The 115343-nt window shown below is 43.0% G+C and carries 110 protein-coding genes, 1 rRNA gene and 3 pseudogenes (2 of these 114 running past the window's edge); 49 read left to right on the forward strand and 65 right to left on the reverse strand.

Annotation, left to right across the window (positions count from 1 at the left end; genetic code table 11):
• Positions 1 to 860, reverse strand: a 16S ribosomal RNA gene (locus H6F44_RS00265); it reaches 626 nt to the left of the window's first position.
• A gap of 641 nt (positions 861 to 1501) precedes the next feature.
• Positions 1502 to 3190, reverse strand: coding sequence for an S-layer homology domain-containing protein (locus tag H6F44_RS00270; protein WP_190348913.1), 1689 nt, complete (start codon positions 3188 to 3190; stop codon positions 1502 to 1504).
• Positions 3191 to 3486: 296 nt separating this feature from the next.
• On the opposite strand from H6F44_RS00270, the gene H6F44_RS00275 reads away from it, so the two are divergent.
• Together H6F44_RS00275 and H6F44_RS00280 are read left to right on the forward strand one after the other, a co-directional pair.
• Positions 3487 to 3804 (forward strand): DUF5340 family protein, encoded by a 318-nt coding sequence (locus H6F44_RS00275; RefSeq protein WP_190348914.1) that lies wholly within the window; start codon positions 3487 to 3489, stop codon positions 3802 to 3804.
• Positions 3805 to 4003: 199 nt separating this feature from the next.
• Positions 4004 to 5455, forward strand: a complete 1452-nt coding sequence (locus tag H6F44_RS00280) for a carotenoid oxygenase family protein (protein WP_190349018.1) — start codon at positions 4004 to 4006, stop codon at positions 5453 to 5455.
• A gap of 45 nt (positions 5456 to 5500) precedes the next feature.
• Here H6F44_RS00280 and lepA read toward each other — a convergent pair whose 3' ends face one another.
• Complete coding sequence (gene lepA, locus H6F44_RS00285) at positions 5501 to 7312, reverse strand: translation elongation factor 4 (protein WP_190348915.1); 1812 nt, start codon at positions 7310 to 7312, stop codon at positions 5501 to 5503.
• A gap of 715 nt (positions 7313 to 8027) precedes the next feature.
• Between lepA and infB the strand changes: the two genes are divergently transcribed.
• Positions 8028 to 11522, forward strand: coding sequence for a translation initiation factor IF-2 (gene infB / locus H6F44_RS00290; protein WP_190348916.1), 3495 nt, complete (start codon positions 8028 to 8030; stop codon positions 11520 to 11522).
• A gap of 38 nt (positions 11523 to 11560) precedes the next feature.
• On the opposite strand, the gene arsJ is transcribed toward infB, so the two are convergent.
• Together arsJ and H6F44_RS00300 are read right to left on the reverse strand one after the other, a co-directional pair.
• On the reverse strand, positions 11561 to 12820 hold the full coding sequence (gene arsJ / locus H6F44_RS00295) for an organoarsenical effux MFS transporter ArsJ (protein WP_190348917.1): 1260 nt from the start codon (positions 12818 to 12820) through the stop codon (positions 11561 to 11563).
• Positions 12821 to 12829: 9 nt separating this feature from the next.
• Positions 12830 to 13837 carry an ArsJ-associated glyceraldehyde-3-phosphate dehydrogenase gene (locus H6F44_RS00300; RefSeq protein ID WP_190348918.1) on the reverse strand — a complete coding sequence of 336 codons (1008 nt, stop codon included), beginning with the start codon at positions 13835 to 13837 and terminating at the stop codon, positions 12830 to 12832.
• A 290-nt stretch (positions 13838 to 14127) separates the two neighbouring features.
• On the opposite strand from H6F44_RS00300, the gene H6F44_RS00305 reads away from it, so the two are divergent.
• Entirely contained in the window at positions 14128 to 16050 is a 1923-nt protein-coding gene (locus H6F44_RS00305; protein WP_190348919.1) for a DUF2779 domain-containing protein, read from the forward strand.
• 129 nt (positions 16051 to 16179) lie between these two features.
• Here the strand turns inward: H6F44_RS00305 and H6F44_RS00310 are convergent, their stop codons facing one another.
• Entirely contained in the window at positions 16180 to 16497 is a 318-nt protein-coding gene (locus tag H6F44_RS00310) for a hypothetical protein (protein WP_190348920.1), read from the reverse strand.
• 427 nt (positions 16498 to 16924) lie between these two features.
• Here H6F44_RS00310 and H6F44_RS00315 point away from each other — a divergent pair, with 427 nt between their 5' ends.
• Together H6F44_RS00315 and H6F44_RS00320 are read left to right on the forward strand one after the other, a co-directional pair.
• Positions 16925 to 17956 (forward strand): response regulator, encoded by a 1032-nt coding sequence (locus H6F44_RS00315; RefSeq protein ID WP_190348921.1) that lies wholly within the window; start codon positions 16925 to 16927, stop codon positions 17954 to 17956.
• A 102-nt stretch (positions 17957 to 18058) separates the two neighbouring features.
• Positions 18059 to 18673 (forward strand): precorrin-8X methylmutase, encoded by a 615-nt coding sequence (locus H6F44_RS00320; RefSeq protein ID WP_190348922.1) that lies wholly within the window; start codon positions 18059 to 18061, stop codon positions 18671 to 18673.
• Between the two features lie 138 nt (positions 18674 to 18811).
• On the opposite strand, the gene H6F44_RS00325 is transcribed toward H6F44_RS00320, so the two are convergent.
• From H6F44_RS00325 to H6F44_RS00335, 3 genes are all read right to left on the reverse strand, one after another.
• Positions 18812 to 19543 carry a pentapeptide repeat-containing protein gene (locus H6F44_RS00325; protein ID WP_190348923.1) on the reverse strand — a complete coding sequence of 244 codons (732 nt, stop codon included), beginning with the start codon at positions 19541 to 19543 and terminating at the stop codon, positions 18812 to 18814.
• Between the two features lie 182 nt (positions 19544 to 19725).
• The gene (psbU, locus tag H6F44_RS00330) at positions 19726 to 20136 is read right to left on the reverse strand and encodes a photosystem II complex extrinsic protein PsbU (protein ID WP_190348924.1); all 411 of its coding nucleotides are present in this window, start codon (positions 20134 to 20136) and stop codon (positions 19726 to 19728) included.
• Positions 20137 to 20288: 152 nt separating this feature from the next.
• Positions 20289 to 20513, reverse strand: coding sequence for a gas vesicle protein GvpG (locus H6F44_RS00335; RefSeq protein ID WP_190348925.1), 225 nt, complete (start codon positions 20511 to 20513; stop codon positions 20289 to 20291).
• A gap of 120 nt (positions 20514 to 20633) precedes the next feature.
• Between H6F44_RS00335 and H6F44_RS00340 the strand changes: the two genes are divergently transcribed.
• A complete protein-coding gene (locus H6F44_RS00340) occupies positions 20634 to 21746 on the forward strand; it encodes a quinone-dependent dihydroorotate dehydrogenase (protein ID WP_190348926.1) in 1113 nt (370 codons plus the stop codon).
• Between the two features lie 58 nt (positions 21747 to 21804).
• Here the strand turns inward: H6F44_RS00340 and gshA are convergent, their stop codons facing one another.
• Both gshA and H6F44_RS00350 read right to left on the reverse strand, forming a co-directional pair.
• Positions 21805 to 22950 (reverse strand): glutamate--cysteine ligase, encoded by a 1146-nt coding sequence (gene gshA, locus H6F44_RS00345; protein WP_190348927.1) that lies wholly within the window; start codon positions 22948 to 22950, stop codon positions 21805 to 21807.
• A gap of 68 nt (positions 22951 to 23018) precedes the next feature.
• Positions 23019 to 24104 carry a 3-deoxy-7-phosphoheptulonate synthase gene (locus tag H6F44_RS00350; RefSeq protein WP_190349019.1) on the reverse strand — a complete coding sequence of 362 codons (1086 nt, stop codon included), beginning with the start codon at positions 24102 to 24104 and terminating at the stop codon, positions 23019 to 23021.
• A gap of 462 nt (positions 24105 to 24566) precedes the next feature.
• Between H6F44_RS00350 and H6F44_RS00355 the strand changes: the two genes are divergently transcribed.
• The gene (locus H6F44_RS00355) at positions 24567 to 25532 is read left to right on the forward strand and encodes a M48 family metallopeptidase (protein WP_190348928.1); all 966 of its coding nucleotides are present in this window, start codon (positions 24567 to 24569) and stop codon (positions 25530 to 25532) included.
• 61 nt (positions 25533 to 25593) lie between these two features.
• On the opposite strand, the gene urtE is transcribed toward H6F44_RS00355, so the two are convergent.
• From urtE to urtA, 5 genes are all read right to left on the reverse strand, one after another.
• A complete protein-coding gene (urtE, locus tag H6F44_RS00360) occupies positions 25594 to 26316 on the reverse strand; it encodes an urea ABC transporter ATP-binding subunit UrtE (protein ID WP_190348929.1) in 723 nt (240 codons plus the stop codon).
• A 161-nt stretch (positions 26317 to 26477) separates the two neighbouring features.
• Entirely contained in the window at positions 26478 to 27227 is a 750-nt protein-coding gene (gene urtD, locus H6F44_RS00365) for an urea ABC transporter ATP-binding protein UrtD (RefSeq protein WP_190348930.1), read from the reverse strand.
• Complete coding sequence (urtC, locus tag H6F44_RS00370) at positions 27202 to 28413, reverse strand: urea ABC transporter permease subunit UrtC (protein WP_190348931.1); 1212 nt, start codon at positions 28411 to 28413, stop codon at positions 27202 to 27204. Before urtC ends, urtD begins: the two co-directional genes overlap by 26 nt.
• Positions 28414 to 28462: 49 nt before the next feature.
• Complete coding sequence (locus H6F44_RS00375; RefSeq protein ID WP_190348932.1) at positions 28463 to 29623, reverse strand: ABC transporter permease subunit; 1161 nt, start codon at positions 29621 to 29623, stop codon at positions 28463 to 28465.
• Positions 29624 to 29773: 150 nt separating this feature from the next.
• Positions 29774 to 31123 (reverse strand): urea ABC transporter substrate-binding protein, encoded by a 1350-nt coding sequence (urtA, locus tag H6F44_RS00380; protein ID WP_190348933.1) that lies wholly within the window; start codon positions 31121 to 31123, stop codon positions 29774 to 29776.
• A gap of 355 nt (positions 31124 to 31478) precedes the next feature.
• On the opposite strand from urtA, the gene H6F44_RS00385 reads away from it, so the two are divergent.
• Positions 31479 to 31649, forward strand: a complete 171-nt coding sequence (locus H6F44_RS00385; RefSeq protein ID WP_190348934.1) for a hypothetical protein — start codon at positions 31479 to 31481, stop codon at positions 31647 to 31649.
• Positions 31650 to 31922: 273 nt separating this feature from the next.
• On the opposite strand, the gene H6F44_RS00390 is transcribed toward H6F44_RS00385, so the two are convergent.
• From H6F44_RS00390 to H6F44_RS00435, 10 genes are all read right to left on the reverse strand, one after another.
• Positions 31923 to 33380 carry a serine/threonine protein kinase gene (locus H6F44_RS00390; protein ID WP_190348935.1) on the reverse strand — a complete coding sequence of 486 codons (1458 nt, stop codon included), beginning with the start codon at positions 33378 to 33380 and terminating at the stop codon, positions 31923 to 31925.
• A 112-nt stretch (positions 33381 to 33492) separates the two neighbouring features.
• Positions 33493 to 34206 carry a ribose-5-phosphate isomerase RpiA gene (gene rpiA, locus H6F44_RS00395; protein ID WP_190348936.1) on the reverse strand — a complete coding sequence of 238 codons (714 nt, stop codon included), beginning with the start codon at positions 34204 to 34206 and terminating at the stop codon, positions 33493 to 33495.
• A gap of 86 nt (positions 34207 to 34292) precedes the next feature.
• Positions 34293 to 36059, reverse strand: coding sequence for a DMT family transporter (locus tag H6F44_RS00400; protein WP_190348937.1), 1767 nt, complete (start codon positions 36057 to 36059; stop codon positions 34293 to 34295).
• Positions 36060 to 36306: 247 nt separating this feature from the next.
• Positions 36307 to 38874: a TIGR03960 family B12-binding radical SAM protein gene (locus tag H6F44_RS00405; RefSeq protein WP_190348938.1), complete on the reverse strand. Its 2568-nt coding sequence runs from the start codon at positions 38872 to 38874 to the stop codon at positions 36307 to 36309.
• 313 nt (positions 38875 to 39187) lie between these two features.
• Positions 39188 to 39535, reverse strand: coding sequence for a diguanylate cyclase regulator RdcB family protein (locus H6F44_RS00410; RefSeq protein WP_190348939.1), 348 nt, complete (start codon positions 39533 to 39535; stop codon positions 39188 to 39190).
• A 75-nt stretch (positions 39536 to 39610) separates the two neighbouring features.
• Complete coding sequence (locus H6F44_RS00415) at positions 39611 to 39832, reverse strand: hypothetical protein (RefSeq protein ID WP_190348940.1); 222 nt, start codon at positions 39830 to 39832, stop codon at positions 39611 to 39613.
• On the reverse strand, positions 39829 to 40170 hold the full coding sequence (locus H6F44_RS00420; protein WP_190348941.1) for an element excision factor XisI family protein: 342 nt from the start codon (positions 40168 to 40170) through the stop codon (positions 39829 to 39831). Before H6F44_RS00420 ends, H6F44_RS00415 begins: the two co-directional genes overlap by 4 nt.
• Complete coding sequence (locus tag H6F44_RS00425) at positions 40163 to 40588, reverse strand: type II toxin-antitoxin system VapC family toxin (RefSeq protein ID WP_190348942.1); 426 nt, start codon at positions 40586 to 40588, stop codon at positions 40163 to 40165. Before H6F44_RS00425 ends, H6F44_RS00420 begins: the two co-directional genes overlap by 8 nt.
• Positions 40589 to 40591: 3 nt before the next feature.
• Positions 40592 to 40978, reverse strand: coding sequence for a hypothetical protein (locus H6F44_RS00430; protein WP_190349028.1), 387 nt, complete (start codon positions 40976 to 40978; stop codon positions 40592 to 40594).
• 58 nt (positions 40979 to 41036) lie between these two features.
• Positions 41037 to 42884, reverse strand: a complete 1848-nt coding sequence (locus H6F44_RS00435; protein WP_190348943.1) for a phospholipase D-like domain-containing protein — start codon at positions 42882 to 42884, stop codon at positions 41037 to 41039.
• A gap of 556 nt (positions 42885 to 43440) precedes the next feature.
• Here H6F44_RS00435 and H6F44_RS00440 point away from each other — a divergent pair.
• Positions 43441 to 44061, forward strand: a complete 621-nt coding sequence (locus H6F44_RS00440) for a hypothetical protein (RefSeq protein ID WP_190348944.1) — start codon at positions 43441 to 43443, stop codon at positions 44059 to 44061.
• Positions 44062 to 44116: 55 nt separating this feature from the next.
• Here the strand turns inward: H6F44_RS00440 and H6F44_RS00445 are convergent, their stop codons facing one another.
• Positions 44117 to 44935 (reverse strand): hypothetical protein, encoded by an 819-nt coding sequence (locus tag H6F44_RS00445; RefSeq protein ID WP_190348945.1) that lies wholly within the window; start codon positions 44933 to 44935, stop codon positions 44117 to 44119.
• Between the two features lie 9 nt (positions 44936 to 44944).
• Between H6F44_RS00445 and H6F44_RS00450 the strand changes: the two genes are divergently transcribed.
• The 4 genes from H6F44_RS00450 (at position 44945) to H6F44_RS00465 (ending at position 48946) form a co-directional block, all read left to right on the forward strand.
• Positions 44945 to 46078, forward strand: a complete 1134-nt coding sequence (locus H6F44_RS00450) for a DUF262 domain-containing protein (RefSeq protein ID WP_190348946.1) — start codon at positions 44945 to 44947, stop codon at positions 46076 to 46078.
• Positions 46075 to 47355, forward strand: coding sequence for an AAA family ATPase (locus H6F44_RS00455; RefSeq protein ID WP_190348947.1), 1281 nt, complete (start codon positions 46075 to 46077; stop codon positions 47353 to 47355). Before H6F44_RS00450 ends, H6F44_RS00455 begins: the two co-directional genes overlap by 4 nt.
• A 2-nt stretch (positions 47356 to 47357) precedes the next feature.
• Positions 47358 to 48206 (forward strand): hypothetical protein, encoded by an 849-nt coding sequence (locus H6F44_RS22730; protein ID WP_199301923.1) that lies wholly within the window; start codon positions 47358 to 47360, stop codon positions 48204 to 48206.
• 167 nt (positions 48207 to 48373) lie between these two features.
• Positions 48374 to 48946 carry a Uma2 family endonuclease gene (locus H6F44_RS00465; RefSeq protein WP_190348948.1) on the forward strand — a complete coding sequence of 191 codons (573 nt, stop codon included), beginning with the start codon at positions 48374 to 48376 and terminating at the stop codon, positions 48944 to 48946.
• A 21-nt stretch (positions 48947 to 48967) separates the two neighbouring features.
• Here H6F44_RS00465 and H6F44_RS00470 read toward each other — a convergent pair.
• The 5 genes and pseudogenes from H6F44_RS00470 to H6F44_RS00490 all read right to left on the reverse strand — a co-directional run.
• Positions 48968 to 49256 (reverse strand): annotated as a pseudogene (locus tag H6F44_RS00470) (hypothetical protein); the annotation flags it as partial.
• Between the two features lie 56 nt (positions 49257 to 49312).
• Positions 49313 to 49879, reverse strand: a complete 567-nt coding sequence (locus tag H6F44_RS00475; protein WP_190348949.1) for a Uma2 family endonuclease — start codon at positions 49877 to 49879, stop codon at positions 49313 to 49315.
• A 31-nt stretch (positions 49880 to 49910) separates the two neighbouring features.
• A complete protein-coding gene (locus H6F44_RS00480) occupies positions 49911 to 50981 on the reverse strand; it encodes an RNA-binding domain-containing protein (RefSeq protein WP_190348950.1) in 1071 nt (356 codons plus the stop codon).
• A gap of 51 nt (positions 50982 to 51032) precedes the next feature.
• Positions 51033 to 54257 carry a tetratricopeptide repeat protein gene (locus H6F44_RS00485; RefSeq protein ID WP_190348951.1) on the reverse strand — a complete coding sequence of 1075 codons (3225 nt, stop codon included), beginning with the start codon at positions 54255 to 54257 and terminating at the stop codon, positions 51033 to 51035.
• A 494-nt stretch (positions 54258 to 54751) separates the two neighbouring features.
• Positions 54752 to 55774, reverse strand: a complete 1023-nt coding sequence (locus tag H6F44_RS00490) for a type IV pilin-like G/H family protein (protein WP_190348952.1) — start codon at positions 55772 to 55774, stop codon at positions 54752 to 54754.
• A gap of 53 nt (positions 55775 to 55827) precedes the next feature.
• Between H6F44_RS00490 and H6F44_RS00495 the strand changes: the two genes are divergently transcribed.
• The 5 genes from H6F44_RS00495 (at position 55828) to apcD (ending at position 60887) form a co-directional block, all read left to right on the forward strand.
• A complete protein-coding gene (locus H6F44_RS00495) occupies positions 55828 to 55965 on the forward strand; it encodes a hypothetical protein (protein ID WP_190348953.1) in 138 nt (45 codons plus the stop codon).
• Entirely contained in the window at positions 55962 to 56993 is a 1032-nt protein-coding gene (cbiB, locus tag H6F44_RS00500) for an adenosylcobinamide-phosphate synthase CbiB (protein ID WP_190348954.1), read from the forward strand. The genes H6F44_RS00495 and cbiB overlap by 4 nt, the downstream gene beginning before the upstream one ends.
• 78 nt (positions 56994 to 57071) lie before the next feature.
• Entirely contained in the window at positions 57072 to 57875 is an 804-nt protein-coding gene (locus H6F44_RS00505) for a prohibitin family protein (protein WP_190348955.1), read from the forward strand.
• Positions 57876 to 57938: 63 nt separating this feature from the next.
• Positions 57939 to 60272, forward strand: a complete 2334-nt coding sequence (locus H6F44_RS00510; RefSeq protein ID WP_242016372.1) for a transglutaminase TgpA family protein — start codon at positions 57939 to 57941, stop codon at positions 60270 to 60272.
• A 129-nt stretch (positions 60273 to 60401) separates the two neighbouring features.
• On the forward strand, positions 60402 to 60887 hold the full coding sequence (apcD, locus tag H6F44_RS00515) for an allophycocyanin subunit alpha-B (protein WP_190349022.1): 486 nt from the start codon (positions 60402 to 60404) through the stop codon (positions 60885 to 60887).
• 40 nt (positions 60888 to 60927) lie between these two features.
• Here apcD and H6F44_RS00520 read toward each other — a convergent pair whose 3' ends face one another.
• On the reverse strand, positions 60928 to 62304 hold the full coding sequence (locus H6F44_RS00520; protein ID WP_190348956.1) for a CmpA/NrtA family ABC transporter substrate-binding protein: 1377 nt from the start codon (positions 62302 to 62304) through the stop codon (positions 60928 to 60930).
• Between the two features lie 98 nt (positions 62305 to 62402).
• On the opposite strand from H6F44_RS00520, the gene H6F44_RS00525 reads away from it, so the two are divergent.
• The gene (locus H6F44_RS00525) at positions 62403 to 63233 is read left to right on the forward strand and encodes a dienelactone hydrolase family protein (protein ID WP_190348957.1); all 831 of its coding nucleotides are present in this window, start codon (positions 62403 to 62405) and stop codon (positions 63231 to 63233) included.
• Between the two features lie 31 nt (positions 63234 to 63264).
• Here H6F44_RS00525 and H6F44_RS00530 read toward each other — a convergent pair whose 3' ends face one another.
• Positions 63265 to 63840 (reverse strand): Uma2 family endonuclease, encoded by a 576-nt coding sequence (locus H6F44_RS00530; RefSeq protein ID WP_190348958.1) that lies wholly within the window; start codon positions 63838 to 63840, stop codon positions 63265 to 63267.
• Between the two features lie 115 nt (positions 63841 to 63955).
• On the opposite strand from H6F44_RS00530, the gene H6F44_RS00535 reads away from it, so the two are divergent.
• Positions 63956 to 65470, forward strand: a complete 1515-nt coding sequence (locus H6F44_RS00535) for a serine/threonine protein kinase (RefSeq protein ID WP_190348959.1) — start codon at positions 63956 to 63958, stop codon at positions 65468 to 65470.
• A gap of 224 nt (positions 65471 to 65694) precedes the next feature.
• Here the strand turns inward: H6F44_RS00535 and H6F44_RS00540 are convergent, their stop codons facing one another.
• Both H6F44_RS00540 and H6F44_RS00545 read right to left on the reverse strand, forming a co-directional pair.
• On the reverse strand, positions 65695 to 65961 hold the full coding sequence (locus H6F44_RS00540; protein ID WP_190348960.1) for a type II toxin-antitoxin system RelE family toxin: 267 nt from the start codon (positions 65959 to 65961) through the stop codon (positions 65695 to 65697).
• Positions 65942 to 66154 carry a type II toxin-antitoxin system Phd/YefM family antitoxin gene (locus tag H6F44_RS00545; RefSeq protein WP_190348961.1) on the reverse strand — a complete coding sequence of 71 codons (213 nt, stop codon included), beginning with the start codon at positions 66152 to 66154 and terminating at the stop codon, positions 65942 to 65944. Before H6F44_RS00545 ends, H6F44_RS00540 begins: the two co-directional genes overlap by 20 nt.
• A gap of 240 nt (positions 66155 to 66394) precedes the next feature.
• On the opposite strand from H6F44_RS00545, the gene H6F44_RS00550 reads away from it, so the two are divergent.
• The 4 genes from H6F44_RS00550 to H6F44_RS00565 all read left to right on the forward strand — a co-directional run bounded on the left by H6F44_RS00550 (position 66395) and on the right by H6F44_RS00565 (position 70641).
• Entirely contained in the window at positions 66395 to 68152 is a 1758-nt protein-coding gene (locus tag H6F44_RS00550) for a succinate dehydrogenase/fumarate reductase flavoprotein subunit (protein WP_190348962.1), read from the forward strand.
• An 83-nt stretch (positions 68153 to 68235) separates the two neighbouring features.
• Positions 68236 to 69096 (forward strand): pentapeptide repeat-containing protein, encoded by an 861-nt coding sequence (locus H6F44_RS00555; RefSeq protein ID WP_190348963.1) that lies wholly within the window; start codon positions 68236 to 68238, stop codon positions 69094 to 69096.
• 160 nt (positions 69097 to 69256) lie between these two features.
• Positions 69257 to 70138 carry an Rpn family recombination-promoting nuclease/putative transposase gene (locus H6F44_RS00560; RefSeq protein ID WP_190348964.1) on the forward strand — a complete coding sequence of 294 codons (882 nt, stop codon included), beginning with the start codon at positions 69257 to 69259 and terminating at the stop codon, positions 70136 to 70138.
• Positions 70139 to 70227: 89 nt separating this feature from the next.
• Positions 70228 to 70641, forward strand: coding sequence for a pentapeptide repeat-containing protein (locus H6F44_RS00565; RefSeq protein WP_190348965.1), 414 nt, complete (start codon positions 70228 to 70230; stop codon positions 70639 to 70641).
• 73 nt (positions 70642 to 70714) lie between these two features.
• Here the strand turns inward: H6F44_RS00565 and gyrA are convergent, their stop codons facing one another.
• The 6 genes from gyrA to H6F44_RS00595 form a co-directional block, all read right to left on the reverse strand.
• The gene (gene gyrA, locus H6F44_RS00570; RefSeq protein WP_190348966.1) at positions 70715 to 73378 is read right to left on the reverse strand and encodes a DNA gyrase subunit A; all 2664 of its coding nucleotides are present in this window, start codon (positions 73376 to 73378) and stop codon (positions 70715 to 70717) included.
• A gap of 160 nt (positions 73379 to 73538) precedes the next feature.
• Entirely contained in the window at positions 73539 to 73937 is a 399-nt protein-coding gene (locus H6F44_RS00575; protein WP_199301925.1) for a helix-turn-helix domain-containing protein, read from the reverse strand.
• Positions 73934 to 74221 (reverse strand): type II toxin-antitoxin system HigB family toxin, encoded by a 288-nt coding sequence (locus H6F44_RS00580; RefSeq protein ID WP_190348968.1) that lies wholly within the window; start codon positions 74219 to 74221, stop codon positions 73934 to 73936. Before H6F44_RS00580 ends, H6F44_RS00575 begins: the two co-directional genes overlap by 4 nt.
• 284 nt (positions 74222 to 74505) lie before the next feature.
• On the reverse strand, positions 74506 to 74715 hold the full coding sequence (locus tag H6F44_RS00585; protein ID WP_190348969.1) for a type II toxin-antitoxin system HicB family antitoxin: 210 nt from the start codon (positions 74713 to 74715) through the stop codon (positions 74506 to 74508).
• Between the two features lie 62 nt (positions 74716 to 74777).
• Entirely contained in the window at positions 74778 to 74990 is a 213-nt protein-coding gene (locus H6F44_RS00590) for a ribbon-helix-helix domain-containing protein (RefSeq protein ID WP_190348970.1), read from the reverse strand.
• A 23-nt stretch (positions 74991 to 75013) separates the two neighbouring features.
• Positions 75014 to 76534 (reverse strand): RNA-directed DNA polymerase, encoded by a 1521-nt coding sequence (locus H6F44_RS00595; protein WP_190348971.1) that lies wholly within the window; start codon positions 76532 to 76534, stop codon positions 75014 to 75016.
• A gap of 464 nt (positions 76535 to 76998) precedes the next feature.
• Here H6F44_RS00595 and H6F44_RS00600 point away from each other — a divergent pair, with 464 nt between their 5' ends.
• Together H6F44_RS00600 and H6F44_RS00605 are read left to right on the forward strand one after the other, a co-directional pair.
• The gene (locus H6F44_RS00600) at positions 76999 to 77235 is read left to right on the forward strand and encodes a hypothetical protein (RefSeq protein ID WP_190348972.1); all 237 of its coding nucleotides are present in this window, start codon (positions 76999 to 77001) and stop codon (positions 77233 to 77235) included.
• Positions 77232 to 77702: a type II toxin-antitoxin system VapC family toxin gene (locus H6F44_RS00605; RefSeq protein WP_190348973.1), complete on the forward strand. Its 471-nt coding sequence runs from the start codon at positions 77232 to 77234 to the stop codon at positions 77700 to 77702. Before H6F44_RS00600 ends, H6F44_RS00605 begins: the two co-directional genes overlap by 4 nt.
• 166 nt (positions 77703 to 77868) lie before the next feature.
• Here H6F44_RS00605 and H6F44_RS00610 read toward each other — a convergent pair whose 3' ends face one another.
• The 3 genes from H6F44_RS00610 to H6F44_RS00620 all read right to left on the reverse strand — a co-directional run bounded on the left by H6F44_RS00610 (position 77869) and on the right by H6F44_RS00620 (position 79617).
• The gene (locus H6F44_RS00610) at positions 77869 to 78096 is read right to left on the reverse strand and encodes a type II toxin-antitoxin system HicA family toxin (protein ID WP_190348974.1); all 228 of its coding nucleotides are present in this window, start codon (positions 78094 to 78096) and stop codon (positions 77869 to 77871) included.
• The gene (locus H6F44_RS00615; RefSeq protein ID WP_190348975.1) at positions 78097 to 78306 is read right to left on the reverse strand and encodes a type II toxin-antitoxin system HicB family antitoxin; all 210 of its coding nucleotides are present in this window, start codon (positions 78304 to 78306) and stop codon (positions 78097 to 78099) included.
• 225 nt (positions 78307 to 78531) lie between these two features.
• On the reverse strand, positions 78532 to 79617 hold the full coding sequence (locus tag H6F44_RS00620) for a P63C domain-containing protein (RefSeq protein WP_199301926.1): 1086 nt from the start codon (positions 79615 to 79617) through the stop codon (positions 78532 to 78534).
• Between the two features lie 290 nt (positions 79618 to 79907).
• Between H6F44_RS00620 and H6F44_RS00625 the strand changes: the two genes are divergently transcribed.
• The 3 genes from H6F44_RS00625 (at position 79908) to H6F44_RS00635 (ending at position 80968) form a co-directional block, all read left to right on the forward strand.
• Complete coding sequence (locus H6F44_RS00625) at positions 79908 to 80168, forward strand: FitA-like ribbon-helix-helix domain-containing protein (RefSeq protein WP_190348976.1); 261 nt, start codon at positions 79908 to 79910, stop codon at positions 80166 to 80168.
• Entirely contained in the window at positions 80165 to 80584 is a 420-nt protein-coding gene (locus tag H6F44_RS00630; protein WP_190348977.1) for a type II toxin-antitoxin system VapC family toxin, read from the forward strand. Before H6F44_RS00625 ends, H6F44_RS00630 begins: the two co-directional genes overlap by 4 nt.
• Positions 80585 to 80743: 159 nt before the next feature.
• Positions 80744 to 80968 carry a hypothetical protein gene (locus H6F44_RS00635; protein WP_190348978.1) on the forward strand — a complete coding sequence of 75 codons (225 nt, stop codon included), beginning with the start codon at positions 80744 to 80746 and terminating at the stop codon, positions 80966 to 80968.
• 3 nt (positions 80969 to 80971) lie between these two features.
• Here the strand turns inward: H6F44_RS00635 and H6F44_RS00640 are convergent, their stop codons facing one another.
• Together H6F44_RS00640 and H6F44_RS00645 are read right to left on the reverse strand one after the other, a co-directional pair.
• Complete coding sequence (locus H6F44_RS00640; protein WP_190348979.1) at positions 80972 to 81166, reverse strand: hypothetical protein; 195 nt, start codon at positions 81164 to 81166, stop codon at positions 80972 to 80974.
• A 37-nt stretch (positions 81167 to 81203) separates the two neighbouring features.
• Complete coding sequence (locus H6F44_RS00645; RefSeq protein WP_190348980.1) at positions 81204 to 81527, reverse strand: hypothetical protein; 324 nt, start codon at positions 81525 to 81527, stop codon at positions 81204 to 81206.
• Positions 81528 to 81635: 108 nt separating this feature from the next.
• On the opposite strand from H6F44_RS00645, the pseudogene H6F44_RS23865 reads away from it, so the two are divergent.
• From H6F44_RS23865 to H6F44_RS00680, 8 genes and pseudogenes are all read left to right on the forward strand, one after another.
• Positions 81636 to 81764: pseudogene (locus tag H6F44_RS23865) on the forward strand (type II toxin-antitoxin system RelE/ParE family toxin); the annotation flags it as partial.
• The gene (locus H6F44_RS00650; protein WP_190348981.1) at positions 81739 to 82029 is read left to right on the forward strand and encodes a transcriptional regulator; all 291 of its coding nucleotides are present in this window, start codon (positions 81739 to 81741) and stop codon (positions 82027 to 82029) included. The pseudogene H6F44_RS23865 and the gene H6F44_RS00650, both read left to right, overlap by 26 nt.
• Positions 82030 to 82076: 47 nt before the next feature.
• Entirely contained in the window at positions 82077 to 82319 is a 243-nt protein-coding gene (locus tag H6F44_RS00655) for a hypothetical protein (RefSeq protein ID WP_190348982.1), read from the forward strand.
• A gap of 78 nt (positions 82320 to 82397) precedes the next feature.
• Positions 82398 to 84575 (forward strand): DEAD/DEAH box helicase, encoded by a 2178-nt coding sequence (locus H6F44_RS00660; RefSeq protein ID WP_190348983.1) that lies wholly within the window; start codon positions 82398 to 82400, stop codon positions 84573 to 84575.
• Positions 84568 to 85263, forward strand: coding sequence for a DUF2290 domain-containing protein (locus H6F44_RS00665; RefSeq protein WP_190348984.1), 696 nt, complete (start codon positions 84568 to 84570; stop codon positions 85261 to 85263). Before H6F44_RS00660 ends, H6F44_RS00665 begins: the two co-directional genes overlap by 8 nt.
• 174 nt (positions 85264 to 85437) lie before the next feature.
• The gene (locus tag H6F44_RS00670; protein WP_190348985.1) at positions 85438 to 85752 is read left to right on the forward strand and encodes a DUF4258 domain-containing protein; all 315 of its coding nucleotides are present in this window, start codon (positions 85438 to 85440) and stop codon (positions 85750 to 85752) included.
• Complete coding sequence (locus H6F44_RS00675; protein ID WP_169364709.1) at positions 85740 to 85952, forward strand: DUF2283 domain-containing protein; 213 nt, start codon at positions 85740 to 85742, stop codon at positions 85950 to 85952. Before H6F44_RS00670 ends, H6F44_RS00675 begins: the two co-directional genes overlap by 13 nt.
• An 8-nt stretch (positions 85953 to 85960) precedes the next feature.
• Entirely contained in the window at positions 85961 to 86263 is a 303-nt protein-coding gene (locus H6F44_RS00680; RefSeq protein WP_190348986.1) for a hypothetical protein, read from the forward strand.
• Positions 86264 to 86309: 46 nt separating this feature from the next.
• Here H6F44_RS00680 and H6F44_RS23450 read toward each other — a convergent pair whose 3' ends face one another.
• Positions 86310 to 86432, reverse strand: coding sequence for a hypothetical protein (locus H6F44_RS23450; RefSeq protein WP_277874089.1), 123 nt, complete (start codon positions 86430 to 86432; stop codon positions 86310 to 86312).
• Between H6F44_RS23450 and H6F44_RS00685 the strand changes: the two genes are divergently transcribed.
• Complete coding sequence (locus H6F44_RS00685) at positions 86373 to 86690, forward strand: HNH endonuclease (protein ID WP_242016380.1); 318 nt, start codon at positions 86373 to 86375, stop codon at positions 86688 to 86690. The genes H6F44_RS23450 and H6F44_RS00685 overlap by 60 nt on opposite strands.
• A 10-nt stretch (positions 86691 to 86700) precedes the next feature.
• Complete coding sequence (locus H6F44_RS00690; protein WP_190348987.1) at positions 86701 to 86922, forward strand: type II toxin-antitoxin system HicB family antitoxin; 222 nt, start codon at positions 86701 to 86703, stop codon at positions 86920 to 86922.
• A gap of 49 nt (positions 86923 to 86971) precedes the next feature.
• Here the strand turns inward: H6F44_RS00690 and H6F44_RS00695 are convergent.
• Positions 86972 to 87421 (reverse strand): annotated as a pseudogene (locus H6F44_RS00695) (bifunctional acetaldehyde-CoA/alcohol dehydrogenase); the annotation flags it as partial.
• A gap of 57 nt (positions 87422 to 87478) precedes the next feature.
• Between H6F44_RS00695 and H6F44_RS00700 the strand changes: the two are divergent.
• The 3 genes from H6F44_RS00700 (at position 87479) to H6F44_RS00710 (ending at position 95420) form a co-directional block, all read left to right on the forward strand.
• Positions 87479 to 89320, forward strand: a complete 1842-nt coding sequence (locus H6F44_RS00700) for a vWA domain-containing protein (RefSeq protein WP_190348988.1) — start codon at positions 87479 to 87481, stop codon at positions 89318 to 89320.
• Positions 89321 to 89475: 155 nt separating this feature from the next.
• The gene (locus H6F44_RS00705) at positions 89476 to 92238 is read left to right on the forward strand and encodes a tubulin-like doman-containing protein (RefSeq protein WP_190348989.1); all 2763 of its coding nucleotides are present in this window, start codon (positions 89476 to 89478) and stop codon (positions 92236 to 92238) included.
• A gap of 17 nt (positions 92239 to 92255) precedes the next feature.
• Positions 92256 to 95420, forward strand: a complete 3165-nt coding sequence (locus H6F44_RS00710; protein ID WP_190348990.1) for an AAA family ATPase — start codon at positions 92256 to 92258, stop codon at positions 95418 to 95420.
• Between the two features lie 54 nt (positions 95421 to 95474).
• Here H6F44_RS00710 and adhE read toward each other — a convergent pair whose 3' ends face one another.
• The 12 genes from adhE to H6F44_RS00770 all read right to left on the reverse strand — a co-directional run bounded on the left by adhE (position 95475) and on the right by H6F44_RS00770 (position 106046).
• Positions 95475 to 98075 (reverse strand): bifunctional acetaldehyde-CoA/alcohol dehydrogenase, encoded by a 2601-nt coding sequence (adhE, locus tag H6F44_RS00715; protein ID WP_190348991.1) that lies wholly within the window; start codon positions 98073 to 98075, stop codon positions 95475 to 95477.
• Between the two features lie 57 nt (positions 98076 to 98132).
• On the reverse strand, positions 98133 to 98456 hold the full coding sequence (locus H6F44_RS00720; RefSeq protein ID WP_190348992.1) for a type II toxin-antitoxin system PemK/MazF family toxin: 324 nt from the start codon (positions 98454 to 98456) through the stop codon (positions 98133 to 98135).
• Positions 98450 to 98710: an AbrB/MazE/SpoVT family DNA-binding domain-containing protein gene (locus H6F44_RS00725; protein ID WP_190348993.1), complete on the reverse strand. Its 261-nt coding sequence runs from the start codon at positions 98708 to 98710 to the stop codon at positions 98450 to 98452. Before H6F44_RS00725 ends, H6F44_RS00720 begins: the two co-directional genes overlap by 7 nt.
• 72 nt (positions 98711 to 98782) lie before the next feature.
• The gene (gene pflA / locus H6F44_RS00730) at positions 98783 to 99526 is read right to left on the reverse strand and encodes a pyruvate formate-lyase-activating protein (protein WP_190348994.1); all 744 of its coding nucleotides are present in this window, start codon (positions 99524 to 99526) and stop codon (positions 98783 to 98785) included.
• Positions 99527 to 99579: 53 nt separating this feature from the next.
• Entirely contained in the window at positions 99580 to 100455 is an 876-nt protein-coding gene (locus tag H6F44_RS00735) for a 3'(2'),5'-bisphosphate nucleotidase CysQ family protein (protein WP_190348995.1), read from the reverse strand.
• Positions 100456 to 100469: 14 nt separating this feature from the next.
• Positions 100470 to 101786, reverse strand: a complete 1317-nt coding sequence (locus H6F44_RS00740; protein ID WP_242016373.1) for a bifunctional sterol desaturase/short chain dehydrogenase — start codon at positions 101784 to 101786, stop codon at positions 100470 to 100472.
• 35 nt (positions 101787 to 101821) lie between these two features.
• Positions 101822 to 102721, reverse strand: coding sequence for a DUF4388 domain-containing protein (locus tag H6F44_RS00745; protein WP_322096143.1), 900 nt, complete (start codon positions 102719 to 102721; stop codon positions 101822 to 101824).
• A 102-nt stretch (positions 102722 to 102823) separates the two neighbouring features.
• On the reverse strand, positions 102824 to 103363 hold the full coding sequence (locus H6F44_RS00750; RefSeq protein ID WP_190348996.1) for a GTP-binding protein: 540 nt from the start codon (positions 103361 to 103363) through the stop codon (positions 102824 to 102826).
• Between the two features lie 175 nt (positions 103364 to 103538).
• Complete coding sequence (locus H6F44_RS00755; protein WP_190348997.1) at positions 103539 to 103910, reverse strand: roadblock/LC7 domain-containing protein; 372 nt, start codon at positions 103908 to 103910, stop codon at positions 103539 to 103541.
• 100 nt (positions 103911 to 104010) lie between these two features.
• Positions 104011 to 104499, reverse strand: coding sequence for a hypothetical protein (locus H6F44_RS00760; protein WP_242016374.1), 489 nt, complete (start codon positions 104497 to 104499; stop codon positions 104011 to 104013).
• Positions 104500 to 104610: 111 nt separating this feature from the next.
• The gene (locus H6F44_RS00765) at positions 104611 to 105168 is read right to left on the reverse strand and encodes a protoglobin domain-containing protein (RefSeq protein WP_190348998.1); all 558 of its coding nucleotides are present in this window, start codon (positions 105166 to 105168) and stop codon (positions 104611 to 104613) included.
• A 233-nt stretch (positions 105169 to 105401) separates the two neighbouring features.
• Positions 105402 to 106046, reverse strand: coding sequence for a PhnD/SsuA/transferrin family substrate-binding protein (locus tag H6F44_RS00770; RefSeq protein WP_190348999.1), 645 nt, complete (start codon positions 106044 to 106046; stop codon positions 105402 to 105404).
• 463 nt (positions 106047 to 106509) lie between these two features.
• On the opposite strand from H6F44_RS00770, the gene H6F44_RS00775 reads away from it, so the two are divergent.
• Positions 106510 to 108681 (forward strand): NACHT domain-containing protein, encoded by a 2172-nt coding sequence (locus tag H6F44_RS00775; protein WP_206754437.1) that lies wholly within the window; start codon positions 106510 to 106512, stop codon positions 108679 to 108681.
• An 85-nt stretch (positions 108682 to 108766) separates the two neighbouring features.
• On the opposite strand, the gene glmM is transcribed toward H6F44_RS00775, so the two are convergent.
• Positions 108767 to 110137, reverse strand: a complete 1371-nt coding sequence (gene glmM, locus H6F44_RS00780) for a phosphoglucosamine mutase (protein ID WP_190349001.1) — start codon at positions 110135 to 110137, stop codon at positions 108767 to 108769.
• A 304-nt stretch (positions 110138 to 110441) separates the two neighbouring features.
• Positions 110442 to 111329, reverse strand: a complete 888-nt coding sequence (locus H6F44_RS00785; RefSeq protein ID WP_190349002.1) for a ferritin-like domain-containing protein — start codon at positions 111327 to 111329, stop codon at positions 110442 to 110444.
• A gap of 58 nt (positions 111330 to 111387) precedes the next feature.
• On the opposite strand from H6F44_RS00785, the gene bioF reads away from it, so the two are divergent.
• The 3 genes from bioF (at position 111388) to H6F44_RS00800 (ending at position 113356) form a co-directional block, all read left to right on the forward strand.
• Positions 111388 to 112554, forward strand: a complete 1167-nt coding sequence (bioF, locus tag H6F44_RS00790) for an 8-amino-7-oxononanoate synthase (RefSeq protein ID WP_322096144.1) — start codon at positions 111388 to 111390, stop codon at positions 112552 to 112554.
• Positions 112555 to 112749: 195 nt separating this feature from the next.
• Entirely contained in the window at positions 112750 to 113031 is a 282-nt protein-coding gene (locus H6F44_RS00795; protein ID WP_190349003.1) for a type II toxin-antitoxin system RelE/ParE family toxin, read from the forward strand.
• A 10-nt stretch (positions 113032 to 113041) separates the two neighbouring features.
• On the forward strand, positions 113042 to 113356 hold the full coding sequence (locus H6F44_RS00800; RefSeq protein ID WP_190349004.1) for a HigA family addiction module antitoxin: 315 nt from the start codon (positions 113042 to 113044) through the stop codon (positions 113354 to 113356).
• A gap of 58 nt (positions 113357 to 113414) precedes the next feature.
• Here the strand turns inward: H6F44_RS00800 and H6F44_RS00805 are convergent, their stop codons facing one another.
• Together H6F44_RS00805 and H6F44_RS23020 are read right to left on the reverse strand one after the other, a co-directional pair.
• The gene (locus H6F44_RS00805; protein WP_190349005.1) at positions 113415 to 114299 is read right to left on the reverse strand and encodes a bestrophin family protein; all 885 of its coding nucleotides are present in this window, start codon (positions 114297 to 114299) and stop codon (positions 113415 to 113417) included.
• A gap of 164 nt (positions 114300 to 114463) precedes the next feature.
• Entirely contained in the window at positions 114464 to 114622 is a 159-nt protein-coding gene (locus H6F44_RS23020; protein ID WP_242016375.1) for a type II toxin-antitoxin system Phd/YefM family antitoxin, read from the reverse strand.
• Positions 114623 to 114867: 245 nt separating this feature from the next.
• Between H6F44_RS23020 and H6F44_RS00815 the strand changes: the two genes are divergently transcribed.
• Positions 114868 to 115134, forward strand: a complete 267-nt coding sequence (locus tag H6F44_RS00815) for a type II toxin -antitoxin system TacA 1-like antitoxin (RefSeq protein WP_190349006.1) — start codon at positions 114868 to 114870, stop codon at positions 115132 to 115134.
• Between the two features lie 6 nt (positions 115135 to 115140).
• Positions 115141 to 115343: the beginning of a GNAT family N-acetyltransferase gene (locus H6F44_RS00820; RefSeq protein WP_190349007.1), read on the forward strand. The gene runs 322 nt beyond the window's last position; 203 of the gene's 525 nt are visible here — the first part of the coding sequence; its start codon is at positions 115141 to 115143; the stop codon falls past the right edge of the window.

The following is a 115343-nucleotide window of genomic DNA, read 5'->3' on the forward strand; positions in this document are numbered from 1 at the left end:
CCTTTGAGTTTCAATCTTGCGACCGTACTCCCCAGGCGGGACACTTAACGCGTTAGCTACGGCACTGACCGGGTCGATACGGCCAACACCTAGTGTCCATCGTTTACGGCTAGGACTACTGGGGTATCTAATCCCATTCGCTCCCCTAGCTTTCGTACTTCAGCGTCAGTTGAGACCCAGCAGGACGCTTTCGCCACTGGTGTTCTTCCAGATATCTACGCATTTCACCGCTACACCTGGAATTCCTCCTGCCCCTATCTCTCTCTAGTCTTACAGTTTCCATTGCCTTCCCAAGGTTAAGCCTCAGTCTTTGACAACAGACTTATTAAACAGCCTACGTACGCTTTACGCCCAATAATTCCGGATAACGCTTGCATCCTCCGTCTTACCGCGGCTGCTGGCACGGAGTTAGCCGATGCTTATTCGTTAGGTACCGTCATTATCTTCCCTAACAAAAGAGGTTTACAATCCACAGACCTTCGTCCCTCACGCGGTATTGCTCCGTCAGGCTTTCGCCCATTGCGGAAAATTCCCCACTGCTGCCTCCCGTAGGAGTCTGGGCCGTGTCTCAGTCCCAGTGTGACTGGTCATCCTCTCAGACCAGTTACCGATCGTTGCCATGGTGTGCCGTTACCACTCCATCTAGCTAATCGGACGCAAGCTCATCTACAGATGATAAATCTTTCACCCGAAGGCATATCCGGTATTAGCAGTCGTTTCCAACTGTTGTCCCGAGTCTGTAGGTAGATTCTTACGCGTTACTCACCCGTCCGCCACTATCTCCGAAGAGACCGTTCGACTTGCATGTGTTAAGCATACCGCCAGCGTTCATCCTGAGCCAGGATCAAACTCTCCATGGTACTTTCCCTTTCTATCGGTCGTCTCTCGACTCCCTCTCTACTCGGTTAAGTTTTTTACCTTTCGGTTTGACTTTTTTAAGCTTTTCGCTTATCCTGTCGGATATCCTAGTTACCAGATTACTCTGTTATCCTAGTCCTTGTTTTTATTTCTTTGACGAGGTTTATTGCTTTCTTAAAGCTTTCAAACTATTTAGTTGTCTAGGTTCTTGGCTCTCCCTTTCGGGTCAGGTTTGCTTCGCTCTCGCTCCGCTTTCCCTTCAGCGCTTTATTAAGTTAACCTGTTTAAATTGCTTTGTCAACCCCTTCTTTGAAGTTTCTTGTGCATGGGCTTCTTTGTTATTCGTCAATTCTGCTCTCAGTAAAGATCCTGTGGCAGAAAATTTTTTGGAGGTTATCTCTGAAGTCTTAGGCAACATTTAATTTCAAGACATTATTTTTACTAATATTTCATCAAACTAAAGCAGTCAGAATGTTTTTGGAGTAAAACTTTACGATCAAGGCAATTTTGGCTGTTGTTTCTCTTGAAAGACTTGGTAATACTCTGTATTCTCTTGTGCTTCTTAAAAAAGGCGTTAAACCGCAAGGACTAGATGGGTGAAATGTAGTCTCTTTAATCTTTGCGGCTTAACTGAGTTGTAGAGCTATTTGGCGACTATATATGGCGAGTTGATGGGTTGAGCTTTGCCAGATCGCACTAGAGCTTGATAAATAAGGGCGGCAACTTCAGCTCTGGTTGCAGGCTGGTTGGGGTTGAGGGTGCTGAGAGTGGGGTAGTTGACGACTAGGCGATTTTCGGTGGCGGCGGCGATGCTGTTTTTGGCATAGTTGGGAATGGCGGCGGAGTCTGAGTAAGTATTTAAAATATTTGCGGCTGGTTGTGTGGGGTTGTAGTTAAAGCCGTTAGCGAGGGCAACTAGGATTTGGACGCGGGAGATATTTTCGCTGGGTTTGAAGAGGTTATTGGGATAGCCAGACATAAAGCCGATGGTATGGGCTTTTTGGATGGCTGGGGCTGCCCAAAAGTTGGTGGGTATGTCAGCGAAGTTGATGCTGGCTCGGATGGGGGCTTTGTCGATCGCTTGGTTGAGCATGGCGGCAAACTGCGCTCTGGTGACGGGGGCGTTGGGCTTAAAGCTGCCGTCAGGAAAGCCTTTGATGATGTTGCGAGATGCTAACTCTTGGATAAATGCTTGCGCCCAGTAGTTGGATGGGACATCACTAAAGGAGATATTAGCAATGGGGTTGATGGGGGTGTTAGGGGGGGCGATCGGGTTGGTGGGTTGGGTAATTTCTATGGAGCCTTGGGTGCGTTTGGGATCAATTTGGTTCCCGATCGCCACCACAGTCACACCAGAGGCGTTGTTAATGTCTGTTTGTTTATTGTCTTGGAAAATATTTTGCCCAGGACTAGCAGTAGTACCGAGGTTGACCGTTGGCTGCCCATTGCGATCTTTGAGGATCACCAACCCATTTTCTTGATTGTTAGCAATTAGGTTATTGCGAACTGTGGGAGTTGAGAGGTTGGAGATCACGATGCCGCCGCGATTGTTGACGATGCGATTGGCGATGACGGCAACTTGAGATTTCTGCCCGATCGCCAGGCCGAAGCCTGTGTTGTCGAAGGTGTTGTTTTGGATTTGTCCAGTGCTAGTGCCGAGGGCGGAAATACCGTTAGCGCCATTTTGGGTAAAAACATTGTTGCTGACATTAGCGGAGACATCACCTGTGAGAAAAACGCCATCGTGGGTGGATTTGGCAAAGATATTATTGGTAATGGTGACGTTCTTGGCTGATTCTAGCCAGAGGGCATAGCCTCTAGGGTTGCTGTTAGTAAGGGTAATGCCTTCTATGGTTGTATTGTTACTTGCCAACATGGCGATGTTTTGAGGGGCAAAGGTGGGACTGACGAAGCGATCGCCGCCTGAAATCACGACATTTAGCCCCTGATTGGCGGGATTGCCGCGTAGGGTGACACCTGCGGGAATGATGAGGGGGAATTTTTCGCCTGTGGTGGCGGTGTAGTTGCCTTCGGCTAGCTGGATCACGGCTCCTGCTTGCGGGTTACGGGCGATCGCCGCAGTAATTGATCGGAGCGCTTGATCGGCAGATAGCCCTGAGTTAGAGTCTGAGCCATTGGGAGAAACGAAAATAATTGTATTAGCTTGGGCGATCCTTAGACTTGAGGAAGGCTGAAATTTAGCACTAGGCTCAGTTGAATTAGAGTTCTGGGCGATCGCCAAATCACTGGGGATCGCCCCTTGAGGGATACCCAAAATAAATACAAGCGCAAAACCCAAATATTTTCGTGAAAATGTGATTGATGGTGTCATAGGTTGATCCTTTACAATTGATCTGATGGTAAATCTTATTTTTTGATTTTAATTTTTAAGTTTTTGGGCTGTCGATTCTGACGAAACCCCACATGAATAGTTTCTGGCAAGTTGCGCCAACAAGCTCCAAGAAGTTTTTAGACGATTTTCTAAACACTGCTTTACAACCATTAACGAAAATGTAATAACACTTTTGTGAATTAAAATCTAAACCCAGTCGGGTTTATTGAATTGAAAAATGGAGTAACCATTTTTAGTTTTGTAATAATTTATACATTGCATTGATTGAGGTGTCTGTGAGTTTACTTCCTGTCCCATCGCATATTCACTATGAATTATTATTACAACTGCTGGAGAGACAGACTTTGCCTGCCTTGCACAATGAAATGCGACAACCGCATTTAACTACCAAACTCAATGCTTCTAGGGAGCATTTACAATCAGCAATCATTAATTTGCGTAAGGCTTTTGCTTTGCAAAAACAGGTTGAGGAGATGTGTGAGTATCATGGTATTGAAATCTCTTATAGATGGTCTTTAAGTGAGACTGAGCAGGAAATGGGGAAGTCTTTGAAAGAAATTTCCAGCCCACCAGCGCAGATATCAGACGCATAGCTCACAACATTTACCGCCGCAAGTTAAAAATACCGCAAGTCAAAAAGTCTTTGATTGCAGAGGTATTTAAGACGGCAACGTATGGGAGATTGTGTGTATGGGTTTAGAATTGTATCGAAATCGTTACAATATCTTGGGTGGTATTTGGAAAATATCGCCCTCTCTAAACTGTCCTCTAGAAGGTCACTTGAAAAAGCCCATGACACAAACAACATCTTCATCTTCATCAATATTTTCACGATCTGACTGGCAAAAAGGGTATGAGTCTCTTCGGGCTGAGCAGAGCTATTGGATTGACAATATCGAGGGAGAGATTCCTTCAGGACTAGAAGGCACATTATTTCGTAATGGACCTGGGCTGTTTGATATCAACGGGGAGCAGTATGGACATCCCTTTGATGGTGATGGTATGGTTTGCGCGATCGCTTTCCGTGAGGGTAAAGCCAAGTTTACCAATCAATATGTCAAAACCCCTGAGTTTTTAGCGGAGCAGAGGGCGGGTAAGATTCTGTATCGCGGCGTATTCGGTACGCAAAAAGCAGGCGGATGGCTCAGCAATATATTTGATTTACGCAATAAAAATGTTGCTAATACCAATGTGGTATATCAAGGCGGCAAACTGTTGGCACTGTGGGAAGCAGCGCGTCCCTATGCGTTAAATCCCGAAAATCTGGATACTTTGGGCTTGGAAAGTTTTGATGGCAAGTTGGATGCGGGCAAGGTATTTACGGCGCATCCAAGGCGGGACGATCGCACAGGGGATCTTTGGGCTTTTGGGGTGCAGCCAGGACCGAAGTCAAAAATTGCTATTTATCAGGTCAATGAATCTGGTGAACTATTTACAGAGTCGGAAGTTCAAGTTTCTGGGTTTTGCTTTTTACATGATTTTGCCTATACGCCCAACTATCGCATTTTTATGCAAAATCCTGTTTCCTTTAAGCCACTGCCCTTTATTTTAGGTTTGGCAACGGCGGGGGGATGTATTGAACTTAAACCTAATACGCCCAGCCAGTTTTTAATTATCGATCGCCAAGGTAATTTGCAAACTTTGGACACCGACCCCTGTTTTGTTTTCCATCATTGCAATGCCTATGAACAGGGGGATGAAATTATTGTCGATTCGGTTTGCTATCCTGATTATCCTAAATTAGAAGCAAATACTGATTTTCGCGAAATTGATTTTGATAAGGTGATTGCAGGGCAGCTATGGCGCTTTACGATTAGTCTCAAACTTGGCAAGGTCAGTCGGGAGCTAATCTTGGAAAGATCCTGTGAGTTTCCTGTGGTGCATCCCCGTTGTGTGGGGCAGCCCTATCGCTATGCTTATATCGGTGCGATCGCCAAGGAATCAGGTAATGCGCCATTGCAGGCGATCGCCAAGGTAGATATGCAGACGGGCAAACAAGAGTTTCACAGTTTTGCCCCAAGAGGGTTTATTAGTGAACCCATTTTTGTACCATGCGATCCATCGCCAGATAGCGCTGAGGATCATGGCTGGGTGTTGACATTGGTGTTTGATGCGGCACACAATCGCTCTGACTTAGTAATTCTTGATGCTCAAAATATTGCTGGTAAACCACTTGCGGTTTTGCACCTGAAGCATCATGTCCCCTATGGACTGCATGGGAGCTTTACACGAGAAGTATTTTAAACAAAAGCTGGCGATATTCGCCAGCTCTTGTTTTTAATCGCCTTTTTAATCACCATTTAGCTGCAAAATTGCCATAAATGCGGCTTGCGGCACTTCCACAGTACCAATGGACTTCATGCGCTTTTTGCCCTTTTTCTGCTTTTCTAAGAGCTTTTTCTTACGAGAGATATCGCCGCCATAGCACTTACTCAAAACATTTTTGCGAAGTGCCGAAATATTTTCCCTGGCCAAAATTTTAGAGCCGATCGCTGCTTGGATGGGGATTTGGAACTGCTGCTTGGGAATTAATTCGCGGAGCTTAGAAACTAGGGCACGACCAACGTTATAGGATTTATCACGATGGACGATGCAGGCTAGAGCATCTACGGGTTCCTCATTGACCAAGATATCCACTAGCACCAGATCATTGGGGCGATAGCCGATTACTTGATATTCCATGCTGGCATAACCCTTTGTCCGTGACTTCATTTGATCGAAGAAATCCGTCACCATTTCTGCCAGTGGCAACTCATAAATGAGGGTGGCGCGTTCGGTGGTGATGTAGCGGGTATCCACAAATACACCGCGCCTTGCTACACAAAGCTCCATCAATGTACCGATATAGATCTGCGGGGTCATGATCTCTAGCTTGACGTAAGGCTCTTCGATCAATTTCCGTGAATTGGGGGGCGGTAACTCACTGGGGTTATCCACCATTAAAATTTCATCGTCATTGGTAGTTATGCGATAGATTACCGATGGAGCCGTAACGATGAGATCAAGGTTATATTCACGCTCAAGACGCTCCTGCACAATTTCCATATGCAGCATTCCTAAGAAACCGCAGCGAAAGCCAAATCCCATGGCATTAGAGGTTTCTGGCTCATAGTTGAGCGCGGCATCATTGAGTTTGAGTTTGGTGAGTGCTTCGCGCAGATCCTCAAATTGATCGGCATCGGTGGGAAACATCCCGCAAAATACCATCGGCTTTGCTTCTTCATAACCAGGGAAAGGCTCTGGAGCTGGGGCGATCGCACTGGTAATCGTATCGCCCACCCGTGCATGGGCAACGGTCTTGATGGCGGCGGCTAAGTAACCGACCTCACCCGCGTGCAGTTCGTCAACTTGGATCTGTCCAGGGGCAAGGATGCCCAACTCATCGATCACATATTCCTGTGCCGAAGCCATAAACTTAACGCGATCGCCCTTTTTTAGCGTGCCATCCATCACCCGAAAATAGACGATTACCCCACGATAGGCATCGTAATAACTGTCAAAAATCAAAGCGCGTAAAGGTTGATCAACAGTGTCTTTTGGGGGCGGCACTTTAGACACGATCGCCTCAAGGATCTCGCGAATGCCAATCCCTTCCTTTGCCGAAGCATGGATTGCCTCTGAGCAGTCCAATCCAATTAGCTCCTCTATTTCACGGGCAATGCGCTCGGGATCGGCTCCTGGCAGATCAATCTTATTTAATACAGGCACAATCTCCAGATCGTTAGCAAGGGCGAGATACACATTGGCAAGGGTCTGTGCCTCCACACCTTGGGACGCATCTACAACCAGCAACGCCCCTTCACAGGCAGCCAAACTGCGCGATACCTCATAGGAAAAGTCCACATGACCTGGGGTATCAATTAAATTAATTGTATATTCTTGACCATCAAGGGCAGCATATTTCATGCGCGCCGCCTGCAACTTGATCGTAATGCCCCTTTCTCGCTCCAGATCCATATTGTCGAGAAATTGTGCTTTCATGTCACGATCCGCCACCGTGCCTGTAAATTGCAGCAGGCGATCGGCAAGGGTGGATTTGCCATGATCGATATGGGCAATGATCGAAAAGTTGCGAATACGAGAAACGGGTACGTTGGTCATAAAATCAAAAGGCTGCTTGAGGATTTGAATCCTACATTAAAGTAGATCATGTAAATAAGTGTAACAATTCCAATAACTGGGTAGAGGTTGTATTTGCTTAATATTTAATTAATATTTAATTAATATTTTTGACGCTTTGTTGAATTTTTTAAAGTTTGAAGACATTGCAAATCTTTAAAGACTATAGAAGGCTAGACAGCCTAGATTAGAGCATTTCAGGAAATACTTGCTGCTAATCACTTAGCGATCGCTTACAAATATCACAAATAAGCTTAACCTTTGAGAATTGGTATAAGGGCAGAAAACTGTAATTACGATAAAGATATATTCTCAAATCTTCTCAAAAATTCTGTTTGGGGTTAATCTACAAGAGCTAGTAAACTGATTAATATTTTGCCAAAGTTAGGTTGGCTAGATTTTTTAATCTACTAATCCTACTAGGTACGATGGGTAATAATAGCTATAGTAGTTTTATTGCTAATTTTGTATCTAGCTTGATCACTGGGTTAAGCTTAAAATTTTGGGCTTAATTTTTTAGGCTCAAGCCCTAAACCTAACTTGCTAACCAATTCCACAGGATTAGCGATGCGCTTCTACGATTAACTATGGTCAATGTAATTCAGTCAATGTAATTCAACCTAGCAAAAGATAGGAAGCAACTTCTATGTAAATTTTAAATTTTCGTATCCAACAGTTTCGCAGGGCAGAGTAAGCAATGAGTATAAGCAATCGAGTTCGGCTTTATGAACTGTCACGAGAGCTAGATCTAGACACCAAAGATATAATCGCGGTGTGTGAGCAGCTAAATATCGTGGTCAAGAGTCATAGTAGTACGATTACTGAATCGGAGGCAGCCTTGGTACGCACCAATGCTCCTCATCCCCAGTCAAAGAGCAACGAGTCTAAATCTGCGGACAAACCCGATAAAAAAGTGGCGATCGCCCCTAAATATAAGGAGTCTGAGGCACGTACTGCTAAGCAGCAAATTCTTGCGGTCAGCAAGCCCACGATTAGACTTGCATCACCACCTGCGGCGATCGCCAAAGAATCCAACATCTCTGCACCGATGACTCCGCCCATGGCGGTTGTTCAGCCTAGTCCAGAAAACTCCTCTAGTCCCATTACTGTTAATCCTTCCCTCTCGCCCATGCCTCCTGCTGCTTCTCTAGTTTCTCCCCCCGACCGTCCTGCTGTAAATAACAGCACAATATCCGAATCTGTTACTACATCCAACACTGAATTGACTACAGCTACCCCATTGATATCACCAATTCCTCCTGCTGCCCCTGCGGAAAATCTGCCTGCTCAACCCGAGACGAAACTTGCCAGCCCACCGATGATGCCCAAAGTGCCATCACGCTCAGTCAACAATGGAATTAGTAATGCTAATCGTCCGTCTGATGAGAGAAATGGTCAGGCACAAAAAACTGCTCCCTTTGTCAAGGACAGCCCCAAAGAAATTGTTAAAGATCATGGAAAAGAGCCAAGCAAGGACATTAAAGATCAGTCCCAACATCATGAAACGTCAAAGGCTGAGCGTTCTAATACGAGCAAACAATCCTTGATGAGTGTGTCCCCGCCCGCCAATGTCAAGTTGGCTAAGCCCAATGCCCCAGATCGACCTAAACCGCCAGTACCTCCAGCCGCCAAACCTCTAGTTGCCCCAAAGCCGCCAATGGCAAAGGGTGGCGGTGATGCTAAGGGGAAGCTTCCACCACGCACGGCTCATAGCGAACCAACAAGTGAGGCGATCGCCCCCAAACCAGAAAATAGGCTAGAGCCAAAAGTTGAGGGTCGTCAGCCTACCCCTAAACCTTCACGCCCAGAACGTCCCAAGCTCAATAAACCTGCGGAACCTGTCAGCGCCGCGCCTGTAGGCGGCAAACCTCAGGGCAGGGGTCCAAAGTTAGTCAAGGACTCGGTACTAATCGAGCGCGGCATTACTGCCCCAACGGAACCTCCACATAACCTCCGTCCGCCGATGCCAACCTTGCTCCGCGCCCCCGAAAAACCTGTGATTGCCGATCGCAGTGTCAAAAAGCCTGAGTCGCCCAGTGGTTTTGCACCGCCTGTGTTACCAGATCTCTTAGAAAAGCCCACCCTTCCTGGTAAGGGCGGTAAACGCAAAGGCAAATCCAAGGAAGAAGAAGAAAAGGATTTGATGGAGTTGCGTGAAAAGAATCGCTTGAATAAACCCAAACGATACTTACGGGAGTTTGATGATGATGATGATGATGATGGGACTGATGGGACTGGAGACCAAGCGCCGATCAGTCTATCCTTAGCGCGTCCTTCAGCACCTCCTAAGGCGATAGCCATGCCTTCAAAGCCAACCATGGCGGCGGACATCAAACCCACCCAAAAACCGAAAAAATCTGCACCAAACCGCGATCGCCGCAATCAACAGGTGGAAGTCGTCATCGAAAAGCCTACCTCCGTGGAAATCGAAGAGGGCATGACTGTGGCAGTTTTGGCAAAACGTCTAGTTTTGTCTGAGACAGAGGTAATCCGCACCCTGTTTATGAAGGGGATCATGGCAAATATCAACCAAACCCTTGATGTTGGTACTGCCAAGATGGTTGCTACCGAACTAGGCTATGAAGTGCATGACCCTGAAGTAGTGGAATTAGCACTAAAGACGGAAATGATTGAGGTTAGCGACCTCGATAAACTACAGCGCCGTCCGCCTGTAGTAACAATCATGGGTCACGTTGACCATGGTAAAACCACCTTGCTTGATGCCATCCGTAAGAGTAAAGTGGCTCAAGGCGAAGCAGGGGGCATCACCCAACATATTGGTGCATACCATGTCGATGTCGAGCATAATGGCGAGAAGCAACAGATTGTCTTTTTGGATACCCCCGGACACGAAGCCTTTACCGCCATGCGGGCGCGAGGTACGAAGGTTACAGACATTGCGGTTTTGGTAGTTGCTGCCGATGATGGCGTTCAACCCCAGACCATTGAGGCGATTAGTCACGCCAGAGCCGCAAAAGTGCCGATCGTGGTTGCCATTAACAAAGTTGACAAGATTGAGGCACAACCCGATCGCATCCGCCAAGAGCTAACAGAGTACTCTCTAGTTGCGGAAGAATGGGGCGGTGACACGATCATGGTTCCCGTCAGTGCAATTAAGCGCGAAAACCTTGACACCCTGCTAGAAATGATCCTACTGGTGGCTGAGGTTGAAGACTTGCAAGCCAATCCTAACCGTACCGCTAAGGGAACCGTCATTGAGGCACACTTGGACAAGGCGAAGGGACCAGTAGCAACGCTATTAGTCCAAAACGGTACTTTACGGGTGGGCGATGTATTTGTGGCAGGAGCCGCCTTTGGTAAAGTACGTGCCATGGTTGACGATCGCGGTGTGCGTGTGGACAAAGCATCGCCATCCTTTGCGGTGGAAGTCCTCGGACTCGGTGATGTCCCTGCGGCAGGTGATGAGTTTGAAGTCTATCTAGACGAAAAACAAGCAAGGGCGATCGCTGATCAACGCACGATGGATCAACGTCAAACTCGCTTGATTCAAGCAATGGCTTCCCGCCGAGTCACCCTTGGTACGCTTTCAGAGAAAGTCAAGGAAGGCGATCTCAAGGAGTTAAACATTATCCTCAAAGCCGATGTCCAAGGCTCACTCGAAGCAATTTTGGGTGCATTAGCCCAATTGCCACAGCGCGAAGTGCAACTTCGCATTCTCCTATCTGCCCCAGGAGAAATTACCGAAAACGACATTAGCCTCGCGGCAGCAAGCTCGGCAGTTGTCCTTGGGTTTAATACCACGATGGCTCCTGGCGCAAGACAGGCTGCTGATGAAATGGGTGTTGACTTCCGTGATTACAACGTTATTTACAAGCTGTTGGAAGATATCCAAGATGCGATGGAAGGCTTACTTGATCCTGAGATGGTTGAGGAATATCTCGGTCAAGCCGAAGTACGCGCCATCTTTACCATTGGTAAGGGTGCTGTCGCAGGTTGTTATGTTCAGAACGGCAAGCTAGTTCGTAATTGCAATGTCCGAATTAAACGCGGTAATGAAATTGTCCATACTGGTGTATTGGAATCTCTGCGAAGGGTTAAGGATGATGCCAAAGAGGTCGCCTCTGGATTTGAGTGCGGTATATCCTTGGGCAAATTCTCTACATGGAAAGAGAATGATGTTATCGAAGCCTTCCGCATGGTAACGAAGCGGCGAACTCTCGCTACGTCCTAAGTTAAAAAAGCGCCCTCATAGGGCGCTTTTTCTTTAGACTATTCACCATCAGATTTCCAAGCGATCGCCTTGCTGATCTGCGGATCGGGTAACTTGCGCGTAATTACGGCGGCGGCAAGAACTAAAGCCGTTGATACCCAGAGACATCCCACTAAACCTGCAAACTGATAAACTAATCCCGATAACACCGTCCCTGCTAAGCGTCCGCCTGAATTTGCCATGTAATAGAAGCCAACATTTAGAGCAACTTTGTCATCGTCAGTGAAGGCGAGAACGAGATAGGAATGTACCGATGAGTTAAAGGCAAAGACGACACCGAAAATTAGTAAGCCACTGATAATAACTAGATTAGGCGAGAGATTTAATTGTAGGGCGATCGCAATTAACACAGGAACAGCAATTAGGGAAGTTGTCCAAAATCGCACAGTTTGCGATCGCGGCGGTTGTCCAGAACCAAAGCGCTTGATCAATGTCGGTGCAAGGGATTGAATCAGACCATAGCCAATCACCCAACAGGCGAGAAATCCACCAACTTGATAAAACGACCAACCTAAAACACTTCGCAAAAATACAGGCAATCCCACTACAAACCACACGTCTCTAGAGCCAAAGAGAAAGAATCTGGCTGCTGATAGAAGATTGATTTCGGGACTTTTAGAAAAGAGTTGCTTAAATTTGACCTTGGCTTTGATTTTGCCCATTCCCTTGGGTAGGAATAAACCTGTGAACAAGAGCAGGAATAAACCTCCCGCCATAATCCATAGGGAATTAACAAATCCACATAATCCTAACAATGCACTACCAATAAAAAAGCCCACGCCTTTAAGTGCATTTTTAGAACCTGTGAGAATAGCAACCCATTTGAATAAAGCCGATTGAGCGTCTTGTGGTACGACAAGGCGAATTGCACTTTTGGTACTCATCTTCGTCAAGTCTTTAGCAATTCCTGAAAAAGCTTGGGCGATCATCACATAGAGAACTGCTAACCACTGCGCCCATTCAGGATTGAGGAAAGATAACATTATCAGCGAGAATATCTGTAAACCAATCCCTGTATAAAGCGTAACTTTTAGTCCTAATTGTGAGCCAATCCATCCGCCTAAAAAGTTGGTAACGACTCCAAAGACTTCATAGAATAGAAATAGCGAAGCAATTTGAATGGGGGTATAGCCAATATTGTTGAAATACAGCAATACCAATAGCCGCAATGCCCCATCAGTAATCGTAAACCCCCAATAGGTGAGGGTGACAAGCACATAGTTTTTGAAGTTCGCTTGGGATGCAGTTGAGGAGTTCATAGTTTGTTTTTAAATCGACACAGCCACTTTTCTCGCCAATTCCGCCATGCGACAGGAATAGCCCCACTCGTTGTCATACCAAGCAAGAATCTTGACCTGAGTGCCATCGACAACCATTGTCGAAAGGGCATCAATAATGGACGATCGCGGATCATCTTTGTAATCAATAGAAACTAAGGGACGTTCTTCATAACCTAAAATTCCGTTAAGCGCACCTTCAGAAGCAGCCTTTAATAATCCATTTACTTCGTCAATTGTGGTTTCTCTTTCTACTTCAAACACACAATCCGTAAGCGAAGCATTCAGTAAAGGCACACGCACGGCTAGTCCATTTAGCTTGCCCTTGAGTTCGGGATAGATCATGGCGATCGCGGTTGCCGATCCTGTGGTGGTGGGAATTAGGGACAAAGCGGAAGCTCTGGCGCGACGTAGGTCTTTGTGCGGTGCATCAACGAGGGTTTGCGTATTCGTATTGTCATGAATCGTGGTAATCACACCATGCTTAATTCCTAAACCTTCATGGATAACTTTTACCACAGGCGCAAGACAGTTAGTAGTACAAGATGCCGCCGTGAGAATATGATGCTGGGCGGGATCGTAAAGATGATCGTTAATACCCATGACAATATTTAGCGCTTCTTCCTTCACAGGAGCCGCAACGATGACTTTCTTTACGTCTTGGCTGAAATAGGGATTTAGGGTTTCGGGGGTGCGGAATTTGCCTGAACATTCCAATACGATATCAACGCCTAAGTCTTGCCAGTTGACCAATTCGGGCTTGGCATATTCGCTAAAACTGAGGGATTGCTGATCAATTTGGATGCGATCGCCTTCTAATCGCACATCCTGTTGCCAACGTCCATGTACCGAGTCAAACGTAAGTAAATGCGCGGCAGCTTCTGCGCCACCCTTGATTTCATTAATATGCACAAATTCTAATTCGGGAAAGCCCCAAGCAGCACGCAGCACCAATCTGCCAATTCTGCCAAAGCCATTAATACCAACGCGCACAGCCATAGATTATCTAAAGGTTAAGTATATTTTAAATATTGATTAAGACAAATATTTATGATAATCAATATATCTATCTTGGCTGTATTTGGGGGAGTCTGTCAACCCAAAAGTATGACAGCGATATATGACAGTCATTGCCGATCAAACAAATCCAAAAGAAGAAACAGAAATCTAGGTATAGCTGCAATACTAAAATAGTGAAGTTTTTTTGCTAAAGGGTTAATCGCGATAAAATGATAGACTGTGCATAATAGCCCCATCAATCTTCAGCTTGCGCCAACGCAAAAGGCATGATGCCCCATCCTATCTACTTAACGAAATCCGATCTCAAAACTGCTCGCAGTTGCTCCACCAAGCTGTATTACAAAAAGTTGGGATATCCTGCGGGCGATCGCGTTGATGGTTACACCAGAATTTTGGCTGACGGCAACTTCATTATCCATAAAATTGCTCATCTCTTTTACCCAGAAGGCATTTATATTGACGCACACCTCAATTCTGAAGAATCATTAATTGCCTCCGCCCAAACTACACTCAACTATCTACAACAGGAAAATGTGGTTTTATTTGAGCCAGTACTTTATGCAGACCATAAATTGGCAAGGGCAGATATCTTAGTTAAACAAGGCGATCGCCTTGAAATTATTGAAGTACGATCAAAACTATTTGATAGCAAAGCCCATCAAGATTTGATCAATTATCGTAATTCATCGCTATTTCGCAATAAAAGAACGGGCAAGGTAGGGGGCGAATGGAGAAGCATTATCGAAGATGTTGCCTATCAGGTGGGAATTCTCCAAGAGATGTTGAACTTGCATCTTCCTGAGCAAACATTTACAATCCATCCTTACTTATTAGCGCCCGATCGCCACAAAACCACCAATATTGATCACCTCGCTTCCTATTTTCAAATTCAACGTACTATCAATCATCGCAACTCCCTTTCCAAATTTAATGGTGCGATAGTTAACTTCACTGGTGACATTCAAGAGATTCGTAATGATCAGTTTTTGACAAAGGTGGATATTGATACAGAAGTGCAAGAACTAGTTGCAGGAACAATTGCAGAAGCACAAAAATATATTTCTTATCTCATGGAGCAGTCGCCAGAAATATTCGCACCCATCAGCAAAAAATGTAAGGGTTGCGAATATCGTGCCAGCGATCGTGATGATCGGGACGGATTTCGCGAATGTTGGGGCAAATTGGCTGATGAAGAGTTTCATATTCTCGATCTCTATCAAATGGGACGCATTGGCGGCAATGACACACCTCTAGTCAATGAACTAATCAAGCAGCAAAAGGTGAGTATGTTTGATGTTCCCTTAGAAGAACTAAATGACTATACCTATAGCTATCGGCAACTGATTCAGATCGAATACACCCAAAAAAATCACGAATGGATTTCTGAACATCTACCCAAAATCGTTAAACAAATTGAATATCCCCTGCATTTTATCGATTTTGAAACCTCACGCATGGCAATTCCATACCGCGCAGGAATGCAGCCCTATGAGCAGGTGGCTTTTCAATGGAGTTGCCACACACTCACAGCCCCTGATGCCATGCCAGTTCAATCTCAATGGCTTAATCTTGATCATACTTTCCCAAACTTCCAATTTGCCGAATCGCTAATGGCTCATCTTGAAAGCTTTGGCACAAATGATGGCACGATTATGACATGGGCAACCCATGAAAATAGCGTTTTGCGAGATATCTATTATCAAATGCAAAATTATGATTACCAAAATCCACAATTACAATCATGGTTGGCGAATACAGCGAAGTTGGGCAATCGCGGGCGATCGCGCTTAGTCGACATGAACGATCTGACCCTCAAACATTACTTCCATCCTTTAATGAAGGGGCGAACTTCTCTCAAATGCGTATTACCCGCGATCTGGAAGACTAATAACTATTTGCATTCCATTCCTTGGTTTCAAGAATACTATCAAGAAGTTGATGGACAAATTCTCAATCCCTACGATGTTCTACCTAAGTTACAGATTGGGGAATATGTCCATGTGGTCAATGAGGGGGCAGGGGCAATGCTAGCTTACCAAGATCTAATGTATGGTGAATCGCGGCGATCGCCTCAAACTCTAGAGAACCATTCACAGCGATCGCAATGGCAAGAACTGCTCTATCAGTATTGTCGTCTCGACACTATGGCAATGGTGATCATCTGGACACATTGGCGCAAACTGACTGCATAAATACTGACTGCATATTAAACCTAAAACCAGAGATTGTTCCGCCCGCGTAGCGGGCGGAACAATCTCTTCAGTTTTGAGTTTATTTATGCCTAGCTACTTAAAATAGGAGTAATTCACAAAGGCTAGAGTCTACGGCCATGATGGTTCACCATCTATTCTCGTGGAAACTAAGCGCAATTCGGGGGGGATGGCATCGGTTGAGTCATCAAATTCTAAAAGCGTTTCTCTTGTTGGCAAATACCCAGACTCAGCGAATGAAATCAGCATTCGCTGTAAGGCAATCCAGACCTCAGATTCATATTCCCAATCATAACGAGAGTTTGCTCGACCCGCAATCGATCGCAGCGCCCAAAAGTAACTATTACGCACGATTGCACCCTGTTTGTTGTATTTGGGTACATCCTCACGATGGATAAATAAAACTTCGTTATCAATTTTGACGCGCATGATGGCAATAGAATTTGATTTCTGAGCTAAATTCCCCTGCCCTCCAAAAGGGCAATTGTAGGAGTTGTTTGGAAATATTCATACATATTCATAGATATAGCGCTTTTCGCTGACTTAAAATCCGAAATTTCTTTAAAAGCGGCACTCCGTAATACTTTCAAGAATATTATTAGGCTTTGAGTAGGCGCAAAGCGTTGTAATGCAATAAATAGTAGTAAATGTTACCTCTAAATTAGGTATTATTATTTACTTACAGCAATTGCCGAGCAAACAATCCATAAGAAAATTTCTGAGCATCGCCGCGAAGCGCCGTTTTCAAAAATCACCTTAGTCTGGGTTTGAGCGCCAAACGCTGTAACAATAATTGTGGTCAAGGCAAATTGATAGCCTTCCCGCTTTCTTGGCTCACCATGCGTCTCCCTATGCAATGAACGACGATATCCGCGATCGCGAACAGCTAACACCCGCTAAAACTCCAGAGATACCTAAAGAGGCTGCTCAGTCTCCTCTAGTTTTGGTCGTAGACGATGATATGTTTATGCGAAAAATCTTAGTGAGATATCTAGAGCGCGATAACTATAGGGTCGTTGAGGCTGCGGATGGCATGGAAGCCCTCGAAGTATACAGCAAGAATTTACCCGATATGATCTTGCTAGATGCAATGATGCCAATCATGGACGGATTTGAATGCTGTGAAAGGTTGCATCAATTACCTCACGGCGATCATATACCCATTTTAATAATTACGGCTTTAGATGATCGTGAATCTGTCGACCACGCCTACGATGTTGGCGCATCAGACTATGTAACTAAGCCAATCCATTGGGCTGTACTGCGCCAAAGGGTTCGCCGCCTCCTAGAGCAAGCAAATCTAAGGCAGCAACTAGAGGCCGCCAACCGACAGTTAGAGGTCTTGGTGCAAGAGTTACATCGTCTTGTGTCTATTGATGGACTCACCCAAGTATCCAGCCGCCGTTGCTTTGATGAATATATTGAACAGGAATGTCGGCGATCGCTAAGGGAACAGCAGCCGATCTCATTGATCTTGTGTGATATTGACTTTTTTAAAAATTACAACGACAACTACGGACATCAAGCAGGAGATGAATGTTTAAAGCAAGTTGCACAGACTATTAGCCAAGCCACCAATCGTTCGGCGGACATGGTGGCTCGCTATGGTGGTGAAGAATTTGCGATCGTCTTACCCAATACCGATACAAAGGGGAGCATCAATGTGGCAATTCGAGTCAATCAGTTGGTACAGTCTTTGGCACTTCCCCATGCCTATTCTGCGGTTGCTCCTAATATCACCATTAGCTGCGGAGTCGCCACGATCTTGCCTACAGAAACCATCCAAGCCACAGATTTGATCAAAGCGGCAGACCTTGCACTGTACAATGCCAAAGCGAATGGGCGCAACTGCGTCAAGTTTAATGAGCAAACCCAGGTCGAAACTTAAAAATACGAAAATGTACAGTTTCTGCTTGCGTACAGATCATGCTAAGTTGACCACTATGCTTTAACCCAATTCACAAATCATTTATAAATCCTTTACAATTCTATGGAATGGCATATTACAGACGCGCAAAGCTTAGCGATTATTGATCAGGAGTTTGGTGAGCATTCATTTTCTCCTGCGGAGTATGAAATTGTGCGTCAGGTAATCTATGTAACTGCGGATTTTGATTACAAACATTTAGTGAGATTTTCAGAACAGGCTTTACAGGCAGGAGCCACCGCCCTTGCCACTCGTGCCACAATCATTGTGGATACACCTACTGTGCAGGCGGCGATTTTTGCCCAGATTTGCGATACTTTTGCGAATCCCATTTATTGTGGGGTGGAAGCGATCACACGTCCTCAAAAGGGTAAAACCCAAGCCGCTTGGGGGATTGAGACCCTAGCCAAACGCTATCCCGAAGCGATTTTTGTGATTGGTGAATCGCAACCAGCCCTAGCAACCCTAGTGGATTTAATTGAGAATGGTGATGCCAGACCCGCCCTAGTCATTGGCACACCTACGGGGTTTGTGGACATTGATGTATTGAAGTCGCGGTTAAATGATGCGTTAATTCCAAATATTCGGGTGGATGGGCGCAAGGGGAGTGCGATCGCGGCGGCAGCGATTTTTAACTCCCTAGTGCGGCTGTCATGGCAAGCCTATGGCAGTCAATAATGGTTGAAAGCATTGTCAGACAAGATGTCTGACCCACAAGCAAAGAATTTCTGTGGAATGGGCATCTCGCCCGTTGATTATTAAAGCTTGTTAGCAAGTTGTTAATAACTTGTTGGTAAATTGTTAGTAAATCAGGTTTTAAGACCAAATAATTCCTGTTAAATTTGTCTCATTGGTGATCATGCCTTCGGTAAAGGCATCGGCAAGCTTGGACTTGTTTAAGTTCGCCTTATAAAAATTGACGCGGCTGAGATCGGAACCCTGTAAATTTGCGCCAGTAAGATCGGCTTCGCTGAGGTCAGCATCACAGAGACTAGCGCCATAGAGGCTGGCATAGGAGAGATCTACTTCCAATAGCATCGCCCTATTTAGATTTGCACCATTGAGACTAGCGCGACTGAGATCGGCACGATGCAGAATACTTTCGATCAAGGTTGCGCCAAATAATCTTGCATCCCGCAAAATCGCTTCACTAAGATCAGCGCGATTTAGTTTTGTTTTGCCCATGTTCGCGCCTGTGAGTTTAGCGCGGGGCAGTTTTGCCTTATTTAAAATTGCGCCGTATAGATTTACTCCATAGAGCATCGCGTCACTCAGATTTGCCTCGCTGAGATCCGCCTCCCCCAAGTCTGCCCCACTAAAATTTGCACCCACGAGGGTAGATCGATAAAGCTTTGCCCCATTGAGATCAGCGCCATTGAGTTTTGCCCTACTCAAATTTGCGCCATAAAAACTAGATTCATTGAGATTGGCTCCACTCAGATTAGCGTCACTCAAGTCAATTCCATTCATATCACTTTTGCTAAGATTAATTCCCGCAAAATTCCGCCGACCTGCATGGTAACTATTAATTACTTCATTGACTTCCATTTTATTTTTAACAGATAAATCGTAATTACAGGGGGATAAATTTAATCGAGTTACGAAAAAGACTAAATTAAATATAAGCAAATACAGCAATTCGCTAACCCTAGAGTTAGTAAACTGCTGCATTACCAAGTTGCCAATCAGTGAATTTTACCAAGATTAATCATTGATTAATCATTAATAACTTATCGATAGATACCATTATTAAAGCGATCGTCTCCTTCATTGAAGATAGATTCTAATTCTGTAACAGTAAAGTTGTCAAAGTTAGCTAGGAGAGTTTCTTTTTGGCGATCACTCAATCCAGGAATGTCTAGTACATCTTCGACTTTCTTGTAAGGAGCATTCTGAATAATCTTTCTTGCCAATGTGGGGTATAAACCTGGATACATTTGAAATGCACGGACATTGGTATTATTTAAATCAATTTTTTTGCCAAATTCAACACCTAACTTTGCATCGGCTCTATTCTGCCTTTCAATAGCGATTAAATATGGTGTGTTAACGTTAAGAATGGATGCATTCGCAGTCGAAGGCATTCCCAAACAGCTAAACATTAGGCTAATCGTTATAAACAAACATACTAATTGTTTCATGATTTTTTACTTCTTAGGGGAAATAGATGGTCTCTAAAAACAATGCTTGGAATTTTAGCATCTGTCAAGAAAAAACGTCAATACATTCCTCTGCGTAAGGACTAAAAGCAGTTATTTAGAGTGATTTATACTCTAAATTATACTCTAAATTATTATCCTTGTTCGTTTAACTCAACTTCCATAGCTTCGAGAATCTCTTGTTCTTGGATAACAAAATCTTCTTCGCTAATATCACCCAAATCGAACTTTAATTGTAAAGTAGTAAGACGTTTTTGAAGATTTTCCTTTTGTTCTAATTCTGTGGTCGCTCGCTCTTCGATCTGTTCTGCAATCCAGAGCAGTCCATCAAGAGGTGAGGTAAGTAATTGCCATAACATATAAAATTTTCCTTTTGATTTGTGATTACTTGATTTGTGATTACTTGGTTTGTGATTACTTGGTTTGAAAAAGATAAAATGGCTTAGCTACTTTACAATTTTTAAACCTTCTTCAAACTAATGCTAAGTTCTGCCTATCGCTACGGAATTAAACCGATCCTGTTTTCGTTAGATCCTGAAGCTGCTCATCAATTGGCGATCGCCACCTGTCAGCAGGTTAGCGCATCTACGACACTGCAAGCGATCGCTAAGTCTATGTTCTACTATAGCGATGCGCGGCTGTCACAAAACCTCTGGAATTTAAAATTTGCGAATCCTGTGGGGTTGGCGGCGGGGTTTGATAAAAATGCTGAGGCGATCGGTGCATGGGAAAATTTTGGCTTTGGCTTTGCGGAGGTTGGTACGATTACGGCACAGGCACAGTCAGGCAATCCCCAACCAAGGCTGTTTCGCTTACCAAGCGATCGCGCTGTACTAAACCGTATGGGGTTTAACAATCGCGGTGCAGAGGCGATCGCTAATGATCTCCAGCAATATTTGCAAAATCATCAGCTTTCCATTCCCCTTGGCATTAATTTGGGTAAGTCCAAGATCACCGAACTTGCCGATGCTAGGTTTGACTATGCTGAAAGTCTGCGATCGCTCTATGAGTTTGGTGATTATTTTGTGGTTAATGTTAGCTCACCGAATACGCCTAATTTACGGGACTTGCAAGCGAAGGAGCAGTTATTGGGAATTTTGGCAGAATTACAGCCGATTAATATTGAAAATAAGCCAATTTTAGTCAAAATTGCCCCCGATCTCAATGATGCGGATATTATTGCAGTGGTCAAAGCCAGCCAATCCCATCATGTGGCAGGTATCATCGCCACGAATACCACTATTTCGCGGCAACAACTCACCACGACTCACTTAACAACAGGTAAATCCGTAAAGGATGAGGCAGGTGGTATCAGTGGGCAACCTGTGCGCGATCGCGCCACCGATGTGATTCGCCTGATTTGGCAAGCGACCGATGGCAAGTTGCCGATCGTTGGGGTGGGTGGCATTTTCAACGCTGAAGATGCTTGGCAAAAGATCACCGCAGGGGCAGCGATCGTGCAGGTTTATACAGGTTTAATTTATGAAGGACCAATGATGATCAAGCAAATTTTGCAGGGGCTAGTGGCAAAGCTTGATGCCTATAGTTTGGATAACATTCAGCAGGCGATCGGTTTAGATCACCAATGCTAGTCAACAATGCTAGTCATCAGGGCTAGTTTGTGCCGTCCGCTAAAGCGGATACTACAGGTTATTCCACCAATAGGGCTTCGGCAAGTTCATAATCTAACTTTTCGGCTGAGGCGATCGCCTCGGTCATGATTTGCCTTGGAGAAATGCCGCTATGGTAGGCGGCTAACCAGCGCTGTGCCTCATTGCCTTGGTCTAAAATCTTCTGTAGTGGTGATAGGAAACACCATACGCCGCTATCCTTGGCACGCGATCGCAGATCATCTAATAATTGCGTCACCCATTCCCGCGCCGTGATCTGTTCTCCTGTTTGCCAATGGGTTAATAGGGCATCAAGGCTATTCTTGGCGGCGGCGACTTCATTGGCATCGGCGATCGTCGCCAGTTCAAAGGCAGTAAATTTGGTTGCACTTGCCCCTAAAGGATCGTGCGCCGAACCAATGCCTGCCTCTAAAAACTGATGTAACCGCATCTCTAATAGTGCCGTAATCGCCAAAAGTGCCACAGGATCGATCACCAAATCTGAAATTCGTAATTCTAAACGATTGAGATTGTAGGGACGATTGTCACCATTGGGACGCACCGATGACCAGAGATGGCGCACATTCTGCATTGTGCCTAGGTGGAGTTGGTGTTCTGTCCATTTCACAAAATGGTGATGATCTTGGAATAATGGCACTAATTTAGGAGTCTTGGGAAACATCTGCCAACGGGTAGAATGGAATCCTGTAACTTCACCATTTAAGAAGGGGGAAGCGGCGCTGAGGGCAAGATATAGCGGTGCTTCGAGGCGAATCAACCGACAGGCGGCAATCAATAGTTCTAGGTCGGGAATGCCCACATTAATATGAATACTGGCTGTGACCACATCCGTACCATAGGTTTTTTCGATGTAAGTATGATAAGGATTGAGTGGGTCGGAGCGATGGAAGCGATCTGTGCCGCCGAGGGCAAGGGTACTACCAGGCATCAGCGTATAGTCACCGAGCGATCGCAGGTATTGGCGCAGCTTCTGCCTTGGCTCCACTAGCGCCGTTAATAGCGGCTCATATTTATAAAATGGTGGGGTGATATATTCCACATTGCGGCTGTCGGGTTCGCGCACAAACCCGTTTAAATTCGCCACAATGCGATCGCTAAAGCCCACCACATCCCCCGTTGGTGTAGAGGTATAGATTTCTACTTCAAAGCCTTTTGATAAAAGCACGGGAGGTTTCCTTTTGCTATAGTCACTATGATCAAGCCTACCTTGCAATGCGATCGCCACGATGGCAATTAACGCCTTTCTCTGACGGCATTGGCGAGAGCCGTTAAACTGTCAACCGTAGTCTCGAAGTCAATACAGCCATCGGTGATACTCTTACCATATTCTAGTTTTGCCAAATCCTTCAAAGGTTGCTTACCGCGATTGAGATGGCTTTCGAGCATGATGCCGACAATATATTCTGAACCATTCCGCACCTGCTCGGCGATATCTTGCAACACAAGGGGCTGATTTTTATAATCTTGACCGCTATTGTCATGACTGCAATCTACCATCATAAAGGGCAGTAAATTGCGATCGCGTAGACGATGGGCGATCGCCTCCACATGGGTTTGGTCATAGTTTGGACCTTGCTTGCCGCCGCGCAGCACAATATGTCCATCAGGGTTGCCTGTGGTCGTGACAATACTAGAGCGTCCCTCATTGCTGACCCCCAGAAACCGATGGGGCTGCCTTGCCGATAGCAATGCATTAATTGCCACATCAATGCTGCCATCTGTGCCATTTTTGAAACCCACAGGCATAGATAGCCCCGAAGACATTTCTCGATGGGTTTGGCTCTCGGTGGTTCTTGCGCCGATCGCCGTCCATGAGATCAAATCTGCTAAATATTGCGGCACAATTGGATCAAGTAATTCGGTAGCACTGGGCAAGCCCAATTTCGCCACATCCAGCAATAGCTCCCGCGCCATGCGAAGCCCAAAATTAATATCAAATGTGCCATTGAGGTGGGGATCATTGATTAACCCTTTCCAGCCGATGGTGGTACGAGGCTTCTCAAAATAAACCCGCATGACAATTTCGAGGGCATCACTCACCTGATCGCGAAATTTTGCCAATTTTGACGCATATTCCTTAGCCGCCTTCACATCATGGATCGAGCAGGGACCAACCACCACCAATAAACGGCGATCGCTGCCATTTAAGATATTACGAATGCGACTTCTGGCGCTGGATACAACCTTGGCGATCGCAGGTGTAATCGGTAACTCAGCTTTGATCTCTATGGGCGCAAGCAATGGACAGGTTTCCACAACGTGCAGATCGTTAGTCTTGATCTGCTCTAAATCTTCATCTAAATTGGCATCCAATACCATTGCTTGGCTGGAAATATTACTAGAAATATTGCTAGAAATTTTGTTAGAAATATTGGCGAGTTCAGTTGATGACACGCTAAGTAACTCCATAAATCATCTATAAATTAAGTATCTACTTATACTTTAGCGCCCCAATAGGATTAACGCATCATGCTGATGCTCTTTGTTACAAATTAAATTTCATCAGGATTGACTCTTAGAGATCTTAGGTATACAGCAAGTTTTTCGCTTTTATTACGTTCCTGCTCAGCGATCGCCTCATATTCACAATTTTCCAGATGCTGTCATGATGCAATCCTAGTCTTAATCTATTGCTAACTTAGCATGGGCAGATTGTACGAGAGTAGATTGCTTAGAGGTTTTGAGATGATGCTTTAGGCGATCGCAAGCAAATGTAATAACATCTGATATAACTTTGCGATAAGATAGGGAAAATCATGTATATCTTAGATATCAAAACCCATGCCACGTTATACAGGAATTTCTAGCGAAGCCTTTCGGCATCCCCTCGATCGCCAAGCCGAACAAGCCCTCCGCAGCGTCCCAGGGTTTGACTTGGTGGCGGGTAAGTTTGTGGAATTTATGTATGAGCGTCCCCAAACGATTTATCACATCGGCAATAGCATTCAGGTCAGCCATCGTCAATATGCCAGCATTCATCGCATCTTTCGGGAATGTGTTGCCGATCTCGATGTTCAGCCCGAACCTGTCCTATTTGTATCGCAAAATCCGATCGCCAATAGCTACGCCCTCGGCAAAGATCACCCCTACATCGTGATTAATTCAGGATTATTAGATTTATTATCGGAAGCCGAAATTCGCGCCGTCCTCGCCCATGAACTCGGTCACATCAAATGCGGTCACACCACCCTCATTCAAATGGCAATGTGGGTAATGAGTGTCGTCTCCACCCTTAGCGAAATGACCTTTGGTTTAGGAGGCATCGTTAGCAGTGGCTTAATTTATGCCTTTTTTGAATGGCGGCGCAAAGCCGAACTATCCAGCGATCGCGCCGCCTTGCTAGTCACCGATGAACTGGATACCGTCCTCTCCACAATGATGAAAATTGCAGGCGGCAGTTCTGTCTATGCCCATGAACTCAGTCTGCCCGAATTCATCCGCCAATCAGATTCCTATCAAGAACTCGACAAAGACAATCTCAATCAAATTTATAAATTCATGCTCTACAACGGCTTCGGGGCTGGCTCCATGCTCAGTCACCCTTTCCCCGTTGAGCGTGTTCATTACATCCGCGCATGGGCAGAATCAGAAGAATATCGCAGTATCAAATCTGGCAATTACAAGCGCGGCGACACCACTGGAGCCGTAGATGTTTCTAGCCCATCGGAGCCAAAGGAATCGGAAGCCGATCGCCTCAAACGCCAAATTGACGAACTACAAGAGCAAATCAATCGCCTCAAGCGCTAATCAAAATCCCATCAAAAGCACAAAACGGCTATGTCATTTTGTGCTTTTACAAAGTAAAATTCTAAACCGCCAGAAACTTCTGAATTACCTCGTTACTTAATTCTGAGGTTTGCCCAGAAGCCACAATGCCGCCCTTTTGCATCGCATAATACCAATCCGCTTGACGGACAAAATGTAAATGCTGCTCCACTAAGAGAATAGAAATGCCCGTACTCGCCACGATGTGCTTAACCGCAGCCTCAATTTCTAAAATGATTGAAGGTTGAATCCCTTCCGTTGGCTCATCCAGAATTAATAGCCTAGGCTGACCCATCAAAGCACGGGCGATCGCTAACTGTTGTTGTTGCCCTCCGCTAAGGTCGCCACCCATGCGACTGAGCATCGACTTAAGCACAGGAAACAGCTCATAGACCATATCCAATAGATTTTGCTTCACCGCAGGTGTGACAGGATGAGACTCTAGGCCTAACAACAAATTCTCTTTAACCGTCATCCTTGGCATCACCTCGCGCCCCTGCGGCACATAACCCACGCCCATCCTAGCGCGTTGATCGGGCGTAAGTTGCGTGATGTCTTTCCCAAAAAAAGAAACATCACCCACCCTCGGTTTTAGCAGTCCCATGATCGTCTTCAAGAGAGTCGTTTTACCAACCCCATTCCGCCCAATTAGACAGACCATTTTGCCCGAAGCCACACCCATATCCACATTGCGAAGAATATGACTCTCACCATAATAAACATTCAAATTATTCAACCGCAAAATCGGATCGTTAATTTCTTCCATAAGTTACCTCTATTTTAATTTCGCTGTTAGCCATTAGCTGTTAGCTGTTGGCTGTTAGCCATTAGCTGTTAACTGTTAGCTGTTAGCTCTCAAACTTGTCAATCACCAATCACCAATCACCAATTACTAAAAGCTAATCGCTAATCGCTAATCGCTAATCGCTATTCCTCATCCTGCTGTCCCAAATAAACTTCAATCACCCTCGGATCGTTCTGTACCTCTTCAAAGTCACCTTCGCAAAGTACAGAGCCTTGATGCAAAACTGTTACCTTACGAGCAATTTGGCGTACAAACTCCATATCATGCTCAATCACAATAATGGAATGGGATTCGGCTAGAGACATTAACAGTTCGCCTGTTTTTTCGGTTTCTTCATCAGTCAAACCCGCAACAGGTTCATCTACTAACAGCAAATCAGGCGACTGGGCGATCAGCATCCCGATCTCTAACCATTGTTTTTCGCCATGAGAGAGAAACTCGGCTTTCATTTCTGCTTTATGAACTAAGCCAATCGTTTTGAGCAAATCAAGGACGCGCTGTTTTTCTACCACCGATGGCGGCTGAAATAGGGTAGAAAAAACATTCTTATTAGGGTTACTGGCCAGCTCTAGATTTTCCCTAGGTGTGAGATTGAGATATACACGCGGGGTTTGGAACTTGCGCCCCACTCCCATTCTGGCAATTTTATGCTCAGACAGCGATCGCGTATTTCTGCCCTTAAATCTGACCTGCCCTTGGGTGGGCTTGACCTTACCCGTAATCACATCGAGGAATGTGGTTTTGCCAGCACCATTGGGACCAATGATTACCCGCAGTTCACCCTGCTCCATATCAAAATTAAGGTTATTGATGGCTTTAAATCCATCAAAGCTAACGGTCACATTTTCAATTTCTAGGATTTTCCCTTTCACTTTGCACCTCTGGATCTAATTCAAGACTGGGATAAGTCACAACAGGTCTACCCTTAACCATCCGATTCAACCATTCCATGCCAGTAGTGCGACACCAACCGACTAGACCATCGGGCAGTACCATGACCACTAGCAGGAACATTGCACCCTGAAAGAACAACCAAATTTCGGGGAACTGTTCGCTGAGAATACTTTTGGCAAAGTTGACTATGAGCGTGCCGATGAATGCACCAATCAAGGTGGCACGACCACCAACCGCAACCCAAATCACCATCTCAATGGAAAGAGCAATATCCATCGACTTGGGCGAAATAATGCCTGTCTGTGGGGTGAATAATGCGCCACCAATACCTGCAAGAACCGCAGAAATGGCAAATACTAATACTTTAAAACCTGTGGGATCGTAGCCAGAGAAACGAGCGCGGTTTTCGTCATCGCGGAGAGCAATCAGTAACCTGCCAAATCTGCCACTAGTGAGCCACCGACAGAGGGCATAGGCAAGCCCTAAGAACACAACAGTCAACATATAAAAAACGCGCTGGGTTTCGGGGGCGTTAATTTCGTAACCAAAGATGGTTTTAAAATCCGTTAGTCCATTGGTTCCATTGATATATTGCTGCTGACCGTTGAAGAAGTTAAAGAAAATAATCGTCATCGCTTGGGTGAGAATTGAGAAATACACACCACGAATGCGGTTACGGAATACTAGATATCCTAAAATTGCCCCCACTGCCGCAGGAATTAGCACGATCGCTAAAACCGTAAATTGAAATGAGAAAAACGGCTGCCAAAGGGCAGGTAACTGGTTAATGCCATAGAGGGGCATAAATTCGGGCAGTTTGAGCGTGGCATCGGCGGGAAATTGCAACTTGAGGTGCATGGCGAGCGCATAGCCACCCAAGCCAAAAAACACCCCATGTCCCAAACTTAATAGCCCCGTAAATCCCCAAATCAGATCTAGCCCCAGTGCCACGATCGCCAAAGCTAGAAAACGTCCTAACATGGTGATCCGAAAAGCTTGTCCTGTTGCGGTGAGGGTGTAGGGAATTACAAATACAAGGAGGATGGCGATCGCACCAACGATCGCGGCTTCAATTGCAAGCGATCGCCACGGGGTCGCTGCCAAAGTCTGTGGCTCAGGCTTGGGTTCAGGTTTGGCAACATCTTGAGAAACATCTTCGATCATGCTTTTCTATATCTCTGTATCTCTAAAGGTATTTCTAAACTGGCAAAAGCTATAGCTCAACGGAGCGCCCTTTTTGCGGGAACATCCCCGCAGGCTTGTATTGCAAGAACGCCACAATTAATACAAATAGCAGTACTTTTGCCATGCTCGTAGTTGCAAAAAACGTGAAAAAGTCAACAAGGGGCTTGATCCCAGCAAATATATTGGTAAAAGTGCCTGAGCCAACTAAGTAACTAGTTGTCCCGATTGCCAATGCCGCCGCAATACTGCCAATCAATTTACCAACACCGCCCACCACCACCACCATAAAGGTATCGACAATATAATTTTGTCCAGTATTGGGACCGACAGAACCCAAAAAGCTCACCGCACAACCTGCGATACCCGCTAGTCCCGAACCAATGGAAAAAGTCAGCGCATCTACGGTTTTAGTGGGGATGCCCAAGCAAGCACTCATTTGACGGTTTTGCATGACAGCGCGGATTCGTAAACCCCAAGGAGATTTTTCTAAAAACAGGTAAATGCCAATCACACAGGCGATCGTTAAGACAATAATAAACAAGCGCACATAGGGAAATTGCAAAGTCCCGATCGCTAGACCACCACGCAACCATTTAGGAGCAGTCACATCCACATTTTGCGCCCCAAACCAAGGCTTAGTCACCGCAATTTTGTAGATTTGTGCCATGAATACGCCCATACTGCCTGCGATCGCGAGGGTGAGGGGCAATAAAACGGCGATCGCCCAATTTTTAATTGCATCCCAGTTGGGTCGTCTTTGCAAAGCCCAAACACCACCAAAATAAAGAATGCTAAAAACTAATAATCCTGCCAAAATTACCCAGTTCACGCTGCGAACAAATTGCTGCATGATTAGACTTACGCCCCAAGTCGCCAATAGGGTTTCCAGTGGTCTACCATAGAGAAACCGAATCACACCCTTCTCTAAGAGAAAACCGATCGCTGCCGTGAATATGAATGCCGCAATCAGGGCTGCGAATATATAAAAATCTGACCAAGGCTCACCCAGTGATTTGAAAATATTCTGCACCACAAAAGTTGTGTAAGCGCCAAACATCATCAACTCGCCATGAGCCATATTAATCACGCCCATCAGACCAAACACGATCGCCAGCCCTAGGGCAGCCAATAGCAATACAGCACCTGTACTGACACCGTTAAACACGCCCTGTATGAGATTATCTATCATTAATCTGTTTTGGTAAAAAGGAAGATATATCAAAACTCAAGATTTTGAATAAAAGTTGCACCATGCACAACTTCTATCCAAAATCTTGATTTCATGCAATGAAAGGGGTTAAAAGAGCAATGCCCCTTTAACCCCTTTCGTCATGCAAAATTAAGCTTTCTTAAACTTACCGCCCTTAGACTTATCGGAATAGTCACAGTAATAGCCTTTGGTTTCCGCAACAAACTGATTCCAAGGCAATGGCTCAACAGTTGAAGGGGTTTCAAAGACGATCTTAAATTGACCATCCGCAGTCACCTCACCAATCCGCACATACTTAGACAAGTGATGGCTATTTTCCATCTTCACCTTGCCTTCAGGCGCATCAAACTCTTGACCAAGCGCTGCCATTCTCACGGCTTCAAGATCGTCGGCTTTGCCTGCCTTTTTGACAGCTTGCGCCCAGATGTTGACAGCGATGTAACCTGCTTCCATGGGATCATTGGTGACGCGATCGGCTCCATACTTCTTCTTGAAGGCTTCGACAAACTTCTTATTAGCAGGATTGTCAACGGTCATGAAGTAGTTCCATGCGGCGTAATGTCCCTTCAAGAATTCAGGTCCGATCGCCTTAACTTCTTCTTCTGCGATACTAACTGACATGGAAGGATACTTGTCAGCAGTCAATCCCGCGCCTTGCATCTGTTTGAAGAAAGCCACGTTACTATCACCATTGAGGGAGTTATAAATTACGCCGCCATTGGGAAGAGCTTGCTTGATCTTGGAAATGATTGGTGTAACCTCGGAGTTGCCCAAGGGTAGGTAATCTTCACCCACGACCTTGCCACCAGAAGCTTCCAATTGCGCCTTGATGATGGTGTTGGCAGTACGGGGGAATACATAGTCAGAACCAACAAGGAAGAACTCCTTGCCTTTGTTCTTGAGCAGCCAATCAACGGAAGGTTCGATCTGTTGGTTAGGAGCCGCACCCGTGTAGAAAATATTTTTGGAGCATTCTTGTCCTTCGTACTGTACGGGATAAAACAGCAAGTGATCTTTAGATTCAAATACTGGTAAAACAGCTTTACGGCTTGCCGATGTCCAACAGCCAAATACAGCGACGACCTTATCCTGCTCGATCAATTTTTTCGCTTTTTCGGCGAAGGTGGGCCAGTCAGAGTTGCCATCTTCCACGATTGGCTCAATCTTCTTGCCCAAAACGCCGCCAGCAGCGTTAATTTCTTCGATCGCCAAGAGGGTTGCATCTACTAAGCTCTTTTCGCTGATTGCCATCGTGCCACTGAGGGAGTGCAAGACTCCAACCTTGATCGTGTTACCAGTAGCGGCAGCAGTAGTGGCGGCGGCAGTAGGCGAAGCGGCGGTAGTGGCAGCAGCAGTTGTCGCTGCGGTGGTGGCGGTAGGGGTAGTCGTAGCAGGGGCGCAGGCTTTGATTAAGCTACTAACGCCTAGGGCAGCAGAGCCATAAACGATAAATTTGCGGCGATTCATTTGACTGCTCATTAAACTTTGATGCCTCCAATTTCTTGAGTTCTTTTGCAGAAAATTATATAAAAATCAGCCCTAGGATGGTGCAGCTATTAATGATGAGTATGTAAAGCTTTGACGAGGACTAACGCATAGTTAATTGATAATGTTAGATCATTCAACTAAGGCGAAATTCTTAAGCCTTTACTCGACTTTTTCGTGTTAATTAGTTGACGCTAGGGCTTATCAATCCTGATATAGTTGGCTTGTATCAGTTGTATCGCACAATACTTTTATTGCTGGCAATATTTGCTTTTACTCTGCATGGTTTGAGAATGCGAATATTTGCTATAAAACCAAGCTGAGAAGTAGAGAAATCAGGAAAGAGAAAATGCTGCAAGTCGCATTTACAGAAAAGGACAAAGAAGTACTCAAACATGAAAGATTTCATCATCCACATCCGCTTGTACAGCAAAACATGGAATTGCTGTGGCTGAAAAGTCAAAACCTACCGCATTGGCAAATCTACAAATTAGCTAGCATTAGTGAGAACACATTGTGAAAGTATTGTCAAGCTTATAAGGAATGCGGGGTTAGAAAACTTAAGGAAATCAAATTCAGGACACACAAGAGCGGGATAGCAGCACATCGCAGTAAGATAGAAGCACATTTTCGCTCGTCACCGCCTATAACGATCGCCGCTAAGGTTTCGGGCTGGCACGCACCATCCACAGCCCCTACAACAAAACATGAATTAGGCAGGTAAGGCTCCCCCATGGTTGCCCTGCTTGGCTAGCAGCAGGAGATTCATCATTTGCGTTCTGCGTAACATGAATTAAATATTTCGCTGGAAATTATTAATCACATCAATTAGCCAATTAACTTCTGTGGGGCGCATATTTCTAGTAGATAGCAGATAGTGATCTTCGCCAATAAATAATTTGACATTAGATTTAATGGAATTATCATCATTTTTATAACTACTTAACCAAATTAACCAACCAAAAAAATTATTATTTAGATGCTTTTGCATCATGATCCATTCAGGCTCAGCATAAAATGACTCCCTTGGACTCTGAGATTTCTTACTCCAATAGCATCTACCAAAAATAGATCTACTTAAAGTAATTCCTAAATCATTAATTTCTAAACTGGTTTTGGTTAGGGTATTAAGTAACTTTTGGAGCAGAAACAGCGAAACTATCGTAAAAATTACTTGCCATAGTAAACCTACCGAACCAAATAGCATAATCGCCCATAAATAGCCAGTCACATTACCAAATACTAAAGTGATTAAGCCCATCACTAATAGCAAAATGAACAGTGGTAAGGGGTGCGATGGTATTATGATTTTTAATTTTCCTGCTTCTTCCTCAAGTTGAATTTTGGTATATTCGGGAGGATAGATGCGCCGCGATCGCTGCGGCAGATGGGTTCTTAAAGGGGTCGGGCGGGGTGCAGGGGCGGCAATTAATTCCTTTTGGTGGAGTTTTTCGAGGGCGATTTTGGCAGTGGGATAGCGTTTTTTGACGTTAGGCTCAATTAGGTTCTGAATCCATTTCACTAAATGCAAGCTAGCGCTGGTGCGATCGCGAAACATAATCCGACAATCTTCATCTTGCGGTAAGTCCGCAGGGTTTACCCCTGTGAGCAAATAAATCATGGTCGCACCCAAGGCATAAAGATCGGAAGCAGCGACCGCCCGACCACCATACTGCTCCATCGGGGCATAGCCATAGGTTCCCACCACCGTAAAAGATTTACCCTCAATACTAGCGCGATCCTGGGCTGCGCCAAAATCAACGAGATAAATCTGCCCATCACTGTTGATGTCTCCTGACAAAATCAAATTGCTGGGTTTGACATCACGGTGTAATACTGGCGGGTTAAGTTCATGGAGATAACTGAGAATGCCTAAAATAGCGATCGCCATTTTCTGAACTTGAGTTTCACTAAATTTCTGACCATTACTAACGCAATCCTTGAGGGAAACACCCGCAATATATTCTTGCACCAAGCCAAACCAGAGATTCTGCCCATCGATCGCAAAATAATCACGATATTTAGGAATCCTTGGATGATCTAGCTGCTGTAAAATTTGCGCTTCCCGTTCAAACAGTTTCAGGTCATCCCATTGCACATTGCCGCCAAAGGCTAAAAACTTAACTACAACTAGCTCTTGCCCACGCTCTAAATCCTGTGCTAACCAAGTTTCGCGACCTGCATTCTGCCCCAAACGTTGCTCTAATTGATAACGCTTTTGAATTATTGCTTGGGGTTGCAGTGTAGTCATCGGTGTTAGTCAAATCTAAATTTGCTGTTATTGTTCCCCAAAAGATCAAAAGTATTGCTGGGCAAAAACTTCGATCTTTTGGGGCTTTAAGGACGCTTCACACTTAAAGATATTAGACAATTTCCCTTATTTGGGGCTGACCATCGACAAATTCGCCAACTAAAATCACATCGGCAACACCAACAAACAAGCCATTTTCCACGACTCCAGGAATATTGTTGAGGGTTTGCTCTAGGCTCGCCGCATCCGCGATCACCTCAAAGGTGACATCCAAAACCATATTGCCCTGATCGGTAATGACGGGACCATCCTTTTTGACACCCATCCGCAAATCGGGCTTGCCACCAAGCTTCTCCACGGCTCTGGTCACAGGGGCGATCGCCATGGGTAATACTTCCAAAGGCACGGCAAAGGTGGAACCAAGGCGATCGACTAATTTCGACTCATCCACCACCACAATAAATAATGAAGCAAGGGAGTCAACTACTTTCTCGCGGGTATGTGCCGCGCCGCCACCCTTGATCAAGGTCTTGGCTGGATCAACCTCATCCGCGCCATCGATCGCCACATCCACGCGATCGACATCATCCAAGCTACGGATGGGAATGCCATATTTTTTACCTAACACCGAAGCTTGGAAAGAGGTGGGAATCCCCACAATATCCGTTAGTTCGCCCGATGCAATTCTGCGTCCTAGTTCTTCGATGGCAAAGGCTGTCGTGGAGCCAGTACCCAAGCCCACCACCATGCCAGACTGCACCTTCTGAGCCGCCGCAATTCCCACTTCTTTTTTTAATTTCTTAATATCGTCAGCCGAAATAGTCATAGGTATTAGTTTTTTATAGTCTAATTAAATAAATGATGGCGCATTGCGCCACCACTTGTTTAAATCCTACAGTGATTAGGTCTTACTTACTTCGCAGGCTTTTTCTTTAAATTTTGCAAGCTCAGCATTCCCACGCCTCCAGTCACTAGAAACACTCCAAGCATTTGGATAGGGCTTAACTGATTGCCCAGCAGTATAAATGCCAAAAAGGTCGTAAACACAGGACCACTGGCACTGACGATCGATGCCTGTGCTGCCCCCATTAGCTTTGTACCAAAACTGGTGAGCAGATAGCCGCCAAGGGTGGTGAGTGCAACCAAGAAACACATAAATACTAAGTTGCCACTGAGGGCGATCTCCGATAGTGTAAAGGGCAATGTCCCCAAGCACAGCAGCAGAATAATTGCAAAATTGATCGATGTAAAGGAAACGGGGTTTAGCTGCTTGAAGCAGGCTTGGGAGGTAATGATATAGCCTGCAAAGGCAATTCCTGAGAGCATTGCCGCAATTACGCCCCACGTATCGGGCTTATTCACCCCAAAAATGTTGTAAGTGAGCATGATCCCCAAATAGATCACACCGATCACAATCCAGCGATCATTGCTAGGGCGATCGCCAAAGAGCAACCAAGCCATCAGCACCGTCACCGTTGGGAAAATAAAGAATAAGGTGACTGCTAATCCTGGATTCAAGATACCTAAAGCCACATAAATAAAGGCAAAAGAGGCAAATTGCAGGAGAGCGCTAAAGGCAACCCGCCAAAACAGTAAGCGGCGACTAGGCAGTAAAAGCTGCTGAAAATCGCGCACCACGTCAACTTTAAAAATCGCCTTTGCCACAAACCACATAATGGGTGCAGCAAACAACATTCTCAGCAGTAGCAAAATAAAGGAATTGGATACACTAGGCTTAATCAGACCACCGAAGGTAAACAGACCTAAAATATTAGATTTAGAAAAAATCACCCTCACCAAAATATTTTGGAAGGACAGTACCACTGATGCGCCTAAGACAAGGAGGAAACCAGACCACCAATCACTCAGTCCAGCTTTTTCGGCGGCTGGCATAGGCTCATCCACAGGTTCCATCGCTTCTGTGGGGTCATCAACAAAGGCGGTAGTACTGTCAGTATCGCTACCATAGCGATCGTATGGGCGATAGCGTCCACCATTACCGTTAAAATTAGGAACCTGCAACTGGCTATAATCACTGCTGCCATTGGGTCTATAGGTGGGGCTAGTGATACCAATATTAGTCCCTGCCCCAAAACTAGAGGTGGGCGGCGGTGGAATGGGGGGGGTATTTAGCCCCGTGCTGCCATAGCCCCCCCCCGATCGCCGCAAATATTCATCAATGCGCTCCACCAATGCCGTTAGCATCAGCTCGCCCTGTTGTCGCTGGCCATACATACGCTGCATTTGATCATCAAGATCGCGTTGATAAGTATCGACATCGCGCTGCAAAGATTGAAATGTGGAGCGAATGGCATTGTCAAGATTGAGCATCAGTTGCTCAAAGTTGGCAGAATGATCGTTAAGGGTTTTGGAGTTGGTGACAATCACATCATTTTTAAGATGATAAGTGATGGATTGAGCAAGTTGTTCAATCCATTGTTGGCGCTGGATCTCCTGTTGGCTCATCCCCTGTTGAGCTACGGTCAAGACTTCTAGCTCTTTGCGTTGAGACTGAAGTTTTTGAATATCATCGGTGAGGGCGTTTTTTTGAGCCTGTAAAATTAAAATCTCACGGCTGAGTTTTCCCAGAATATTGGCACGCAGATCCGATAAGTCTTTAGTGACTCCCGCGAGGGTCTGCTCATACGCGCTATTACTACGAATGTTGTTGCTCTCCATTTAAGAAATCACCTCGTGACCATGCCATAAAAACTCAAGCTGTGGACGGCTGATTTTGGCACTCACTATTTTATATAGTTTATGTAGCTCGCTAAGCTTGCTGTTTGGTTGCGAAATTTATAGCACTAATTTGACCGTTTGCTACATTTTTATTATTTATTTGCCTTTTGATTTTTTAACCAAATCATGAAAATTTTAGAAGCCCTGCAAATCAGCACTTCTAAAATTTTTAGAGAATTTTTCAAGATTAGCGCATTGACTCACGGTGAACCTTGACTAACCTAATCTCATCTTCGCCCATTAAATATTTATTCATCATATAAATCACATACTCAGGTTTGAGATTGCTGTCAGGCTTGCAACTGCCCATAAAGTGAATCGTGGGCAGTTCGGGATCAGGGTTGATTACGTTAATCGTGAATAGGCGATCGCGTAATTCAATCATTTGATCGCGCCCTGACTTAGACTTCTTCGGCATTTGAATCGAAGTTGCCGCCAGCACACAGTAACTTGCGCCTTCGAGCATATCCATAATATCCGCCGCATTGCGCTCCTTGGGCGTGACGAAAGCACAGGTGAGCGTATATTCGGCAACCTCTAGCATCGCATCTAAAGATGGGGCATTTACAGGCACTTCCGCGATCGCGTAGATCGGCAAGTCGGCATCAAGTTCCTGTTTGAAGCGTTCTTGAAACTCCTCAACAGGAATCACCTTGGTTAATTCAAAATCCACAAACTCCGCACTGCTGGTTTGACCCAAGGGCAGAGCCTTAGCAATGGAAATGCGGGGCAGTGGGTTAAACCCTTCTGTATGGGCAACGGGTAAGGCTGCTCGCCGCGCCGCTCTTTGGAAGAATCGATAGAGATCCAAGTGGGAAATTAAACTCATATCGCCCAGCTTGCCAAACTTCAAGCGAATACGCTGAACTCTGGGCGGAATGATCGGCTTTTCTAACGAAATTGGTGGTACTTCGGGTGGTGGAATCACCTCGTTATGTCCAAATTCAGGGCCGCATACCCCACAATGGGAGCAACCGCCAAAGGAGCAGTCAGGTACAACTTGCGCGGCGATCGCCCTTTCCCAATCTTCGATTAGCCATTGCTTATCAATACCCGTGTCAATATGATCCCAAGGCAGAGGATCGGTCATTTTCAACGATGGTGTATCCCAGACTAGACCAGCTTCGGCGATCGCCTGAGTCCATGCCCCGAAAGCTTTTTCTGCATTTTCAAACCATGAGTCAAACCCTGCGCCCAATTGCCATGCCCGATGCAACACCTTACCCAAGCGGCGATCGCCTCGCCCAATAAAGTCTTCCATCGCACTAATGCGAACTTCCGTGTAGTTGACCTTCACTCCACTCAAGCGGCGAAATTCCTTGCGAAGTAATTGCTGCTTCCGCACAAACTCGCCACTAGAAACCGTGAACCACTGAAAAGGCGTATGGGGCTTGGGTGTGAAGTTGGAAATGGTCAAGTTAAAGGAAATCTTCTTCCTGCCCTTTTGTGAACATTCATTTTGCAGCCATTCCACCGTATTGACGATGCCAATCACATCCTCATCGGTTTCTGTCGGCAAGCCAATCATGAAATAGAGCTTTACCTTATCCCAACCTTCAACATAGGCAGTTTTCACACCTTGCAATAGCTCTTCATCGGTCAAGCCCTTATTAATCACATCGCGCAAGCGCTGAGTCCCTGCCTCTGGAGCAAAGGTTAGTCCCTGCTGGCGACCATCACCACTGCGGAGCATATGGGCAATATTCTCATCAAAGCGATCGACCCTTTGACTAGGTAAAGAGAGCGTAACGTGTTCATCTTTGAATCGATTTTTAATCTGTACGCCCACCGATGGCAAAGCTAGATAATCGGAACAGGATAGAGAAAGCAATGAGAACTCGTTATAGCCAGTTTCCCTAATTGCTCTCTCAATGGTATCCACCACCTTCTCAGGTTCCACATCACGGGCGGGACGGGTCAACATCCCTGGTTGACAGAAGCGACAGCCGCGAGTGCATCCGCGTCTAATTTCGATGACTAGGCGGTCGTGAACGGTTTCCACTAGGGGAACTAAGCCAATGCTATGCTCTGGCATCGGGGTGGCAACACGGCGCAGGGCGCGGGGTGAGACATCCTGACGATTAGGAGTAACTGCACCTGTGCGCTCATCCATATCATAAAACTCTGGCACATAAACCCCATCGACCTCATTGGCAAGGGCTAGGAGGGTTTCGCAGCGAGCTTTACCCGCTAATTTACAGGTTTTGAGAACTTCCCCAATTTCAGGTAATAATTCTTCGCCATCACCAAGGGCAAAGAAATCAAAAAAGTCGGCATAGGGTTCGGGATTAGATGTGGCAGTTTGTCCCCCTGCAAAGATCAAAGGACATTCTGCAATACTCATTGCACTGCGTTCCTGCCATGTCATGGGAATATTGGCAAGATCGAACATCTCCAATACATTGGTTGCGCCTAGCTCGTAGCTGAGGCTAAATCCTAAAATATCAAATTCCCGCAGCGATCGCTTGGACTCGACCGCAAATAAATCTGTTTGAGTTTCGCGGAGTTTTGCGGATAAATCGGGCGCAGGCAAATAGGCGCGATCGCATAGCTGACCATCTTGAGAATTGATAATGCTATACAGGATGATATGTCCCAAGTTGGACGCGCCCACCTCATATATTTCAGGATAGGTGAGCGACCAGCGCACGATCGCTTGATCCCAAGGCTTATGCACTGCGCCAAACTCGTTACCAAGATAACGGGCAGGTTTCAGGATTTCGGAATTGAGTAACTGTTCTACGGGTACGGGCATAGAGTTTTTTGATGATTTGAGCTATGCCTATTTTACCTAAACCTGTTTTACATTTGCGCGATCGCGATTAGTTACAATCATCATTTGTAGCATATGAAGAGGTGCGACCTTCATATGCTACCTTCTCAAATTAGCGAAATCCTTGCCTAGCAAACCTTTTATTAAATTCATTCAAAAATTATTTTCTGAATTAGAGAAAGTCAGAATCTTTACACAGTAACGGGTTATCAAGTGGATGTCGCACCCAATGAGATCGTAATCGCGGCGGCATAGCTCAAAGGCAATTTTAGCGGGATCTTGAAGACGGGCTTCTTCAGGCAATGCAGCTAATTCTAAAGTTGCGAAGAGCGTTACGGGTTTCTAATAGCTTTGTTTGCATGATTTCGAGGGCAATGTTACTAATTCGCAGATTATCGGCTAGGGCTAATACCCATTGATGTAGGGATTTCATGCCAACATTGAAACTGGTGTCAATTAGGATTTGGCGATCGCTGCCTGTAACTCCATCAAACAAGCGTCCAATAAAGCCCCGATTTTGGCGAAAGCGGATCAGGTCATCATTTACTTGAATCCCATTAACCAAATCCACTAATACCTTATCGCTGATAACGGGGACTTGTTGCTCTAGGTCTTGTAATGATTGAGTTACAAAGTTTTGCATTGGGTTATTTATTTACAGATTTTATTGGAGACATATGTTTTAGGGAAGATTCTCAAGATCTAAACGAGCAAATATTCAACGTGGTGGTAATTGAGCAATCTCAAAAACTCTCTGAAGTCTTGTGGTATTTGGATCATAGCTATACATTATCTGTCGTAAATATTCCAAGGCAATTAGGCGATCACGGGGACTTTTATGAAGCCAATAGGTCTTATCTTCTGTATCTTCTTTGGTTAGACTGGTAACGCTAAAGACTTGATGATTAAATTGAAAGCTATCAAGTTTTTTGTTGTTCATTTTTGTAAATCTATAGAATAACTATTAGCTTGCCAACTGGTGATGATATCTTCTTTCTTGATTCCCGCTTCGATTAGTGTATTAACTAATCCTTCCTCAAAGTTGTCTTCTTCGATGATGACTTGGCGATCGCTGTTGTCTTTTTCGATAAGTCGCGCATGAAATACGACAAAATCCACCCATTTTTGTTTATCAAAGCCTGTGGCAAGAACAACAAATTGACCAGATTCTAGATCGCAGACTGGGTAAAGTTTAATTGGTTGTATGCTTGGTTGATGGATAGTAGCGTCATAGACTACTTTTTTGAGTATTTGTGAATAGTCTACAGGTTTAGACATTTCTCTCTCCTTGAAATAATATTAGAAAACCTTCTTGAGTAAAGTGTTTATCGTGGGTCAATATTTCTGTGATTTTGAGACGATCCATGATGATCATTGACATACAATCAGTGAGACTATAGCCTTTGTCAAGACGATTAGCATACAGATCTAGTCCTTCAATAAAAACTTCTCTAGTATGGGTTATGACTTGAATATTTTTATTTCTGAGAATTTCTCTAGTTCTTTGTGAAACGCCTAAGCGCATTTCTGAGCCAAACTGCGCGTAGTAGTTAAGCAACTCATTGAGTACTGCGTCAGAAGTTACTAGCTTTACTCCTTTTAGTTGCTGACTGAAACTGACAACTTGTTGATGCCATTGATCGCGCTGATTACATAAGGCAATCCAGTAGAAAGTATCGACAAAAATTTGTTTCATAATCTATGCAGATTGCTTTGGTGAACCGTATAGATAATGATCGTGATTAGCTGCTCCATCGGTAGGTAAGCGATCAAGAACTTCTGGAGGGATAGATTGGGCAAAGGTTGTAAAACTTTCCCAAATGGGAACTTCTGTATCTGTTTCCTGCGTTGATGAGTTTACTTGTGGTTCTAATAGATCTTTGTCTTTAGAAATTGATAGTAAATTAAGTAACTCTTGGGCTGTTGTGTCAAGGATACGAGCAAGAGTAAAGATAGATACTTGGGGCTGTGTGTCTAGTGTAATGATGCCGCTAGGTTGTTCACTTTGTAGCCATGCTAGAAAATGATCTGGGGTTGTGCCTAATACTTCGGCTGAGGTTTGTAAATCAAGGGTTAGTTTTGTCATGGGTTTAGAGTTTGATTAAAAATTTAAATTTTAAACACAAATTAATTTAAATTGAGATTTAGGGGAAAGGATGCTCTGGAGATTTTTCATAGTGATCCTTCAACTCTTTAATAATATTTTTGTCATAAGTTAGTAATCCAATTTCTCTCTCTCCGTTAACTCCCATAAAATCACTTGCAGATAAAAAGTTATAACTTGTAATTAGCGCCCATTTATCGTCACATATTAAAAATTTTTCATGAGTTCCTAATAGCTTGAATTGAATACACTGAAGTCTTTGTAAGCTATTAAAAGCATTGTAGCCACTTTTAGCCAACAATACTTGAGCAGACTTTTTTGCTGAATTTATATCATAGAGATTTCCCCATCCTATATGTATTGTAACATTGTTGTTCTGTAATGCTTGTTGAATGTGATGTAGCAGATCTGGATTAACTGCATTTTGACTAATCCAAGGACATACCATAATCAAAGTTTGCTTAGCTTCACTTAATGCGCTTAATAATTTAGATCGAATAGCAGGACGACCATAAATTAACTCATATCTATGAGGCTCAATTTGATTAAGTATTTTCTTTGTCTCATTAAAGTTATTGTTAGTATCATCTTCCAGTTTACTTATTTTATTAATTAAATTTTCTACTATTTCGGTTAAATTTGATAATTTTTCTATTCTAGAATTTAATGAATCAAAATTCTCTTGTCTTTGTTTCTGAAGGTTACCTTGATTAATATCCAAATTTCTTGATTTATCGTTCAAGTCTTCAACTTGTTTAGTTAAATCTGTAAGTTTTCTTATTATAGAATTTAGTGAATTAAAATTATTTTGAGTTTGATGATTAGAATTACCTATATTAATGGATATATTTTCTAATCCATTAGTTAAATCCTTAACTTGGTTAATTAAATCTGGAATAATTTCAATTTTTGCATATATAGAATCAAAATTATTTTGATTTTGATGATTAGAGTTACCTAGATTGATAGATACATCATCTAATTTCTCATGTAAAACATTTAATTTTTTGGATAAATCTGATATATCTTCTATACTAGAAAATAATGAAGCAAAGTTGTTTTGAGTCTGTTGCTGATGATTGCCCAAATTTATGAATATATCATTAAACTTGTCAGATAGATCCTCAACTTGATTAGTTAAGTTTGGAATCTTTTCTATTCTAGCGTTTAATGAATCAAAGTTATTTTGAACCTGCTTTTGATGATTCCCTAGATTTATGAATACAGTCTTCATTCTGTCATCTAAGCTTGTAACACGCTCATTTAGATTAGGAAGTTCTTCTAGTTGAGAGTTTAATGAATCAAAGTTATTTTGAACCTGCTCTTGATGATTTCCTAGATTTATGAATACTGTTCTCACTCTGTCATCTAAGTTTGCAATACGCTCATTTAGATTGGGAAGTTCTGCTAGTTGGGAGTTTAGCGAATCAAAGTTATTTTGTGTCTGTTTCTGATGATTGCCTAAGTTTATAGATACGTTGCCTAATTGTTTATCTAAGCTTGCAATACGCTCATTTAGATTGGGAAGTTCTTCTAGTTGAGAGCTTAGCGAATCAAAGTTATTTTGCGTCTGTTCGTGATGATTGCCTAAATTTATAGATACATCCTTTAATTTTTCATCTAGGACTGCTACTTGGGTGGTTAAGTTTGAGATGTCTGTCGTTGCTACACCAATTTTAGCCAAAACATTATTTATTACAGAAATCTTTACATTGCTTTGGGTTTGCTTTTTTATATCTTCGTTACGGTTAACAAGATTTAGGAATAGCGCAAAAGTTATAGGCATGGCAGCGTAAACAGCCTGACTGGAAAAAGCCCAGACAATTGCCCCAATTGCTGAAGCAGCGATCGCAATTCGTTCAAGATTTTCAGTAGGAATTTTTTTCAATGGCTTATTTACAGTGCAACAAATGCTAGACGATGTTTTTATTTTTCATCCCACATAACATAATGCTATTCTCAGTATAACCTTTGACTAGCATACTTCATCAAGTCCCGAACTTGTGTCAAAACATCAACTACAGATTTCTGAATTGCATGGATATCAGGCTTTAGAGCGTCATTAGACATAAATTGATCACCCCTTGTATGTTGATGTTTTGAGAATTATCTATGACTATAACTTGAAAATGCTTAAAAAATAACATGAAATGATAAAGATATTTATAGATCTTAATTATGCTTCGTGGTTACTCATCAACACCAAGCGATCGCCTGATCCCAAGGCTTATGCACTGCGCCAAACTCATTGCCAAGATAACGGGCAGGTTTCAGGATTTCGGAATTGAGTAACTGTTCTACGGGTACGGGCATGGTTTCACGAGTATGTGAGCTAACCCTATTTTACATTTAGCGCGATCGCGATTTCATTTCATCACGGGTAAACAGATGTTAGCGATCGCAAAACAAGTAAAATAAGAGCATTACGAACAATGTAGATTTTTATGGCATACAGTGACTTCACCTTTAGTAAAGTCAAAGAAGCTTTTCAGTTAACCATTGACGAAAAGACAAATCTTTTTGCAAATACAGCTAAAGTTGCACCTTCCCAAATCTTGACGACACTGCTACAAGAAAACCTATCCTTTGCGATCGCCGTTGGTACTGAAAAAGCAAGATCGGAATTTATCATTGCTCAGGTATTGGGGGAAGTGCGTCGCCAATTGAATTATAAAATTTCATTGTTTTCTGGTTCAGAGTTTACGGTCGATCGCGATCGCGGATTGACAGGGTTTTGCGATTTTTTATTGAGCAGTTCTGAAGAACAGTTAGAAATCACATCTCCTGTAGTGATTATTATTGAGGCAAAGCGAGAAGATATTTTTGGTGGTGTCGGTCAATGTATTGCGGCGATGGTGGCGGCGCAAATCTTTAACGAACAACATCATAACAAAATCCCAATTATTTATGGAGTTGTTACTAGTGGCACGAATTGGCGGTTTATTAAACTAGAAAAAAATTTAGTCCAGATTGATGCGATCGAATACTACATTAGCGAAGTGGATAAGATTTTAGGAATATTATTAGAACCATTGCGATCGGTTTCTCAGCTTGTAAGTGTTTAAATTGCTGTAAGCAGTAATTTTAGTTAAAAACTAACATTCTCATAAAGATCATGGTTTACCTACAATAGTTTGCTGATGGATGTTTACAGGTAGTCATAAATCTCTGGCACACTGAGCGATCGCGTAGAGTTTCCAGTCCGCACATAGAGTTCAACTCCTTTTTCTGACTTGAGAAATGCAGCTTGTTTGGCTTTGCGGACATACACGCCGCAAATATCTTAATCGTTGATATGGATTTAAGATCGTTGATAGCTTTTGGGGTAATCTTTAGTTGTAAAAGAAATTTTTCAAACTGTTGATATTGGGGGTTTTCAGCCGTAAGTTTACGCATGGCGCGGCGAGTTTTAGACTCAATTACGGCGAGTTGATTGTTTACTTCATCAGAAATATCGTGAGCAGTCTTAGAAACAATTTCTATTAGCTGTTTGTAGTTACTATGGGAAACCTGTGCGATCGCTGCTTTTTCATTGGCTCTCTGACTAGCGATGCCCTGTTGTAACTTTTCAAGGTCATTGACAATTTCCTTAACAAGAGGGTGTTCTCCTTCCATTCTCTTAAGCAAGCGATAGGATATTGATCGCAGTACTGCTATTTCGTTACCAATTTTGTGATACATGGCACGATAGAGCATTTCGATATCATCAATTTGCTCTTCATCGGCTCCAAATAGTTCGTAAGAAGTTTCTTCATCAGCGTTAAGGGCGATCGCTTTCATAGCTTCAGCATAGCGAGATGGGTTTTCTTCAATTAGATTAATTGCTGATTGATTATTGATATTGTATGCTATGGCAATGCAACTATTGTAAGCTGAGAGGCGATAATAATTGTTCAAACTGGTAAGATATAATCGAATAGGTTTACGGATTAAAATCATAGAAAATTTATGATTGCAACAGACACCAAAAAAAAAGCAAATAATGAAAACGAGATAATAGAAACGGATGATGACACCTTAGAAGAAGATCAAGGTGAAGAAGGGCTATATCCTTACGATCCTACTGAAGCAGATATTGATATTCGTGAAGACCCTCAAACTGTTTTCGAGTTGATGCGAAAATATGATCATGGCAAGCTAATTATTGAGCCTGATTTTCAGCGCAATCTGGTTTGGGAAAGAACGCAACAAAGTAAGTTTATTGAATCAGTTATTTTAAATTTCCCCATACCTCCCTTTTATGTCAATCAAACAAGAGAGGGAAAATATATAGTTGTTGATGGACTACAACGCACTAGCACTTTGTATGAATTTGTAAATAATGGATTTAAGCTTCAGGGATTAGAGGCACTTAAAAAATTAAATGGGTATAGTTTCTCTGATTTGAAAAATCTATCGGGAGACTATCAAACAAAAATTGAGGATAAGAAACTTAACCTTTATGTAATTAGACCATCGGTTCCTTCTAAGGTTGTTTATGATATTTTCAATAGGATTAATACAGGTGGAACTAATCTACAACGTCAAGAAGTACGAAATTGTATATTTTTAGGTAAATCCACACAGTTACTTAAAGAGTTAGCTGAGTCAGATGAGTTTAAAGTTGCGATTAATCAAGGTATTTCACCCAAGAGAATGAAAGATAGGGAAGCAGTTTTAAGATATCTGGCTTTTAGGATTTTTGACTATGAAAAAGATTATCAAGGTGATATGAGTAATTTTCTAGAAACTGCAATGAAAAAGATAAATACAATGAAGTCATCAGAAATTGAGTCTTTAAAAGATGATTTTCAAAGAGTTATGAATATTACTTATGAGTTCTTTGGTAAGAGAAACTTTCGTTTGCCTACGAATCAAACTAGAGGGAAAATCAGCATTGCAATTTTTGAGTCAGTAGCTTATTTCTTCTCTATTAAAGAAGATTTGTTTTTAAAACAACATAAAACACAAATCATCGATAACTTTGAAAGGCTTATCAAAAATGCAGATTATTTAGACTCTGTAAAAAATGCTACTAGTAGTAAGGCTAAAGTTATTAGTAGATTCAACCTAGCTCAGGAAATTCTAGGAGATATAAAATGATAACTCAAATAGAAATAGAAAATTTCAAGTGTTTTAAAAATAGAGTGTCTTTCCCTTTAGGGAAGTTAACCTTATTAACAGGTATTAATGGCAGAGGTAAATCAACTTTACTTCAATCATTGTTACTGATGAGACAATCTATCGAGCATGATGAAAGTACTAGTAAAATCCTTTTGAATGGTAGTTGTGTTAATTTAAATAATTTTGACGATGTTCGGAATAAAGATACGATAAAAGATAAACCAATAATATTCAAATATTATTATAAATCTGTAAACTTAGGAAATGGATATTTTGAATATTGTTTTATTGAAAATGATGATGAAATGACATTATATATTCCACAGTTAACTTTTTATTCCGAAGCAAAATTTAGATTTGAAAAATTGATTTTTAATACATTATTTGATAATAAAATAGTTTTTCGATGTGAACGTCAAGAAAATTTTTTATATAGAAAAGATTTTAATTTAACTATTTTTACAAACTTATTAAATTTAGTTCCTAGTAAATTTAATTTCACTCATATAAACGAAGTACTTGAAACGCTAGTGTCACCTTTTGAATCTGTTTTAAATTTTAATTTTATTCATTACATCTCTGCCGATCGCATTGGACCAAAAGACTTTTATCTTAAATCAACTCTAGATAAATTCCCCAATGTTGGGGCAAGAGGTGAATTTACAGCTAATTTACTCTATAAAAAACAAGATGATTTAGTTGATGATAGACTCTGCTTAGGTGAAGATGCGAAAACCCTTATTACACAGACAGAAGCATGGCTAAGTAAAATCTTCGGTGGTGCAAAACTTGAAATACCTAGTTCAAAAAGCAGTGTTCTAGAATTACTATTTAATACAAGTGCATCAAAGGATCGGTTTAAACCTGCAAATGTAGGCTTTGGATTTCATAGCGTTCTACCAATTATCGTTTCAGGATTAATCGCCAAAGAAGGTGAAATATTAATCGTGGAAAATCCCGAAATACATCTACATCCAAGAGCGCAATCTGAGTTAACTAAATTCCTCGCTAAAGTTAGTAGTTGTGGAGTACAGGTTTTAGTTGAGTCCCACAGCGATCATATTTTAAATGGTTTACGCATAGCAGTACTTGACAAAATAATTGATTCAGAAGATCTAAGTATTCTATATTTTCAAAACGATTTAGAAAGTCCAGTTGTGCAAATACCCGTACAATCAGATGGTGGTATCGAAGAATGGCCAGATGACTTCTTTGATCAGACATCCAAAGATTTTGAAAGACTTTTTGGTATTTAAATATGGAAATATTTACCAATGAAGTTTCATTGGAAGGACAATATACTAGCGAATCGGAATTTGTTAGTGCAATCAAAGATTTTATTGAAATATTTAAACTATTAAATAAAAAGACAAATAATAAACAAGTTTACAAAGAAGATAGTAAGTTATTTGTTAACTATAATGCTATTAGAGAATCAAATTTTAGTGCTAGCCTCAATATAATCAAAGACAAATCTTTAAAGCAAGCCTTTGTAGAAATAGTATTTAACAAGCAAAATCCTAAAGAGTGGCGAAAAGAGCAGTTACACTGCCCTAACGATTTATTTGATTACTTGAATAATGAAACATCCAAAAATGTAAATGATACATCTTTAGCGGAGATTTCAGAAAGATCTCTAAGGAATAAAGACTCAATTTATTTAGTCATAAATTTTAAAAATTCAACTTTTAATTTATTGCATCCAGATATTAAAGATTGCTGCATAATTCCAATCATAAAAAATAATGACGAAACACAACTCATTAAATTAGATGGAATTGACAGCTATTTAGCACTACAAAATTGGCTAGAAGTAAAATTAAGCTTAAGCAGAATAGAATATGATCTTTTGTCAAAATACCCACCTAAAGACCAACAAACAATATTGAGAGATACTCAGAGATTTCAAAAAACACAAAATATTTATGATGGAAGAACTATATATCGTGAAATTCTAAATGATCGGTATTGGTATGTAGATAATCTTCATTTTGGTCAGGCATCGCATATTGAGGTTTTTAACGCCCAAGGAAACCATATTGGTGAATCTGATTTAGAGGGAAATATTGATGAGACAAAAAAAGATTTAAATAAAAAGATCTTCTGAGGATATAGCGATCACTAGGCTATCTATTCTTAACACTACCTGCCCTCCTTCATCTAATCACAATAATATTTCACAATTATAGTGATATAAATTTCAGGACAGGTGCGCGGCTAACAGGCGATTAGTTATAATCAGCATCATGGTCAATTTTTAGGAGGCGATCGCATATGGTTTTAGCAGCTACTAAGCGATATACCGCAACAGAATATCTAGCCCTAGAGGACAAAGCCGAATTTAAAAGTGAGTTTATTAACGGAGAAATTATCCCAATGGCAGGAGCTTCCGCAAATCACAATAAAATCGCCTTAAATTTATGTCGGTTATTACCGCTAGTAATCGGTAATCAAACCTATGAAATATTCATGAGCGATATGCGTCTATGGCTTCCTGAATATAGTCGTTATACCTATCCTGATGTGATGGTTGTCGCTGGCGAGCCAATTTTTGTTGATCAAAAGCAGATGGAAGTTACTAATCCCTGCTTGATTGTGGAGATTCTATCTGGCTCCACTCAAGCCCACGATCATGATAGTAAATTCCGTCAATATCGCTCTATTCCTAGCTTTCAAGAATATATTTTGGTTTATCAAAATGGCTATGAAGTTGATCACTATGTGAAGGAATCAGATGATCGATGGATTTTGACAACCTATAGGGGAGAATCTGCTGTGATCAAACTTTCTTCAATCCAGTTAGAAATTAGTTTGCGAGATTTGTATAGGCGTGTGACGTTTGATTGATTGTGTACGCTCAAAATACTCTTCTTCCCACATCACATAGCTGTTACGCGAACCGCAATTTTTGCGCCGCTCCACACCTAAAGCTCAAAAACCCATCAGGAATAACAGGAACTCTAGGATTTACGCCAGTAGTGTGATAGATACCCATATCCACCCCAAAGTACCAATCATCAAGATTTTTCCAAATATATTCTAGTAGGAATAACAGTAAATTTGGGACAAAATTCTGATCTTCGTTATCCACAGGCGTATCATCAGAATCTGGTAATTCGTCACTGGTGGGTAGATGTTTGAGATCGATTTGTAGCATCGGAATCACCGCAAAAGTATCTTAGCTATCTAACGGATATTATAGGAGACTTTTCTCTAAAATTTGACATCTTCATAAAGCTCGGCAAATTTCCCTTCAAAATTGATGCTCGACAATTGGAATTTATCTTGCTCTCCAGAGTATGACTTTAACAGCCAAAGTCCATCTTGATTGCGGCAGAAACAGTCAAGGCGCTGGCGTTTGGTGTTGACTAGGACATATTCTTCTAGAGTTTCTATTTGTTGATAATCAGCAAATTTGTCACCACGGTCGAATCCTTCGGTAGATTTGGATAGAACTTCGATAATTAGTTTTGGATATCTCTTTTGATTTTGTGATTCGGTATCTCTAGGATCGCAAGTTACCATAACATCTGGATAATAAAAACGGTTCAATGAATCGATTCTCGCTTTCATGTCAGAAATATAAACACGACAGCCTGATCCTCGTAAATGATTACGAATCATCATAAAAGCATTACTTGCGATCGTCACATGAGGATCGTTTGCGCCAGCCATTGCATAAACATATCCATCGATATATTCATGTTTGATTTCGCTTTGCTCTTCCATTTCGAGATATTGGTCGGGAGTTATGTAATCAAATTTTGGTGTTGCAATCATGATTTATTTACAATAGTTGGCTGATAGGTGTTTACAGATAATCATAAATCTCTGGGACGCTGAGCGATCGCGTTGAATTTCCAGTCCGCACATAGAGTTCTAATCCTCTTTCTGATTTGAGAAATGCGGCTTGACTGGCTTTGCGGACATACACGCCGCAGATATCTTGATCGTTGATTTTAGTAAAACGGATTTTTAGATAGGGGAGAAACTTGATTCCTATTTTGTTTTTGATTAGTTCTACCAGATGACGTTCAAAGTTATCGAGGGTGCGATTACGCGGATCTTTAAAGGACTGAATATCTTTCTCTAATCCAAACAGGTTTCCATTATCTTCAACACCAATGATTACTGTCCCACCTTCAGAGTTCAGGAATGCAGCAATACTCTTGAGGACACTATCTTGCAATTTTTCATTTTTGGTGTTTTCGCGGACATCCCATTGCAGAGAGCTTTTAAACTCTAGGGTATCACTTTCGCCTAGTTGAATTAGTTCCTCGATAGAACGTAGATCGCCAATTTTTTTAATCGTGGTGGTAAATCGTCTGAGTTTGCGTTCTTCTAGTTTTGTGAATAGTTCTGTTTCACTATCCGCAAAGTCGATGACAACTTGATTGGCGATCGCAATGTATTGTCCCCAATATTTGGCTTCAAGATCCTGCTGATTTTCTGCAAACCATTGTTGATTGGAGAGATTGCCCCAGCGATTGAGATAGGCGATCGCCTCTTGAATGGAATCATTGAGGGTATCAAAGGCGTTACCTGTGGGCGGATTTTTGGATATGTAGTCCCAAGCCTTTGATTTCCATGCGCGATAGCAGTCTTCTAAGGACTCATTGGCGGTAAAAATAATCACGACTGAGGATAGGTTGCGCTGTTGCACCCAATCGAGAATCGTAAAACCTGCATCAGCCTCATCGTACATTCGCATATCCGAAACTATGATATCAAAAGGATCTGCCAGTTTTTCTAATGCCTCTGCGGTGGTGGTGGCGGTGACTATTTCCTCATAGCCAAAGTCTTCGCGTAGCCACATTAGCAACTCATTCAAGTTATCGGCTCGGTCTTCGATTACTAGGAGATGGGCGTTTTGAGTTTGCATGATTCTCTGTTTTTTGAATGATTTTACAATGCTTTGCTAGAAGACATTTGACTATAAATATGGCAAATATATCTGAAATCTTACCCCTTTACCTGCTTCGCCGACTTCTCGGATTTGTCCACCCATTTTTTTGATGGTTTTACGGGCGATGAATAGTCCTAAGCCACTACCCTTGTCTTCGGGGGATGTGGTTTTTAGGGGTTGGAAGATCCAATCTTTTTTATCGTTTGGTACGCCTTGACCGTTATCTTTAAATTCGATGTATAAAAATTTGCGATCGCCAGGGATGGTCGGACTGCCTACGTCCATAGGATTGTCCATATCGCTAGAATACATACGGATCGATAAATTAGGGTTGCCGTGATTATGCTTGAGTGAATTTTCCACAAGTTCATTGAGAATGCTTTTAATTTTCTCTTCATCACCATTAAATTCTGCGTCTGGATTACGAATGTCAAGACGAATCCGCACACCATCGATGCGCGGTTGGCTTGTCCAGTTGGCTGGCTCCCATTTTTCAAATAATTGATGCACTAAAAAGCGATTTCTCCGAATGGTTTTGCCTTCATTAATGGATTTAAGATCGTTGATAGCTTTTTGGGTAATCTTTAGCTGTAAAAGAAATTTGTCAAACTGCTGATATTGGGGATTTTCATCCGTAAGTTTACGCATGGCGCGGCGAGTTTTAGACTCAATTACGGCGAGTTGATTGTTTACTTCATCAGAGATGTCATGGGCAGTTTTAGAAACAATTTCTATTAGCTGTTTGTAGTTACTGTGGGATATACCTGCGATCGCTGCTTTTTCATTGGCTCTCTGACTAGCGATGCCCTGTTGCAACTTTTCAAGGTCATTGACAATTTCCTTAACAAGAGGGTGTTCTCCTTCCATTCTCTTAAGCAATCGATAGGAAATTGACCGCAGTACTGCTATTTCGTTGCCAATTTTGTGATACATGGCACGATAGAGCATTTCGATATCATCAATTTGCTCTTCATCGGCTCCAAATAGTTCGTAAGAAGTTTCTTCATCAGCATTAAGGGCGATCGCTTTCATAGCTTCAGCATAGCGAGGTGAGTCTTCTTGGATTTTGAGTAATAGGTTAATTGCTTCTTGACTATTGGGATTTGTTGCTAAAAGGCTACGGGCAGCATAGAGAATGGTTTTATCTTGTTCGTCTGAGTTAGCGATCGCTTCTTCAAAAAATTGTTTTCCTAAGTCAATTTGAGCTAATCGATAATACAATCGCCCAAGATTTAATCTAATAATGTTGGCGTGATAAGTCTTTTGTGTGGCTAATTCAATTGCCAAAAGTTGTGTAAGAGCTTCCTTAATATTGCCTTCTGCTTCAAGTTGTTTGGCATACTGCAATCGAGCATAGGAATCATTTGGGCAAAGTTCGATTAGTCGCCACCATGAACAGGATTGAACTAGGGCATTTGCATAGCTGTTTAATGTGCGGACATCACTTCTATCTAATTGTAAGCATTGTTCAAAGAAATCAGAAGCGCGTTGATATTGTCCTTGCAGTACTAAGGCATTTGCATAGCTAACCAATGTACGGATATTACTTTTATCTAATTTTAATGAAAGCTCAAATAATTCATTAGCATTTTGATACTCTCCTTGTTTGACTAGAGCATTTGCATAGCTGTTTAATGTAAGAATATCATTTTTATCTAATTGTAAGCATTGTTCAAATAATTCATTCGCCTGTTGATATTCTCCTTGTTCTACTAATGTATTTGCAAAACTAGTTAATACACGAAAATTATTTGGCTCTAATTTTAAGCATTGTTTAAACAACTCAGAAGCACGTTGAAATAGTCTTTGCTGCACTAATGAATTGGCATAGCTGGTTAATGTGCGGACATCATTTCTATCCAGTTGTAGGCATTGTTCAAACAATTCATTAGCATACTGATATTCTCCTTGCTCTACTAACGCATTTGCGTAGCTGTTTAGTGTAGGAATATTATTTGGCTCTAATTGCAATGAACATTCAAATAATTCACTAGCCTGTTGATACTCTCCCTGTTGTACTAACGAACTTGCATAGCTGTTTAGCGTGCGAAAATTATTTGGCTCTAATTGCAATGAATATTCAAACAATTCACTAGCCCGTTGATACTCTTCTTGTTTTACTAACGCATTTGCGTAACTGTTTAGTGTGCGAAAATTATTTGGTTCTAGCTTTAAGCATTGTTCAAATAATTCAGAAGCACGTTGATATTTACATTGCTCTACTAATGCGTTTGCATAGCTATTTAGTGTAGGGATATTATTTGGCTCCAATTGCAATGAATATTCAAACAATTCGCTAGCCCTTTGATACTCTCCCTGTTGAGCTAACGAAATTGCATAGCTATTTAGTGTGCGAAAATTATTTGGTTCTAACACTAAGCATTGTTCAAACAATTCACTAGCACGATGATACTGTTCCTGTTGTGCTAACAAAATTGCATAGCTATTTAGTGTAGGAATATTATTTGGCTCCAATTCTAAACATCGCTCGAACAATTTAGAAGCTCTTTGATATTCTTCTTGTTGAGCTAAAGCATTTGCATAGCTGTTTAAAATGTAAACATTATTTTTTTCTAATTGTAAACATTGTTTAAATAATTCACAAGCACCTTGATATTCTCCTTGTTGCACTAATGCATTTGCATAACTAGTTAAGGTAGGAGTATTATTTTTATCTAACTGTAATGAATGCTCAAACAATTCATTTGCACGTTGATATTCTCCTTGTTGCACTAATGCATTTGCATAACTAGTTAAGGTAGGAACATTATTTTTACTTAATCGTAAGCATTGTTCAAATAGCTCATTCGCTTTTTGATAAGCGCCAGCCATTGCTGCTGCCCTACCATATGCTGAAGTAATGCTTAAATTATTTGGTTCAAGTTCTAAGCCATGTTCAAAAAGTTCAAACACTCTTGTAAAGTTTCTCTGATGATTTAAAACTTTAATGTAACTAAAAATATTTTTAATGCTGTCTGGCTCTAATTTTAAGCACCTTTCAAATAATTCACTTGCTTTACTATATTGGTTAGTATCTCTCATTGCCTTAGCATAATCTGCAATAATTTCAGCATTATTCGGATAAATCACTAGAGCTTGATCAAATAATGCGATCGCCTCTTCTAACTTCCCTGCCTTAGCTAAATCTCTAGCTTTTCTACTCAGTTCAGTTGCCTTCGCTAACTCACCAGAATTAACTACTTCACTAGAAGTATCTATCTCATTTGTACCTTGCAAAGTAAAACCACTCATAACAAAACCATGCTTATCCTTAACTCATATTCCAAAGCGATATCGCCTACAAACGAACTAAGTACGAAATTTATTTTCAAGAAATATCACGTTACTACCCAAATATAACAAACATTTCAGAAAACTCAATGCCCTTAATCTAGCGGCACATCTTTCGGCTTTTCCCCAGTGGTGAGATAGCGCTGTCTTAATCAAACCACAATAATACTCCACGGTTAAAGCGATATAAATTACAGGACAGGTCAGCGACTAACAGGCGATCGCCATTTTGATCACAACGCTTTACTCGTCATCAATACCAAGCGATCGCAACTTTGCCAATAACGACTCCACCTGTTTGTGAGCGGCATCAGCCCGTTTTCGCCCAATCATAGCCCTTTGTTGTGCAATGTCAGCTTGAACCTATAATTCAGCTAAATCTTACACAGATCATCCTCTGGCGGATGCAGCCCTGTTTGAGTCCAAAGAAATCTTGTGCTTCTGCAATATTGCAATTAATTACTAATATCTATATAGCCTTCAGGACATTTAGGTGTAGCAGTCAGTTGAAACTTGGCGGGAGTTTTGGTCGGGGTTTTACTCTCGCAGAGAAGATTGAAAGTTGTGGGTTCCGATAAATTACCTTTTAAATTTGCAGTGTAAACCAAGCCTATATAGGACTTCAAGTTATTTTTTTTGGGAAGGCTAATCTGTTGGACTGCCTTTTTAGGATCGAGAACGATAATTTGATATTTGTAATTTTCAGACTCATCCCGAATGCCAATTGATAAGGCGGCAATCGTACTAGCAAATTTACCAGTTTCCAAAAAAACAGCTTGCTGAGCGCGATTCATCGTGCCAACATAGGTCTTAGCCTCACGCTCCGCTTTATTTTTTGCAGGGCTTTGAGGGGGAATAAATTCAAGTTTTGGGGCTAAATTTGTGTCACTGGAAACTTTGGTTAAAGAAAGCAAATCAGGCATGAAGAATTTGCCCACAATTTCGGGATTGTAAGAATTTTGCAAAATCGCTGGAATGAATAGCTGCTGAATTATTAACTTACCTTTAGGGTCAATAGTAAAAGAAGTTCTCGCGCCAAAGCTGCCTTGGTAAATATCTAGATAGACTTTTCCATTGATATTATTGATTTGATATTCTGCTCGAATGGCGGTCTGTTTTGTTCTGTTAATCAAATAGAGTTTGCCATCGGGGGCAAATAGAAAAATCAAAGAATCGTCATCACTTGCATCACCATCACGGAAAGGAGCAGTTATTTCCCATTGTCCAAGTAATTGCTGTGATTCTGGCGATGTTCCTGAAGATGTTCCTGAAGGTTCGCTAGCGATCGCCTGTAAGTCTTGTAAGCTTAGGTGAGGATTAGTTACTGGAATTAAATAATTAATTCCCAAGGCGATCGCTAAGGTAGCAGATAAATTAACAAGCGATCGCTGAATTTTTTTTGATAAAGAATATTTCATGGATTTAGATTTTTGGGCAGAGCGCAAAGCGATGTAATATTCGCCAATATAATAAATCATGACAATAAATCATGACAAGCTTAACTAATAGATAGATAATTAGATAGATAATTATGGTGCAGTCACTATTGGCAACTATATCGACTTTCAACTTGGCAATCAGTCAATCCAATTTACCTTTTTCCATATATCAAGCGATGGATATTGGGGAATATTGGCTTGTTGACTATTGGGTAGTTCAGTTATTTTGAGTAGCAATTACAGCGTCCTAATTTTAGGCATAGCCGCCCTCCTCGATCGCCTAATTGGTGATCCGATCAATTGGCTGCATCCTGTGCAGGTAATGGGATGGCTGATTGCTAAATTTACAGAAATAGTCACGGTTAATGATGCAGTTAATTCACGGCGATCGCCGCGTTTTGCCCCGCAGATCATGAGAGCCTTGGGAATCGTTTTGGGATTAGGTTTAATAATTGGTTCAGGGCTTATGACTTGGTTGCTATTGGCGATCGCGGCACAGGTGCATTCAGGCTTAGGAATAGCGATCGCTAGTATGTTATTAGCTGCTTGCTTTGCAGGGAGAAGTCTCCGCGATGCTGCCGAATCGGTTTTAACAGTATTGGCAACGGGAGATTTAGAACAGGCGCAACAACAACTTAGTTACTATGTGGGAAGAGATACCGCCAACCTATCAGAATCAGAAATTTTACGCGCCATTTTGGAAACTGTCACCGAAAATGCGATCGATGGCGTGACCTCGCCCCTGTTTTATGCGATCGTGGGTTCGCTAATTTGGGACTATGGCGGTGTGGTCGGGGCGATCGCCTACAAAGCCGCCAGTACCCTCGATTCGATGGTGGGCTATCGGGAAACGCCGTACAGCGATTTAGGATGGTTTAGTGCTAAGACCGATGATGTTTTGACTTGGCTGCCCTGTCGCCTCACGGTTCTTACCCTTGCCCTTGTTTCTGGTCAACCCCTCACAGTTTGGCGGATCTGCCAACGGGACGCAAAGCAAGATCCTAGTCCTAATTCTGGGTGGAGTGAATGCGTCTATGCTGCCATTTTACAAGTACAGCTAGGCGGCGAAAATTACTATCGCGGTGTGGTTAAGTCCAAACCATTGCTTGGTAATCCCATTGAGGCGATCGCCCCTGCCAAAGTTCAACAGGCACTCAGCCTAACTCGGCTATGCTTTTTAATATGGTTAGGCTTATTCCTATTGTTATTCTTCTTGTTGCCAAATCTTTGGCAATGGTTCCATCATAACTGGGCGTAACCTGCGGCGCTAGGTTGTCACCGATAGCGATTTGCAAAGCACTGTATGATCAAGGGGAATTAGAATCTAAAAAATACAATGCAAGATCAAGAAACAAGCTGGCAGTCACTATTTCTAGTAGCAATATTAGGAATCTTGGCAGTGCTTAGCTTCAACTCATTTGTAATCGTTAACCCAGGTGAAGCGGGGGTATTAAGCGTTCTCGGCAAAGCCAAGGATGGCGTACTTCTTGAAGGCGTGCATTTTAAGCCACCAGTGATCTCACAGGTAGATGTTTATGATTTGACGGTGCAGAAATTTGAAGTGCCTGCCCAAAGCTCTACCAAGGATCTGCAACAATTGACTGCAAGTTTTGCCATTAACTTTCGCCTTGACCCCATCGAAGTGGTGACGATCCGCCGTAGCCAAGGGACTTTGCAAAACATCGTTGCCAAAATCATTGCACCGCAAACCCAAGAATCCTTTAAGGTGGCCGCCGCTAGACGCACCGTTGAGGAGGCAATTACCAAACGGGACGAATTAAAACAAGATTTTGATGAGGCACTAAGCCAACGATTGAGCAAATATGGCATCATCGTTTTAGATACAAGCGTGGTGGATTTGAATTTCTCGACAGAATTTTCTAAGGCTGTAGAAGAGAAGCAAATTGCCGAACAACGCGCTCAAAGGGCTGTCTATATTGCCAGAGAAGCAGAACAAGAGGCTGAAGCAACAATCAATCGGGCTAAAGGTCAAGCGGAAGCGCAAAGGCTCTTGCGCGAAACCTTAACCTCTGAACTGTTGCAAAAACAGGCGATCGAAAAATGGGATGGCAAGTTTCCGCAGGTGCTAGGCGGTAATGGTGCTGTGCCTTTTCTCAATCTAAATGTGCAGCCGCAGTAAATAAAAATTGGGACACCTATGGTGTCCTAGTTTTTGATTAAATCAACAAGCAAATCAAAGCCAATGAATACGATGCAGCCGTCTTCTTTAGAAAATAAGCGCCGTAATCCTCTGCAACAGTTACAGCAAAATGCCGAATTCACAACCATTGCTGCCGAGGATTCGATCCCTTTGCGGGTGATGGTGCAGATTTTTGTATTTATCAGTATTGGCGCGATGGATGCGGTGGCGAGTTCGGGCAATAGTGCTTGGGCAATTCCCCTGAGTGCGATCGCCGCCGTATGGGCATATTACGCTAGGCGCAAGCGCAATGTGGTGGTGAAATTTTTCATCGCGATCGCCATGATAGCGATGTTGGTGGTATTTCTGAACGATCTCGTTCGCAATACCGATGAAACAAGGCTATTACTGGCAAGATTATTAATTCAGTTGCAAGTGCTGCATAGCTTTGACTTACCGCGCCGTAAGGATTTGGGCTATTCCATTGTGATCGGGCTGATCTTGATGGCTTTGGCTGCCACCTTGAGCCAGACGATGATATTTGCCCTGTGGTTAATGGCTTTTCTATTGGTAGGTTTGCCGATTCTGCTCCTTGACCATCGCTCACGGCTAGGACTGCCCACAATTAGCTTTCAGCCCCAAAAGATGGGCATATCGATTTTGCCACTTTCAGGTCTATTAGCGATCGTCTTGGTGCTAGGTTTAACGATTTTTGCTTTTTTACCCCGTTTACCAGGCTTCCAATTACGGAACTTTCCTGTGAGTGTTAACTTGGCGGTAGAGCGGCAAATTCCCCGTGGGGGCATCCTGTCGCGGCAACAGCAAAATCAGCAAAATCAACAAAATCAGCAAAATGGCAATATCATCGGCACGAATGGCACGGGTGATGCCAATGGCAATAATCCCATTGATTCGCTGCCGCCCCTGTTTGCCCCTGAGATTGATACGGCTTCGACTGGCAAGCAAATTAGCGCTCAACGTCAACCTGAACTGATGATGCGGGTGCGATCGCAGGCAGAATTATTTTGGCGGGTGATGTCCTATGACGAATTTACGGGCAAGGGCTGGCGGATCTCACGCAATAACCCCGAACAGATTCGCACGATTCGGCGTAGTCCTTTTAACTATGAGTTTTTCTTGCCCTTTCCCCCCTATGGGCTGAGCTTATTGCGCCGCGATCGGGCGATTACAGCCCAAGAAGTAATTCAAACCTACACCATCACCTCACCCAACTTTCCCAATCTTGTCCCCGCCGCTTCGGAACCCAGTCGCATCTTTTTCCCCAGTGAGGAGTTGGACGTGGATCAAGAAGGAATGATCCGATCGCCTGCGCCTATTCCGCCAGATTTTACCTATACCGTAATTTCTAATGTGATGGAGCGCAACCCCAAGTTATTGCGCCAAGTCCCCAATGAATACCCCAAGTCAATTACCAAATATTATTTGCAATTGCCGCCGAACCTGTCGCCATCGGTACGCGATACCGCCGTCAGTTTCTTAGGAAATGCCAAGGATAGTCAAGGCAATCCTGTTAATTTTGACAATATATATGACGTGGTGGTGCAGGTTGCCCAAGGGGTCAAGGGTAGCTATGCAGTCAAATCCTTAAACTTTGATCCTGCCAAGGGGGATTTGGTATCGCAGTTTGTGGCGCAGGGTGGCGGCGAAGAAAGTCATTTTGTGTCCACCTTAGCGGTAATGTTGCGATCGCTAGGTATTCCCACCCGCTATGTGGTGGGCTTTGCCCCTGGCAAGTTTAATCCCTTCACAGGGCTGTACGAAGTTCAAAATATTGATACTCAGTCCTTAGTGGAAGTGTTTTTCCCATCCTATGGCTGGATCAGCTTCGATCCTGTACCCGGTCGCCCCCTTGTGCCGCCATCCATTGAAAATAATCGCACCTTCGGGGTAATTCAAACCTTTTGGAGTTGGCTCACCAGTATCTTGCCTAGCCCCGTCAACAACTTTTTTGCGGGTCTATTTGAGAATATTGTGAAATTCTTGAGTGGGATTGTCAGTTGGCTAATCGAGATGGGTTGGGCTGGCTTAGCATTAGGGGTAGCGATCGTCTTTGGCATCGGTATCGGTGGTTGGGCGCTCTGGCAGGCGCTGATCACTTGGTGGGAATATCAGCGTTTGCAAAGAATGCCATTGCCACAGCGTAGTTATCAGCTTATGCTGCAATGGCTCAAGGAGCAGGGCAAGCCCAAATCCCCCTATCAAACGCCCCAAGAATATGCGGTCAGCCTCAGCGATCGCGTCTCTGCCACCCAATCCGCCGCGATCGCCAAGATCACGCAGATCTATCAAGACTGGCGCTATGGCAATCGGGCGATCGATTACGAGCTATCGCAGGAGCTAAAACAACTGCTCAGTCAACTAAGGGCAAAAATTTAGACTTACCGTAATTTGTAGCGCTGTAAGCGCTGCAAATTACAAAACTTTGTGATTTTATTACAAAGTCTTGGTGCATTGACCGCTTTTGGTACACTAGATGGCGAATATATTAAATTTTTTATTTTAATTATGAGTGTAGTAAGTCAAGTTTTAGAAAGAGCCGACGAAGAACTCCGTTATCCGACTATTGCGGAATTGCAAAGTGTGCAGAACTTCCTTGCCACTGGCGCTCAAAGAATAAGGATCGCCACCACCTTGGCAGAGAGTGAAGATAAAATCGTCAAAAAAGCAACCGAAGATCTATTTAGAATTCATCCTGAATACATTTCCCCAGGCGGTAATGCCTATGGTCAGAAACAACGCGCTCAATGTGTGCGTGACTTTACTTGGTATGTGCGCCTGACAACCTATGGCGTTTTGGCAGGTGACAAAGACCCCATCGAAAAGATCGGCATCATCGGTGTACGTGAAATGTACAACTCCTTGGGTGTGCCTCTAGTGGGTATGGCAGATGGTATCCGTTGTCTCAAAAATGCGGCGATCGCCCTCTTGAGCAAAGAAGATGCCGCCACGGCAGAGCCTTACTTCGACTACATTATTCAAGCAATGTCTTAACAATGATAAAGGCGGCGCATCGCGCCGCCTTTATCGTTTATTATTGCGCCAATCGCTGGGATGCTAAATACTTATCGGGAGCCGATGGGTCAAAGGTGACACCATCAAAAAATGTTTCAACTCCCCTAGAAGTGGTGTTGGGAATAATTGTGTCAGGCACACCGATCGCCCTTGCAGCTTGCCGCCACAGATCCTCACGATTGACCGCATCGATGGTTTCCTTAGTTTCAAACTTTTCGGGTAGCCTATGCCATCGGCGATATTCGGTGAGAAACCACAGATCATGGCTTTTGTATGGATAGGAAACGGAGATGCCATTGCTTGACCAATATTTGAGAGCTAGACTAGGCGTGTTTTTTGGGGATCTTGGGGATTGCTCGCGCTGACGGCGATCGCGATTGACAAAGAAACGATTTTTTAAAAGTTGGGCAGATATTTTCAATGGTGCATTTACCAAATCAGCGCTATCGGTCAAATTAAAAGCAAGCATAGTGTTGAGTTGGTTCCAATTGGCAGGATCATCGCACCAGATTTGCGCTTCCATAATTGCTTGCATCAAAGCTTGAGTGGCGATCGGGAATTTATCAACCCAATCGGCACGCATGGCAATCAATTCCCCAGGATAATTTTGCCAAATATCGGCAATGGTGATCGCTGGTTCTGCCAAGTTTGCCGATGCCAATTGCCAAGTTTGCCAACTATTGAGACAGAGCAAATCTGCTTGGTTTTGTCGCACCTGCTCTTGGATTTGTACTGGTGGAATTGCCATAATTTCCATATGGCGATCGGGAATAATCGTCATCGCTGATAACCAATAGCGCAGCCATAGATCATAGTTATCACCAGCCTCGGCGATCGCACTTTTAATCGGACTGCCCAAAAATCTTGCCACATCTTGAAAGGGCGCAAAGGCGGCTCTCTGTAACTGCACGGCAAAGGGCTTCATTCTTTGAGAAACTGAGATATAGCCGCCATTGGTATGCAGACGCATCAATATATACATCGCCGTTTTGCGCGTATAGCGATTAATTACGCCTTCATTGAGCAGTTCTGGCAGAGGACTACATAAATGGCTACCATCTAGACCGCCCGTATTTGTTCCTAGTTCTGTACCTAGCTCTAGGCGATCGCAAATACTTTGCCATGAGGTAAGCGGCACTAACTGCACATCGGTTAAACCATATTTGGCAAAGATATTCTGTTTTTGGGCAACTAGAAGTGGTGCAATTTCAAGGGAGGGAATGAAACCGATGCGTACCGATGGCACTTCGGCTTGGCTAGAAATGGCTCTTGGTGATAGCTGCCAAGGTTGGCTAACTGGAGGCTTGGTATTGCAATTTTGCAGTAGCGCTCCCCCAGCCGCTAAGCCCAACAGATTTAAAAATTTCCGACGCGATCGCCGTGACTCGTAGCTCATACCGCATCACTGTTTTGGCTGTGATTGCTATCATGATACCAAATTAAAAAATGGCATAGCCATTTTTTAATCGGAAACCCCTTTTACCACTCCCCATTATGTCGAAACTAACCAGACGCGAATTTATGGCGATCGGCAGTCTGACGGCTGGCTTTGCGATCGCTGTGCAACCCATTTCGGCAAAGACTGTCACCACTGATCCAAGAGGTTTAACCTTTGGCGAGGTCAAAATCTCTACCTCCAAGGGTTTGATTCCCGCCTTTCGTGCCATGCCAAATGCTGGCAAAAACTTTCCTGTGATTTTGGTGATTCAAGAGATTTTTGGCGTTCATGCCTATATTCAGGATGTTTGCATGAGGCTTGCCAAATTAGGATACTTAGCGATCGCCCCTGAAATGTTCTATCGCCAAGGCGATGTTTCTCAATTGACCGATATTACCGAAATTCGCAAAGTGGTGAGCAAAGTGCCTGATGCTCAGGTGATGTCTGACCTTGATGCCACCGTTGCATGGGCGGCGAAGTTCTCTAAAGGCAATATTGATAAGTTAGGAATTACAGGCTTTTGTTGGGGCGGCAGGATCACATGGCTCTATGCAGCCCATAATCCCAAAGTTAAGGCAGGGGTGGCTTGGTATGGCAGGTTAGTGGGTGAGTCAACACCGCTCACACCTAAACATCCTGTGGATATTGCCAGTAGCTTGCGTGTGCCTGTACTTGGTCTCTATGGCGGTAAGGATACGGGCATTCCCTTGGATACGGTGGAACAAATGCGCGATCGCCTCAAGGGATGTTCGCAAAATTCTGAAATCATCGTCTATCCTGAAGCTCCCCATGCGTTCCATGCTGACTATCGCCCTTCCTATCGCCAAGCCGATGCTGAGGATGCTTGGCAAAAAATGCAAGACTGGTTTAAGAAGAACGGAGTGTAAACGAAAAAGAGCGCTATGCGCTCTTCTTTATTTACCAAATCAAGGCTAGATCCAACACAAATTCGGGCAGAACTTCTTCACCTGAGAGAAAATCAGGAGATTGCAAAATTTCTACAGGTTGACCAATGCGATATATTTCCACCTGTCTATCTCTTCGGTTAATCAACCAGCCTAGCCTTGCGCCATTGTCTTGGTATTCCTGCATTTTTGCCTGTGTCAGCGATAGGCTATCGCTAGGGGACATTAGCTCAATTACAAAGTCTGGACAGATCGGCGCAAATTTTGATTGTTGCTCAGGCGTAAGCGCTTCCCATCTTTCCTTCTTAATCCATGAGACATCAGGCGATCGCATGGCTCCATTAGGCAATATAAATCCTGCCGAAGAGCCAAAGGCAACGCCAAGATTTTTTCTTTGATTCCAATTCCACAGGGAACTGCCTAAACCTAAGTTACGCATTCCTGTATCGCTACCTTCGGGAGCCATGATCGTAATATCTCCTTGAGCGCCACGCTCGAATCTTAAATCACGGTTTTGTTGACAGAGTTGAAATAGTTTTTCGTCTGTGAGTTCAATAATTGGCTCAAGGCTAATGGTGAGGGCGTTCATATTGTTTACCCCAAGATTTGCGAGTGTAATCTATTTTAAGCGGCAATATGAGAAATTTTTATCTATGATGATGGTAATGAATTTTTTCAAGTAATCTCACCGTGAGCATGGGTTTATGGCTTTTGCAGATGGCTGGCTGATTGATGGCACAAATTACCAATACAGAATCGTCAAGGTAATTGGTGAGGGTGGTTTTGGGATTACCTATTTGGCGAAACGCAATGATGGCTCAGATGTGGTGGTCAAAACCCTCAATGACAAAATGCAAAATGAGCGTGATTTTAATGACTTGCAAGCCAAGTTTATGAAGGAGGCGTTTTTTCTGAAGGGCTGCAAGCATCCGCATATTGTGAAAATTTTGGATATTTGCCAAAGTGTGAATCTTTGGTGCATGGTGATGGATGCGATCGATGGTGAGACTCTGTGGGAAAGAGTCGAAAAAAAGGGGGCTTTGCCTGAGTCGGAGGCTTTGGGTTATATTCAGCAAATTGGTAGTGCGTTGGAATATATGCACAATCTTGATGAGCCACTTTTACACCGCGATCTCAATCCGAAAAACATCATGATTCGGCGGCAAACAAAAGATGCAGTGTTGATTGATTTTGGTTTAGCGCGGGAGTTTGTGCAGGATAAGACGGGTAAGCATACGGCAATGGCTTTTCCAGGATTTGCGCCGATTGAGCAGTATGACTATAATGCTAAGCGTGGGGCGTATACGGATGTCTATGGGTTGGCGGCGGCGCTCTATTTTGCGTTGACTGCGGAATGTCCTACGCCTTCTTTTAATATCGTAGCAGGGGTAGCACTAGTTCCACCGAGACGGATTCAGCCAAATATTGATGGTCGGGTGGAGAAGGCGATTTTGCATGGGATGAAGTTGAAGGCAAGCGATCGCCCACAATCAGTACAAAAATGGATTGATGAACTAATTCCACCACCTCCCAAACTGCCAAAACCACCTAAGGCGACCGTCAGACAAACATCAACATCTTCTATCATCAAAAATTCTACTTGGATTGCTTTGGGTTTGAGTTTTACGATTTACGCTGCAACTGGAATCGCTCTTGCTATTGCTCAAGCAAAATCAGCAGTTTGGTTACTTCTAGTTGAGTCAATTGTGATGATTTCTCTCTCTCCTTTGGTTGGTGACTGGCTCAATGGATTAGAAAAGCAAGGCAAACTAAAGGGATTTTGGAAGAAATTTTTAGTTGTATTTGCGATCGCAGGCATCAATGCCATACTTTCAACTTTGGCGCTTAATCAAGTAGCGATCGCCTATGATAAGAATTTTTCTTTTCAAGAGTTATTAATCATTGGGGCTGTGGCTTGGGGGGGGGGTGGGTTTGGGACTTTGGCTGCGACTTGGAGTTGGGCTTGGGCTATGGCTTGGGCTGTGGCTTGGGGGATGTTAGCTGGTACTGGGACTTGGGCTGTAGCTGCGGCTGTGTCCACATCTGTGGCTATGAATTGGGCTGTGACTGTGGCTGTGGCTGTAGCTGCGGTTGTGGCTGGGTCTAGTGAAGAACTACTTGAATCTGTCGGGAAGTGGAAAGCAACAATGATCCTTTTTGCGACTGGATTGGCGGCTTTGGGCGTTGGTTTGCTGGTCAAAGTTCTCTTTGTGCGGTGAATAAGTGAGAACACGGATTAGACGGATTTAGGGATGACGCGGATTTTTAGATATGCCCAGATCTCCGACTTTTTTTGTGAAGTTGCAAATCCCCTTCGCTTGCATAGAAAAAATCGTAGATCTCAACCCACCCTTGTGTTTTAAGTGTGAATCTACACAGCTACTCAAAATCCGTGAAATCCAATAATCCGTTTAATCCGCGATTCCGACCTTTTATTTCCCAGTCAAAGATCTCGATAAACTTCACGGCGATGACGCACATAATGAATCAAAATACATTTAGTCAGCAAATCTACCTCATAAACTATGCGATAATCCCCAACTCGAATGCGGTAGAGTCCTTCGGTTCCCTTTAATTTAAGCGATTGAACAGGCAAAGGCTCATTAGCTAACTCCTCAATACGAGCCAAGAGACGATCGCAATTTTCTGAAGATAGCTTACGCAGATCCTTCTCAACCGATGGCTGAAAATTAATTTGATAGGGTTCCATTGAGACTTAGCCTTTTTTTCATATCAGCTAAACTTATAGACTGTTGCGATCGCCTTTCAGCAACAACCGCCAAATCGTGAATATCTTCCAACATCTGCTCATATAGCGCAATATCCAAAATCACGGCTGTTTTATTACCGTTAGCATCCACAATGTACTGCTCTTGACCTTTCTCTAATGTGACTTTAGACATATATCAACCGATTAGAATGTATCTTAATCTTTAGGCTAACATAAACATCAATGACCACACAACAGGGCGATCGCTATTAACGCTCACCGCTTTGCGCTCAAACCCAAACATCGGTAATTGCTGAAGTTTCTATCTTCCCGTAACCCCTGCGGTACAATAAGACGAAGTAAATCATCGTAATTAAAACCTAAAGCTAGAAACTGAGATTCCCACTTATCGTATTACTTATCTTATTTTTTTATGATTGAGCATGATGTGTTAATTGTTGGTGGTGGTCTCGCAGGCTCTAGAGCCGCCCTTGCAGTTGCCCAAAACTATCCCCATTTGAGCGTTGGACTGATTTCTAAGGTGCATCCGATCCGATCGCATTCGGTGGCGGCACAAGGGGGCATGGCAGCATCCCTCGGCAATGTTGACAATGATGATTGGCTTACCCATGCCTTCGATACGGTCAAGGGTTCCGATTACCTTGCCGACCAGAATGCTGTGCGGGTGCTAACCCAATCTGCGCCCGAAGTGATTATTGATTTAGAACATTTGGGAGTACTATTTTCCCGTGCTGAAGATGGCAAAATTGCCCAAAGACCCTTTGGGGGACATACCTATAGCCGTGCTTGCTATGCTGCCGATAAAACTGGACACGCGATTCTCCATGAATTGATCATGAATCTCCGCAGGTTAGGCGGCAAGATCTATCAGGAATGGTATGTGATGCAGCTAATTTATGAAGATGGTATGGATTCCCATAGTCAACAAGTGAAGGGTGTTGTTGCCTATTGTTTGGAAACATCAGCGATCGAAGTATTTCGGGCAAAGGCAGTATTGCTTGCTACGGGCGGCTATGGACGCGCCTTTAATACTACTTCCAATGACTTTGCATCGACAGGTGATGGACTGGGGCTGACGGTGAATGTGGGCTTACCTTTGCAGGATATGGAATTTGTGCAGTTCCATCCCACAGGCTTATATCCTGTGGGCGTATTGATTTCGGAAGCAGTGCGGGGGGAAGGTGCTTATTTAATCAATGATGCTGGCGATCGCTTTATGGCAAACTACACCATCAGCAAAAACCGCATGGAACTATCGCCCCGTGATATTACATCGCGCAATATTGCCTGTGAGATTAGGGAAGGAAGGGGCATTAATGGCGGCAAGTATGTACATCTGGATGTGCGACATCTGGGCAGAGAGAAGATTTTAAGTCGCATTCCCTTTGCCCGTGAGGAAGGCTTGCGACTGGCGGGGGTAGATTGCATCGATCATCCTTTGCCTGTGCGTCCAACGGTGCATTATTCCATGGGAGGCATTCCCACCAATATTGATTGCCAAGTGATTGGTATCGATAGTCAGCCGATCGCTGGTTTTTTTGCGGCGGGTGAATGTGCCTGTGTGTCAGTGCATGGCGCAAATCGCTTAGGTGCAAACTCCCTATTGGAATGTGTGGTTTTTGGCAAACGCGCAGGGGAGCAGATGGGAGCCTATGTCCGCGATCGCCCCATGCCCAAACTCGATCCTAGTCCTTATATTGCCGATGCCACCGCAAGGATCAAGCATATTTTGGCAAAAACTGGCAATTCAAGGATCGCCGAGATAAGGCAGCAATTGCAGGACATCATGACCGAGCATTGCGGTATTTTTCGAGATGATCAAAGATTAAGAAATGGTTTAGAAAAATTGCAAGCAATTCGCGATCGCTACGAAAATGATCTTTTAATCGATGATCATGGTGCAGTTTTTAATATGGAGCTGATGCAGGCGATCGAATTGGGCAATTTATTTACCGTTGGCGAAATCATTATGTCCAGTGCGCGTTCGCGCCAAGAGAGTCGGGGCGCACATTCTCGCGAAGACTATCCACAACGCGATGATGCCAAATATCTCAAACATACCCTTGGGTATCGCCAAGATGGTACAGTGAAAACTAGCGATCGCCCCGTTGATATGAGTTTAAAAGCCATTGACAGCGATCGGTTTACGCCCCAAGAGCGAAAATATTAATCAACTATCAATCAACTCAATCAACAAAAGAATTACTACGTACTACTCTTGTTGATAAATGTCCTTCACTCCTAAAAAATACCGTGGCGATCGACGAATATATCCAGAGACTAAATCAAGGCGTAGCATCTTGGAACCAATGGCGAGAAGCCAATCCCAACCTGCGTGGACTTGACCTGAGCGAAATCCATTTAGATAATCTTGAACTCTCAGGCATTGACTTGAGTATGGTCAATTTACGTGGGGCGAAAATTACTAATGTAAACCTATCCTCTGCAAATTTGCGCGGAGTTGATCTGAGTATCGCCAGTTTCCAAGATAGTAACCTTACTAATGCCAACCTTAGTGCTGCATACCTCAGTATGGTTGACCTAAGCGCCACAAATATTAATCATGCCAACCTCACTGGTGCAGATTTGCGCGGCTCTAATCTCCGCCAAGCCAATCTTGACCATGCTGATCTATCCGCCGCTAAGCTAAATATGTCGAATATGGCGGCGGCAAGTATGATCGGCGCGATCGCGATCGGCGCAAATCTTAGCCGCGCTGACCTCAAGGAAGCGAACCTTGCAGGCAGTGACTTTAGCCGCGCTAATATGAGTGAAACTGACCTATCCTATAGCAATCTCAATGTATCGACCCTAGTGGGCGCGGATCTGATTGGGGCAACTTTGATCGAGATCGATCTCAGTGAGTCAAATATGAGTCGTATCAATTTAATTGGCGCAAATCTCTATCGGGCAAATCTCTGTGGCTGTGACCTAATAGGCGCGGATCTGCGTGGGACAAATTGCCGTGATGCCTATTTCATCGGAGCCGATTTTAGTCGGGCTGACCTCAGCCGAGCGGAGTTTATGGGTGCAAATCTCAGCAAATCAAATTTTACAGGCGCAAATACAGAAACCGCCGATTTTCAAGATGCAATTTTGCCTGATGTTTGGTAAATTTTACCTCGCCTTGTGCTATCGATTTGCATTCCTCATGGCATTGTGCAAATTTTGCCCCATGACAATATTGGCTTAGTTTTACAAACAATCCATCCATAAACAATCCATCCATAATAGATATGGAAATAAATAGATATGGAAATAGCCAGCAAAAACTATGCGCTTCATAAATCCTAAAACCGACTATGCTTTCAAAAAAATCTTTGGTTCCGAACAAAGTCATGACATTTTGATCAGCTTTCTCAATGCCATGCTCTACGAAGGCAATGACACGATTATTGAGATTGAAATTCTCAATCCGCATCTCACCCCACGCATTCGAGGCTACAAAGATACTTATCTGGATATCAAAGCTACAATCAGCGATCGAGATCGCCAAAATAGCACTGTAATTATCGAGATGCAAGTGTTAAATGTAGAAGGATTTGAGAAACGTATCCTGTATAACGCCGCCAAAACCTATACTAATCAACTAGCAATTGGTGATGAGTACAGCGATCTCCAACCCGTGATTGCCCTTACCATTGCCGACTTTGAGATGTTTCCCGAACTCGATCAACTGATATCACGGTTCATTCTTAAAGAAAAAACCTATCTCACCGATTACCCGATCTATGATATCGAACTAGTATTCATCGAACTACCCAAATTTCAAAAACAACTTGTAGAACTGGAAACCCTTGCAGACAAATGGCTATATTTCTTGAAAACTGCCAGAAAACTTGAATCTGTACCGCCGAGTATGGAATCTGTGCCTGAGATAAAACAAGCCTTTGCGATCGCCAACCAAGCCAACCTCAGTTCCGAAGAAATAGATGAACTAGAACATCAAGAAATCTTCATTCAAGATCAACGTAATGTCGTCAAAAAAGCTCTAAATCAAGGTATTGAACTAGGCATTGAGCAGGGCATTGAGCAAGGAAAGCTAGAGACTCAACTAGCGATCGCTCAACAACTGCTTGATGTTTTAGACGATGCTGCCATCAGTCGCACTACAGGATTAAGTATTGAGCAAATAGCCAGACTTAGAAGCCTATAACCTTGCTTCTCAAAATAAGCCGTATATTTTACAATTCATTTGTCCAGTATGCTTTCTGTGCTGAATTACAAAAATCTGAGGATAAACTCATGGCAAACTTCATTAAGTCTAAAATCCAACAGTCTCTAAGTTTTCTGCTGATGCTAGTCATCGCATTTTCAGCATTCAGTGGGGTTCTCTTCGTTAATCCTAGTCCCTCCTATGCGTTTAAAGAATCTGATGTTAATCGAGCGCTCAACCGAGATATGAATCTTGTCGGGGCGGATTTAAGCAGGGCGAATTTACGCGGGGCGCGTTTAGCGGCGGCGAATTTAATCGGGGCAAATTTAAGCAAGGCGGATTTCAGCAATGCGGATTTCAGCGGGGCGGATTTAAGCGGGGCGAATTTAAGCGGGGCGGATTTTTTAAACGATGCTTATTTAATCGATGCGATCGCCGATAGCAGGACTAATTTTCCCGACGGTTTTGATGCAAATGGCGCAGGAGTAATCTTCCGCAACTAATAAACTTCATTACCCAAACATCAAAAAACCTCACCTTGTCTAAGATAGGGTGAGGTTTTCTACATTTGCCATTTTACTCTTCAGTTTCTGGCGCGATTGCTTCAGTAATAACCTCAGTAGCAGCGATCGCCACATCACCACTTTGGACTTCCACATCCTCTTGCTCCTCTTCCAACGCAGGCGGAACTAAGGTCGCACCCACGATCGAGTCAGAAGCATCAATTTTTTGCAAACGCACGCCGCGTGCCGTGCGTGACTGACAGGCGATCGCATCGGTAGATTGCCGCATGACGATACCGCGACTGGTGACGATCATTAGTTCGTTCTTCTCATCAACCAAACAGAGGGAAGCTAGTTGATCCTGACCAGATTTGAACTTAGTGACCCGCAAACCTTTCCCAGCTCGTTTTTGAATACGGAACTGGCTGACAGGGACGCGCTTACCATAGCCACCTCTGGTGACAACTAGCACCCAAGGTCCTTGATATTTCTCGTTAGTGGTTTCGGTATCTGTTTCTAAGTTCTCATCCTCATTGATCGGTGTGGTCAAATCTAGATCTTCTTCTGCACCTTCAACTTCTTCAATTTCCGCTAAACCAGCAGGGAGAATATCCATGCTCACGATTAGATCATCACCCGTCAGGCGCATCGATCGCACGCCGCGAGTGTCCCGTCCCATGGGGCGCAACTGCTCATGGTCAGTACGGAAGCGGATCGACATTCCTTGGCGCGAACCGACAATAATAGTGTTATCGGCTTTGGCACGGCGCACCCAGCGTAAAAGATCACCTTCTTCGAGGGAGATCGCAATTAGACCGTTAGAACGAATATTCGCGAAAGCAGGTAATTTAGTTTTTTTGATATAGCCGCCAGCCGTGAGCATGACTAAATATTCATCTTCGCTAAATTCGCTAATCGGCAATACGGTGGTAATCTTCTCATCGGCAGCGATCGGTAATAGCTGCACCACCGCCGTACCACGCGCCGCCCGACCCGATTCAGGAACTTCGTAAGCCTTGACTCCATAGACCTTACCGCGATCGGTGAAGAAGAGAACTTTATCATGGCTGCGACAGGCAAAGAAATGGGCGATCGCATCATCATCTTTGACATTGGCGCTTGCCTTGCCCCTTGTGGCACGATTTTGGGCTGTAAAGGTATCCACTGGCATCCGTTTGATGTAGCCATGTTGCGTCACCATCACGATCGTCTCGCGATTGGCAATTAAATCGGCAGTGTCAATATCGCCTTCGTTGGGCAGAATGCGGGTGCGGCGTGGGGTGGCAAATTCGGCTTTGACCGCCTCTAGCTCTTCACGGGTAATTGTGAGAATGCGATCGCGATTAGCAAGAATATGTTCTAGATCCGCAATCTTAGCAACTAGCTGATTATGTTCATCATGGATTTTATCGGCATCCTGAGCCGTCAAGCGGCGCAATTGCATCGCCAAAATCGCATCGGCTTGAGCTTCCGAAAGTCCATAGCTTTCGATCAGTCCCGCCTTGGCAGTCGCACTATCATCAGCTCCGCGAATCAGAGCAATTACGGCATCAAGATGGTTGAGGGCAATCAATAAACCTTGTAATAAATGATCGCGCTCCCGTGCCTTCTTCAATTCGTACTGAGTACGGCGCGTAATTACTTCATAACGGAAGTCAAGGAATACTTGCAGAGCATGGCGCAGCGTCAGGGTAATTGGTTCGCCATCAACTAGAGCTAAGAGATTGCAACTAAAGTTTGCCTGTAGAGGTGTGGCTTTGTAAAGATTGTTTAGCACCACCTTGGGATAGGCATCGCGTTTAAGTTCAATTACTAAACGCATTCCATCGCGATCGCTTTCATCTCGAATATCAGAAATGCCATCAAGTTTCTTCTCATTGACCATTTCCGCAATCTTTTCGATCAGCGAAGCCTTATTGGTTTGGTAAGGCATTTCCGTAATAATAATCGCCTCACGATCCTGCCGCCCTGAAGCCGAAATTGTTTCAAAACTAGCCACCGCCCGCATCGTAATCGAGCCACGACCTGTGGTATAGGTTTCACGAATACCGTCACTGCCCAATACCAAAGCCCCCGTGGGAAAGTCTGGACCTGGAATATAGCGTATCAATTCTAAATCGCTAAGGCTAGGATCGGCAATTAGCGCCACTAAGCCATCCACCAATTCACCTAAATTATGGGGCGGAATATTAGTCGCCATCCCCACGGCAATCCCTGCGGAGCCATTGAGCAATAACTGCGGAATCCGCGCTGGCATTACTAGGGGTTCTTGCTGTGAGCCGTCATAGTTATCGCCAAAGTTGACCGTATCTCGCTCGATATCTTGAATTAGCCCCACTTGGGCAATGCGGGTCAAACGACATTCGGTATATCGCATCGCCGCAGGGGGATCGTTATCCACGGAGCCGAAGTTGCCATGACCATCGACCATGCGATCGCGCATCGAAAAGTCCTGCGCCATCCGTACCAATGCCTCATACACGGCGGTGTCACCGTGGGGGTGATATTTACCGATCACATCCCCAACCACACGGGCGCATTTCCTAAAGGGGCGATCGGCACTCAAGCCCAACTCGTGCATGGCGTAGAGAATGCGGCGGTGTACGGGTTTGAGTCCGTCACGGGCATCGGGTAGGGCGCGACCCACGATCACGCTCATGGCATATTCCAGATACGATCGCGACATTTCGCCGCGCAGGTCTGTGGGGATAATGCGATCTTCTAAGATTTCAGTCATATGCTAATCAAATTCTCCTTGCATGGCTTGGTAATGCTTGACCAATTGGCGATCGGCAGTTATTACTAAGTGTCTTACTATTATAAGGCTTTGCGGGTTTGCTGAGGATGACAAGACTTGATTTGTGGCGGTATATTGGCAATCTGGCTCGAAGTAGCTACTAGATAAAAATTGCGGGTGATACCTGAAACCTTTTCGATAGAGACTTTAGCTGCTTTACGGTTAGCTCCTGTTGACCATTGATTATTGCTAAAATTGTTTCTGGAGTACCAACCTCTGGTAAATCTGTTAATTCTAATTGGTGTTCTTCCATCAAAAACTGCATCATCTCAACCCCATTACTATCTGGTATTGAATAATTCTTTTCCTCGTATGTATGAATCACAATCCCTAAAGTATCTAATAACTCATAAAGAGGATTCTGCTCATCTGTACCTACTTCGTCAATCAGGGCATTTAATCTCTCAATAGCGCGATCGTAATCACATTCGTTCCGAATTGAAAAAAGTGGACGAATAACTCCCCAAGACATCCGCACATCTTCTGTAAGTAAGCTCATTTTTTCCATCCTCCTTTGTCATATTCTAGATGAGTTAATACGTGCCGAATATAAATTTTGTCGCGATTAAAATGGACTGAAGCAATTAAGCGGTACTTATTGCCGCCAATATTAAAGACTGTTAAATCACCTACTTGATCAGCGCTCGGAAAAACAGAGCGTAAACTAGCAAAATTACTAAAACTCTGGCTATCTAAAATCTTAAACCATCTGGTCAATGGAATTTCGCTATCAGGATGCTTTTCCCAGAACTGACGTAAAATTTTCTTGCTAATTACGTGCATATTATCGCATAATATTTTCGCCTAAATTGTATCCCACGTTCCGCTCTTATTTTACTGAAAAAATATTTAAAAAGAAAATGCTTATGCAGCAAGTGTTTTGAGCCTTAACCTTGAAAAAATCACTATTTTAATATTGTCCTATTTTAGTATTGTCAATAAGGACACACTAATAGGATTTATTATCATTAATTTCTTTTGAAATCGCTGAAACACTGATTGTCTCGTTGTAAATATTTTTAGGCTTCCATTACGAGCGGAATGTGAGTTGTATTACTATTTTGCCATTAAACGACCAGTTTCTGAACTCCAATGAATTCAGTAAAAGTTTCTTCTGTAAGTTCTTCAAGACACATTTCAATGACTTCTCGCATATTTAGCATTAGTTCATCAATGGTGTCTCCTTGGCTATAACAAGCACGAAGTTGAGGGACTTCACCAATGTATATGCCATCTTCATCTCTTTCAATAACTACATAAAACTCTTTCCCTTTCATTATTGTGTTTTTCCTATAGTTCTGATTATGGCAATAGTTCTAAATAATCGATGCCTTGAGGTCTAATGATAAAGTAGTTCATCTACTCGTTCAGAGAGATTGTAGATGCCGCTTTTACCCATACCAACGCATTTAGGCAGTTTCTTTTTCTTGTTCACAACATAGAGTTGGATTGCTTCTTGAATAATTTCTGAAGGTGTTTTTCCTCCTTGTGCTGATAGTTGCTCAAGGACTTGTTCCGTTTCTTGGGGAAGATATATAACTGTGGGTTTCATATTATCAGAGATAGTTTAGGTTCTTATTGAGGTTTAAAGACATCAAGATGTTCTAACAGTGTGATTCCTTTTGCAGTTGTTTTCACATTGGAAAAAATATTAAAATCTTTGTGTTCTCCAAATGCACTGAACTTATCATTGTAGGTGGCATAAACTATTGGATCTGTAAATTGACAACTACAATCTTTAAGCTTGCTTTCAAGATCATTTGCTCTAATAAAGTAAATAATCCAAGTAATCAAGTATCTGTTATTCATTTCCTCTGACTTTAGTGTAACGAGAAATTCTTCAAGGTGGTCAACTATCAAATCTATATGCTTTAAGCCAAAAGGAGATTTTATAATAGATTCAATAATAGCTAGGATTTTTGGGAATGATTTTGTCCTTAGTTCTGCGAGCATAAGTAACAGACTGATTGTCTTAACTAGAGATCTATTGTCTAGCTTTTTAAGCCGTATCTTATAGTTTTTAGTTACAATATCTGCCAAAAATCTATCTATAACTCCACAACCAGAATTGTTTTTGTCAATTTCTATAACAGACAAATATACTTCTTTAAATCGTTTAAAATCATAGAATGCTTTGGGTTGTGGATTAGCACTATGGTACTCTGATACCCAGTTTCTAAAAAGACCGCTTGGCAGACGATAAATTGTAGTTTTTCCATCGTTTAATTCAAGACGATAACTTTTTAAAGCTGCTTGAAGAGCTTTGATAACTGATCGTCCGCTAGACTCACTTTTAGCAAGAATGCGATAATCATCCTTAAATCTGACTACAAGTACATCTTGATTTATTGATTTGGATAGCTCTCTGTCTACTCCTGATAGAACTATTTCAGAAATTATATCTGATACAACAGGTCCTATTGGAATGCCATTAGTACAACCATCATTAGCGCTTTGAAAAAGCTTGTCTAAGCGATTTCCAATGAAATTATAATCATTTCTATTTTTTGCTTGTCTAATAATAGATTTTTCATGTAAAGCCCAAGGAATACTATGAGTATAAATTGATGGATAAAAGTTTTTTATATCTGTCTTAATAAGATATTTATATCGAAAAGCAATAGCCGCCACATCATTTTCAGCCATCTCAATAAACTCATAGATCATTCTTCCACTTCTAAGTTCACCAATTTCTCCGACCGTCTTATGATTTAGAGGAATAGGAAAACTATAAGAGCAAACCTGATTATCTTTATGGAAAAGACAATCTGTTACTTCACTCCAATTATCAGAAATTGTAAACGCAATATCTGAATGAATTTTTGGATCGATTATTCCAAACGTTCTATCCGTCAGTTCAGTTTTTGGAAAGTGAACTTGTTGAAATTCAGAGATTTCTGGTTGAAATTTTGTCTTTTTATGAGTAAAATAAACTGTTCCAAAAGCTGGATACTTAGTTACTGTAAAACATGGTGGCAAGACATAGGATTCAGGGAAATAGCCTTTAGTCACTAACCATTCATATATATCTGATTTGGATAGTGACTTAGCAAGTTCACTTGTTTTTTGAAAGTGTTCTTTAGGACTGAGGGGCATATTACCTCAAATAAATCTATCAATAACTAGGCGAACTAAGCAGCCACACTAATCATACTTTTTCGCTAAGACTAGCAACAGCTTACGAAAAATTTCATAGTTAAAGCTATCTCCCCCATGACATATTTTTAAAGCGATCGCGACATTTCGCCGCGCAGGTCTGTGGGGATAATCCGATCTTCTAAGATTTCAGTCATATGCTAATCAAATTCTCCTTGCATGGCTTGGTAACGCTTGACCAATTGGCGATCGGCAGTTATTACTAAGTGTCTTACTATTATAAGGCTTTGCGGGTTTGCTGAGGATGACAAGACTTGATCTTGATGCTGTTGCTGGTGCGATCGCTAAGGTGACTGTTAATTTATGAGCAGATTCAGTCTAAACTTCAAAGTTAGCGTTTAGAGGGATTTAGGTTATACTGGGAGCGATGATTAGTAAGGTTTGTAATCATTGGAGGACTTAAGATGCTTGCTGATAAAACTTTGTGGGTTTCACCTGAAGCATTTCGGAACAGGTTAAAGAATTACCCTAATTGGGAAAAGTCTTCTCAGTCTATTTTAGCTGTGAAGTTTTTAGAAAAAAGAAGACAAAGACTGGCTCAAATGTCTGAAGTGGATATCCAAAATGCGGAGATTGCTTTTGAGCGCTTTAAGGTAAGCATTAATAGCGATCGCCCTGATGATGCAAAGCTTTATCTATGATCGTCTTTCTAGATTCTGGTGTGATTGGATTACTTTCCAATCCTAATAAGCGCGATCAAGTTCTTGCCTGTGAAAATTGGCTGTATGGTTTGTTGGCTAAGGGTGTCTATGTTGTCAGTTCAGATATTTGCGATTATGAGGTAAGACGCAATCTGGTACTTGAGTCGATGCGTTTTGAGAAGCGATCGCAACCATTAGCAGCTTTAGATGAGTTGCATGAGTTTGTTGAATTTTTGCCAATTACGCCACAGGTTTTGCTTGCTGCTTCTGATATTTGGGCAAAGTCGCGTTTACAGGGGCAAGCGATGGCAAATGTTATGAGTGTTGATGTTGATGCGATTATTTGCGCTCATTGGGAGTTGTTGAAGGAAGAGTTTCCTAGTCGTTATGTGGTGGTGGCTACGACTAATGTTCGGCATTTATCGCGCTTTACAGAAGCATTTGAGTGGGAGTCCATACAGTTATAAAAGTGTTAAATGAGTTATTTGCTAAGAGTGTTAGCAATAACTCTAATCATTCTTTCCAGAGTCGCTCATCTACTCGTTCAAAGAGATCGGAGATGCCACTTTTACCCATAGTGTCCTACCTATCATGAAACTTTGCGGATTTGCAAAGAGTATTGAGTATGCAGTACTAAGCCAATAAATCAATTAACTGCTCTTTTGTGAGATCGGCATCTCGCAAGATTTTGAGAAGCAAGCCCTTACCGAGAGTTTTACCTGAATGAACAGGAATTGTAACGACTCTCCCATCTTCATGCTTCATTCTCACATGACTACCCTTTTGCCTCACGCTTTCAAAGCCTATTTTTGTCAAGGCAGCAATCAGTTCCTTGCTGGCGAGATCTGGTAATTTTGCCATTTAGACCACCAGCTTCTGAACTCCAATGAATTCAGTAAAAGTTTCTTCCGCAAGTTCTTCAAGACACATTTCAATGACTTCTCGCATATTTAGCATTAGCTCGTCAATGGTGTCGCCTTGGCTATAACAAGCACGAAGTTGTGGCACTTCACCAATGTATATGCCATCTTCATCTCTTTCGATGACTACATAAAACTCTTTACCTTTCATCATTTTATTCCTCTATTTTGTATATTAGTAATTGCAACTTTTAAGCAAAACCTTATTTTAGTTAGCTATTTTTTATTCATATTCAACTATTGGGTTTGATTAGTTTCATTTATTTGCCGAAGTGTCTTGCGATCACTCTAATCATTCTTTCTAGAGTAGTGAACTACTCTTTCAGGAAGATCGAAGATACCGCGTAAGAATTCTCCAAATGAAGATCTAAGGAAATCAATTTGATTTAGGGATTTTTAATGTTAACTGTATTGGTTCACTACCAAAAGTTTTAGCCATAGCTTGCTTTAATTCACTAATATTTTCACATGATTTAGCCATTCCAATTACTTGCCAAATATGCTGAACTAGTTTTTGTAACCCATACTGACTTGATAGCCATTGATGATAGTTGTTACCATGTCTTGGTTTTGGTGCATTTTCTCTCAGCCACTGAGCGACATCAGGCTCTAAGTACTCATAAATTAGCTCCATGACTAGTTTTCCCCAATATTTTGGACGTTTATGAATACTTTTACTCCAACCAGTAAGACGACCAAACTCCATCCATAATTCATCAGGAAAAGTTTTTTCCCATTTTCTCATTTCTTCTTCAAGATAAGCTTTTAGCTTGACCTCTAGAGCATTTTTTTCTCTAACTTCCTGATATCCAGTAGCTTCGTCAATTAGTGCGTCTAGACCAACTTTAGCTACTGAGGCAAGAAACATACTAGCTCTTATAGCTATTTCCTTTTGCTTCTCAGTCATTTCTGGATAATCAGCATCTTCTGGTCTATGATAATTAGCCTCTAAAGCAGTAACAAAAGCTCTACAAATATCTATAAAAACATCAGCAGGCATTCCTTTAGCTGTATTTCCGAGTCGTTCTGTGTCAATAGATCTAAATGCAATAAATTGACTAGTTACAAAATCAAAGTCTAGAAAAGGCTTTAGAGATCTTACTCCAATAGTTCTTTCCAGATCTCCTGCTCCTTTAACACTTGTTAGCATTTCATTGGCTGTCATTCTTCCAATCACTCTTACTCCATTATCCAAGACATAACAAGATATTGGGTTGCCAAATAGATCTAAAGAACCAGAGTAAGCGGCAATAGGAAGAAGCTGAGATTCATCAGATTCTTTGTTCAATGAATGTTCGTCATTTTCGTTAACTTCTATGTTTTTATCCCATCTTGCTCTGGCGGCTTTACGTGCAATTTCTGTTCTTTCTTCCGCAGATAATTTTTTAGCTCTGGCTTCACCTCCTTTAGATGCGCCCAATTCACTGAGTCTCTTAGCGTACTCTCTTGTCTTGTCTACCATGATGTTCAAAATTAGTGTATTATGCTTGCTAATATGATACATGCACGGGCAAGCATAGTCAACTAAATATTATTACAACTCGAAAATCCATATGATAAATGCAATCTATTCTTTTGAATTATTCATATCTATTCTGATAATCACTAACAAATTGCGAGAAATTTTACATTTACAGTTAACAAGATCGCCCCCATGACATATTTTTAAAGCGATCGCATCGCCTTGCATTGCTTGCTTTACTAATCCAAGTTAAACCATGCTATCATTGATATCACTAATTGATTGCAAAGATGGCTAATATTACGATCAGAAATTTAGATGATGCGCTCAAAGCAAAACTGCGGATTAGAGCAGCGCGGTTAGGGCGCTCTATGGAAGAAGAAGTGCGGGTGATTCTCAAGAATGTTCTTGCCCAAGAAGATAATCCCCAGAGTCTTGGTGAATCTATTCATCAGCGCTTTGCAAATTTAGGTGGATTTGATTTGCCTTCAATTGAGAGAGAACCGATTCGCGATCCCAACTTATTCGAGCCATTATTTGAGGATTCATGATTATTCTCGATACCAATGTGCTTTCCGAGTTTATGAGAGCAGTTCCCAATCCTACAGTTATGGATTGGATCGCGCAGCAAATTTCATCAGAAGTCCTTGTCACCACAATTACACAGGCGGAGATGTATTACGGATTGGCTCTATTGCCCATGGGAAAACGCCGTAGTGATATGGAGAGAGCAGTGCAGCAAATGTTTGAGCAGGATTTTTTAGAACGGATTTTGAGTTTTGATAGTGCAGCAGCTCTGGAATATGCAAAGTTAGCTTCATTGCGGCGACAGATTGGTAAACCGATCGCCCAAGCTGATGCCCAAATAGCGGCGATCGCTCTTTCTAAAAATGCTGTACTAGCAACTCGTAATATTGCAGATTTTTGTGATTGTCATCTAACTCTGGTCAATCCTTGGGAATGTTAAAGATGACAATATGCAGTTGATTGATATGGAGATGCTATACCTCATGACATATTTTTAAAGCGATCGCGACATCTCGCCGCGCAGGTCTGTAGAGCTATCAAATTCTCCTTGCATGGCTTGGTAACGCCTGACCAATTGGCGATCGGCAATTATTACTAAGTGTCTACTATTAGAAGGCTTTGCGGGTTTGAGGAATCCGATCCTGAGCCTGAGTTGTTGGCTTTGGCGCTTGATGATGTGGCGGTGGCATTAGGTGATGAAGGCGATCGCCAATGGGTGAAAGATTTTGGGGCAAGTGATAAAAGTCAAGCGGTGTATGAGTTAGCGGCTTGGTTAGATAGGTTGGGGCTAAAGCTAACTGTGGATGTGCAGTATTTTGAATGATGTCTAGATTGCGGTGAATCGTGCCTGTTTCATCGCCTTGGAGGTCGGGATAGGCAATTTTGAGATTGGGAATGGTGGAACTGAGGATGTTGTGACTGCCGACATAGGCAAATTGACAAAGTATTTGCTATGTCCGCCTGTGAGTTTGAGGTGGAGGCGATCGCTGTAGCGTTTTTGGAGTTGGAAGAGTTTAGACATAGGTTTATTTTCTGGCTTTGCGTTTGCTGTCGAAGTTTCAATAGGTGGTGAGGATTTGCAGGGTTTGCAGGTCTGGTAAACAGATGACTTGCAAGCCTCTGAGGGTGTCGGTGAATTTGGCGTAGGGACTGGTTTTGAGTTGGCGATCGCTTAGTGTGTAGATGATCGCGCCATGCCGATCGCTGCGTTGTTGTCCGTAGGCGATGGCAACGCGGATCATGTCGTTGCTGATGGCGCGTTGTTGTTGGCGGCGTTGGAGGTGGTTGAGGTCTTTGGGTTTGCGGATGGGAGTTAGGGCGATCGCTTGATCGAGGATTTCATCGGTTGCGGCGATCTGTTGGATTTGTTTGTGGGTGTTCATAACTAAGTTGAGTTCGATGTGCTTAACTTAGCGTTTGTAATTGTGGAAGTGAAGGACATTTGAGGGAAGATAATATCTGTCTTAAATGTCGTTATCTGTCCCATGTAATATTTTGGACAGGTTGGAGCAAGGGTTATACTGTTGTTGTGCGGTGGTGATAAAAGCTCTCAGGAGCGTGACATTCAAACGGCTAAGTCTTATTGGAGGGACTATGCAAAGCGTCAAGGTCAAGGTTAAAACTCACGAAGATTTTTTAATTGAGTCTCTCAAAGATCCTGAAGAATCGGCGGCTTATGTGTCTGCTGTTTTGGAGGAGGAAAAACCTGAGCCTGAGTTGTTGCCTTTATGTTTAGGTCATGTTGCGGCGGCACTGGGTGGTGAAGGCGATCGCCAATGGGTAAAAGATTTTGGCACAAGTGATAAGAGTCAAGTGGTGTATGAGTTGGCAGCTTGGTTGGATAGTTTGGGACTAAAATTGACTGTGACGGTTAAACCGAGTTAGCTAAATTTCCTGTAAGATGTTTGTAGTATATTTTTCGGGTGATTCACATGGAAGCTGTTGCTGAAAATCTCTATACTGTCCAAAAAATTGAGGCAATTTTGCAAAGGTTGTCACCTGAGAGGTTGCGGGTTGCGGCGGATTTTTTGGCTTATCTTGATGAAAGAGAAAGCAACGATGCAACGGAGGAGTTGTTGAGTATTCCTAATTTTTTGGAAGACTATCAAGAGGCGATGCAGGATATCGAAAATGGCGATGTTGTTCCTTTCAAGAGTATTCGCCGCCGAGTGTGAAAAGTCACTGAGTGAGGATATAAGCATTTTTTGTTATGATAAAAAACGTCTAGGATAGGAATCTGGGAAATTAGGTAAATGGCATCTTCAACATCAATTGTTCAGGGAACCAATAGCAAGCCAGTCTCAAGCCGTGCTTTAGTAAACTTCTTTTCTTCTCTAAAAAATGGAGATGGAGAATTATTTATTGGTTATCCAATTATAGCCAGTCCTGACGGTAGTTTCCCTGTTGATGCTGTATGGGTGTCACCTAGTAAAGGAATAGTTATTTTCGACTTAATTGAAGGTTTAGATCCTTCAGGCTTTGAGGAACGTCAAGATGATTTGGCTAACAAACTCGAATCTCGTCTCAAAAACTACAAAGAACTAATGAATCGCCGAGATCTTGTGGTAAAGATTCACACAATTTCTTTTGCTCCAGGATTAGCTTCAACAGATTACTCGTTTGAGTCTGAATATGTTCTTGTAAATTCAGATTCTCTTTCTACAGCATTAGAAGAATTTAGTTGGGATAAAGGCGATCTTACATATTACAGATCAACGCTTTCTGCATTGCAGAATATATCCACGATTCGCAGAAGCAAAGCCCGCAGATCTATCACTAAGCCAGATTCCCGTGGTGCTAAGTTAAAGAAACTGGAGGATTCGATCTCGACACTAGACAATTTACAAAACAAAGCAGTTATTGAAACTGTTGAAGGTGTTCAACGTATACGAGGACTTGCAGGCTCAGGAAAAACAATTGTACTGGCTTTAAAAGCGGCATATCTGCACTCTCAACATCCAGAGTGGCAGATAGCAGTTACTTTCAATACAAGATCTGTAAAGGGGCAACTAAAGAGACTAATTGACACGTTTTTAATACAAACTGGTAAAGAGCCTGACTGGGAACAAATAAAAGTACTAAATGCATGGGGAGCGCCTGGTGGTGGAGAACGGGACGGAATTTATCATCAGTTTTGTCGTTCTGTAGATGCTCCATATTTTGATTTCCCTTCTGCTAAAAGAAATTTTAAAAGCGACAATGTATTTGATGCTGTATGTCAAAATGTGCTAACACACTCTCACAAAGCCAAGAAATTATACGACGTAATTCTTGTTGATGAGGCGCAAGATTTCCCTCCCTCTTTTTTGAGACTATGTTATGAAATTCTTGATGACAAAAAGAGACTGGTTTATGCTTATGACGAATTACAGAATCTTTCGGGAACTTCAGTAGCAGCTCCTGAGGAGATATTTGGTACAAACCCTGATGGAACGCCTCGTGTTACCTTCTCGGCTCCAACACCTGATAAGCCCAGAAGTGACATCATTCTCGAAAAATGCTACCGCAATTCTCGTCCTGTATTGGTCACTGCTCATGCACTAGGATTTGGAATTTATCGTCAGCCCCCTGTAAATCGAAAAACAGGACTGGTACAAATGTTTGGAGAGTCTGGGCTATGGCGAGAAATCGGGTATGAGGTCAAAGAAGGTAACTTACAAGATGACTCTAACGTAGTTCTACAGCGAGCGCCTGATGCAAGTCCAGTATTTTTGGAGGAGCATTCACCAACCAGTGATTTAGTTCAGTTTATTATTTTTAAAAATGAAGAAGAACAGAATAACTGGGTTGTCAATGAAATAAAGAAAAACTTACAGCAAGAAGAACTGTCTTACGATGATATTGTTGTCATTAATCCCGATCCATTGACTACTAGAGAAAAGGTTGGGTCAATCCGCAAAAAATTGTTAGAAAGTGAAATAAATTCACATCTAGCTGGAGTAGATACCGATCCAGATATATTCTTTAAATCTGATATACCATCGATTACATTTACAGGAATCTATCGCGCTAAGGGTAATGAAGCAGGGATGGTCTATATTATCAATGCTCAAGACTGTCATTCAACTTCTGCAAATCTTGCAACCTTGCGGAATCGATTGTTTACGGCAATTACAAGAAGCAAAGCATGGGTTAGGGTTCTTGGAATTGGTGCAGGTATGCAGAGTTTAATAAATGAATATAAGATTCTGAACGGCAAAAATTATGAGTTGCATTTCCGATACCCAACACAGTCCGAACGAGAACAGATGAGTATTGTTCATCGTGATATATCCCCCTCCGAACGCAGTCAACGTAATAGTAAGGGCAAGAAAGTTGCAGAAGTTATTGAAGCTCTTGAAGCTATAAAATCAGTAGAACTAGATGAAGAAAATATTGCTGCTATTGAAGCTGCCTTCAAAAAATCTTTAGGAATAGAGATTAATGCTTAGCCCGCAAGAGGTCTGTACACATATTAAGCAGCTAATTGGCTACTTGGTTGAAGTTGGCTTATCAAGTGACCAGAACTATCCCTTTGTGAGAAAGGGGAACAATAATATAGTAGAGGTTACTTTTCCACAATCGGAGTATTTATCAATTGCACTCAAAAATTATAGTTATGCAGAAATTTATGAAAATCTTGCCTCTGAACGGGCTTATATTACAAAGTTGCCAGATGGAGCCTTAGTCACAATGCGTTACTTGTATAATGCTAAAGGATTAGAGCGTCATTCTCTTGGCTTTTATCCATCACCCAACCTAGAAGAGTTTCAGAATTCTCCCGATATATATCTAGAAGATATTGTGTATGCTGATGTCATTGCACGAAATATTGTGCCATTCCCGATTCGTTTTGATTTTGACTGTCGAGAAGATGTTTTTGTCCCAGTAGATCATCCAAAATCCCATTTGACCTTGGGGCAGTACCAAAATTGTAGAATACCGATAGCTGCTCCTTTAACACCTTACTGTTTCATTTCTTTTTTGCTGAGAAATTTCTACAATACAGCATTTAAGAAGTATTCAGAGCAACTACCATTCTTTTCCGAAGAGTTTGAAAATTCAATCCATCCAGAAGAGTTGAAAATTGCACATTTTCAGGTTCCTGTAAAGAGATTATCTTCTCCAAATACGAAGTAGTTTAGCGATCGCCCTTTATGGCAAAAGTACTAATGAGGCGATTCATCAACTCTGCCAAAACCTAACAGATTCAATCCCAATACGCCTATTCACAGGAGGACAAACCACGCAAGAACTCATCGCTAAAATTAATGCTTGGCTATCTGAAATGTAAATCAACTCAGGATCAACAAAATGGAGGAATTACTATTTGAAATACTTACACCGCTTAACTTCACAGTACGAGTCACCCAAGCCTACTGGGACATCATCACCACCATCAAACATCCGATCATACTCAACTGTGAAGCCGAAGTCTGCCAAACCCTCGCACAACCCGATGAAATTCGCCGTAGTAAAAGCGATCGCGATGTTTATCTATTCTATCGAGCCAGAAATCAAAAACGCTGGGTCTGTGCCGTCACAAGACGACTCAACGGTGAAGGCTTTCTGATTACCACCTATCCCACCGAAGCAATCAAAGAAGGAGAAAAACTATGGCAGAAGTAAAAGTCTACTATGACAAACTAGGAAACACCCTCACCGTCTGGTTTGGCGATCCTAACCAAGAATATATCTGTGAAGAAACAGGCGATGAAGTAATCCTGATGAAAAATAAATCTGGAGTAGTAATTGGCTTTGAGAAACTCAATTACAGCCTCCAAGAATCATCAAACCTAAGATTTTCCTTTGAAACATTAGCAGCTTAAATCACACAATGACCACATCACTCATCTCACCAATTACCACATTACCGAAAAATCTCCCCCTTGATGGCGCGATCGCTATAACACTACAAGACGGAGTAATGATCTTTCGCGCATCGCAAAATATACAAAAACGCATTGAGAACCTACTCGACAAACGAGAAGAAACGCCACTCACTGAAACAGAAGAACAAGAACTAGACGATTTTGCAGCGATCGATGACTATCTCAGCTTTGTCAATCGGATGATTCGCAATAACTTCCTACTCGAAAGCATCACCAAAACTCAGCCAGAAATCCAACATGGCGCGTAACATAACCGAAACTACCAAAGCTCAAGTACGCGATCGCGCAAACGGGCTATGCGAATATTGTCATGCTGTAGAGAAATGACAATTCGTTCAATTCACCATCGATCATGTCCTGCCAAAATCTCAAGGCGGCACAGATAATCTCGATAACCTTGCCCTTGATTGCTTTCATTGCAATCGCCAGAAGTATACAAGAAATACTGCGATCGATCCCGAAACAGAAATAGAAACTTCTCTATTTAATCCCCGTAGCGATCGCTGGCAAGATCATTTTGTCTGGTCTAACGATAAACTGAAATTATTAGGCACTACCCCAACAGGACGCGCCACTGTGAAAGCTTTAGACTGTAACCGCGATCGCTTAATTAGCATTCGGATTGCAGATATAGCCATAGACCGACAACCGCCAATTGACGATCCGATTGAGTAGCAAAATAACCATGAAAGACTATCACATCAACATTTTCTACAGCGAAGAAGACGAGGCATATATTGCCGATATTCCTAACTTGAAATATTGCTCAGCGATCGGTGAAACTCCACAACAAGCACTCCATGAAGTAATGCTCGCTAAAACCGCATGGCTAGAAGCTGCAAAAGCAGAAAACAAAACAATTCCAAAACCTCGTTATCGCCCCGTAATTTATCAAATTGTGGCTTAAAAAAATTTATAACCAAAAAAAGCGGCGCATTGCGCCGCTTTTTCGTTTTCTAACCGTATGCCTTCACCATCAACTCCTTCAGATCCACAATCAAAGGATAGCGAGGATTTGCACCAGTGCATTGATCATCAAAGGCTTGTTCCGCCATCGTCTCCAAATGGGACATAAAGAACTCCTCACTCGTACCCTGCTCAATTAGCACATCCTTAATCGTGGCAGGAATATCCACCTGACGCTTGAGGTCTTCCACCGCCGCAATTAATAGCTCCACCTTCTCATCATCAGTCTCGCCGCCGAGATTTAGATAATTAGCAATTTGGGCATAGCGCCACTTGCTATTGGGATATTTGTTTTGCGAGAAAGTCGTTTGCTTAAAGGGAACATCGGTGGCGTTGTAACGGATCACATGGGTGATCATCAGCGCATTGGCGAGTCCGTGGGCGATGTGGCAAGTGCCGCCCAACTGGTGGGCGATCGAGTGACACAAGCCTACAAAGGCAAATCTTGTCACTCTGATCGAACTTTACAAGAGCTATAATTTTTATCAGTATGAATTATGAAAGCAATGCTATTCAAACCGCATAGTAAGACATTTGCCACTTCTTTAGGTTTTGGCTACTTGACAGCAATGACAGCTATTGATGCTCTAGATGCCCAGCCATCTAAAACAAAGGGTAATGTCGATTGGATTTTGGTGATTGATACATCAGCGTCTATGGTTGGTGAAGGTGGCACTAAAAATATCTTTGCCCAAGTTAAGCAGACCGTCTCGGATTTTGTTAATAAGTCTCAAATTGGTGACTCTATAACTATATTTACTTTTGACAAAGATACAACGCTAAGAAGCAATCTAAATATTAATAGTCAATCTGAGCAGCAATCAGCCAACCAAATTATCCAACAACTTCAGGCTACTGGACAGAATACACACATTGGGAAAGCTTTACAGGATGCCTTAAATTATTCGATCAAGCTAGAATCTCGCCATAATAATGCAAATAGAAACACTAGCATTATTCTTTTTACAGATGGTATTGAAGATACTACGGGAATAACTAATCCTGTTTCTATTCCCAGTAACTTGGCATTAATTAATAATTTAAACCGCAAGCCTTTTGTTTTTTTGGTTTCTTTAGGCGAAAAAGTACATGAGAGTCAGTTAGATCAATTTGCTAATAACCCAGCATTGAATAATCGCGGTTTGGTATTGCGATCACCAGGGGCGGCTAATTTACTGCAAGCAGGAAACCGTATTCGGCAAGCTGCAAGGGATGCTGTGCCGCCGCCACCTAAAGTAATTGCCCAACCGCAGATTGCCCAAACTAACATTGATTTTGGGCAAATCATTCCAGGTGGTGAGACAGTGCCGCAAATTTTACAGGTTCGTAATAATGTACCTGCAAAGATTGCAATCCAATTAGAAAGCGATGGTAGCAAGGATATCTCTCTGCTTGAGCCTAATGCACCTATTTCAGTGATCCCAAACACTGATAATGACTTGCCAATTCGCCTAAAAATTAGTGATAATGCGATCGCTGGCACAAGAGCGCTAAAATTCACACTCATTCCTGAAATCGATCAGCCAAATATCGAGCCGCGCAATACAACCTTTGCTGGCAATGTGACTATAAATTCACGCTTAAATCTGAGTAACCTAGTCATAGATTTTGATAAGGTCGAACGGGGGCAACTAACCCAGATTAGGAGGATTACAATTCAGGGTAACGATAAAATTACGATTAAGCCAATTGTTGAACCGAGCTATTCAAATCAAGTTTCATTAACTGAAAATTTGCGATCGCTTGATTTGTCGCCCAATAGCCCAGTTGAATTTCCTGTTCAACTTAAGCTTGATGACTCTCTAAAGTCTGGTTCTCAAAAGATCAAAATTATGATGATCGAAGGTAAGAGCGATCAAACGCTTGCCAGTCTGACCGCGAAAGTTGAGGTGCTTGATCCTCTATGGTTTAGGCTTTTGCCAATTATTTTACCTTTGTTGATCTTTTTGGCTATGTTAGGTGGGGTTTGGTATTTGCTCAATAGACCTAACGATTTAGATGGATATTTAGAATTAGAAGATCATGATCAGAGCATCGATCTTGCTAGATTACGCACTAAAAAATTTGATCTGGCAAAGGAGTTAAGAAACTGTTTAGAGCCTGAAATCATATCTGATGAGACAAAAGTTGAGTTGATTGCTGTTAAAATCGAAGGCAAGACCCAAATTTTAATATATCCTAAAAGTGATAATGTCGAGGTAAATGGGTTAGGGGTTTTTAATCAGGAAATTCTTTATGATGGTGATGTCATAACTATTGATGGTCAAGTTAAGGCTACTTTCCATGCCATTGATCATCCTCGACCAAACATCTCTGAATCTGAAGATGAGCAAATCTAATATGATTGTTTTGTCAAAGTCTGATAAACTAATTAAGGTAATTTATAATTAAACTGAATAGTTGATTAGCTCTAGCAAAGCTACTTAGACGACTTCGTGGGGGCTGCTCAGCTTAACCAATATACTTACTTAGTTTACTTTCTGAGGTAAAAATCTTGTCCACTCCAAATCGTCCTCTAACCGTATTTCGTCCGACTGTTGTGATTGGCTTGGGTGGTACAGGGTATGGCGTATTACTGAAACTTAAGCAGAGACTTGTGGAAATATACGGCAAGGTTCCTCCTGTGATTAAGTTGCTATCGATTGATACAACCGAAAATGAACAGAATAGGGAAAGTACAGCACAAGGAGTCGCCGTATCCCTAGATCCTAGCGAACTTTACCAAATATCGATCACTAATCCTAGTAACATCGTCAGAAACAGAAATATCCAAGAATGGTGGCCGCCGCAAGTTAACGCTAATTTAGGTATTGAGAGGGGTGCAGGTCAAGTACGAGCAAGAGGACGTTTGGGGCTATTTGCTAAGAGTGCGGACATTTTTGGATTGATCCATCATGCGATCGCTAATGTTAGAGATCTGAGAAATAGTCGCCAATCTTTTCAAGATGAGTTATTGGTTTCTAATACTGGGGGAGTCGAAGTATTTATTGTCGGTAGTATTGCGGGTGGAACTGGTAGCGGGACTTTTCTTGATGTCGCTTTTATGGCACGGAATGGCGATCCACAAATTTCAATCACAGGAATCTTAGCCTTACCCCGTGTATTTGCTAACAAACCTATCACTGAAATGGTGAAATCAAATGCCTACGGAGCGCTTAAAGAAATTGAGCATTTCTGGCAACCTCAAACCACAGAAATTGATTACGGATTACGTCAATTAACGATAGAGAGATCGCCTTTTGATTTATTGTTTTTGATTGATGGGATTAACGAAGCGGGCCGTATGATCGGCGAACCTAAAGACCTACAAAATCTAATAGCCGATGGATTATATGTGCAGGTCGCATCGCAAATCGGAGTAGACAATAATAACTCCAATGACAATATTAAGGGAATGCTATCTGAGCGTAAAGTTTGCAAAAATCGTTTTTGGGTAAACTATTGCAGCTTTGGTGTCGCTTCTCTGACTCTACCAACTAAGGATGTGCAGAGACTTCAGTGGCAAGATAGCTGCAACCTAATAGAGCAGCATCTGTTGGGGCAATCACAACAGTCTATCGATTCGGAAGATGAAATAGAATCTTTAATGCAAAGTTTTGGTTTGCAAGATCGAACTGTGATCGATGCCTTGAGTGAAAAAGAAACTGGCGGACAATTAAGTTTTCCCTTCTCAATGGCTGGCTTTGCCTATACCTCTGGCGCAGATCGGCGCATCAAGGAAAAGCTGACCCAACATATGAGCAGCATGGAAACATCTGTAGTCAGTAGGATTAGAGTCAACTATACCACTTTATCAAAGCGTATTATTCAATCAGTTGAAAATTGGTGGCAAGAAAATGTCAATCGGGAGAATGGGCTAGACTATTGTCAGAAAGCGTTGGAAATCCTAACGTTGAGGTTAGAAGAATCTCAACGTAGCTATCAGTCGAAAGCGAGAGATTTTGAACGTCAGCAGAAAGGAGTGCGCCTAGAAGATCGAGAAGCGAAAATCCGCGAAGCAGCCAGTGCTATCTTGAGCAAAGAGAACAAAGTCACAGCAGCTTGTCAGGAATACGCCAGATTGGTTACACAAATGAGCCAATATTATCTCAATTACAAGAGATATGACAAAGCAGCTGAGTTAATGGGAGAGGTTTTGTCTCTGATTAATAAATTTTTGGCTCGACAAACAGAAGTTAAGAGCGCTCTTAATCAACTAGTAAGAAATTTTCAACAGAAAGTTGCTACCAGTAGCGCCTCAGTAGACAATCCCAATCTTTTTGTTCACACATTGCAACGCTTTAATATTGCCGATGTTAAGCCACAAATAGTCTATGAAGACTTTTTGATTTGGCAGAAGGAACAAAACTGCCGTGTATCCGATTGGGGGAGCTTAACTGTGGGAGAGTTGCAAGAAAAGATCACTGCTTTTATTGCTGAGAGATATGGTGTGTTGACAGATCTTTCTGTAGAAGAGGCTTTGCGACAGAGTACTCCTGACCAAGCTGGCGAGGACTTAAAACAGCTTTGGGATTTAGCCTGTCCATTGTGGCGATATGACGAGGCAAAAATTCCGATTGAAGATGCAGGGACAATTCATGAGACTTGTTACTATGGAACCGCAGATGCGAATACTTCGATTCTCAATGATCCGATTATTCAGCAGCAATTGCCCAGTCGTGGGAATAAACCCAGTATTGTCTCCACAGGTGATTCCACCCGAATCACCTTATTTCGAGTCAGAATTGGTGTGCCTTTGTTTGCTCTGCAAGGAATCGAAGAGATGAAACAACATTACGATGATCCTGGACGTGCTTTTAAGCATTTACACAAGGATTGGGCATCTTTTTCAGATCTAATACCAACAGATGATGATGATGATGCTATGGAATGTTTTGCCCTAGCCTTAGCATTAGGAATTATTCAAAAGCGAGGTAAATCTTTTCAAACCTCGGCAAGGCTGACAGGTTCTAGAGTAGTGCGAGATATCAAACTGGCTGATGATCGGGTGGGTGCTTACAACGAGTTTAAGCATAGGAAAAACAAAGAGCTTCTTGAATTAGTCAAAGCGCAAGTCTATGATCGTCTAGCGCAAATGGACAAAGATGGTGGGCAAGATAAAGTTTGCCAGTTTCTTAATGATTATGCTAATGATCTGAGTGCAAAACTAGAGGAACAGTTGCAGAAGAGAGTAAAGATAGACTCAACTTTGCAACAACAAGTTGAAGCCGAGATTCATGCAATTGAGAACCATTTAGACCATTTAGATACATTGTAATTTTGAGAGAATAAGCTATGAACTTTATTCCCGCGATCGTGATCGCCGTTGATCCCTATAGCACTAGACTTTTGGCTGCGGTGCGGAACAAACTTCAGCAGCGATATCCCCAAATTGCAGCTTTGGTTCAGTTTCGGGCATTAGTTGCTAGTGAGGGTAAGCTATCTGAAGATTTGGATGCTTACGCCTGTCAAGACTTTGACTTAATTAGCGATCGCCTCAATAAATCTCTAGCTGGCAGTGAATTAATGGCGAGTTTGGAGCAATCGTCAATAGCTTTACTCAGAAGTGGTAGTGATCCTAATGTGCTTTCTGCTGCCGAACAAGCGGGAATTAATGTATCACCAAAAAGGCGTATTTACTGCTTTGCCACGACTGCCTACCCAACTTGTCGTGATACTTTGCCTGTTTACGCTGACTTACTAAGATTTCTACTAAACAGGTTGTTTGCGGGGCAGTCAAACAGCTTAGAGCTAGTTGCTTTACTACCTTCGCTATTTGAGAACGAAACCGAACAAGCTTGTGCTGATACCTATGGATTTTTTAAAGTCATCGATCATCATCTATCTGAAAGTCGCCGTCTAAATAATCCCATGCGCTTTGATAACCATTGGCTAATTGATCGCACCAATAGCGAAAGAATTCAAATGCCATCTTTCCAAAATGGTTTAGATGCGTATTCTGAAATCATATCTACATTTCTAATTCGTGAGCCAGACGCTTTAGGGATCGCGGTTGGCGATACTGTCATTAATGAAAAAGTGGCGGCTTTTAGCAGCTTTGGCTGTAGTGAAGTGATATTCCCAGTTAATGAAATTATTAGACGGCTCTATTTAACTCTTTCAAGGGATATTCTAGATACAGCATTTTTAGCTGAGTTTGAAAAAACTCGCGAAAATTATCGCCGTCTGCTTTTAGATACTAAGGCTTTTGTGTTGCAGCAATCCTTTAGCGAAGCCTTTGATGAAATTGAACAACCAAGAGGTAAGCGGATTTGGCAAGATTTTTCGCCAACTATCTCTGAACCCAGTTTGGGGCTTACGCAAAACTTCGTTGACAACCTCAAGAATCAAAAGCAAATATTTCGTGACCAAAGACTATTGGGATTTAAACGAGTTGCAGAAGAGTCTAGTTCTTTAGCCAAGACTAAAATCAATCAACTATTAGAAAATTCAGTTACACAGCAGTCTGATTCTATTGATTCTGGATTAGATAGAGTATCGCAATTTTTAAAGCTTTTAGTGGACTTCTCAATTACAGGTAATACAGATATTTTAGGTGAAGAACCGCAGAATCTCATTGTCAATAAACGTAAATTAAGCCTCAGTTTGGATAGCAATTTAGGCATCACAATCAGCCGAGAAGAGTCAGAGAAATGTTTGCAGCGTATTGCTGAGTTAAGAGTCGAGCTTGCTGCCTTAGAAGACGCTGAAAAAAACCTGCTTTTTATAGATCCCACTGCCAAAAGTATTACAGAAAACTGGCAGTCTCAGAATGATTTTGGTGAAATTCCCGATCCAGAAATTAATCAAGCAAATGATCAGGAAGGAAATGAACAACAGGAAGTACCAGACATTAGCCTGTCACAAAAGATTTTGCTAAAGAGAGCCGAATTCTTGGAAATATGGCAAAAATTACAAATTGCGATCAGGTCAGAGGACTATGCCGCAGAACGAAATCGTCAGAATGCGATCGCGGATAAAGAAGAAAAACTCAGGCAGGAAATTGATCGGGCTGAGAAGGATTTATATACCAAAGAAAAAGATTGGGAAAGATGTCGCGATCGCCTAGATGATGCTTTAGAGCGTAAGCGTACCTTTCTGATGTTGTATTTGGTATTCTATTTAGGTGGGATCGTTTTAGTTACAGGATTGTTAGCGATCACTGCTGCCATTTTTGGTTTCTTGGGCGCGATCGGTGGCTTGATATGGCTTATTTCAGGAATTGCTTTAGCGGTTTGGTTGGTAGCATTTATTAAAAATCTGATCGCAGTTAGTGAGGAAGTAAAACAAGCCACCACCCAATTGAAAAACAGTCAACGTAGTTTTAAAGCCGCAGCCACAACATTACGGCGCAATCATAACGAGCAACTCAAATTTGAGTTTGACCTCTACTTACAACGAATTCGCGCTGATGTTGCTGATACAGCAATTGCTTCGGCACAGAGATTAGAGGCTAGTCTTACGCGGACATTGGATTGGTTGCATCAACTGCGTTATCACTTTGAGCAGAAAATTCAAAGTATTGATATTCCTGAGTCAGTTATTCGCAGTAGTATTATCTCCATCCAAGACATTGACTCAGTTTACACAAGCCTATTTCCTGACATAAATCGCACTGCTAGTTTATTTACAGAAAATGAAATTCAGCGATCGCAGGTTTTAGCAATAACCCGTAATCTATTTGAGGTAAAAATAGAGGCTTACACGAAAGAAAAGTTTGAACATCTTTCTAGGTACTCCCTAATGGATGTTTTAAATGGAAATTCTGAATTCCCACTGTCGAATAATTCTGATGTAATCTTGAAAAAGTTTTACAGGGTTTCGCAACCTCTAGTGCAACTATTCCATACAAGTATGGATAGTATTGCTACCAACGCTCAAGATTTGACATTATGGAGAAATAATGATGGCAGTGATGAAATATTGAACTCCTTACGGCAGCTTCGCCAAAATATTACTGTTTATGAAAGTGATGATCGCCATAGCTTGACTCTGTTGGGTAGGCAGATGGGCTTCCCTTTGTATTTCTTAAGCAGCATCGAATTTTATCGACTTTGCTATGACAAAGTTGGCGATCGCATAGACATCGAAAACCGTAGTTTAGATGACATTATGCCAACTCAAGAATTTCATGAAGCTTGGGAAATATTACTATTAGCGATCGCGCTTAAAGTCGTTACCTATGACAAAAAGCAATATCTTTTCAATAACAAAATGTTAGGAACAACTCGCAGAGCGATCGCTGAAATATTAACTAGAGAATATGCACAACAGCAAATATACGATCAACTCATGGAGTTTACAGAAAATGCAAGGTTATGCTCCGATGCAGAAACTATCTATGAGAGTTTAGCCAAACTAGAGCAGCGTCAAGATTGGGAAGTATTAGAAAGCTCTGAGCGAAATCTCATTGACAATATGTTATGCGAATACAATCCACTAAACAATCCACTAAACTAAAAATATCATTTTCTCAAACGAAAGAAGCGGCACAATGCGCCGCTTCTTTAATTTCTAGCCGTATGCCTTCACCATCAACTCCTTCAGATCCACAATTAAAGGATAGCGAGGATTTGCACCAGTGCATTGATCATCAAATGCCTGTTCCGCCATCGTCTCCAAATGGGACATAAAGAACTCCTCACTCGTACCCTGCTCAATTAGCACATCCTTAATCGTGGCAGGAATATCCACCTGACGCTTGAGGTCTTCCACCGCCGCAATTAATAGCTCCACCTTCTCATCATCAGTCTCGCCGCCGAGATTTAGATAATTAGCAATTTGGGCATAGCGCCACTTACTATTGGGATATTTGTTTTGCGAGAAAGTCGCTTGCTTAAAGGGAACATCGGTGGCGTTGTAACGGATCACATGGGTGATCATCAGGGCATTGGCAAGACCATGGGCGATGTGGCAAGTACCGCCCAACTGGTGGGCGATCGAGTGGCAAACACCTAAGAAAGCATTGGCAAAAGCCATCCCTGCGATCGTGGCGGCATAATGCACCTTCTCCCGCGCTTTGGGATCTTTCGCGCCATTTTTATAGGCACTGGGTAAATACTTGAATAAAAGCCTAATTGCCTCCAGCGCCAAGCCATTGGTATATTCCGAAGCAAGGACGGAGACATAGGCTTCGATCGCATGGGTGAGGGCATCGATACCGCCGTAAGCAGTGAGCCGCTTGGGAATATGCATCGTCAATTCGGGATCAACGATCGCAATGGTGGGAGTCAGCGCATAGTCAGCAAGGGGATATTTGATATGAGTTTTCTCATCGGTGACAACCGCAAAGGGCGTAACTTCGGAACCAGTGCCTGAAGTGGTGGGAACCGATACCATAATTGCCTTTGCGCCCAAAGGAGGGAGCTCGTAAACACGCTTACGAATATCCATAAAGCGCATGGCAATTCCTTCAAATTCAATATCGGGATGCTCGTACATCAACCACATGATTTTGGCAGCATCCATGGGCGAACCACCACCAAAGGCGATGATCACATCGGGATGGAAGCTATTGCAAATGTCTAAACCTTTGCGAACCGTTGCTAGGGATGGATCAGGCTCGACATCGTAAAAGGTGTAATGGGCGATGCCAATTTCTTCGAGGCTGTCAGTAACTTCTTTGGTCAAGCCCAGTTCATAGAGAGGGCGATCGGTGACAATCAGAGCGCGTTTGCGATCCTTGAGGTCGCGCAGTGCCACAGGCAAACATCCCGCTTTGAAATAGATTTTTGGGGGAATACGGAACCACAGCATATTTTCGCGGCGTTCGGCGGCGGTTTTAATATTCAATAGGTGCTGCGGCGTGACGTTGGCGGAGATGGAGTTACCACCCCAAGAGCCGCAACCAAGGGTTAACGAAGGATCAAGGCGGAAGTTATAGAGATCACCGATCGCCCCCTGTGAGGATGGTGTATTGATTAAAATCCGCGAGGTTTCTAACTTGCTCTCAAAATAACGAATATTGGTTTGATTGCTAGGGGCGGTATAGAGGGATGAGGTATGTCCATGTCCGCCAAAAAGCACCAAGGCTTCGGCTTTGTCAACAGCATTCAAAAAGTCCTTAGCGCGATACATCGCCAAGATCGGCGAAAGCTTCTCATAGGCAAAGGGTTCGCTCTTATCGATCGCCTCCACTTCACCAATCAACACCCGCGTATTGTCGGGGATCGTGAATCCTGCCACTTCCGCAATCACCGATACCGACTGCCCCACGATCGCCGCATTCAAACGTCCATCGGTGAGGATCACATTCCGAATTTGATCCCGTTCCTCAGCATTGAGAAAATACGCACCGCGCTTAATAAATTCTTCACGCACCGCATCGTAAATTTCGTCAACCACCACCACCGACTGCTCGGAAGCGCAAATCGTGCCATTGTCAAAGGTCTTACTGAGAATAATCGAGCTTACCGCCATCTGAATATGGGCAGTTTCATCAATAATGGCAGGGGTATTGCCAGCGCCCACACCGATGGAAGGATGTCCCGAAGAATAGGCAGCCTTGACCATGCCAGGACCACCCGTTGCCAAGATCAATTTGATCGATGGGTGCTGCATCAGCGCTTGAGACAGTGGCACGGTCGGCTCATCAATCCAACCGATAATATCCGCAGGCGCACCCGCCGCGATCGCCGCATTCAAGACAATTTCCGCCGCCTGTCTGGTACAGTCCTTCGTGCGTGGATGGGGCGAAAAGATGATCCCGTTGCGGGTTTTCAAAGCAATCAGCGCCTTAAAAATTGTCGTGGAAGTGGGGTTAGTTACAGGTACGATCCCCGCCAAAATGCCCACGGGTTCAGCGATGCGTTCATAGCCAAAGTGCTTGTCTGACTCAATTACACCGCAGGTTTTATCATTCTTATACTTGTTGTAAATCATTTCCGAAGCAAAGTGATTTTTAATCGCCTTGTCTTCAATCACCCCCATTCCCGACTCTTTCACCGCCGCCTTTGCCAAGGGAATCCGCGCCGCATTTGCCGCCAGCGCTGCCTTCTTGAAAATATAATCAACCTGTTCCTGTGAGAAAGTGGCAAACTCGGCTTGAGCCTTCTTCACTCGCCCAATCAACAGTTCCAATTCTTCAACATTCGTAACCTTATTTGCAACTAGCATAATCACTCCTGATTCAATTCTTTGATTTGATTTGCTTGCATATATCCTTGATCGATATCACTCTGCAAACATCTTAGCTAGAGTAGCAAGCACTATTTCTTGTTCATCTTGACTAATTCGACCTAATTTTTTAATTAAACGAACCTTATCAACGGTACGAATTTGATCAAGAATTATTTGACCATTCTTCCCTTGAAATTGACAAACAAGGCGAGTGGGATATTCTTTCCCTTTGGTAGTCATTGGCGCAATGATCACTGTAGAAATGTAGAGATTCATATCGTCAGGGGAAATGACTAAGCAAGGTCGAGTCTTCTTAATTTCACTACCAACAGTGGGATCAAGATTAACCAAGAACACATCAAACCTTTCAACTACCATTCCCACGCAACCTGATCCCATGCAGTTTCCGTAACTTCATCTAAAAGTAGATCATCACCATTACGAGCCATCGCTGCAAAAGCTTGATCCCAGCCTGCACGAGGGTGAGGAACTTTACAGATAGTCAGACAATCTCCTTGGATTGCGATTTCAACCTCTGTATCAATACCACTCTGCTCCAAAAGCAATTTTGGTATCCGAATACCCTGAGAGTTGCCAATTTTGACGATTTTGGTTCTGATTGATGCGCTCATATTAGGATGGCGATTTAGATATTGTAGGCGTAATTACATTGTAATTACAAAACGTCGGATCGTCAAGACTAGCTAAACACCAACTGCGCCGATCGCATTGATCCCGCGTTGTTTGAAAATGGCGATCGCCTGAGCAACAAGCTCTGGAGATGCGGGGGGGGTATCGCGCAACGTATAGGGCAAACCCAATTGTTCCCATTTATATTCTCCCATTTTATGAAATGGTAATACCTCCAACCGTTCCACATTTTCTAGCGTTGCGACAAAATCAGCAAGTTGCTGGATATTTTCGAGATCATCGGTGAGGTGCGGCACTAGCACAAAGCGAATCCAAGCGGGTTTGTTGATATCACTGAGATATCGCGCCATCGCCAGCGTGGTCTCGATGGAGACATGGGTAACTTGATAAAATAGTTCGGGTTTATAGGATTTAATATCTAACAGAACTAAATCCGTTTCTTCGAGAACTGATTTAGCGACATCGATCGCACAGTAACCAGAGGTATCAAGGGCAGTGTGCAAGCCCATTTCATGGCAACGCCGAAAGATTTCCTTCGTAAATTCGGGCTGCATCAATGGTTCGCCGCCACTGACTGTTACACCACCTTTACGAATGAAGGATTTGCATTTTTTGATCTCAGAAATTAAATAGTCAACGGTGACTTCTTTACCATCATGGGTATTGCGGCAGTCGGGATTGTGACAATAGAGACAGCGCAAAGGGCAGCCCTGAGTAAAGACAATAAATCTAATTCCAGGTCCATCGACCGTGCCGAAGGTTTCAATTGAGTGAATGCGTCCAATTTGAGAAATCATTGCAATCTCTACAATCTTTCCTTTTTTATTTTACTACGAAATTCAGAATATATCTAGAGGAGTACTCGCAGTTCCTTGGCGATCGCCTCTAAATATTCATCGATGAATTCCTGCCAAGCAACGATGATAATTTGATTATGGGTGAGATCCTCTGGATTAATGGCATTGGCATCAAAACTGATTAATTTGCCCTCAAGGTCACAGCAGACTAAACCCGCAGAATGGGCGATCGCCAAGGGGGCAGCCGTATCCCAAATTTTGACACGGCGATTGAGGTAAATGTAAGCACTGGCGCGTCCCTGTAACACTTCCATTACTTTGAGACCAAAACTACCAAGGCTATAAAACTCCGCATGGGGAACGGCTGTCTTGATTGCCGCACCATAGGCGAGATCGTCTTTTTTGCTAACGATGAGGCGATCGCGACTAGCAGCAATGGGTTTAGTCGGATGAAAGCGTTCAGGGATATTGCCATTGGTAATCGTAAATATGCCATCGATCGCCGTGCCACCAAAATATTGCAGGTCACTTTTGGGAGCATAAACCCATCCTAATACTGGTTGCGATCCCGCCAAAACGCCAACCATGACGGAATAAAATTCGCGCCCATGAATAAAATCATCAGTCCCATCAATGGGATCAATTAGCCAAAAGATAGGATTTTCATATTTACCCAACGGGGATCGCTGCTCCCAAAGCTGTTGTGATCGCTGACTTTCTTCACTAATCACAATATGCTCAGGAAACCATGCTTGAAACTGCTCACTGAGTAATCGATCCAGTTCGCGATCGACATTGGTGACAAAATCATCAAAGCCCTTCTCATCAACTTGAAAGCCTTGCGCCCGCAGATATACAGCTTTTTGCCCAGCCTCACGGATAAACTGACAAATAGAATTTTGGCTTGATGCACTCAGGGAGAAATTCATAGCAAATTCAATGATTAGTTTTGACGGCGGGAAAAAATGCGAAAATATAGCGATCGCATAAATTCTTTAATGGGGTAAAGAATAAAAGTAAGTGGGTTAATTGTGACAATGATATTACGGAAGCCCCTTTGAGCAAGAAAAGCGATCGCCCAAGCAACGAAGCTTGCGGACATGATCCCATAGGGGTTAAGCTCACTTTTAAAAGGTCCTAAAATCAACTTGCGAATCGTGCAGGGGGCATCAAGGCGGCGCAAAGTGACCAGATCGCCGATCGCTCTTTTGGACATTTCGTATAGGGGGCTTAGGGCAGGATTCACCTCTGCCTCGGAGGTATTCACCCAAATTTCTTTAGTGGCAATATGTTTCGACTCGGTGACAGTTTCTAAGAATAAATCCATCCAACGCGCCACGGAAAAGGTATTCACCTCATAGGACTGATAAATCGATTGAGAATCCCTTGCAGCGCGAACATTCACACCATGATTGAGAATTAAAATATCCACTTTTTGCAAGCGATCGCGTAATTCTGACTCCTTGCCCATTTGCCAACAGATTACTTCAATTTCTTTCTTTTTGGTGCTGCCCTCTGTGTCGCCCAAATTAAAGACCGCATTGGGCGAAGAGGTCAAGGCAATCATCTTTGCGCCGCGCTTGCTGAGTTGGGCAATGAGGGCGCGACCCATTGAGCCCGAAGCGCCAGTAATGGCAATGTTTTTGCCCTTGAGGGATAGTGCTGTACCCAAAATCTGATCCACCAATGTGAAAGTACTACAAAAATAAGCTTCGCCCCGATCGAAATGATGTCGCCAATGGTAAGTCCGATTGACCGTCCATTGCGAAGGTAACTGCACCAATGCGCCTTCTTTGTGGGTGATGTCTGTGGCAAGCAGCCAGCCTTGAGATCGCGCCAATGCCATGATCAAAAATCCTAACGCATAGATGCAACCAAATGCCATCGCCCATAGTCCATAGCCATAACCGATCCCCGCGATCGCCGCCGATGCTGACACCATAAAAATAGCTTCTGGCACATCGTTAAACAATTCAGCTTGGCGGTAAATCTCCATGCTCACCTTGCTCAAATCAGCGCGATAGGCTTTGTGATGCAAGTTATGCCAAGGTTGCAAAGGTTTCCAGTAATGTCCTGCAATGTGATAACAATCGCGCAAAATCTCGGCAATCAACACTGAAGCGATCGCTGCCAAGGTTTGTCCACCATAGGCGTTGATATTAGAGGCGATCGCCTCTATATATTCCCTAGAAATCACCTGCATGATCGGCTGACCAAGAGCCTGCGCGATCAATTGTAAATCATTTGTAATCACTTGCAATATTTCTAAACACCACGGTTAGATATTGTAGCGGATTAGACTTTATGCTGCAAAAATCCCACGAGACTTTGCAAAAATGAGTTACTAATTTCAGGGCGATCGCTATTATTTATCGACTGATTGACTTCAGCATGATCAGATTCCGCGCTCGGCATCCCCATATCAATATCAGGCACTTCCTCCACCAGCCCCACCACAATCAGCCGAAAGGCGATTTGTTGCAGCTTGGCGATCGAAATCCCTAACTTTTCAGCTATTTTTTTAAGATTAGTCGTGCCATTTGCATATTGCCACACTTGATTTTCGAGATTTTCGAGGCGTAACTGTGGCTCTCCTACAATTAGCTTAAATAGGGTTGAGTTTGCCTCTGGCAGCTTACTTTGCAGTGCTTTCCAATCCTTGAGACTACGCAGCCCCATCAGGGTCGTTTCTGTTGCGGGAAGACTAAGCCCTGTCATTTCCGACTTGGGTAATTCTGCCTTTGCCTCAAAACGAAACTGCCCTGTTTCAATCTGAAACAAAGCGCAAACCTGACGCAATACTTGAATGCTAAACAATAGCTTGAGTTGATCGGGTTGCAATATTCCCAAAGCTTTGAGATTTAAACCAAGGGGGACATTCTCGGATATTAATCTTTCGACATCAGGGCGCAGGCGATCGCTTATCCAGCCACGTTGCTCAATCAACTGCACTAGCCCACGATTGTCGAGGCGATCGCCTGCGGCAACTACCCGACCGCCATGCAGCCAGATATATCGCAAAAAGGGTTTGCCAGTCCGCAGATCCTGTGGATCTCGAATGGTTAGAATTCCAGTTTTTTGACCTTGATCTAGAAACTGGAAGATCTCTGGGAGAGAAAACTCGGATAAAGAGCCTGTGATTGCCATAACTGTAACAAAGCTTAAATATTCAAAATCAATTGAGTAGGTCAGCACAAAAACTCTAAAAGCCCAGATCACCGACCCTATAGAAGACTGTCAAGATTGATCGGTAATTGCCAATAAAAAGTCGGTCAGTGATCTTAAACAACTTTGAAACTATGAAGCTTCTTTAGACATATAGTATTGCACGAGAGTCACAATAGCCTGAACCACAGTGTTGCGATCCTCAGCATTTAGCACCACCACAGGCGGCTGATTATGTTCTTCAACAAAACCCAAGGCTAATTTAATATTTTCACTTGACCAAGCCCCCTCACAGTCCATATGCGTAATCCCAATAATATAAGGAATTTGCACCCTCCGATTCATAAAGCTCAAAATGCGTCTAGCATAACGAAATTCATGAGGGCGGTGGGCTGCAACCAGCAATACAAATGCATGGGCCTTGCGAATTAAAATATCCCACATAAAGTCAAATCGCTGTTGTCCTGGTGTGCCATAGATATGCAGAGCCATATTTGGACCAAAGGTAAGTCTTCCGAAATCCATCGCTACCGTTGTTTTGTGCTTGATCTCTGCGGTTTCATCAGTGGCGCGGCGATCGGTATCAACTACTTCAATTTCACTCACAGTCCGAATAAAGGTTGATTTTCCTGCACCAACTGTTCCCGCGACCACTAGGCGCATGATTTCCATAAAGTTGTAATCCTTTCTTTTAAAACACTATTAGCTTGAGAGCGAGAGCAAAGCCTAGTTGACTGGCATATCTTGCTCGTATTTTGATCACATCTTGATCATGCCTTAGTCATCTCTTGCTAAAAAGCGGGCAGGATGCCCGCGCTACTCCCTATCTCTTAATGGCAAACCGCTCCTAGCCAAGAGCAATTTTGAGATCCCCAACCACGCGCTTAATTTCTAGCATCAGCACCCCTTGCTTTGCTGCCTTGCTCGCTAACACCAGCAGCACTGCCTCTTCGCCACAACTAGTCAAGATGCCATAGCCCTTGTCTCCTTCTACATACAGGCGATCAATCTCACCCCTGGCAAGTTCATTACCGATGCGCTCACCAAGGGAGAGCATGGCGGCAGACATAGCCGATACCCGTTCTTCGTCCATGCCACTGGGCAGGGTGGAGGCAAGAGGCAATCCATCAGGAGAGACAAGGGCTGCACCTTGGACATCACTGGTGCTAGTAACCAGATTTTGCAAAATAGATTCTAGCTTGGCAACATTAATACTCATGACTTCACTCCAAATAATCTAGATACTTTGATTTGTTTGACTTTGATTCCGCTATATGCAGACACAAAATCGGCGATGCAGTGATTCAATGATGCATAGATTACTTAATCACATCAAACTGAATCACATCATAGGCATTTCCAGTCAAAACAGAAGCAACTTGCTTGCCACGCAGTCGCAAATTGAAAACAGACTCTAAGCAACCTTGTACTGCACCAAGCGTAAAGGTTAGCTTACGACCCGAACCTTGCGGCTCACCAGCAGAGCAGACCGTCTCCCGACAATATACAGAAATTGATTCGTCGGTGCGTTCGATTTTATCAACAATGCAAAGCCGAGTTCCATTCTTGCCCAGAGCTTCTTGCAACAAGGTTACGAGTTCTTCCGAAGAGGCATTACTACCTTTAATATTCAGTTGCTCAGCAATTTGGCGACCACGATTGCGGCCAGCCGCGATCATAGTGATAGCAGCAGCCTTCTCGCCCAAAGCTTCTTCGGCACCAATAATCAGCGATTTAAAACAGACGATACTGCTGAAGTCCCCTAATTCTGCCCGCATTTGATTGGCTGTACCCATAGTAATAACCATAACGGCTCCTAATAATGTCTGATTTCCAGATTCAATTAGCTATTTATTTTTAGATTGTTATCAAATATCTCTTGACTGAAAGCATTAGTAAGCAATCTAAAACTAATTGCTTTATTTCATGCTAGAAGCCCCTGTGGCGATCATGCGTTTGAATAGCCCTTCAGTCCATCCCGTTTCTCGCAAAACTGCTTGTGAGGATACTTCCACATAAGCTTGCTCAATGAAAGCAAGGTCAATCATGCAAATTCTTCCTAAAGCGTCCCGAAGATCGCCATCAAGCCCAGCAGACTTTAGTTGTTTACCCACTTCGTTAACAACGGTTGCCATTGCGGGGACAACGTGCTGAGGTCCAATGCCAATTTGGACATGAACTAGACCAATACGCCAGCGCCTTGCGGCATAGGCACTCCCCCAACCATCCATGCCTGTAAACATTTCGCCAAACCACTCAATGAAGGTTTCATTTAAGCGGTGCATCCTGCCCTCTTTGGCATTTAGGATCGCGCTCATCTCTGCATCACGAGCTAAGTAACTGTAGAAGACTTCCGCCATTGCTAATGCGATCGATTCCCCCCATGCCGCATTAGCCTTAAGTAAGCTTCTGTCTGATTCAGAAAAGTCGATGCGTTGGATCATTGTTGCCATAAAAGACTGCGGATCAAGAGACATAAATCCTCCAGATTATGTATCAGATAGAAATTGAGATTTGTTGAGATATTTGATTATCTGTTCTAAGTTTAGATCTGATCGACCTTTGTAATTCAATTTCTATAGGAAACTTTATATATTCTATATAGACTTCAGCCAATCAGCTATGAAGCGTAAATTTTAAGCCGCGATCGCAAAGAGAGATTGCAATGTGTCTGTGGAGATTGCTTCCCAAGCTTCAATTTTTAGTTCCTTCAGGACTTCCTGTCCTTTGGGATCAAGGTGCATTTTTGAAGGATAGATGATATAGCCTGAGCGCGATCCCCAGTTTTAGGATGGAGGTACAATGCGTGAAACGCTTGATGTTCTGTAGAGCTAGCGATCGCTGTAACCATCTCCTTAGTTTGGGGAGATAGTTCATCGTAGGTATCTTTGTAAACAAATCCTAAGCTTGCCTCGTTCTTTGCGACAGCATGGATCACACCTAACCAAGAGTCTTTATTGACTAGCTCACTCGGCATGATATTTTGGCGATGGAGAATTGAGGTCGCTAATTTAGTAACCATGCTGTTGACGGTCGCTACTTTAGCGCCTTGATAGGAAAGTAATGAAGGGTTGTTAAGATTAGGACTAGCGATAAATACTACTTCATCATAAAGATTGGTAGAACGAACGATGGGAATAAACTGATGTTTTTGGGCAAGACTTACGCCATCCGCAGGGTTAGCATATACTAGGTCGGCTGTGGATAGGCGATCGTGGAATTCTTTGAAGTCTAGAGCAATAGCAAGGTGGACAGTAAAGTCAAGGTTAAAGTTGAGATATTGCACAAAACGAAACCATTTTTCAGGATTTTTGGCTGTATCATGGGGGCAAATCATCAAATTTAGTTTAATCATAGCCACTCAACTAGTATGTATTCAGTCTATTGAGGTTTTCTGTAGTACGGAGAATTTCTTATAAGGATCACGGAGCGCGTCTTGCCAAAAATTCTCTGGGTTTTAAGTAAGCAAAAAGCGCTGCAATGCTTTGCAATCAAAATCAAATCCAGCATAAATTTGAAATAAATTTGAATGCGGCGTGAAGTAGCAATTTAAATTTATGCTTTTAAATTTATGCTTTTAAATTTATGCTTTTAAATTTATGGTCATGGCACATTTGATCGGTAATTGCTGTAATACTATTTAACCTATAGCTAAATTGTAGACCCAATAGAATGTATATTGCTTTAAACGAAATATAAGTTTATTAACCGATTTTGCATGGAACTCCCACCTACCCCTCTCTCCCGCCAAATTAAGGTACACATCGGTTTTAAGTATTGATTTTAAGAGGCTTACGAAAGCAATGAATGTTGAGACGATGAAAAAACAAGGTGTTCAGGAAATTGTCAAGAGGTTTGAAACGGCTCTATTGGGTTTTATTGAAGATGCTCAAAATCGGGGAGTTGAGATTAATCGTTCTGATTTTGAACAGCTTGTGGTGAGGGCAGCTAGCGTTTATGCGAAGAATTATGTTAAAGCCCATGGATTTATTCAAATATTTGGTAGTCGTAAGTTATCAACGATCGCCTCTATTTATACCCCTCAGAGGTTTCAAGCTCATACAGCAATTCGGAATTTTGAATCGGTGGATGAGTTGGAGGAGGCTTTTTCGCAGGACTTGCAAAGGAGTAATCATAGTAAAGGGAACAATCTTGTCGGGATAAATATTGCTAATGAAGAATCCTATCTGATGGTATTGGGATATCCCGCCAATGGCAAGACCACTTTTTTGAAGTATATCGGGTGGGAAGCTTTGCGTTATCCCAATGGCAAATATAAACATGATCTGTTGCCTGTGTTTGTGCCTATGTGGAAGTTTTGTCGTTTGGATTGTAGTAGGGATACTTTGTTGGGAGCGATCGCTGAGGAATTTGAACGTGCTGGCTTCCTAAATCCAATGGATATAACTCAGTGGTTGCTCAGTCAAGGTAAGTTATTAATTCTCATTGACGGGCTAAATGAAAGTGCTTTACCGCAGAAATATATTTCTAAACATCTGCAAACCTTCGTTAAGAAATATCCTCTTAATCGCTATATAGTTTCTAGCCGCTTGGTTTCCTATCAGAATAGTTTAGGACAGTTCTTAGAGGTAGATTTGCATCCTTGGAGCGATTTATTGATTCAAGAATATATTCACAAATGGTTTGCTCTCAGAGATGCTCAAGATGGTCAAAATCCTCAAGCTGATCATGTGTCTGAGGAGGCGCAGCGCTGTTGGGAGATTTTGCAGCATAATCGGGTTGCAAGGGATTTGGCAAATTCGCCCCTATGTCTATCGCTGCTATGTTTGCTGTGCGATCGCCGCTATAGTTTTCCGAGCCATGTTAGTGGCTTATACCAACAAGCTATTCATTTAGTTCTCGAAGAGCAGGTACTTAAATGTCAATCTCTTGATCATCCCGATCGCAATATTATTAATACTGATATTCTGGAAATATTTCTAATAGAGGTTGCCTATACCAGCTTTGAACTAAATCAGACGGTGCTAAGTTTAGAGGAGGTAATGGAGCGCTTACGCATCGTTTTGACAAATTGTAAGCCTAGCCTCCAGAACTTAGATGTGGACTTTGCGCTGAGAGTGTTGCAACAGGTGGGAGTATGTCAGATTCGGAATGTATTGGATTCGCCCATAGGTGTGTCTAGCCTCGTTTTTAGTCATATTACTTTTCAAGAATATTTTACGGCTCGCTATGTGTACTATCACCAAAAAACAGCCCAGATTGTTCCCATCTATCTAAGCGATCGACGTTGGCAACAGGTTTTCTTGATCCTGGCAGGGATGATGTTAGGCAACCCCGAAACTCTCTTACTAGCGATCGAGGCTCAAGCCGCTAACTATATCAATACGGCTAAACTGCGCGATATTTTAGATTGGGTTGACCAAGTTTCAACCCATACCTCCAATAACTTCAAAAGCGTGACCAAAAGAATCGCAACCTTATTTATTGCAAGACCGCGCTTTACCGCACAGCTTGCCTCTGCACTGATTTTGACTAGGATGCTCAGTGTGGCTAATGAGTTGCACAAGACTTTAGAGACTAACATCTCGTTTGAGCAGATCTTTGCCGCAGATTTATCTCTTAGTCTTGCCCAAGCTTTAGACTTTGATAGTAAAACTGAACTAAATTTAGCGACTCAGCTTTGTCAGCATCTAGAACAAGCGCTCTCCCCGCTCTGTTTTGATCGTCAATATATTGATTTTGTGTCCCTCAGTAATAATTTGAAGTTTTTAGAATTCCAAGTTCCTAGCCATGATCAGCCCTATGAGGTTCATGAGGCATTCCGTAATGAAATCAGTAAGATTTGGTTGAAGTCGTTACATTTGCCTGTGGAGCTAAATCAAATTTCCTATCAAGAGGTAGAATCTTTGGAAAGTTATCTCTATGCCAATCTGCTAATGGTGCAGTGTAAGGATATGGCGATCGCTGTATCTACAAAAACATGGCAAGAAATCGAATCAAGAATGTTACAGCGCTTTGCGCTTAATTGAGTTCTGGAGCAATAGGGGAAGCGGTGCTTCGCGCTGTCAACACAGCACAAAGCAATACAAGGTTAAACACTTCTCAAACAGGCTTTTAGTTTTTGACCAATTGCTCCTCAATTAACCCCGTCAGGTTATCTGTCCAATGGGTTGCCAGATCTAAAGTCTCTGCCTCCACCATTACCCGCATTAATGGCTCAGTGCCAGAGGCTCGTACTAAGATTCTGCCCCGATCGCCTAGATCCTGTTCCGCTAGGGCGATCGCTTGGACAATGGCATCACAGGCTTGCCAATTGCGGCGCAGTTCCCGATCTTCGACCCGTACATTTTTGAGCAGTTGCGGATAGGGGTGAAAGCTTTGATCCATGAGTTCGGCTAGGGGTGCTTTTTGCTTGACCAGCGCCGCTAGATGGATGGCTGCCAACAATCCATCGCCACTGATGGCATAGTGGCGGCACAGCACATGACCCGACTGTTCGCCGCCTAGCATTGCCCCCGATCGCACCATTTCCGCATGGACATATTGATCGCCAACGGCAGTCCGCACAAATTTACCGCCCAATTTTTGCCATGCCCTCTCAAAACCAAGATTTGCCATTACCGTTGTGACGATCGCGCTCTGCGGCAGTTGGTGGTTATCCAGTAATTCTTGACCCCATAGATACAAAATATAATCGCCATCCACCACCCGCCCATTGCTATCAACCGCCAATACGCGATCGGCATCGCCATCAAAGGCAAAGCCCATATCGGCGTTATGGAGTTTTACCGCAGCTCGCAATGGTTCTAGATGCGTGGAGCCGCAGTTGACATTGATGCGATCGCCGTCTGGTTCTTGGTGCAAGCAAATTACTTCCGCGCCCAAATTCTGAAATACTTCTAAGGATACGCGGATGGCGGAACCATGGGCGAGATCGAGGACAATTTTTAAGCCCGTCAAATCTATAGCGATCGATGACTGCAAGGATTGTTGGTATTCAGCAATTAAATCAGCTTTCTCGTGATATTTGCCCCATATTGGCGCATGAACGCTGTGGTTCCCATCGGTGCGAGATTCTAGCAAAGCTTCGATCGCCGCCTGTGTATCACTGCATAGCTTCGTGCCGTGGCGATCGAAAAACTTAATGCCATTGTCTTCAGGGGGATTATGACTGGCGGAAATCATTACACCACCAAAAATTTCGGGTGAATTGGCAGCCAGAAACGCCACGGCAGGGGTGGGGCATAGCCCAATATGCCACACATCCCAACCTGCGGCGGTCAAACCTGCGGCGATCGCCGATGAGAGCATATCCCCTGATCGGCGCGAGTCCTGACCGATGGCAATTACCTTAGCGCGATCGTCCGATGCCGCTAACTGTTCTTTCAAAATTCTGCCTGCGCTAATGCCCACTTCAAGGGCTAGGGGTGCGGTCAAAAAGTTGCCAACATGACCACGAATACCATCTGTACCAAACAATTTCATAAATATACCTTCTCACACCATAGAGAATATTTGCCAGACTCCATCGCTTTAGCGAGCAGTCTTTAGAGTCACGGCTCAGCCGTGCTTTAAAAAATTCTAGGACTTATGCAAAAACTACTTTAGCCCCTCGCGGCATTGTCTGCTTTGTACACACAAGTTATCAGCTATATCGTGAGTTACTAATGCTCCCCCTCAATCCCCCTTTTTAAGGAGGAAGAAGAAAATCTCCCCCCTTAAAAAGGGGGGCTGGGGGGGGATCTAAACCTTAGAACGTAGCCAGAGAGACTTTTGCATTAGCCCTAAATTAATGACTGGCTGCTTTACCAGCAGATGCTTTCAAGTCGCTATTAAAGAACATGGGAATAAATTTTTCCACAAAAGTTGCTGGATCTTTCTCCCAAGCTTTCTTGAAAATGTCAATCCTTGTCTTCTGCAATTCGGCGGAAAATAGAGTTTGAGGCAGTTGATCCAAGAGATATTGCGGACGTTCCCACAGTGGCAAGGTATCGGCAATCTTTAACAGGTTTTCGAGGCGGCGCACCTCTGCACCTGCCAACACATCCATGCCAGACTCAAAGGCAGCTTGCTCGATCGCCACATATTTACGCTTAGCTGCCTCAACCTTGGCATGATGAGCCTCACTTTTTTTAGCAATTTCTGCCAGCTTGCGATTGCCCCAGCGCACATGACCAGCCTCTTCGGGGAGGATTTTCTCAATGGTTTCGCGAATCTTGATGTTTTCAGCAGTCTGCTCCACCTTCTTGAGACAGCGAATATGGGCGGCAAAATATTCACAGCCCCGCTTTTCCGAAACATTGATTGCCGCTAAGAAATCAATCACCAGGTCTTCGGTATCGGTAGAGGGTTGGTACTTACTCAGGCGGTTCAATTCGTCAATATACAAATTGCCAGATGGCGTATTGATCTCTTCTCCAAGTTCATAGAGCAAATCCGTTAACCAAGCAGCATGGCGGGCTTCATCGGCAACGTGATGGGATAGATCTTGAATCAAATCACGGGGCTTGCCATCAAGAAATTCAATTAGTCCAGTCAAATCTTTACAACTGCGCTGTTCGCTAAAGCGATAGCGGTTGAGGGTATCCATATGTGCTTTACGCTGACGCACGACATTATCGAGAATGTCTTCAGCACTGAGTTGACCACGAAATTTATGGGGATAGGCAACAGTCATTTTTTAAAACCTAGATAATATAAACACAATTAAATTCTAGACTGACTTGTAAAGAAGTGTGAAGACAACGCCCATATCTACGCCCTACGATTGGCTCGATCGCGCTCTAGCCTCAATCCACAAAGCCAATTGGTATCGCTCTACGCAAACCGTCAGCAGCAAGGCGGCAACCACTGCCATTGTCGATGGTCGGGAAATGTTGATGTTTGCCAGCAATAATTATCTCGGTTTAGCGGGCGATCGCCGCTTGATCGATGCCGCCATAGCTGCCACAGAAATCTATGGCACGGGTGCAACAGGATCGCGCTTGGTGTCTGGGCATTTGGCTTTACATGGGCAGTTAGAAACCGCGATCGCCGATCTCAAAAATACAGAAGCGGCTCTAGTATTTAGCTCTGGATATTTGGCAAATTTGGGGACAATTGCGGCGATCGCAGGAGCGCGGGATTTGATTTTAGGCGATGAATATAATCATTCCTGTTTGAAAAAAGGCAGCTTGCTCAGTGGTGCGACGGCGATCGACTACCGACATTTAGATCTAACGGATCTCACTGCCAAATTGCAGGAAAATCGCGCAAAATATCGGCGCTGCCTCATCATCACCGACAGCGTATTTAGCATGGATGGCGACCTTGCATCCTTGCGGGAGATTATGGATTTGGCACAGACCCACGACTGCATGGTACTGGTGGATGAAGCCCATGGCACGGGTGTATTTGGCGATCGCGGCGGCGGTTTGACCCAAGCGCTAGGCATTCAGCAAGATTTAATTCAGGTGGGGACTCTCAGCAAGGCTTTGGGCAGTTTGGGCGGCTATGTGGCAGGTTCGGCAAAACTGATCGATTATCTACGCAATCGCGCCGCCACTTGGATCTATACAACTGCCCTCTCCCCTGCGGATACAGGAGCCGCGATCGCCGCCATTGAGATCATCCGCACTGAGCCGCAACTACGCGATCGCCTTTGGCAAAATGTGGAATTTTTTAAACAGGGCTTACAAAATTTAGGCATACAGGCGATCGCTGACGATTCACCAATCTTGGCGATCGAGGTGGGCGATATTCCCCAAACTTTGCAAGTCGCCGCAAACCTACGCAAAAATGGCATTTTTGCCCCTGCAATCCGTCCGCCCACCGTCCCTACACCGCGCATCCGCATCACCCTCATGGCAAGCCACACCCAAGCCCAAATCCAGTTTTTGCTGCAATGTTTACAAGCAGTATAGTTACAGCCTATTAAGGCATTAATGTAGTACAGAATAATTTTTGAAAGCGGCGCTTCGCGCCGCTTTCAAAAATTATTCTGGGTTTTAGGATTACTTGGCTTGATAGGTAAGTGTTTGTTCAACATTAGTTGTTATGCTTTCGCGTAATGTGTTAAGGAAATTGACACATTACGCGAAACGGAATAGTATTTGAATATGATTCAATCTTTCCGATGCAAACATACGCGATCGCTGTTTGAGGGAGGTGATCCATCCCGTTTTCGTGCTTTCAAAGATAGTGCAATTCGGAAGTTGACTCAGTTGGATGCCGCCCAAACCTTAGAATTCCTGCGCTCTCCACCAGGCAACCAACTTGAAGCGTTAAAAGGCGACAGAAAAGGACAATATAGTATTCGGATTAATTCCCAGTTTCGATTATGTTTTGTCTGGACAAATAATGCTCCTACTGATGTTGAAATTGTTGATTATCACTCATAAATAAATAACTATGACTAATCGCCCAATTAATCAAATGCGTCCCGTTCACCCAGGCGAGATTTTGCGAGAAGATTTTCTTGTTCCTCTTAATATGAGTGTCAATGCTTTAGCTTTAGCTTTAAATGTTCCTCCATCTCGTATTCACGAAATTGTTAAGGAACGTCGTTCTATTAGTGCTGATACTGCGGAAAGATTAGCGCGTTTTTTTGGTGGCGATGCGGCTTCTTGGCTAAATCTTCAAGCGATTTATGATCTAAAAACACTGCCTAACCGTGATGATATTATTCAACGAATTCAGCCGCGTATTTCAGAACAAATTGCTTGATTTTATCGTATCATTACTATACAGTTTATCCCTCAAGCCCAGAAGACCCAGACTAGGATTACTTGGCTTGATAGGTAAGTGTTTGTTCAACATTGGTTGTTATGCTTTCGCACAATGCGTCAATTGGTAAATCATTGGCATCATGTCCAAAGGGATTTTCGATTTCATTGCCAATTTGTTCTACGCCTAAAAGGATAAAGCTTACTAAGCCAACCGCGATCGCCGATAGCCAATCAAGTTCTATCGCCAGACGGAATGGCAAACCGATACAGTAAATTAGTATTAATCGTTTTAGATAAACACAATAGGCGAGAGGTAATGGAGTGCGGAGAATCCGTTCGCAGCCAGTTAAGCCTTCAATCAAAGCATTAATCGAGTCATTCATTGAGATAAAATAATTACTGTCAATCCGATCGCTTTGAAATTGTTTGTGCAGATAATCACTTAACCAAAGTGATAATTCTAAGGGCATATGTTTGACATTTCGCAATTTAGCCAGATCCTCTGTTGACAAGATTTCATCAAGGTCGCTTTCGATCGCTTCGCTGCGAAGATGGCGTTTTGTGGCGATCGCGAAGGCATTGAGATATTTAATTGCTTGCTCTTTTTGCTGCTGGATTTCACCTTCTGAGGTGGCGATCGCAATTTGCATTATTCTCGATAGATTACGGATATTTACTACCAAGGTTCCCCATGCTTTGCGTCCTTCCCAGTAGCGATCGTAGGCGGTATTTGTGCGAAATACTAGGAGCAAACCTAAGACTAAATTAAAGACGACATTATTGGTCAGATCTCCTAATACTTTGAGAGATACCTGTGGTTCGTAATGATGAAATATAGAGACTGCTACGGCAAATCCTGTAAAAATTAGAACTCTGGGTAAGATGATCGGTGCGACTGAGCCTTTTACCTTAAAAGCAAACTCAAACCATTGCAAAGTCATAGGGGAATTTTAAAATCTAAGTTAATATCATAAAATATAATCTTCCCAAGCACGTTCTGAGAAAAGTATCTTCACTCGATTAGCTCCCGCATAGTACCGCCGCCAGATTCTAATTCGGCGATCGCCTCAAAAATTCGCTTAGCATTATTACGACTCTTTAAGAGTTAAGCTGTCTCGGTGAGAGATTCGTAATCTTCAAGAGATAGAAGTACTGCCGATGGTTGTTGATGGCGTGTAATGATCAGAGGGTCATGATGATCGCATACTTGATCGATCATTTTTGCCAAGTTGCTCTGTGCATCAACATAAGAAATTGCGTTCATAAAGTTGTCGATCTGCTATTGCTTGCTAGATTGTTAACGATTATAGCTTTTACCTAAATCAGCGATCGCTATCTCATTCCATAAACAGCGATCGCCTCTCAAAAAACAAATCAACCTGCGATCGCTATTTGCCAAAAGTAAAACCGCGATCGCCTAATTTATTTTTATCTACCTATTTAACAGCGATGTGTGTAAAAATTGTGTTACTGCAAAAGCATTAGAGCGAGTTAAGGCAGGGCAAAATAATGAAGGTTCAGATTCCTTTACAGGTAAATCGCAAAGTTTTTAGGTCTGCATTGAGTTTTTCGGTGCGGAAACGTCTTATGCGTGGTTTTGGAAATTCTAGGCTTGCTAGAGAGTCATTACAGTCTCAAAGCTTTGAGAAAGCCTTTTATGACAATCAAGTATTAGTGCTGTCTGAAAATGACGCGCAAAAGTTTGTGGAAATGATGGTTAATCCTCCTAAACCATCGAGTGCTTTAATTGCCCTGTTAAAAGGCGGATCACTTTAATAGTTCATGAGCTATGTAATTAAGCCTTTGACTGAGAGTGGATTCACTAAAAGCAGTTTAAGAAAGTTATCGTTTGATTGTGGTAATGCTGCTGATGAGCAGGAGTTAGCGATTTATTTCAAGCGATATGCTTTAACAAATGATCAGTCAGGATGTGCAAAAACTTTTGTAGCGATCACTGATGATTTGCAAGTTTTAGGTTATTACAC

Source organism: Pseudanabaena cinerea FACHB-1277 (assembly GCF_014696345.1).
GTDB lineage: Bacteria > Cyanobacteriota > Cyanobacteriia > Pseudanabaenales > Pseudanabaenaceae > Pseudanabaena > Pseudanabaena cinerea.

Bases quoted from the DNA above. Each gene is read 5' to 3' on its own strand.
- H6F44_RS00270 (WP_190348913.1), bottom strand. From the start codon at position 3,190: ATGACACCATCAATCACATTTTCACGAAAATATTTGGGTTTTGCGCTT.
- H6F44_RS00280 (WP_190349018.1), top strand. From the start codon at position 4,004: ATGACACAAACAACATCTTCATCTTCATCAATATTTTCACGATCTGAC.
- lepA (WP_190348915.1), bottom strand. From the start codon at position 7,312: ATGACCAACGTACCCGTTTCTCGTATTCGCAACTTTTCGATCATTGCC.
- infB (WP_190348916.1), top strand. From the start codon at position 8,028: ATGAGTATAAGCAATCGAGTTCGGCTTTATGAACTGTCACGAGAGCTA.
- arsJ (WP_190348917.1), bottom strand. From the start codon at position 12,820: ATGAACTCCTCAACTGCATCCCAAGCGAACTTCAAAAACTATGTGCTT.
- H6F44_RS00300 (WP_190348918.1), bottom strand. From the start codon at position 13,837: ATGGCTGTGCGCGTTGGTATTAATGGCTTTGGCAGAATTGGCAGATTG.
- H6F44_RS00305 (WP_190348919.1), top strand. From the start codon at position 14,128: ATGCCCCATCCTATCTACTTAACGAAATCCGATCTCAAAACTGCTCGC.
- H6F44_RS00310 (WP_190348920.1), bottom strand. From the start codon at position 16,497: ATGCGCGTCAAAATTGATAACGAAGTTTTATTTATCCATCGTGAGGAT.
- H6F44_RS00315 (WP_190348921.1), top strand. From the start codon at position 16,925: ATGAACGACGATATCCGCGATCGCGAACAGCTAACACCCGCTAAAACT.
- H6F44_RS00320 (WP_190348922.1), top strand. From the start codon at position 18,059: ATGGAATGGCATATTACAGACGCGCAAAGCTTAGCGATTATTGATCAG.
- H6F44_RS00325 (WP_190348923.1), bottom strand. From the start codon at position 19,543: ATGGAAGTCAATGAAGTAATTAATAGTTACCATGCAGGTCGGCGGAAT.
- psbU (WP_190348924.1), bottom strand. From the start codon at position 20,136: ATGAAACAATTAGTATGTTTGTTTATAACGATTAGCCTAATGTTTAGC.
- H6F44_RS00335 (WP_190348925.1), bottom strand. From the start codon at position 20,513: ATGTTATGGCAATTACTTACCTCACCTCTTGATGGACTGCTCTGGATT.
- H6F44_RS00340 (WP_190348926.1), top strand. From the start codon at position 20,634: ATGCTAAGTTCTGCCTATCGCTACGGAATTAAACCGATCCTGTTTTCG.
- H6F44_RS00350 (WP_190349019.1), bottom strand. From the start codon at position 24,104: ATGGTATTGGATGCCAATTTAGATGAAGATTTAGAGCAGATCAAGACT.
- H6F44_RS00355 (WP_190348928.1), top strand. From the start codon at position 24,567: ATGCCACGTTATACAGGAATTTCTAGCGAAGCCTTTCGGCATCCCCTC.
- urtE (WP_190348929.1), bottom strand. From the start codon at position 26,316: ATGGAAGAAATTAACGATCCGATTTTGCGGTTGAATAATTTGAATGTT.
- urtC (WP_190348931.1), bottom strand. From the start codon at position 28,413: ATGATCGAAGATGTTTCTCAAGATGTTGCCAAACCTGAACCCAAGCCT.
- H6F44_RS00375 (WP_190348932.1), bottom strand. From the start codon at position 29,623: ATGATAGATAATCTCATACAGGGCGTGTTTAACGGTGTCAGTACAGGT.
- urtA (WP_190348933.1), bottom strand. From the start codon at position 31,123: ATGAGCAGTCAAATGAATCGCCGCAAATTTATCGTTTATGGCTCTGCT.
- H6F44_RS00385 (WP_190348934.1), top strand. From the start codon at position 31,479: ATGCTGCAAGTCGCATTTACAGAAAAGGACAAAGAAGTACTCAAACAT.
- H6F44_RS00390 (WP_190348935.1), bottom strand. From the start codon at position 33,380: ATGACTACACTGCAACCCCAAGCAATAATTCAAAAGCGTTATCAATTA.
- rpiA (WP_190348936.1), bottom strand. From the start codon at position 34,206: ATGACTATTTCGGCTGACGATATTAAGAAATTAAAAAAAGAAGTGGGA.
- H6F44_RS00400 (WP_190348937.1), bottom strand. From the start codon at position 36,059: ATGGAGAGCAACAACATTCGTAGTAATAGCGCGTATGAGCAGACCCTC.
- H6F44_RS00405 (WP_190348938.1), bottom strand. From the start codon at position 38,874: ATGCCCGTACCCGTAGAACAGTTACTCAATTCCGAAATCCTGAAACCT.
- H6F44_RS00410 (WP_190348939.1), bottom strand. From the start codon at position 39,535: ATGCAAAACTTTGTAACTCAATCATTACAAGACCTAGAGCAACAAGTC.
- H6F44_RS00415 (WP_190348940.1), bottom strand. From the start codon at position 39,832: ATGAACAACAAAAAACTTGATAGCTTTCAATTTAATCATCAAGTCTTT.
- H6F44_RS00420 (WP_190348941.1), bottom strand. From the start codon at position 40,170: ATGTCTAAACCTGTAGACTATTCACAAATACTCAAAAAAGTAGTCTAT.
- H6F44_RS00425 (WP_190348942.1), bottom strand. From the start codon at position 40,588: ATGAAACAAATTTTTGTCGATACTTTCTACTGGATTGCCTTATGTAAT.
- H6F44_RS00430 (WP_190349028.1), bottom strand. From the start codon at position 40,978: ATGACAAAACTAACCCTTGATTTACAAACCTCAGCCGAAGTATTAGGC.
- H6F44_RS00440 (WP_190348944.1), top strand. From the start codon at position 43,441: ATGGCATACAGTGACTTCACCTTTAGTAAAGTCAAAGAAGCTTTTCAG.
- H6F44_RS00445 (WP_190348945.1), bottom strand. From the start codon at position 44,935: ATGATTTTAATCCGTAAACCTATTCGATTATATCTTACCAGTTTGAAC.
- H6F44_RS00450 (WP_190348946.1), top strand. From the start codon at position 44,945: ATGATTGCAACAGACACCAAAAAAAAAGCAAATAATGAAAACGAGATA.
- H6F44_RS00455 (WP_190348947.1), top strand. From the start codon at position 46,075: ATGATAACTCAAATAGAAATAGAAAATTTCAAGTGTTTTAAAAATAGA.
- H6F44_RS22730 (WP_199301923.1), top strand. From the start codon at position 47,358: ATGGAAATATTTACCAATGAAGTTTCATTGGAAGGACAATATACTAGC.
- H6F44_RS00465 (WP_190348948.1), top strand. From the start codon at position 48,374: ATGGTTTTAGCAGCTACTAAGCGATATACCGCAACAGAATATCTAGCC.
- H6F44_RS00475 (WP_190348949.1), bottom strand. From the start codon at position 49,879: ATGATTGCAACACCAAAATTTGATTACATAACTCCCGACCAATATCTC.
- H6F44_RS00480 (WP_190348950.1), bottom strand. From the start codon at position 50,981: ATGCAAACTCAAAACGCCCATCTCCTAGTAATCGAAGACCGAGCCGAT.
- H6F44_RS00485 (WP_190348951.1), bottom strand. From the start codon at position 54,257: ATGAGTGGTTTTACTTTGCAAGGTACAAATGAGATAGATACTTCTAGT.
- H6F44_RS00490 (WP_190348952.1), bottom strand. From the start codon at position 55,774: ATGATTTATTATATTGGCGAATATTACATCGCTTTGCGCTCTGCCCAA.
- H6F44_RS00495 (WP_190348953.1), top strand. From the start codon at position 55,828: ATGGTGCAGTCACTATTGGCAACTATATCGACTTTCAACTTGGCAATC.
- H6F44_RS00505 (WP_190348955.1), top strand. From the start codon at position 57,072: ATGCAAGATCAAGAAACAAGCTGGCAGTCACTATTTCTAGTAGCAATA.
- H6F44_RS00510 (WP_242016372.1), top strand. From the start codon at position 57,939: ATGAATACGATGCAGCCGTCTTCTTTAGAAAATAAGCGCCGTAATCCT.
- apcD (WP_190349022.1), top strand. From the start codon at position 60,402: ATGAGTGTAGTAAGTCAAGTTTTAGAAAGAGCCGACGAAGAACTCCGT.
- H6F44_RS00520 (WP_190348956.1), bottom strand. From the start codon at position 62,304: ATGAGCTACGAGTCACGGCGATCGCGTCGGAAATTTTTAAATCTGTTG.
- H6F44_RS00525 (WP_190348957.1), top strand. From the start codon at position 62,403: ATGTCGAAACTAACCAGACGCGAATTTATGGCGATCGGCAGTCTGACG.
- H6F44_RS00530 (WP_190348958.1), bottom strand. From the start codon at position 63,840: ATGAACGCCCTCACCATTAGCCTTGAGCCAATTATTGAACTCACAGAC.
- H6F44_RS00535 (WP_190348959.1), top strand. From the start codon at position 63,956: ATGGCTTTTGCAGATGGCTGGCTGATTGATGGCACAAATTACCAATAC.
- H6F44_RS00540 (WP_190348960.1), bottom strand. From the start codon at position 65,961: ATGGAACCCTATCAAATTAATTTTCAGCCATCGGTTGAGAAGGATCTG.
- H6F44_RS00545 (WP_190348961.1), bottom strand. From the start codon at position 66,154: ATGTCTAAAGTCACATTAGAGAAAGGTCAAGAGCAGTACATTGTGGAT.
- H6F44_RS00550 (WP_190348962.1), top strand. From the start codon at position 66,395: ATGATTGAGCATGATGTGTTAATTGTTGGTGGTGGTCTCGCAGGCTCT.
- H6F44_RS00560 (WP_190348964.1), top strand. From the start codon at position 69,257: ATGCGCTTCATAAATCCTAAAACCGACTATGCTTTCAAAAAAATCTTT.
- H6F44_RS00565 (WP_190348965.1), top strand. From the start codon at position 70,228: ATGGCAAACTTCATTAAGTCTAAAATCCAACAGTCTCTAAGTTTTCTG.
- gyrA (WP_190348966.1), bottom strand. From the start codon at position 73,378: ATGACTGAAATCTTAGAAGATCGCATTATCCCCACAGACCTGCGCGGC.
- H6F44_RS00575 (WP_199301925.1), bottom strand. From the start codon at position 73,937: ATGAGCTTACTTACAGAAGATGTGCGGATGTCTTGGGGAGTTATTCGT.
- H6F44_RS00580 (WP_190348968.1), bottom strand. From the start codon at position 74,221: ATGCACGTAATTAGCAAGAAAATTTTACGTCAGTTCTGGGAAAAGCAT.
- H6F44_RS00585 (WP_190348969.1), bottom strand. From the start codon at position 74,715: ATGAAAGGGAAAGAGTTTTATGTAGTTATTGAAAGAGATGAAGATGGC.
- H6F44_RS00590 (WP_190348970.1), bottom strand. From the start codon at position 74,990: ATGAAACCCACAGTTATATATCTTCCCCAAGAAACGGAACAAGTCCTT.
- H6F44_RS00595 (WP_190348971.1), bottom strand. From the start codon at position 76,534: ATGCCCCTCAGTCCTAAAGAACACTTTCAAAAAACAAGTGAACTTGCT.
- H6F44_RS00600 (WP_190348972.1), top strand. From the start codon at position 76,999: ATGCTTGCTGATAAAACTTTGTGGGTTTCACCTGAAGCATTTCGGAAC.
- H6F44_RS00605 (WP_190348973.1), top strand. From the start codon at position 77,232: ATGATCGTCTTTCTAGATTCTGGTGTGATTGGATTACTTTCCAATCCT.
- H6F44_RS00610 (WP_190348974.1), bottom strand. From the start codon at position 78,096: ATGGCAAAATTACCAGATCTCGCCAGCAAGGAACTGATTGCTGCCTTG.
- H6F44_RS00615 (WP_190348975.1), bottom strand. From the start codon at position 78,306: ATGAAAGGTAAAGAGTTTTATGTAGTCATCGAAAGAGATGAAGATGGC.
- H6F44_RS00620 (WP_199301926.1), bottom strand. From the start codon at position 79,617: ATGGTAGACAAGACAAGAGAGTACGCTAAGAGACTCAGTGAATTGGGC.
- H6F44_RS00625 (WP_190348976.1), top strand. From the start codon at position 79,908: ATGGCTAATATTACGATCAGAAATTTAGATGATGCGCTCAAAGCAAAA.
- H6F44_RS00630 (WP_190348977.1), top strand. From the start codon at position 80,165: ATGATTATTCTCGATACCAATGTGCTTTCCGAGTTTATGAGAGCAGTT.
- H6F44_RS00640 (WP_190348979.1), bottom strand. From the start codon at position 81,166: ATGTCTAAACTCTTCCAACTCCAAAAACGCTACAGCGATCGCCTCCAC.
- H6F44_RS00645 (WP_190348980.1), bottom strand. From the start codon at position 81,527: ATGAACACCCACAAACAAATCCAACAGATCGCCGCAACCGATGAAATC.
- H6F44_RS00650 (WP_190348981.1), top strand. From the start codon at position 81,739: ATGCAAAGCGTCAAGGTCAAGGTTAAAACTCACGAAGATTTTTTAATT.
- H6F44_RS00655 (WP_190348982.1), top strand. From the start codon at position 82,077: ATGGAAGCTGTTGCTGAAAATCTCTATACTGTCCAAAAAATTGAGGCA.
- H6F44_RS00660 (WP_190348983.1), top strand. From the start codon at position 82,398: ATGGCATCTTCAACATCAATTGTTCAGGGAACCAATAGCAAGCCAGTC.
- H6F44_RS00665 (WP_190348984.1), top strand. From the start codon at position 84,568: ATGCTTAGCCCGCAAGAGGTCTGTACACATATTAAGCAGCTAATTGGC.
- H6F44_RS00670 (WP_190348985.1), top strand. From the start codon at position 85,438: ATGGAGGAATTACTATTTGAAATACTTACACCGCTTAACTTCACAGTA.
- H6F44_RS00675 (WP_169364709.1), top strand. From the start codon at position 85,740: ATGGCAGAAGTAAAAGTCTACTATGACAAACTAGGAAACACCCTCACC.
- H6F44_RS00680 (WP_190348986.1), top strand. From the start codon at position 85,961: ATGACCACATCACTCATCTCACCAATTACCACATTACCGAAAAATCTC.
- H6F44_RS23450 (WP_277874089.1), bottom strand. From the start codon at position 86,432: ATGAAAGCAATCAAGGGCAAGGTTATCGAGATTATCTGTGCCGCCTTG.
- H6F44_RS00690 (WP_190348987.1), top strand. From the start codon at position 86,701: ATGAAAGACTATCACATCAACATTTTCTACAGCGAAGAAGACGAGGCA.
- H6F44_RS00700 (WP_190348988.1), top strand. From the start codon at position 87,479: ATGAAAGCAATGCTATTCAAACCGCATAGTAAGACATTTGCCACTTCT.
- H6F44_RS00710 (WP_190348990.1), top strand. From the start codon at position 92,256: ATGAACTTTATTCCCGCGATCGTGATCGCCGTTGATCCCTATAGCACT.
- adhE (WP_190348991.1), bottom strand. From the start codon at position 98,075: ATGCTAGTTGCAAATAAGGTTACGAATGTTGAAGAATTGGAACTGTTG.
- H6F44_RS00720 (WP_190348992.1), bottom strand. From the start codon at position 98,456: ATGGTAGTTGAAAGGTTTGATGTGTTCTTGGTTAATCTTGATCCCACT.
- H6F44_RS00725 (WP_190348993.1), bottom strand. From the start codon at position 98,710: ATGAGCGCATCAATCAGAACCAAAATCGTCAAAATTGGCAACTCTCAG.
- pflA (WP_190348994.1), bottom strand. From the start codon at position 99,526: ATGATTTCTCAAATTGGACGCATTCACTCAATTGAAACCTTCGGCACG.
- H6F44_RS00735 (WP_190348995.1), bottom strand. From the start codon at position 100,455: ATGAATTTCTCCCTGAGTGCATCAAGCCAAAATTCTATTTGTCAGTTT.
- H6F44_RS00750 (WP_190348996.1), bottom strand. From the start codon at position 103,363: ATGGAAATCATGCGCCTAGTGGTCGCGGGAACAGTTGGTGCAGGAAAA.
- H6F44_RS00755 (WP_190348997.1), bottom strand. From the start codon at position 103,910: ATGAGTATTAATGTTGCCAAGCTAGAATCTATTTTGCAAAATCTGGTT.
- H6F44_RS00760 (WP_242016374.1), bottom strand. From the start codon at position 104,499: ATGGTTATTACTATGGGTACAGCCAATCAAATGCGGGCAGAATTAGGG.
- H6F44_RS00765 (WP_190348998.1), bottom strand. From the start codon at position 105,168: ATGTCTCTTGATCCGCAGTCTTTTATGGCAACAATGATCCAACGCATC.
- H6F44_RS00770 (WP_190348999.1), bottom strand. From the start codon at position 106,046: ATGATTAAACTAAATTTGATGATTTGCCCCCATGATACAGCCAAAAAT.
- H6F44_RS00775 (WP_206754437.1), top strand. From the start codon at position 106,510: ATGAAAAAACAAGGTGTTCAGGAAATTGTCAAGAGGTTTGAAACGGCT.
- glmM (WP_190349001.1), bottom strand. From the start codon at position 110,137: ATGAAATTGTTTGGTACAGATGGTATTCGTGGTCATGTTGGCAACTTT.
- H6F44_RS00785 (WP_190349002.1), bottom strand. From the start codon at position 111,329: ATGACTGTTGCCTATCCCCATAAATTTCGTGGTCAACTCAGTGCTGAA.
- H6F44_RS00795 (WP_190349003.1), top strand. From the start codon at position 112,750: ATGATTCAATCTTTCCGATGCAAACATACGCGATCGCTGTTTGAGGGA.
- H6F44_RS00800 (WP_190349004.1), top strand. From the start codon at position 113,042: ATGACTAATCGCCCAATTAATCAAATGCGTCCCGTTCACCCAGGCGAG.
- H6F44_RS00805 (WP_190349005.1), bottom strand. From the start codon at position 114,299: ATGACTTTGCAATGGTTTGAGTTTGCTTTTAAGGTAAAAGGCTCAGTC.
- H6F44_RS23020 (WP_242016375.1), bottom strand. From the start codon at position 114,622: ATGAACGCAATTTCTTATGTTGATGCACAGAGCAACTTGGCAAAAATG.
- H6F44_RS00815 (WP_190349006.1), top strand. From the start codon at position 114,868: ATGAAGGTTCAGATTCCTTTACAGGTAAATCGCAAAGTTTTTAGGTCT.